Source organism: Streptomyces sp. NPDC053755, from assembly GCF_040677675.1.
In the GTDB taxonomy this organism is placed as follows: domain Bacteria; phylum Actinomycetota; class Actinomycetes; order Streptomycetales; family Streptomycetaceae; genus Streptomyces.
The window spans coordinates 1-115343 of sequence record NZ_JBFASK010000019.1; the positions used below are offsets into that span (position 1 = coordinate 1).

Genomic DNA, 115343 nt, shown 5'->3' on the forward strand with positions numbered 1-115343 from the left:
CCCGATAGAAACTCACCCCAGGAAGTGAGTTCCTAAAAGAGACTGACCAGTCACGGGGGGTGGGCGCCGTATGAGCGGGACACGAGCGATCCCGGAGCACGACCGACGCGACGACGAGCAGGAGACCTCGCCGCCGGGTGTCTTCTGGCGCTACTGGGCCGCCGCCACCGTCAGCGGGGCGGGCACCGCCGTCACCGCCCTCGGCCTGCCGCTCGTCGCCCTCACCGTCCTCGACACCACCGCCTTCGAGGTCGCCCTGCTCGCCGCCGCCGGACAGGTCTCGTGGCTGCTGCTCAGCCTCCCGGCAGGCGTCGTCGCGCAGCGCGTACCCCTGCGCGGACTCCAGGTCGCGCTCGACCTCGTACGGTTCGCCGCGCTGGGATCCCTGCCGCTCGCCTGGTGGCTCGGCACCCTCACCTATCCGCACCTGCTGTTCGCGGCCCTCGTCACCGGCGCGGCGACGGTGCTCTTCGACATCGGCAACTCCACCTTCCTGCCCGCCGTCGTCCCGTCCCGGCAGCTGGCCGCCCGCAACAGCGTCATGTCCGGCACGCACGCCGTCACCGACACCGGCGGCCCCTCGCTCGGCGGAGCCCTGATCGCGGCGACCGGCCCGGTCGGCGCGCTCGTCGTGGACGCCGCCAGCTACCTTGCCTCCGCGGTGCTCCTGCGCACCCTCCCCGAGAGCCGCCCGGTGCCCCGCACCGGCGAGAGCGCGCTCCAGCTGATGCGCGAGGGCTGGCGCTACGTCACCGGCCACCCGGTCATGCGGCCCTGCATGATCTGGGCGACCGCCGCCAACTTCCTCAACGCGGCCCTGGTCGCCCTCACCCCCCTCTACCTGGTCCGCGAAGCCGGCCTCGATCCGGTACAACTCGGTCTCGTCCTCGCCATGGACGGGGTCGGTGCGCTCGCCGGCGCCGCCGTCGCCGTCCGCGTCACCACACGCCTGGGCACCGCACGGGGCATCATCGCGGCCGACCTGGCCGGCGGCGCGCTGCTCCTGCTCGCACCGCTGACCACGTCGCCGGGCGACGCGTACTGGTTCGCGCTCGGCAACGCCGGCTTCGCGTTCGGCACCGTCATCGGTTCGATCACCACCCGCACCTACCGGCAGACCCAGTCGCCCCCGGAGCTGCTGTCCCGGGTGATGGCCACCGTCCGCTTCGTCTCCTGGGGCGCGCTGCCGCTCGGCGCGCTCACCGCCGGCGTCCTCGCCACCCGCGTCGGTGCCCACACGGCCCTCTGGGCCGTCTGCGCCGCGGCCCTCCTGCCCTCGCTCTACCTCTTCTCCACCGGGGTGGGCCGCCACCGCGACCTCGTCCGACGCCCGGACTTCACCGGATGAGCGGATCCGGAGTCCCGGCGGCGACGTCCCTGAGCAGTTCGCGCGGGCGGGGTGCCGCTCGGGCGTGGAACACGGCGCGGACGACGCCCACGGCCTGTCCGTGCGCGTACGCGATGGCCCTCTCGGTGACAACGCCACGACGGCCCCGGCGCCCGATCCTCCGGGCGCCGGAGCCGTCGCAGGTGTCCGGCACCGTTCAGCGCCGGGCGGTCACACCCTGCGGGAGCCACAGGTCACACTTGTGGTCCTCGGGGAACGTCGTCGATGCCGTGATCGCCTCGGGCGCGAGCACCTGCACCTTCGGATACTGGTTCCAGCGGGGGGCGTCGGCCGCGTACGGGAGGCCCGTGCGGGCGAAGCCGGTCCAGTAGCCGAGCATCCTGGAGGCCAGGGCGTTCTGGGCGGGGGTGCCCGAGACGCCGCCGAAGACGTAACGGATCTCGGAGCCGTGCGGAGCGCCCAGGGGGAAGCTGACCGGCAGACCGAGGTAGTCCACGGCGCCGCGGTCGGCGAACTCGTACTGGTAGGAGCGGGTGTAACCGGCCATCAGCCGCGCCGCGCGGGACTGGAGGCAGGAGAACTGCGCGTCGGTGAGGATCGCGCCGAGCGCCTCGGCGGGGGAGCCGTGGTCCGACAGCGGGTAGCGGGCCAGGATCGCGTCGGCACGGTCGCCGTACAGGGCGCGGACGGCCACCGGGTACCCGGCCGGGGTGAGCTGGCGACCCGCCAGGTCGTAGGTGGACGCCACGGTGAGCCGGCCCTCGTCGGCGGTCGTACCCTGCAGGACGGGCACGCGGTGGAACCTGCCGCTCGCCAGCGCGTCGGTGATCTGGAGCGGGACGACCCGGCCGTCGACGTTCGGGACCCAGCGGGCGGTGGGGCTCGTCGAGGCCGTGAGCAGCTCGCCGGCCGGCTTGCCGCGCAGGCACGCGACATCGGCGCAGCCCAGGGAGTCGGCCCAGGTCGCACCGGTGCGCTGCTGCGACTCCTGGGTGGGCAGCGGGAAAGCGCAGCCCGACTGGGCGATGGCACGGTCGAAGAGGCCGGCCGCGCGGGGGGAGACGAGGTGCTGGCACACGCTGCCGCCACCCGCCGACTCGCCGAAGACCGTGACGTTGCCGGCGTCGCCGCCGAAGGCGGCGATGTTCTGCCGCACCCAGCGCAGGGCCGCCTGCTGGTCGAGGAGGCCGTAGTTGCCCGAGACGCCCTCCGCCGACTCTCCCGCCAGGCCCGGATGGGCGAGGTAACCGAAGGCGCCGAGGCGGTAGTTGAGGGTGACGACGACCACGTCACCCCGGGCGGCCAGTTCTCCGCCGTCGTAGAAGGCACCGGAACCGATGGTGAAGCCGCCGCCGTGGATCCAGACCATCACGGGCCGGTCGCGCAGGGAGCGCTCGGCGGGTGTGTGGACGTTGAGGTAGAGGCAGTCCTCGCTGGGGGTGCCCGGTCCTGCCAGATCACCCCAGGGGGTCGACGAACCCGTCTGCATACAGGGGTTGCCCGGGGCCGTGGCGTCCCGGACGCCCGTCCAGCGCGCGGGTGCGGCGGGCGGCTTCCAGCGCAGGCCGCCGACGGGCGGCGCGGCGTACGGGATGCCGAGGTAGTCGTCGGCCCTCTCGCCCGCCGTTCCCCGCACCTGCCCGTATCGGGTGGTGACGGTCTCGTCGTCGGCCGCCGCGGCGGGCGCGGCGCCCAGCCCGGCCGCCGACAGCAGGAGCGCGCTCGCCAGCACGCCCCGTAAGCGGCGCCTCCACGACGGCGATCGTCGCGCCGTCCTCGTCTTGTGCCTCGTGTACGGACCGGGCATCGGTACCTCCGTGCGGGAGTCGGTGACAGGGGCACCGCAGTCTCGGCGCCCACGACGCCTTTCGCATCGCGCGAATCACCAGTCATGCCCACGAGCGGCCCGGCACCGGAGGAGTTCTCACCGGGTGTGCGCGGCCTGCAACCGTGGACGAAACCAGGGCTGGGCCCTGCGTGACGGCGAGACCAGAACCTGCCGGCAGCGAGGGATGCCCACGGGACCCCGACCACGACCTTGTGCCTCGCCGCACGCCCGCCCCGGCTCGTCCGCCGGCCGCCACGGGGGACCGCCCCCAGGGCGGCAGCGGTTGAGCTGTGCAGGTGCAAGGCGTGGACCTCGCCCCTGCTGCTTGTCGCCCCCCGGCCCCCGCGCCACCGAGTCGTCGGGGGAGGGGACGACGGCGGAAGGCCGCCCGGGTGCCCCCGAGCGGCCCTCCGTCGAGGTGTCATCGCACGCGATCAGGCCAGAGGCACGGCGTCGATCACCCGCTGCGGAACCGTCCACACCCCGCTGGCCGTGTCCGTCGGACTCCGGCGTCCCTCGGTGATCAGCCATACGGCCGGGGAGTCCGGGGACTTCAGCCGGGTGCCGTCGGCGAACTCCGTGGACAGCGACTGCCAGACCCGGTTCGGCACCACCTGCATGGGCACGTTCGCGTACCCGCTCGCCGTCAGCTCCTCCATGCTCTGGAACGGAACCTTCGCCCCGCCCACGACCGCCGCCTGGCTCAGCGAGCCGGCGTCCTTGATGCGGGTGCCGTCGGCGATCTTGGTGGTCATGGCGTCCCACACGCGGGCGGGGACGACCAGGCGGGTCTTGGCGCCGTAGCCGGCTTGCTGGAGTTCGTCCATGGTGTGGAAGTCGACGCGGGCGCCGCCGATCACCGCGGCTTCCGAGGTGGCTCCGCTCTTGGCGATGCGGGTGCCGTCGGCGATCTTGGTGGTCATGGCGTCCCACACGCGGGCGGGGACGACCAGGCGGGTCTTGCCGCCGTACCCGGCGTCGTTGCGCTCCGCCTCGGTGTGGAAGTCGACGCGGGCGCCGCCGACCACCGCGGCCTCCGACGACCAGCCGCTCTTGGCGATGCGGGTGCCGTCGGCGATCTTCGTGGTCATGGCGTCCCACACGCGGACGGGGACGACCTCACGCGCCTTGCCGCCGTACCCGGCGTCGTTGCGCTCCGCCTCGGTGTGGAAGTCGACGCGGGCGCCGCCGACCACCGCCGCCTCCGACGACCAGCCGCTCTTCGCGATCCGGGTACCGTCCGCGATCTTGGTCGGGAGGGCGTCCCACACACGGTCGGGAATGGTCCACATCCGCTTCTCGCCGAACCCGCAGGCGATCAGCTCGTCCATCGACACGAACGCCACCTTCGCCCGGCCGACGATGCCGGCCTGCGAGCTGCTGCTCGCCTTCTTCACGCGCGTGCCGTCCGCGATCCGGTCCGGAATGAGGCTGAACGCCCGGCCCGGCAGCGAGCGGACCTTCGACGCCCAGTCGGTGCCGAAGCCGGAGTCGATGACCTCCTGCGGGGAGGCGAAGTTGACCCGCGCGCCGCCGATGATCGCCGCCACGGGAGTGCTTCCGCCGGTGCCCTGGATCAGGATGCCGTCGTCGGGCACGTCGGCCCGGATCATGTTGAACGCGCGCGTCGGGACCGTGCGGACCTTGTTCGCCCAGTCGGTGCCGAAGCCGGAGTCGATGACCTCCTGCGGGGAGGCGAAGTTGACCCGCGCGCCGCCGAGCATCATCGCCACAGGCGTCGGTACGCCGTTCGCGATGCCCTGGATGAGCGAACCGTCCGGCGGGATGTCGGCGTGGAAGTCGTTGAAGGCGCGACTGGGGATCGCGCGCACCCTCTCGCGCCAGTTCGTTCCGTATCCGGTCTCGACGACTTCCTCGGGCGAGGCGAAGTTGATGCGCGACCCGGCCACGAACATCGCCACCGGCGTCGAAGAACCGCCACCCGTGCCCTGGACGAGCGTGCCGTCCGCCGGGACGGTGCCGAGGTTGTTGAAGGAGAAGTCCGACACGATGACGACCTTGGAGGGCCAGTCCGTACCGTGGCCGGTGTCGACGACCTCCTGGGGTGAGGTGAAGTTGACGCGCGCCCCGCCGACGACCTGCGCGACGGGCGTGCCGTTGCCGCCGTTCCAGCCCTGCACCAGCGTCCCGTCGGAGGGCACCCGGTTCATGTGATCGCGGGCGTCGACCGACCAGTCCGAGATCTTGGGCGGACGGCCGCAGTTCACCGGGGAGTTGCAGTGCGACTGGTGCAGGGGCGCGCCTCCGGCGAAGATGTACACCCGGCCGCGCTGGTCGATGGCCGACGAGCCGTTGCGCGGTGTCTTCGGACCCGCGTCGATGACCGACTGGTACGTAGGGCGTGACGGGGAGTCGCAGATCCCACCGTCGCACGTCGCCTGCCAGACCGGCGCGCCGCCGACCATCTTGTAGATGCGCCGGGTGTCCGTGGTGTGCAGGAGCGTGCCGTCGGCCAGGCCGTGGACCGACGTCACCGGCTGCGGCTGCGGCGGAGCGGGCGGGTTGGTCGGACCGGGCGCCGTGCCGCCGCCCCGCCCCGTGCCCTGCGTGACCTTCTTGAACCCCTCGCTCTTGGGCAGGTTCACCCAGAGCGCGCTCTCGTGGCCCACGAAGTGTTCCATGCCGGAGTTGCATCCGGCCGGAAGCCACTCGCGCGTCAGGAAGACGCGCTCGGTGAAGATGCCGTACGAGACGTAGGTGATCTCGTGGGACGGGGAGACGGTGTTGGTCTTCAGGCCCACCGAACTCGTCCAGGAGGCCTTCGCCCCGATCTGGAGCTCGACGTTGACCTTGGCCACGACGTAGTCGACCGACATGCCGGCCGTGAACTGGGTGCTGAGTTCGACGGTGTCGGACTTCGTGACGGTCACCTCGAGGTTGTCCCCGGGCGCCACCCGCCACGGCCCGTCGGACGCCTTGAAGTCCTCGTAGTGCTTGCTCACCTTCCAGGCGGTCGGCCCGCATGACACCGGGAGCGGCAGGGGTGGTGGATCGGCCTGCGCGACCTGGGGCGTCGTCGCCACCAGCCCGCCGGCCAGCAAGACGCCGGTCAGCGCGGTGAGCGCCGGCCGCAGGCTGTGTCTGAACATCGTGCCTTCTCTCGACAAGGGACAGCCCGCTCTCCCCCAGGGGGCCGGGCTCGGAAAGGAATGACTGACCAGTGGGGAGGTGACGTGACGCGCATCAGGCCGGACCGGTCCCGGCGCTGCTCCCGCGCGGTACCGCATTCCTTCGAAGGCATGCCGCGGCTGCGGTTTGGACAGCACAGATCGCCATACGAACGTTCCCCCCGTGGACAGCCGCACCCGTGCATCGCACGGGCGCCGGCTCCTTGGCGCAGTACAGCTCGGAGGTTAGACGCAGCCGCCGCGGGTCTGTCAAGATCCACCGGCGGAACGCCTTTCCGCGTCCGGCGCCACCTCGCGCGCTCTCGCGCCCGCGACAGGTTCCGGATCGGCGATACGAGCAGCGGTCGACCGGCCCGCCTGTCGCGAGGTGAGGAGTGGAGGCCGCGCGCTTCGCAGCGTCGTTCCCCTGCGGCCCCTCGGCACGCCGATACCGTCCGCTTCATCCTCTTGGAAGCATGGCTGTCCTGGCCTTCAACCAGTTGCTCAGGTCGCGTGAGCATTCCGCTCGGCGGCCGGCTGGGATCGGCCGTCGCCGAGCGGGGTCGTCCCCCCGCCGTGGATCGCATGGGGCCGGCTGCGCACCCCGCGGTGGCCCCCCTCGCCCGTTCCGCATAGCGCGGCCCACTGACAGCGCCTCAGGATGAGGGCGCGTCGAGCGGCCGCTCCAACCGCACCTCGGTCACGCTGACGCCGTCCGGAGCGCCGAACGCCTCGACCATCACGCCGTAGCCGATGTCGGTGAGCTCCAGGGCCAGGCGCTCGGCCCCCACGCGCAGATCGAGCCTTGCCACGGGCTCGCCATGGAAGTCCGGCATGCGGTGGATCCGCGCCGCCGGGTAGTTCAGGGTCGCCAGCTTGTTCCGCAGTTCCTCGTACGTGGCCGTGTCCGTCTTCGAGAACGCGTTGCTGATGCGCAGTTGGTGCCTTTCGGCGATGCACTCCTCTGTGGGATCGAGCGGCACCGCGTCGACCAGGACGGGCAGGGTGGAGTCAGGCGTGGGCTCCGCTGTCGTGGTGTCGGCCACAAAGGCCGATGCCACGCCATCGAAGTTGTCGGACACGTCCGGGGCACAGCCCTGCCAGATGAGGTCCGCCATCTCGAGGAACCGCACCTCCGCTTCGTCGTCGCTCGCCACGACGGCGCTGACAGCGGAGGTCTGAGCGGCGGTGGCGTTCTGCGCGCCGAACCCGGTCAGGACGACGAAACCGCCGAGCGCGGCCGCCAGCAAGGACTTCGGGAGGAAGATTGATCGCATGTCCGTACGATGCAGGCCGCGGATCACCGCCCACATGAGTACCCGTACCCATCCCACCGGAGCATCAGCTCACCAGCGCCACTGGGGGCACCAGATGTGCCGCCATCAGCAGCCGCGCAGGACCTCCTGACTGCTGACTGCTGACCGCCTGGCTGCCCCCCACCAGACCGCCGTGCCGGACGTCGACGGCGGCATGGGGTCACTCTCCGAACTGGTCGCGAGTGGGCCGGGCGCCTGCGCCTCGGCGGCCTGCTGATCCTCATCGAGGGCCGTACCCGCCACGCATGTCTGATCACCGACCAGACCGGTCAGGTGACCGGCCCTCGGCCGGGACGGGGGAGTGCGCGCGGGGCATCATGGGGTCATGAGAACGCGGCCTGTACTCGTCTACGACGGAGACTGCGGCTTCTGCACGGCATCGGCCGCCGCCGCACAGCGCCTGCTCCACGCCGCCTGCGAGTGCACCGCGTGGCAGAGCGTCGGCCTGGACTCCCTCGGCGTCACTCGGGAGCGCGCCGCGTACGAAGCGCTATGGGTGACCCCCGACGGCGCCGCGTACGGCGGGGCCCAGGCCGTGGCGAAACTGCTGCTGCGGGCCGGCAGAGGGTGGGCGGTCCTGGGAGCGGTCCTCCGACTGGCACCGGTGCGCTGGATCGCACACGCCGTCTACCGGATCGTCGCGAACAACCGAGGACGGCTGCCGGGCGGGCCGCGGGCATGCGCCGCCCCCGCCCCACGGCCCTCCTGATCTGCCTCCTGCCGGGCGGCACCGATCCACGACCAGGACCAGGATGCCGACGGGCCGCGCCCGGAGCAGCCACAGCCATCCGCCGGTCTCCAGACACCGCGCGCCGCGAAGGCCTGGGCCGCCGTGGCCGTGGCCGCGGCCTACCTCCATGCCTCGGGGCACCCGGTCAGGGTGACGTCGAAGGAGGCCGGCGACCTCGTCGAGCAGGTCGTGGACGGACGTGCCGGCGTGCGCGAGATCGCGGCTGTCCTGAAGGACTGGACCCGATGAGCGCCAGGACCGAGGCCGAGGCCAGGAAACGGACGTAGTCGGCGGCGATGCGGCCGGAATACGCCGAGGGGTGCCGCAGGACCCGCTCTCCGGTGGGGGTCCGCTGCTCGCCGCTGCCGGCAATGGTCCTCTTCCGACAGCGCCGGTGGAGCTGCCCCAGCGGTCGTCCACGAACGAAGAGGGACACGGCGGATCAGTCCGTGGTGTCGCGGACGTCCCTTCCCTGCTCGGCGAACGCCTTGAAGTCCTGCATGTGCTGGTGTGACTGCCTGCGGAAGGCGCCGGGCATCAGGAGTCCCACCAGCTTCATCAGAAAGCCGCTGAACCGGTATTCGTTCTCGCTCTCCCAGAGCGTGGTTTCCGGGCCGGCCTCGGTCAGCCGGTCGCGCACGGCACTCCACATGCCCTCGCCGACGATCTCGCGCTCGAAATGAACGACGCTTGTATGCGGGATCTCGCGCAGGTCTGCCGGCTCCCGGCGTGTGATGGTCTCGGTGCACTCGACCTGCCGCCGGCCCATCTGCATCACGACCCGCGACGTGGTGCCGAGCTGCCCGTGCTCCCCACTCAGCGGCTCGTGCAGCACCAGGCCCCGCAGCCATTTCGGCAGGTGCGCCGGGTCGGCGAGCAGCCGGGCCGCCTTCTCTCGCGGCAGGGCGATCTCGATGGCCACGGTGTATGTCATGGGGCGGATCATCTTTTCCTTCGTGGGCGGAGTGGGGGGCGGGGAGACGACGTGTTTTCGTACTGATGGTCGTGCTCCTCGGCTGAGGGCACTGCATTCTGTGTCCGTGAAGCAGAGCGCGCCTGCCGCCACGCCGTCGTGCTGCCGTCGTCCCGCCGATGGGCCGCGCGCCACCGCCGACCGCTCGTCACACTGCGGCCGGGTCCGGGGCACGCCGGGCGCTCCGAGCCCGGTCCGCTCGCCGTTCGGCGCCGCCGTCGTGCCGCCCGACGGCGCCTCGGCGGCGGCCGTTCACACCCTGTCGTTCACGCTCTACCGGACGGGCCGGGAAGGGTGGCGAGTTCGCTCAGGACGCGGGCCGCCGGTGCCGGGTCGACCAGCCACTTCAGGTGGCTGCCTTCCAGTGTGCGGACGTCGTAGGGGTTGTCGGGCGTCAGCTCGTCGCCCTCGCGGATCAGGCGGTCCTGGAGGGCGAGAGGCAGGCTCGCGTCGTCGGCCAGGCGGATGTAGGTCTTCGGTATGCGGCCCCAGGTCGCGGCCTGAGCCCGGTCCGCGGAGCCGCCGACGTCCAGGTTCTCGTCGGGCTGGAAGGTGTTCAGGAAGGTGAGGAACTGCTCGTCGGTGCCGTCGGCGAAGAACGCCGCCCGGAACGCCGCGAGCGCGCCCGGGTCCGCGGTGCGGAAGTTGACCCGGAGGAGGCCGAGTTCGGCAGGATTCCCGGCCAGTGCCGAGGCGAAGGCGGCGGGGTCGACCGTGGCCATCTCCGGTTCGCCGTAGTAGTCGTTGACGTCGAGACGGACCGGGCACCAGGCCGCGACGTAGACGATGCGGTCGATCAGGTCCGGGCGTGCGTTGGCCGCGGCCGTGACCGTGGCGCCGCCCCGGCTGTGGGCGACGAGGATCACCGGGCCGTTGCGCTTCGCCCGCTCGAGGATCCCTATGAGATGCGCGACATTGTCCGCGAGGGTGACGCCCTTGATCGAGCCGGGCGCCGTGGCGAGCCCCTCCGGGTCCTGCGGTGACTGGTAGGCGTGGGTGAACGTCGCCTGGAACCCGTGGCCCGGCAGGTCGACGGCGACCGAACGGTGTCCCAGGAGGCCGAGTTCGGCCTGGAGGGGCGCGAAGGAGAAGGAGTTCGCGAAGGCTCCGTGCACCAGTACGTACGTAGGCTGCATCTCTGTATTCGCTTTCCGGCCCCGCCGCGGTCCGGCGTCGGCCATGGTGTGCCCCGGCGCATGCGGCCGGCTCAGGGAAGGGAACGGCCCCCCGCCCGCGGCACATTGTTGTTCCCTGCGCGGGCCGTGTCGCGCGGCCGGCTGTGGTGAACCGCTGCGCGTGGCGGGCAGGGGTGTGTTCGTCGGAGGTCCCAGGATTCCCATGATCCGGCCGAAGATCAACCTCTGCGCGCTCTGCCGCTCCCGGGTCTCGGCCCATCTTCGATGGCTGCCCGTCCCCGACAGGACCACCAGCCTGAGCAACTGCCGAACAGTCACCGGCAGGGCGATGTCCTCAGGCGTCGTCTCCTGTGGCGGATCAGCGGTGAGGGATAGCCCCACTCCCCGCACGGCTCATCCGTGCGACCGCGAGAGCGATCACGCCACTGTGGGCCTGACTGGCGGCGCCGCGGAGGCCGCGCAGCGGGGGCTCCGCGGCGCTGGAGGCTGAGAAGCTCGACGCGCCCGTCAGTGGGACGGCGCCGGGACGGATGCCGCTCCAGTCGCGTACTCGTGCGTCGGTTGCCAGGCTGCCGCGCACAAGGACTCGGCGACGGCGGCCGTGTACCGGGCGGCGGTGAGCCAATGGGTGGCGAAGCCGTCGGTGTCGGCGGGAAGGAGGCGACCGAAGTGGTCGCGGTCGCGCTGGGCCGCCGAGGCGCACAGGGCGGTGAGGAGGCCGGCGGCCGTGGGAAGGCCCGCGCGGCGGAGGCGGCGGGACTCGGCGGTGACGTCGCCGAGCATGCCGAGGGCGGCACGGCCCGCCGGGACCGTCTGTTCGACCCGGCGCTCCAGGAGGTACAGGGGCGCGTGCGCCCCGGATTCCCCGGGCTGTGGCGGGGCGAGGTGCACGGGCGCAGCCGGATCCGGGAGGTCGGCACGGCGCAGGCGGTCGAGACCGAGGTCGATCGTGCCCTCGCCGCTCGGGTGCGAGCAGGCGAGGAGGGTGAGCCGGGGGTGGAGGTCGGGCACCAGGCGGCCGATGATCCTCAGCCGCGTTCCCGGCGCTGTGGCCAGCAGCATCAGGTTGTCGCGGTGAGCCAGGGCGGGGTCGTCGTCGGCGACGGTGAGCCGGACGCGGATGCCTCCGTCGCACAGCGCGGCCAGGCAGGTGCCCCCCGGCTCCCTCACGGCGCCGACGAGTTCGACATCCAGGAAGAGCAGATCGCTGCCACCGCCGTCCGGGTCCGCGTAGCGGGAGGTGACCCGCAGAGCACGGGTGGCCTGTTCGCACGGTGGCGTCTCCCACAGGGCGGCGAGCGGCGGCTCCGTCCACGCCGCGCCCCGGGCGGTGACGGCCTTGACGCCCTTCCCGGCGCCCAGTCTGCCGTCCGGCGAGACCGTCGCCCCCGAGACCGCCAGGCCGGCCCGGCCCAGCTCCCGGTGGGTGAGCGCGCTGTCGCCCAGGCGCACGGCCCGGTCGGCCACGCCGAGGGCGCGCCCGACGCCGCCGGGTGCCACGTCGCCGACCGTGAACAGCCGGCCGTCGGGCCCGGCCACCCAGGTGCGGGCGCCTCCGTGCCCGGAGTCGGTGACCACGGGTTCGGTGAACAGGCCGTACAGGCGCAGCGAGCCGTCCGGGCTGTAGGGGCGGCGCCCGCGGCCCCTGACGGCTTCCAGCTCCGTCCCGGACGCCGTCCCCACCCGGTGGGCGGTGCCCAGGAGTTCGGCCAAGGCGGTGACGAGGTCGGCGGTGCGGTAGGACGGGTCCCCGGCGCGGGCCGCCCGCAGCAGTGTGACGACGGACAGCGCGGCGCCCGCGGCGCGCGGCAGGTTCCGCAGCCGGGCGGTGTGCGCGGCGCGGAGGAGGGCCGACTGGGTGACGGCGCCGGCGCCGTCGACGCCGGCCTCCAGCACGGCGGCCCCCGCCGACCACAGGCCGTCGGCCGCGGCCCGCTGGTCCGGGGTCGCCGTCTCGGGCGAGGAGGAGGTGTCCGGGGCGGGGGCGGGGGCCGTGGGGGCGGGCTGTCCGGCGGGCTCCGGAGCCGGGTCCGCCGTGGGGGCGGCGCACGCGGCGGCGGCGCGGTGGACGCAGGCCGGGGCGAGGAGGCAGCCGCAGGTGATGGCGTCCGCCGTCACCACCACTCCGCCCGGGGCGTGCAGGCGCAAGGCGGTCTCGTCGTCGACGGCGATCGTCACCGTGTCCCCGTCGCGGTGTGCGGGGCGAGCGCCGAGTTTGGTGACCGCGGCGTCCAGCCTCTTACGCAGCCGGGGTGAGAGGTTCTCCACCAGCGTGGCCGTGACCTCCGGCGCGACGGGTGGCAACTGGGCGGCGGTCATGCGGTCTTCTCTCCGATCCAGCGGGCCAGTTCGAGTGGGCTGAGGGCCGCCACGGGCATGCCGGCGGCCACGAGTTGTCCGGCGACGCCCGTCGAGTAACGCGGCCGGCCGGCGTCGTCGAGACTCGCGCAGCCGAGGACATGGCAGCCGGTGGTCACCAGGGCCCGTACTTCGGCCAGGAGCCCGCCGAGCGGCGCGCCCTCCTCGAAGTCGCTGATGACGACGACGATGGTGCGGGTGGGCACAGTGATCAGGCTGCGGGCGTGCCGCAGCCCGGCGGCGATGTGCGTACCCCCGCCCACGCTCACCTCCAGGAGGAGGGAGAGCGGATCGTGCACGTGACCGGTGAGGTCGACGACCTCCGTGGAGAAGGCCAGGAAATGGGTGCTCAGGGTCGGCACCCCGGCGAGCACGGAGGCGGTCAGCGCCGACCAGATGGTGGATGCCTCCATGGATCCGGAGACGTCGGTGACCAGGATCAGGCGCCAGTCGGCCGACCGGCGGGCGCGACTGCGGAACACCGGCTTCTCCGGGATCACCTGGACCGTGCCGTCGGCCGTCCGGCGGGCGGTCGCCAGATTGGCGCGCAGGGTACGCGGCAGGTCCAGCCGGGTACCGGGGCGGCGGGTGGGCCGGGCCAGCATCGTGCCGGTGAGGGCGGGCCGCAGGCGGGTGGCGAGCTGCCGGGTCAGTTCGTCGACCAGGCGGCGGACCAGGGGCCGCAGCGCCGCGAGGCGGGCCTCGGGAAGGCCGCCGGCGTAGCGCAGGACCGTCCGGAGCAGTTCCACGGACGGGGTGGCGGCCGCCGGGTCGAGTGCGGCGAGGACGTCCTGCCGGCCGGTCACGGCCGCGGCGGCGAGAACCTCCTCGCGGACGCCGGGGCCGAACAGCGCCGCCAGTTCCTCGGACCACTCGCGGACGCCGGGGAACGACGGCTCCCGGCCGCCGCGCGGTCCGGAACCACCCCCGTGGCCGCCGGGCAGGCCGCCGCGGGACCCCTCGCCGCGCCCCGTGCCGTAGAGCTCGTCCAGGGCGGTCGCCAGCCGGGCGGCGTCGGACGGCAGTCGGTCGGAACGCCGGCCGAGCACGAGCCGCCACCGGTCGGCGGGCGCGAGGATCCGCGCGGGCGCGGGCGCGGCCTCGGTGGAGGACGTGGCGGCCGGGGTGGGGGCGGGGCGCGTTGCGCCCGGGTGGCCGGGCGGCGGTGGGAACCGGTCGTCGTGCGCGGGCGGCGGGACGGGCAGGCCCAGGCCGGTCAGGAGCTCGCGGGCCGCGAGGTCGGCGGCCGTTCGCCTGGCCTGCTCGGCCGGGTCGTCCGCGTCGAGGGTGTCGACCCGTTCGCCCAGCCGCTCCTCGACGGTGTCCAGCAGCCGCTCCCGGGCGGCCGGGCTCAGGATGTGGAAGCCACCGCGCAGGGCGGGCAGCCGGCTCAGGAACGCGGTGTCGTCCACCTCGACGACCCGGTGCAGCAAGGGGTCCAGTGCACCCGCACCGACGGTCAGGAGCGGCCCCGCCACCGTCAGCACGCCGGTGAGGCGGGCGGTGAGCGCGACCCGGGAGGCGCTGTCCACGGCTCCGTCCACCCAGGAGGCGACGCGCACCCCGAAGGCCTCGGATTCCTCGTGGCCCGTGAGCACCCTGACCGCTCCGGCGGCCGCGGCGATCAGCGGCGTACCGCCGTCGGCCAGGCGGGCGAGGGCGTCGGTGAGCCGGATGCCGCCCACCCGGTCGGCCCGCTGGGCCAGTTCGAGCAGCGCCCGGGCGTCCTCGGGCTCCTCGGAGCCGGTCAGGCCGTCGACCTGCCGGACCGCGGCCGAGGTCAGGAGTTCGGCCGCTCGCGCGGTGAGGGCGGCACGGGCGGAGGCGCCGGCGGTGGCATCCGGGGCTTCGGAGGCCGAAGGGCCGTCGGGCACGGCAAGGCCCGGCAGGTGGCCGGCGTCGATGCGGTCCAGCAGATCGAGTCCGGCGAGGAGCTCGGGAAGGGTGCCGCTCGCGGGGAGTACGGCCGCCAGCTCCGTCAGCCGTTCGTCGGCCAAAGCGGGCAGTCCGCACTCGGCGGCCTCCGTGAGGCCCCGGACGACCTGGGCGGCCGTCGGGCCGCCCTCCGCTCGCTCGGTGCCGTGCCGCTGTCTCAGCACGCCCTCGGCCGCCTGGGCCGGGGTGACGCCCCGGGCGCCCGCCGCGGTGAGCATCGCGGCCGTCGCCGGGGTCCACCGCACCTGCCAGCGCGTGGTCAGTCCTTCCGTACCCGCCGCGCCGGTCACCCGCTGCTCCTGCGCGTAGGGGATGCCGCACGCCGTCAGCCTGCGCAGCAGCAGCTCGCGGCGCCGGTCCAGGGTGGAGCGTGCCGGATCGAGCCGGAGGTCGCGCGGTGTCTTCTCGTGCGCGTCCTCCGGACCGGGGAGGGCGAGCGCGGCCGTCTCGGCCTCGACGGCGGGGCCGAGACCGCCGCGCGGAGCGGCCGGCGCGGGACGGCCGGTACGGGACCCGACGAGCACGCCTTCGAGAGCCCGGGCGACGGCGCGGCCCGTGCCGTAGGTCTCGCCGCGCCCCAGCACCGTCTGCACCGCCTCCAGGAGTTCACCGCGGCCCGGGGCGGGCAGGTCGCGCAAACGGGCCAGGTCACCGGCCACCCTGACGACCTCCCGGCCGTCCGCCGGGCCGTAGGGATGGCCCTGCTCGCGCAGGGCGGCGCAGACGCGGACCGCGGTGCGGATCAGCGCCTCCTGCAGCGCGGCCGGGTCACCGGCTGCGTCCAGGACGGTGTGCTGCCACTCCGGGTCCCGGATCCCGGCCGGATAGCCGGACCGTGAGTCGAGCAGCGGGTACGTGTACGGGACCAGCGAGACCGTGCACGCCGCCGTCCCGGCATCACCGTTCACCCGGCCGCCCGCGCCAGGCCCGGAGGCGTCCGGTGCGTCCGGTGCGTCCGGCGCGGGGCTCCCGGCGGCTTCGGCCGCGGACGGCAGCAGCGCGGGGGTGTGGAAGGCTCCCACCACCACGGCGGGCCGCCGCCCGCTCGCCAGGGCCTCGGTGACATGTCCGCGCATACACGCCTCGCGCAGCAGATCCGTGCCGTTGACCTCGCCCCGCGCCTCGGTCTCGTACCGCAGCGCCCAGCCCGTGAGCAGGGCGGCGCGGCGGAGTGCCTCGGGTGTCGAACCGGGTGCGGGAGCCTCCACCAGCCGGTCCCACAGGTCGTCGCCGTCCCGGCCGGTGAGCCGGGACCGGAGCGCGGCGGACAGCCCGTGCCCGTCGCCCGGCACGGGCGCGGAGTCGGCGCCCGGGGTGGGGGCGGGGACGCCCGGACCGCTCCCCGCCCACGCGCGGTCGGCCAGCGGCAGATCGCAGGCCACGGCCGGGACCCCCTTGCGTGCCGCCCAGCGCAGGGCGACCAGCTCGGGCGAGAAGTCCGCGAACGGGTAGAACGCGGGACCCCGTTCGCCTGCCGGGCCGGCACCGGGACCGTCGGCGGGCACGGCGGCCAGGGCCACCGGGGCCTCGGTCTCCTCGTGGGCCAGCCACCCCAGCCAGGGCTGGAACTCGGCGGGCAGTTCCACGAGAAGGACGTCGGGGGCGGCCTCGTCCAGCAGTGCCGGGAGGGCGGCCGCGAGCGAGGGCGCGTGGTGACGCACCCCGATCAGGAACGGCAGCCCGGGGCCGGTCGCCGCGAGCGCCGCCACCGCTGCTTCCGGGGTGGCGGGTCCGGCAGCGGGGCCCTGCGCCGGGTCGGCGGCCGGCGGCCCGGCGCAGGGCGGGACCGCGGTGGCGGACCGCGTCTGAGGAGGGGGCGACTCGCTCATCCGTCAGTTCTCCAGCACCGCGCGCAGGTCCCATAGGGCACGCCAGGTGGCCGACCCCTGCTCCGCGCGCCTGCGCACCGGGCCGTCCCAGTACCCCAGGAGCCGCGCCGCGTCGGCGGGGTCGTCCTTGCGGACGACGCCGAGCAGATGGCCGGGCAGGAGGGAGAGCACGTCCCGGTCGCCGGGGAAGTAGGCGGCGGCCAGGGCCAGGGAGCCCGCGACGGAGACCGCCTCGGCCGTACTCATCACCGTGGAGGGGCGCTCGACCTCCCAGCCCTCCACGGAGCGGCCCTCGCGCAGGTCCCGAAAGGCGGTGACAAGGGCTTCGAGGACCGCGTCGTCCACCTGGTAGACGGCGCCCGCGCGTTCGACGGCCGCCCGCGACTGGCGCCGGACGAGCGCGGTCTCGGCGTCCACGTCTCCGATGGGGCCCACGGTCTCGAAGTTGAAGCGCCGCTTCAGGGCGGCGGACATCTCCGAGACGCCCTTGTCCCGCAGGTTGGCGGTGGCGATGAGGGTGAACCCGGGGGCCGCGTGCACCTGGGCGCCGTCACCTCCCGCGAGTTCGGGGACGGCGATCCGCCGGTCGGAGAGCAGGGACACGAGGGCGTCCTGGACCTCCGGCAGGCAACGGGTGACCTCCTCGACGCGGGCGACGGCCCCCCTGGTCATGGCGGTGAGCACCGGGGAGGGCACCAGGGCCCGCTCGGTCGGGCCCTGGGCGAGCAGCAGCGCGTAGTTCCAGCCGTACTTGAGCTGGTCCTCGGTGGTGCCCGCGGTTCCCTGCACGGTGAGCGCGCTGGTCCCGCAGACGGCGGCCGACAGCAGCTCGGAGAGCATGGACTTGGCGGTGCCGGGCTCGCCCACCAGGAGAAGCCCGCGCTCTCCGGCGAGAGTGACCACGCAGCGTTCGACGAGGGCGCGGTCACCGACGAACTTCTGCTCGATCACCAGGCGGCGCGGCACTCCGGCCGGGGGCCGTGCCCCCTTCGGCAGGCCCAGTGCCTCGCCCGCGCTGCCCATGACGAAGGTGACGACGGCGCGCGGGGTGAGCAGCCAGCCGGGTGGGCGCGGCCCCGCGTCGTGGGCGGCGAGGAAGGCCAGCTCGGTGGCGTACCGGTCCTCGGGCAGGGTGACCTGGCGGTGCTCCCGGCCGGGCGCCGTCGCCTGGCCCGGGACGCCGCCCGTGGGGGTGCTGTCCATGGTGCTCGTGGTGTCGATCGTCATCGGCGGCGGCCCTTCCGGGGTGCGCGGGTGTCCAGTTCTTCGAAGGCGGGGGCGTCGCCGCCCCGGACCCGTGCCCAGGCGGCTGCGAACAGCGCGGGCACCGGGAGGTGGGGCAGTGTCCGGGCGTACCCCTCCACGGGATAGAGGCGTTCCTTCCATGTCTCCAGCGGCAGTCCGGGTGCACCGCGTTCGATCCAGCCGCAGGGGAGGAACAGGGTGCGGCCGGCGCGGGAGCGCTTCGCCTCCACGACCAGGTCGGTGGCGGCGAGTTCCGCGCGGGCCCTCTTGATCCGTGCCGGCTTCCACTCGGTCCAGCGGACGCAGTTGCGGTCCGTCGGGTCGGGCAGGGCGAGCAGCATCAGGTACAGGGCGGCGGCGTCCGCGCTCAGGCCGAGGGCATCGGCGGCCTCGGCCACCAGCTCCGGCACCGCGCGCGCCGGGTCCTGGACCGGATGGTGCGGGGAGCCGTCGGGCGCCCCCGCAGACGCCAGCGCGGCCGTCTCCTCGCCCAGCAGTGCGCGCAGGGCGACCAGATCGCCGGTGCTGTGACGGCTGACGGTGCCCTCGGCGAGGCCGAACGCAGGATCGTCGGGGCCGGTCAGGCCGGCCGGGCGGATCAGAAGCTTCTCGTGGGTGCCGTATCCGGGGGCGAGGAGCAGCGCGGCTCCGGCCCTGACCAGGCCGTCGGCGTCGGCGCCGCCGGACTCGGGGAGTCCGTAGGCGGCGCGGACCGCGTCGCCGATCGAGCCGCCCGATTCCGCCCAGTCCAGACCGAGGTCGAGCACCAGGGCGGGATCGGCGAGGCGGTCACGCAGGGCCGCGAGCCCGACCGGCAGGTGCGCCCGCAGGGGGTGCCCGTAGGGCAGCGTGTAGGCGAGGGTGCGCAAGGCGGTCAGGGCGGAGGAGACCGCACCGCGTGCGCCCACCCGGCGCAGGCCCGGGCGGCCGGTGCCGTCCTGGACATCGGTGCCGTGAGCGAGCCAGGTCCGGGAGCCCGTGTTGAGGAGCAGGTCGACGGCGTAGGGAGTGGTGCCCGACAGATCGAGGTCCAGGTCCTCGGGGACGCGGACGAGCGTGGCCAGGTGCTCCTGCCATACCGCGACGGCGGCCCGTACGTCCGGGCCGGTCGACCACAGCTCGGCCGGGTCCTCGGGCAGCAGCGCCTGGAGCAGGGCATGCCGGTCGTCGCGGGGCAGAGCGTCCAGCCTGGCCTGGGCCGCCTCGAAGGCGCGGGTCTTCACCCCGAGCAGCGCGAGCGCCTCGGCGCCGGGTTCGCGCACGGCGGCCGACAGCAGGGCGACGGACTGGAGCGGCCCGAGCCCGGTGGCCGCGTGGAACGCCTCGGCCGCCTCCGGCCGCCAGGGCGCCGGGCCCTGCTCCCGCACCAGGGCGGTGAGCCGCGTGAGCCGGTCGCGGGCGATGCCCTGCCGGTGCACGTGGTCGTGGTCGAGAGTGAAACCGGGGACGGGACCGAAGGCGCCTGTCGGGTCGTGGTCCAGGGCGAGCCAGCGCGCCGCGTCGTTCCGGGAGTTCCGGCCGCGGTCGGCGATGACCACGAGGGTGCGGGCGCCCCTGCGCAATACCTGTCCGAGGCGGTGCACGGCCTCGTGTCGTCCCTGCCCTGCGGCGCCGGTGAACGGCTCGACGAGCACCACCTGCCGGACCGTGCCCGCCGGATCGGCCAGCGGGCCCGCGGCGAGCGTGTCCAGCAGGACGAGGAGCCCTGCGCGGTGTTCGGGGGAGGTGGTCGCCGAGGCGGCCCGGTAGGCCAGCTCGGGCAGCATGTCGAGCAGGAAGGGCCAGTTCGGGGAGTCGCCGGGCACGGTGTACTCGTCCCGCTGCCAGCCGTCTCCGGCGGCGAACGGGATCTTGGACGGGACGGGCGGGCCGAAGGCCGGCTCGCCGGCGAGGACGTGGTTGACGGCGAGGATCTGCCGGATCGCGGTCCACCGGCTCACGGTTCCCCACCAGCCGCCGTGCATCTGCTCGGAGCCCCAGGCGGAGGCCTCCCGCAGGGTCCCGTCGTCGCCGTGCTCGGGCGCGTGGTCGAAGAACATGCCCTGCGTGCGGGCGGTGGTCCGGGGTGTGGCCGGCTGCGCGGGCTTGGGCGGTTCCAGGTACCGGGCGGCCGCGGCGGCCCGGTCCACCGCGTTGCGGACGAGGGCGGTGACGCCCGCGAGGAGCCGTGCGTCGGACACCTCGGGCAGCACCCGGGCGACGGCCTCCTGGCTCAGCTCCCGCGACGAGGGCCCGGTGTACTCCTTGACGGCCCGGAACGCCTCCAGGTGCCGGGCGACCGCGGCGGCCACCTCCTTGAACAGCTCGCCCGCCCGGGAGTCCGTCAGGTTCCGCAGGGCGGTGGAGCCTTGCTCGTCCCTCGGGCGCAGGGCGTGCCAGTAGGCGACGGGAGGTACGAAGGGGGTGCCCGCGGCGTCGTTCCCTCCGGAGGAGCCGGGAGTGACGGACCACAGGCTGCCACCGGTGCCGTCCGTGTCCGCCGGGTGCGCTTCGACGGAGCGGTGGTGCAGGGCCGCGACGGGCCGCGACCCGCCGGGCAGGGTGAGGGCGCCGAGCGGCACCGGGGAACCGCCGCCGGGCAGCCGGTGCGGCAGGCTCACCGTGTGGCCGTCGGGGGTGCCGGCGACGATCCGGTGCCCGTCGGCGGGGGCGGCGGTGCCGGGCTCGCCGACCGTGCGACGGACCCAGCGGCCGAGGACCGTGCCGTCCGTGCCGAAGGGGGTTGTCTCCAGACCGGGCTGCAGCGGCAGCACCTGGCAGTGCTCGGCGAGCAGCCGGGTGCCGTTCTGCACCGCGGCGCGCAGGAAGGCGGGGAGCGACGCGCGGCCGTGCGTCCCACCCACCGGGTCGTACTCCAGCCACACGCGCTGCGTGCCCTGGCGGCCTTCCCGCCAGTGCCCCGTGCCGTCGGAGATGACGGCGCGCTGAGGCGGGAGGGAGGTGTCGCCCGCGTGCAGGGCCGTGGCGCCGGTGGCGCGGCCGCCGCCGGGCAGCGGCAGGCAGACCTCGTCGGAGGGTCCGGAGCGGCCCCAGCGCGGGATCTGCTCGCCGCCGACGGTGAACACCTCGGTGGGGCGGTGCGACCAGTAGCCGCGCTGCTTGCCGTCCTCCCACCAGATGACGAGCAACTCGTCGTCGACGTAACGGAAGGCGAGCGTCCGCCAGTGGTCGACGGTGCCGGGCACCCGCAGGGTGTGCCGCAGCAGGACGCCCTCCGGGCCGACGACGACGACTCGTTCGAGGGTGTTCAGGATCAGCGCGGGCCACGCACCGGTGACACCGACGCCCTCCGACCGGTGACGCTGCTGACGCGAGGCGGCGGCGGCCTCGGCGGCCAGTTCGGCGTAGGTCTCGTCGAGCGCGGGCCACCCCAGTTCGTCGAGGACGCCGGTACGCAGGGTGGAAGCCAGCAGCGGCACGACATCGTGGGCCTTGAGGAGGCGCACGGCGTCCGGGGCCACGTCGGCGATCACGGCGCGGAACGCCGAGAGCTTGTTGAGGGTGGTGTGCAGCGCGGGGAGTCCTCGCGCGGCCGTGTACTCCTCGGCGCGGGCGGTCAGCCACTCCCGCAGGACCCCGGAGAGCACCGGGTGCGCCGCCAGCTTCGCCATGCCGGCGTCGCTCAGGCGCTGGCCGTGCCCGTAGCCGAGGTCGCCGACGGTCCGGCTCAGCAGAGCGCGGAAGACCGGACGTTCGGCGACGGCGGCGAGGTCCCGTGCACCGGGAGCGGTGTCCGTGAGCCACGGACCGACCGCGACACCGGGGGCCTGCGCGCTGCCCGTTTCCTGGTCGTCCGGCTCGGCGACGGGGACGCCGGAGGCCAGGCAGAGGTCGAGAAGGTCCAGGTCGGCGGTGGGCTGCCAACGGCCCTGGAACAGCTCGACGGGGCGCCCGTCGGCGCGCAGCCGGTCCGCCATCCGGGCGGCCAGGTCGAGGGTCCGCAGGCTGCGGCCCGAGGTGACCCGGCTGCGTCGGCGGTGTGCCTCCCAGCGGGACAGCCAGTCCGCGGGGGAGACGGACGGGTCGGAGGGGGCCGTGGAGTCGGAAGGGACGTCGACGGAGGCGTCCGGGAGGGCGGTCAGCAGGTCCTCGGCGCCGGACTCGGCCAGCAACGCGAGCCAGCCGCATTCGCCCTCGGTGTCCTGGCCGCTCTCGCTGAAGCTCTCCGGGAAGAATCCGAGGAGGCGGGTCCGTACGGCCGTGTCCTGTCGGGCGAGGGCGACGAGCGCGGAGCGGTAGGTCGCCCAGAACGAGGCGGGGGCGCGGACGACTCCCGGGGAGCCGATCAGATCGGCCACCAGCTCGCGTTCGGCGGCATCGCGGTCCAGCCCCGCCGCCTTGACCAGCGCGCGCACGTCCTGCGGCAAAGCCGCGTACGGCGGCATACCGGCCGCACATCGCTCGACCAGCAGACGGCGGAACTGCGCCCAGGCGTCCGCCGGGGCGAGCCGAGCCACCAGGTCCCGCACGTACTGCCGCAGCGCCTTGACGGTCAGCGCGCCGGCGAACGCGAACTCCAGGAACACGGCCCGCTGCCGGTCCTCGTCCACGACCAGCCCGTGCACCCGCTCGGCCTCGCGGGCCTTGCCGAAGAAGGAGGCGGCGTACGTGGTGTTCTCGGCCTGGAGGAAGAGCCGTGCCACCTGTTCGTAGTACGTGGGGAGGAAGTGGGGCACGGCCCGGCCGAGACGCGTACCGAGTGCGTCGAAGCCCTCCTTGGCCGCTCCGGCGCGGGTCCTGGCCTGTCGGCCCAGTCGCTCGATGTCCTTGACAAGGGCCAGGGCGTGGTGCCCGTTCGCCGGGTCGTGGACCAGCGCCCAGGCGGGAAAGCCCAGCGTCTCGCGGCGCACCTGGCCCACGACGGGAGCCTCGGCCGTGCGCGCCAGCCCGAGGAACTCCAGGGCCAGGTCCTCGGCCTCGCCGAGCGTGCCCGGGACCAGCCGGACCACAGGGCGGTCACCGAGGGCGGTGTGCGCGTAGGTACGGGCGGTCAGCGCGTCGGCATCGTCCCGGTCGGTGCTGCCGGCCGGGAGGATCGCGCCCGCGTCCAGCAGGGCCGCCGTGCGGGCGTCGGTGACGGGGGTGGCCTCGCCCGCTGCCTGCGCCGGGAGGAACGCCGCGCCCGCTGCCGTGGTCTTCGTGTCGGTGTTCGTCGTCGTGATGCTCATGCCGCCCGCTCCTCGTCCTCCACGTCGCGGCCGGCATAGAGCGCCGCCGCCATGCGCATACCCTCGGACCACGCGACGGGGCCGACCTCGGCGGCCGTCAACGCGCGCCCCGCGGGGTCGGTCCAGCCCAGAGGGCCCGTCTCGGTGCCGTACTCGTCATAACCGTCGTGCTCGCCGATGTAGATGCGCGCCTCGGCGGTGACGCCGTCCTCGACGACGGGGCAGACCGCGTACCCGCCGCGCGACCGGTATCCGAGCTGGGTGACCCGGCCGTGCAGAAAGCGCAGTTCCTTGAACGTGCCGCCGGCGTAGGTGTTCACGGACGTCGTGTCCGCGGCGAGGCCCGGCGGGCGGCGCCACACCTCGCGGAAGAGCTGCTCCACGTTCTGGCGCACCCCCAGCTCGACCGCGAACTCCCTCAGCTCGTCGAGGTCGTCGAGGAGCCCGGGGTGCGGGACTCTCACGACGTCCGGGGTGATGCGGACCGTGTCGCCGTCCAGGTCGACCAGGCCGAGTCCGCGGTCGGGGTCGACATCGCGCAGGAATCCGGCGACCCCGCCGTCCGCGCCGGTGACCACCACGTCCCGCAGCGCCGCCTGCCACGCCGGGTCGGGCCAGACCCGTGCCAGCACAGCGGTGGGGACGGGCAGCGAACGCACCATCCACTGCTCGACGTCGGTCAGGCACCGGCGTTCGTGCCGCTCCAGCCACTCGACCAACTGCCGGAGCCCGACGACCGCGGGGTCGTCCTTCAACGAGGCCGGGACGGACTTCAGCCGCCGGCCCTTCCCGTTGCGGCAGACCACCTTGCCCGCCTCCAGGGCGACTTCATAGTCGCCCGCCGAAACCCACCCCATGCGCTGTTCTCCCCGTCGTCCCGGACGGCCACCGACCCGGCGGCACGCTGATGAAACCCGCCCGTGGCAACGCACCGTGACGAGTGGGACAGACTCTAGGCGCCCCCAGTGACAACGGGTCCCTGCCCCTCCGCCGAGGGCCCGCCGCACGGCTCCGCGGACCGGCGGGGACGGCCCCGTGCCCACCGTCCCGCCCCACGCCCCGCGACCGACACGGAACGCCGCCGTCGAATCCGACGGGCCTGGTGCGCCGGATCGCCACCGTCACGCCGTCGGCTGAAAGTCCGGCAGCGAGGGGGCGCGGCGCCGGTGACCGGTGCCGCTCGCGGGGGAGCGGGCAGGCCGTCACATGGTCCGCACGGCAGCGACGACGGCAGGACCACACCTGCGCTGCCGGTGCACTGAAGTATCGTTCCGGCCACCGCGCACCGACCACGAGGACCAAGAGAATTGACCAGCCTGTCTGCTTTCCCGCTGCCCTTCCAAGCTTCCCGATCCCTCTCGTTCGCGACACACCGCACGCTGAGAGAAATGCAGATGATGCAGTGCAGCGCACACATCCGGGCGAAGCCGGAATGGTTCGAGAAGATGAACGACGCCGACATCGTCGCCAGATGGACACGAGAAGCGGTCGACCAGGGCCTCACCGAAGCACAGGTCCGCTACGTGCTTGCCGAACTCGCGTATTACGCCGGGCTCCGGGACTCACGGACCGGCGTCGAAGTCTCCGCCGTCGACGGGGTGTGGCAGTCCGACGCGCTGATCGACGAAAGCCTCCGATCCCGGCTGCGCGACGCGGTACGGGTTCTGGAGCAGGTTCCCGAAGCAGAGCGTGACTGGCATCCCGGTTCCGACGGCCAAGTGCTGGATCTGGTTCATCCCTCGCTGTTCTGTCTGGTGAGAGAGGTGAGCGGGGCACCCGAACGGGCGTGGCAGAACACGACGAACCGCTACTCGAAGTACGAATTCTCGGAGAAATTCCAGTGGCTCCCCACGGACGTCGACATCAGTGAGGACGGCGACGTCGACTTCCGTTCCTACGTCAACAACGTCCACCCCGAGAATCATCACGAACTGGCCTCCGTCCTGCCGGACGTGTTCGCGCGCATGCGCCCGCTGCTGGAGAACGTGCTCACCGATCTGCGCCATCCGAGGCCCCCGCGGATCGAGGCCGATCCCTACGGGTGGTACGACTCGAAACCCGAGTATCCCGACAAAGCCTCCTTCAGTGAGGACGAGGCCTACAAGGAAGCCCTCCGTGCGTGGGAGGAGGCCCACGACCACTGGTGGGAGAACCGCCGCCCGGTCGTCCCGGACGCCCCGGTCTTCACACCGCCCGCGCTGCCCGACGCATCCAGCCGGGTCGACCTGCGAGGCCGCCGACTCCAGGTCATCGTCAAGCTCGCCACCCTTCACCTCACACCGGAAAAGCCCGAGTACGCCGGCGGCTCCTGGCATGTCGAGGGAATGCTGAACGAGCGGATCGTCTCGACCGGCATCTACTACTGGGACAGCGAGAACATCACCGAAAGCCGACTGGGCTTCCGGGCGGCACTCGACGATCCGAACTACGAACAGAACGACGACGACGGTCTGCGTGAGGTCTACGGCCTGGAGGACGAAGACGCGCTGAACCAGCTGCTGGGGTCGACGTCTACGCCGGAAGGCCGCTGCCTGGCGTTCCCGAACATCCTGCAGCACCGCGTCGACTCCTTCCGCCTCGAGGACCCCACCCGCCCGGGACATCGCAAGATATTGGCGTTCTTCCTGGTCGACCCGTCGGAAAGGATCGTTTCGACCTCGGACGTTCCACCGCAGCAACCGTGGTCCGACACCTCGACCATGACGCTGGAACAGGCCAAGGAGTACCGCGAACAGCTCATGCGGGAACGCAAGTTCTTCGTCGCCGAACACAACGAGCAGCTCTACGAGCGGGAATTCTCCCTCTGCGAGCACTGACCGTCTCACCCCGGCGCGTACGCGTCCGGCCGGGGGGCCGGTCGGCCTGCGTGAGGTGAGGCGCCCTGTTCCGGGGACGAGAAGGTCGTCAGCGCCCCGAAGGCCGCGACCGACCCGCCCTGCCGTCCCGGTCCAGTGACCGGGACGGGACCCGGACTCCGGACCTTCGACTGCGACGCCGCCGCGGCCCAAGAGCGGGTCCCGCCGTCCTGATCCCCGCGGCCTCGCCGGTGACGAACCGGCGAGGCCGTCGACACCGTCCGCCGGACGGCCCGGACTCGGGTCACGTGCCTCGCCTCAGGTGCCGGTCCGAGAACCGGCATCCGTGCTCCAGCTCGAACCAAGGCGTTCCCGTGTGGCCTCCCAGGTTGGCGTGCAGCGTCTTCTCCTTGCTGCCAAGGCGTCGAACAGTTCCAGGGCCCGCTGCCTGGGATTGCCCTCGTCGTCCCCCTGCGACAGGAACAGCGCGGTCCGCGGCCAAGTCCGTGCCCCCACCCCGTCACCGCGCCGAACCGGCAGTCCCGTACCCCCGCCCCTTTGTATGATCATTCTCTATTAGGACGGGGGCAGGCAGTGACGCGAAGCGCTGAGCGCGGCCGGAGGAAGAACGAGGACGGCGAGGGCTGCTGCGCGAGCACGCTCGACACGCTGATGCACCCGTGCTGCTGCGGCGGCGTGGGGACGCAGGCGGCCCTGCTGCTTGCCCTTCTGCGCCCTTCGCTCACGGCCGCCGCCCATGGCACGGATCCCTCCGCGCCTCCTCCGGCCGGGCGGATGGCCGCCGTGATGTACCGGTCCGTACGCCACTACCGCGTCGCGGTCAGCCCGACCCGGCCGGCGTGCTGCCCGTACACCCCGAGTTGCTCCACCTACGCGGTGCAGGCGCTCCACCGCCACGGCGCCCTGCGCGGCGCCCGGCTGATCCTGGGGCGCCTGCTTCGCTGCCGGCCCGGTGCGGCCCGCCGGCGGGGCTTTCGCGACCCGGTGCCGCCGGGCCGCGGCTGACCGCCCGCGCTGCCGCGGTTCGCTCGCCGCCGCGGTGCCGGCCCGGAGCGGACGGTCGGCCGCCGCCTGGGCGCGCCGGACGGGTCCTCACACCATCGCGATGACGACCTTGCCGGCCTTGGCCCGGCCCTTCTCGGCGTACTCCATGGCCTCGCGGGTCCGGTCGAAGGGGAAGACGCGGTCGACGACGGGCCGTATCTCCCCGGCGTCGACGAGCCGGGTGATCTCGCGCAGCTGGTCGCCTCGCGCCTTCATGAACAGGAAGGAGTAGGCGACGCCCTGGCGTTTGGCGCTGCGCCGGGTCCGGAAGCTCAGCGCGTTCATGGCCTGGCGCAACACGACGGGGGCGCCCAGCTCACGGGCGAAAGCCGCGTCGGGGGGCCCGGCGATGCTGATGGCCTTCCCGCCGGGCCTGAGGACCCGCAGGGACTTCTCGAGCGTCTCGCCACCCAGGGAATCCAGGACGACGTCGTAGCCCTCCAGGACCTCCGCGAAGTCCTGCGTGCGGTAGTCGACGACGACGTCCGCACCCAGTTTCCCGACCAGGTCGGCGTCGGCCGCGCTCGCGGTGGTGGCCACCTGCGCGCCCAGGTGCCTGGCCAGCTGGAGGGCGATGGTGCCCACCCCGCCGGCGCCCGCGTGCACCAGGACCTTCTGACCCGGCCGGACCTGCGCCCTGTCGACCAGCGCCTGCCACGACGTGAGGGCGACGAGGGGGAGGGAGGCGGCCTCGGCCATGGAGAGGGCGGCCGGCTTGGGAGCCAGGTCGTCTTGGTGGACGGCGATGAGTTCGGCGAAGGTGCCGATCCGGTCCTTGCGGGGCCGGGCGTAGACCTCGTCGCCCACCGAGAACCGGGTGACGGCCGGGCCCACCCGGACCACCACGCCGGCGAGGTCGTTGCCCAGGACGAGGGGGAGGCGGTAGGGCAGGATCCGCTTGAAGTCGCCGTCGCGGATTCTGAGGTCCAGCGGGTTGACGCTCGCGGCGTGGATCCTGACCAGGACGTCGTCGGCGCCCGGCTCCGGATCGGGAATCTCGGCGGCGCGCACCCCGGACAGGGCGCCGTACTCTTCGATCAGATAGGCCTTCATCGCCGTCTCTCCGCTTCTCGTCCGCAGGGGACGGGATCTCCGCTCGGTCCGGGCACGGCCGAAGACCGAGGACTTCTGGTGCCTGCCACTGGTTCAGGGCGTGCGACGCGGGTGCGGCGGACCACAGACCAGGGGAGGCCGGGCGGCGCACTCACGCCGCGTTCGGCGGGGCCGCCAGACTCCGCTTCACGTGCCGGGTGATCTCGTCGGCGAGGACTTCCGGCAGGCCCGTCTCGACGGCGGACAGCGCCTGGGCGGCGACCTCTGAGGGGTCGGCCTTCTGGTCGGCGGGAACGCCGGAGGCCATGTCGGTGTCCATGTATCCGACGTGCAGAGCCGTCACGGTGATCCCGCGGGCTGCCAGTTCCTCGCGGGCAGCGCGACGCCGCCCAGCGGGCGGTGATCGGCTCCTACCTCTCCACCGAGCACCGCGACAGCCCCGCCGACGGCTGCCCGGTCGCCGCACTCGCCACCGACATGGCCCGCACCGGCGCCGGCGACGAGGCGCGCCGCGTCTACACCGAGGGAGTGGCCGACTTCGCCGACTGGCTCGCCACCGGGGACCAGGACGGCATGACCCGACTGTGCACCATGCTCGGCGCACTCGTCCTGTCCCGGGCCACCAAGGGCTCCCCGCTCTCCGAGGAGATCCTCACCACCGCACGCGAGGCACTGACGGCCACCGACTGACCGGAGCCACGGTGCCGGCCGGCGGGAAGGGTCCGTGACCCCCGGGTCCCCGGACCCGGCCCGTTGTCCGCGGGCTGAACCCGGAAAAGGTCAGCGCCGCGCGGGTGCCCGTGTATAAGGTGGTGTCACCGACGCGGGGTGGAGCAGCTCGGTAGCTCGCTGGGCTCATAACCCAGAGGTCGCGTGGTTCGAATCCCGCCCCCGCTACGAAGGATCGGGGCCCCCGGCTGTTGGGGGCCCCAATCGCATTCCCGCCAGCGGAGAGCCCCCCCCGCGGTGGAGTTCCAGTGTTCCGGCGTACCGGTGTCCCAGCCCCGCGTGCGGGGGACTGGTCGAGCGAAAGCAGGCGCCCCAGGACCCGCCGGCCGCTGTGCGGGGAGCTTCGGCGGTGGAGCGCCCGCGTCGCGTACGTGCATCAGCGCGGGCCGCCGCCTCGGCATCGCCGTCTGGAGAAGCGACACCGCCGACGGCGCGGGCCGCTGCCGGTCGGCCGGCCAATCGTCCGGCACTCGTCCCCGGGCGCCCCCCTGACGGGCGGAGCAGCCGGTTCCGCCTCCTCTCCCTAACGGCCGCCTCCCGTACGGACATCCCAGGGCGCGCATACGCCGGTCCGGCCCCCAGGGAGCCCGTCGTCAGCCCGGGTCATCCGGCTCGGGTCCTCACCTCGCGAACGTGAACCTCCGCACCGACGTGAGGTCGGTGTCCCAGAAAGTGACCCCGGGCGCGGGACCGACGTTCAGGAAGGGGGTCCCCTCGGGCAGTGGGACATCGATCGGCGAGCCGATCTCATCGGCGGATCCGCGCCCCTGGAAGCCCAGGGTCAGCGTCTCCACCGCGCGGGTCTCCTCGCCGGCGATGAACAGCCGCATGCCGGCGTACGCCTTCCCGCCCGGTGCGAGGGTGACGACGGCTTTCGCGTGGGATTCGAGCGGACCGACCTCGTCGTAGGAGCCCTCGTCGAAGCGCACCAGCGCGTACCTGTGAAGAGTGCAGGTCGTGTCGCCGATGTTGGTCGCGGTGAGCGTGAGGTGCCTGAGTGAGTCGTGCGCCTCGGCCTTCGCGGTGACCGAGATGTTCTCATCGGTGCAGGCCGCGCTCTTGTCGCCGGTTCCGGAGCCGTCGCCGCCTGCCGGCGAGGTGTGGGCAGGGGGTCGGGTGCTCTTGCTCCCGCCCTGACCGGTCTCGCCGTCGACGGGGGCCCCGGAGCTGGACCTGCCCGGGCTGCCCGCCGCGCTCGTGGCGTTCGGGGCCGTCGGGACGGGTGCGCCCGCCCCCTTGGACGCGTCGCTCGCCTGGCAGCCCGTGGACGACAGAAGCGCCCAGGCGGCGACGCTTCCGAGGACGTAGGTCTTCCAGGTGGTGCGGGCGATGTGCATGGTGCTCCCCGTTGGATTCTCGTGGTGCCCGTGGCCGGAATGGCCGTGTGTCGCGGCAGAGGGAACGCAGGAGATGCCTGCTCGCTCTCCCTCGGTGCGGGCCCGGGAGCCGTTCGCGGACCGCCGGGCCCGGCCGCTGTCCGCGTCAGGCGACGGCCCGGGTCCAGTCGCTGCAGGTCGCGGGGTAGTAGATCCCCGAGCTGTAGTCGCCGAGGCAGACCCTGAAGGAGAAGCCGAAGCCCTCGGCGAGATCTCCGTAGGAGCGGTCGGTGCACTTGCCGGCTCCGCTGGTGTGCCACTTCAAGGTGCTCGTGAAGCTCGCCTGCGCGACCACGGACTTCCCGTCCGAGGCGTGGTCGCAGATGGTGAGCTTGTCCCCGTTGGAGTACCAGGTGGCGCTGCCCGCACCGCCGGGCACGCCCGCGGCCCCGGCGGAGGGCGCGGCCAGGACCAGTGCCGAGGCCGCCGCGGCCGTGACGACGAGGGCGTTGCGGACCTTCCTGCCGCCGGACCGGGTGCGGTTCTGCTGACGTATGTCGATCATGGGTTCTCCTTCGGTCGGGGTGCCGAAGACGGCGTGGCGGCGCTGTGCTGACCCGCCTCGGCGCCGACACCGCCGACTGCTGCCGGTGGTCTGCCAAGCGATGCCGCGACGCTACGCGCGAGCCGTCGTCCCCGGCGTCAACCCACCGGTCGACGTGGGGTAAACCCTGGCGGTAGGCCCCACGCGGCAGAGCGCGAAGGCGCGGCCGACCCCGCCTCCCGTCCTACCGCGCACGGTTGACGCCGGCCCGGCGGTCCGCCGGTAGGCTGCGCCGATGCAGCGTCCGCGGGTGCCGATACCCCGATCCTCCCTGGCCCTGGACACCGGCATCGCCGCGGCCGTGCTGGGGTGCGCGCTCCTGCTGGGCCGCCAGGACACCGGCGAGGGCTACCCTCCCCTCGACGCGTCCGGATGCCTGCTGACGCTCGCCGTCCACCTGATGCTGTGCTGGCGGCACCGGTACCCGGAGGCGGTGACAGGAGGCGTCTTCGCCCTGTGGACGGTGTACATCACGCTCGGCTACTGGCCGGTGGTGAACAGCCTCGCCGCCCAACTCGCCCTCTACACCGTCGCGTCCACCCGGCCGTTGCGCACGGCCGTCGCCGCCGGCGCGGGGCTCGGCACCATCTGGCTGTACGCGGGATTCGCGGCCCCCGCCGGCTCGGTGGCGGCCGCCGCGGCGCTGGGAGTCGTCGTCCCCGCGGTGCTGGTGAGATTCGGCCAGTCCGCGCGCGAGTCCGAACGCCGCGGTGAGCGACTGGCCGAACTCGCCGCCCAACTCCAGGAGGAACGCGATGCCAAGGCGCTCCGGGCGGTGGCCGAGGAGCAGGCGCGGATCGCCCGCGAACTGCACGACGTGATCGCCCACCACATCTCGGTGATCGCCGTGCAGTCGGGCCTTGCCGACTACGTGTTCGACACCGATCCCGACACCGCTCGCACCGCACTCGGCACCATCGCCGACACCTCCAGCGAGGCACTGGAGGAGATGCGGCGGATGCTGACTCTCCTCCGGGCGGGGGACAACGCCCCCGAGTCGTACGCTCCCATGCCCACGCTGGGCGGGCTGGCGGACATGGCCGCCCGGATGCACGCCGGGGGAGTACCCGTCGAACTCGTCGTGGAGGGCAGACCCCGGACGCTTCCGCCCGGAATGGAGCTGTGCGCGTACCGGGTCGTGCAGGAAGCCCTCACCAACGTGCTCAAACACGCCCGGCCTGCCGGTGCCGTGGTGACGGTGCGATACCAGCCGGACCGTCTCCTGGTGAGCGTCACGGACGACGGACCAGGCATGAATCCGGCCATAGTCGACGCCGGAGGGGGCCATGGCTTGATCGGGATGCACGAACGCGCCAAGCTCTACGGCGGTGCCGTGAGGACAGGCCCGGGCCCCGAAGGGGGCTTTCACGTACGGCTGACACTGCCGACCTCCACCACCACCGGGGGAGAGACGCCGGCCGACAGCTGAGGGGGGCGGTCGGCCATCACCACCCGCGTACTCGTGGTCGACGACCAGTACCTCATACGCGCCGGCATCGTGGGGCTGCTGCGGGCCGCCGACGGCATGGCCGTCGCCGGAGAGGCGGCAGACGGCGACGAAGCCATAGCCCAAGCGGCTCTGCTGCGGCCCGACGTGATCCTGATGGACATCCGGATGCCCCGCATGAACGGCATCGACGCGGCAGAGCGGATCCTGGCCGACGCGTCGCAAGGAGCCGGACCGCCGCCACGCATCCTGATGCTCACCACCTTCGATCTCGACGAATACGTCTACCGCGCCCTACGCGCGGGTGCGAGCGGCTTCCTCCTCAAGGACACGGGCCCGAAACGACTGCTCGCCGCCGTGGCGGCGGTCGCCGGAGGCGACGCCCTCTTCGCACCGAGCGTGACACGGCGACTGGTGGAGGCCTTCACCGGCTCGGCGGCACCCCGCGACCCCGCCGCCCGGCGACCGGAGCTCGAGCAGCTCACCGCCCGCGAGACGCAGGTGCTGCGCCTGGCCGGCACCGGCAGATCGAACGCAGAGATCGCACAGAGTCTGTTCATCTCCGAGGCCACGGTCAAAACACACCTCAATCGCACCATGGCGAAACTGGACCTGACCAGCAGGGCCCAGGTCGTGGTACTGGCCTACGAAACGGGCCTGGTGGCACCAGGAGCGGACCCCCGCACCCCCTGACCACAAGCCGGCCGCTCACCCTCGCGCGACCGAACGACCACCGGGCTACCGACGGGCCCGCAGCCCCGAAACCGAGCCCCGCACGCCGGGATGCCGGTGGCCATGACGAACACCCCGACCATCCCCGTCCCGTTCTCCCGGATCGAGATCCGGACCGGAGCGCTGGTGTTCTGCGGCGACGACGTGGCCCCCATCCGCCGCGACCGCGCCGACGCCACCCACTACCCCCGCCCGGCGGCAACGTCGAGGACGGCGAAGACCTCGACGCCGCTCTCGCCGACCCCCGCGCCGCCGTCACCAGCGCGGTTCCGGGCGCGGTCACCGACGCGCACGACACCTGGGTCTGACCCCTTGTCAGGGGGCCGACACGCGCGAGCCGGCACGCGGCGCCTGGCCCGTACGGGGGAAGCCCTCTCACGACGACCGCCGGGCGCACCACGTTCCGCATCATGCGCCTGCATCGCATCCTCGCACTGGTCCGTGCCGATGTCGCCCGGCCCCGACAGCACCTCCTAGCGGCAGCGCGTACCGCACGGCCGGGAAACGCGCCGATCGGGGTGAATCCTTTCCGGGCCGTCCCGCCTCTTGTGTGTGTACCGGCCGAACGGCCGGCAGAACCAGGAGGAAACGCGAATGATGGTCACCGGCCTCGTAGTGATCGGCGCCCTGCTCGTGGGCGCGTGCAGTCGGCACCTGGTGCGGCGCTACAAGAGCCGAGGCTGAGCGGCCATGGGCGGAGGACCCTTCCGAGGATGGAGAGCGGATGAACCGACGCTACGCCTGGCCGGACGAGCGGCTGATCAGGGCCGCACAGAACGGCGACGTCACCTCGCTCGCCACCGTGGTCATGGAATCGCAGCCGCACGTGCGCAAGTTCGCCCTGTCCCTCTGCGCCTCACCGCAGGACGCGGAGGACGCGGCACAGGAGGCGCTGATCATCCTCTACCGGAAGATCGGCACCCTGCGGGCCACCGGCGCGCTCGCCTCATGGATGTTCCGGATCGTGCGCAACGAATGCCTGCGGCAGGTACGGCTGGTCCTCTCCCGCGGCGACGAGGCACCCGCCGGACAGGAGCCGCCCGCGGAACCGTCCGCCGAGGACGCGGTGCTCCACCGGCTGGAGGCGGAGCGGATCGCGGCCGCGGTCGGCTCCCTGCCCCCGGACCAGCGGCGGGTCCTGGTCATGCGGGACGTTCAGGGCCTGCCCGGCAGGAACGTCGCGCATGCGCTCGGCTTGAGCAACGCCGCGATGAAATCGCGACTGCACAGAGCACGTGCGGCACTGCGCGACGCGCTGGACGCGACCGAGCGGCCGCCGGCCCACCCACTCGACCGATCCGACGACCCAACCGCCGGAGGGGACTCAGCGCCGTGAACACCGCGAACAGCACCCATGACGTCAAGGGCCGCGCTGCCACGCCGCCCCCGCCGCCCGACAGAAACGCCGCCCTCGCGTCCGTACCGCGCCACCTGGCGCGCGGAGCCATCGGCTTCGGGCTGATCATCGGCTCGATCGCCCTGCTACCCGTCCTCGGCCCGGCAGCTCTGCTGGCGGCCCCGTTGGCGCTGATCCCCTTCCGCGGCTGCCCCAGCTGCTGGATGGTGGGCCTCGCGCAGGCCATCTCGCGCGGCCGACTGGAGCGGCGGTGCGCGGACGGCGTCTGCACCCTCGCCACGGCGCATCCGCCGCGGGCGACAAGCGTGCGCCGGCCGTAGGGCGCTCGTCGTATCCGCGATTGTGCTCGGTCGGAGGACCCCGGGTGGGTGGACAAGGGACCGTGCGACGGCGAGGGCGGGAGAGCGCGGGGATCTCAGTCACGAAGGCAGCAGCCGTCCATGCCGGGCTCGACTGACCTCCCCTGAGGCTCGGCTGATCACAACCCGGGGGCCCCGGCGCCCGACTCCACGGCCGCCGTGGCCCCGGGCGACATGCCCTGGTCAGTCGGGCGGCCCAGGTACCAGACCGGTCCCGGGTCCGGCACGCTCAGTTGTGTGAAGCCCATCCGGTCGTAGAAGGCCCTGGCAGGGGTGTTCGTCCGCACCATGCACAGGTGCACGGTGGGCACGCCGTGCTCGTGCAGCGCGGTGAGGAGAGTACGTATGAGGGCGCGTCCGTGTCCCCGGCCCTGCCAGGGGGGCAGCAGGTCGATGTGCAGATGTGCGGGGTGGTCGGCCAGCTCCTCGTGGACCATGCGCTCCGGCGTGTGGAGGAGGATCGCCATCGACTCGGAGGGCGTAGCGGCCTCTCCTGTGGGCGCCGGGAACCGCTCCGCCACTCGGGGCAGCCACTCCGCGCGGAACCGGGCGGCGAAGCCGGCGGTGTCCGGCGCCCCGAGGACGTAACCGACGGCACCGGTGCCGTCGTCCAGGACGAAGGCGAATTCCGGCTCCAGCTCCACATAGGGATAGGCGAAGATGACGGGCATCAGCTCGGGTTCGGGGTAGATCCCGGAGGCGTCGCCGCCCTCGTGGGCCGTTCGGACGCAGATGTCGGCGAGCCGGGCACGGTCCGACGGCCGATAGCGGCGGATGAAAGGTTCAGTCTCCATCCCCGCCACGATCCCAGAATGGGAGCGCTCCCGTAAGGGAGTTCGGTCGTTCGGTCGGCCGGTCACTGAGCCCCGGCCGGCGGCCACGCCGTGCGCTCGGCGCGTCCCCATGCGTGCCCGCGGCGTAGGGATCACGGGCGAGGGAAGGACTCGTCAAGGGCGGCTTCACGGGGGTGCGGATGGCACGGGAACGGCGATGTAGAAAGTGCGGCAGCGACGACGTGGTGACGCGACGCGACACCTACCGAGAGGCTTTGCGCAGCCAGTTCGACATGAGCCCCAGCCTGAGGACGGAGGTGGGCACCATACTGGGCGTCCTTCTCTTCCCGCCGCTTCGCGCGCTACGAGGGCTGCGCGTCGTCTGCCAAGCGTGTGGTTGGGAGAAACAGCTCTGGCGGTAGACAGAGCCTCACACCGGCCTCTCGCGGCACACGGACGTCGGCCATGACGGCCTCAAGCCGGGACACCACCGAGGCGCTGGGCCCCGGACACGCCGATCGGACACACCGAGCGGACATGCGCCGAGTACGCATTCCCGACGTGAACGGGCCGGCCACGGGGCCATCGGCAACGGGGTCGTGGTCGTTCCGCGATGACACGTGACCCGATGGGGCGGACGCGCCGGAGGGCTGGGCGCGCCGGAGGGCGAGCGGGCGCTCCAGCACACCCCGCGCGAGCGGGGGAGCCTGAGGAGGTGAGGGCCGCCGTCCTCCGGTATGCCTCCAGACCGGTCTGGCGCGAGGGGCGGACTCGGCTCCGCACGACCGACGTGCGAGCCGGCCCACGGCTCCCGTGTCGGCCCGTGCTTCGGTGGGACACCGGCCGCGTCGTCGCTGCCCGTGCCAGTGTTCCCGGCGCGCCTCGTGTCTCGCGCGTTTGTCCGTGTGGCGCAGTGGAAGAGTTGAGTCCGATGGCCGGTCGGCCGAGTCGCGACCGGCCGCGGCCGGACCTCCTGGCCGCCCTGACTCGAACGGGAGGGCTCCCTTGCGCTTCTACGCCCAGACACCCGCACGACGGAACGGCCAGGTGCTCGTGGACCTGATCGCGTTGACTCTGATCGCCGCTGCGGTGTGGGCGGCCCTCGCCGTCCGCGAGACGATCATGCTGCTGGCCGAACCGGGGCGCAGGGTGGAGAGCTCCGGCGACCGTCTCGCCGAGGAGCTGGGCAAGGCCGGAGACGCGGCATCGGACGTGCCGCTCATCGGAGGCGTCCTGGAGAAGCCGCTACAGTCCGCGGCCGACGCCGGCTCCGGTTTCGCCGACGCGGGAGTGTCGCTCCAGGAGACCGTCGATCAGGTCGCCGACGTGACCACCACGGCTCTCATCGTCGTTCCGGTGCTCTTCGTCTTGCTGCTGTGGCTCCCACCGCGCCTGCTCTGGGTGCGGCGCAGCAGCACCCTGCGGCGCCTCGCCGAGGCTCCCGGAGGCACCGACCTGCTCGCCTTGCGCGCCCTCACCGGTCCTCCTGCCGCGTTCGCCGGACTGCAGGTCCCTCCCGGCGGGTGGGCCGACGCCTGGCGCCAGGGGGACCGGAAAGCCATCACCGACCTCAGCACGGCCGCTCTCGAACACGCCGGGCTTCGGCTGTGAAGAGCCGGAGCCCCTGAGGCGGGCGCGCGGACTCCTGCCTTCGTCGCCCCACTCACCCCCGCGGCCTGCGCGCATCGGCCGCCCGGCGTCGACCGGTCGAGGAAGGTCCGCAGGCGGCGCGGGTTCTCGCGGCCCGTCGAGGGTCGCCCCCGACCGAGTCTTCTCGGACGGGGCGTCACACCGCCGCCGACAAGCGCCATAGGGCGAGGAGAGGAGTAGCGGCCGAGCGCTCATCGGGTGGGTCGGGTCCGTCGTCGTGGTGGCAGCAGCTCGGATCCGACGACCACTCTGGCGCCGCCCCTCGAGCCCGTGTCGGGCTCGATCCGCCCGGACTGCCCCCGCCGCAACACCGACCGCTACCGTGAGGGGTCATGTCCGTAGAGTCCAGGAGTTCCGGATGAGCCACCAGCCGGCCCCCGCGTCCGCCCGCACCCAGGCGGCCGAGCGACGCGCGAAGGCCGACGTCCTCGCCTCCGTGCTGCGGGACAGCGCCCCGAACGGTCACCCTGCCCCCGAGTCCCGCGTGCGGCGGGAGAACCCCCGCGACGCCCGCCTGGAGCGTCCCGCCGCGGAGCGGCCCCGTGTCGCCTGACCGCGGCCCGCGCCGGGCCCGAGTCGTCATCGTGGAGCCCGCGCTCAGCCAGTTGGAGAAGCTCACGGCCTCCGAGACGCACCGCCTCGACCGCGCCATCGTCGCGATCAGCGTCAACCCGGACCTGGGCACCCCCGTGCCCGACACGCTCCTGCGCGACTACACGGACGACATCGACGCGGTACGGGTGGTCTATTACGTCACCGCGCTGCGCACCCTCACGATCGTGGCGTACGTCGAGGCCTGAGCGATACCAGGGACTCGCCGGCGACCAGAGCGCCGAGGGTTGTGCGCTGGGGGTGACCGAGCGGCCTTCCGGGCGGCGGCGACTCCCGCACGCTCGGAACGAGCCTCGCCGAGGACCTGGCGAGCCACGGCCGGGTGGTCGTCCTCGTCGACCACCCCGGTGACGCTTCCCAGGTGCAGCTGCCGACGGCATGCGGACGACCGTCCTGACCGGGCCGCCGGGCCCGGCGACCTTCCGCACGATGGCCGACACCCGGATCACGGACCTCCGCCTGGTCCTCGACCGGCTCGGCGGCCTGCCACTCGCGCGCGTCATGGACCCCTGCCGGATCGGGCTGTACGGACACTCGGCAGGCGGGACGGCTGCGGTGTACGCGGCCCGTGGCGACCGCCGGGTCGGCGCGGTGGCGAACCTCGAGGGTCATCTCGACCTGTATCCGACACCAGGCGGGACCGAGCAGCCCCTGCTGCTGTTCCGCACCGACGGATTCGACGGCGCCGCCCGTATCGATTCCTCCTGGTCCCGCCTTCCCGGCCGCCGCGCGCTGCTCGCCGACGCCGACCACGGGTCGTCCACCGACTACGGCCCGCTCGTCGCGCAGCTCCAGGCCGCCGGGCTCGTGACCCCGACGGCGCGGGCGGCGCTCGTCGGCACGGGAGACCCGACGGTGACACTCGCAGAGATACGGCGCGGGGCGGGGGCCTCCTTCGCCCGCGATCTGTCGTAGCGAACGCGCTCCGTAGGCGGCGGGCTGCTCCTGGGCGCCTCCACGCTGCGGGCCGGAAGGCGCGTGCCGAGACGCGACCCGGCGACGCGACCGGTGCCCATGCGCCAAGCTCCAGGCAGACCTCGCGACGCGACCTGTGCCCCTGCGCCGAGCTCCAGGTATAGGGGCAAGGGAACGGGGCACTCGAATGCCGGATGTCGATACGCGCCATCCCGCACGGGCCGACTCGTCCTGCAGGAACTCCTTCCCGCCGGGGCGTGTGGACCCAGGTGAAGCAGCGGTCCCGCACGGGGCCGGGGCGGGACGAACGACGAGGTGCGAGACCGCACCCCGGTCCGGGAAGCCCGCTATCGATGGCGAATCAGGAGTTGTTCGTTCGTGACTGAGAACGCGTGGAACTACCGGCCGTCCTTCAACTACGCCGTCGGCACGGACCTCACCGGCTACAAGGTGGAGGCGGTCGACGGGAGCATCGGCAAGGTCGACAAGCACTCCGAGGAGGTGGACGACGCCTACCTGGTGGTCGACACCGGTGTGTGGATCTTCGGCAAGGAGGTACTGCTGCCCGCGAACACGATTTCACGCATCGACGAGCGGGACCAGAGGATCTATCTGGACCTCTCCAAGGAGCAGATCGAGAACGCCCCCGAGTTCCACCGCGAGAAGCACCTTGACGAGGTCGCGTACCGGGATGAGGTGGCGTCGCACTACCAGCACACGGGCGGCGCCGGCACGCAGTAGGGCACGGGCGCCGGCTGCATCCATGCGCCCGTCGCCTCGGCTCCGGGCTGGGTGCCCCGTGGAGCAAGCGAGGCCGCTTTCGCAGGGACGCCGAACGGTCCCGCTATGAGGGGGCCGGTCGGCAGTAGCGCTCGACGAGTTCGGCGTGTGCGGGGAAGCGCGTCACGAGGTCGTCGGGCCGACCGAGGGTCATGTCGGCGTAGTCGAAGCCTGGCGCGACCGCCTCACTGATCAGCGCGTGGTCTCCGGCGGTGAGGTGTGAGGCCTTCCAGACTCCTCCGGGCACGGCCAGGGTGAGGAGCTGGCCCTCGTCGGTGTCCTGTCCGAGGACGGCGCTGCTGTAGTGGCCGTCGGGGTGGAGCAGGTGGTAGGTGATCGGTGCGCCGTGGTGGTGGAAGTGCAGGATGTCGGACCGGTTCAGATGCCAGTGGCCGACCGGTGACCAGTGGGTGAGCAGGTAGTGGATGGAGGTCAGTGTGTAGCGCTCACCCGCGGGTGTCGGGATGCGTGGGCGGTGGTCCGCCTGGAAGGTCCGACGGAAGTATCCGCCTTCCACGTGGGCTTCCAGGCCGAGCGTGTCGATCCAGTGCTGCGCCGTGATCAAAGTGTCCTGTCCTCCTGTGTCTGCGGGACGTGTTCGAAGACCGCTGGGGAAGGGGTCGGCCTACGGGAGCTTGGTGCCGGGTGTCTCGTGAACCGGTATCCCCCCGTCCGCATCCTCCGCGGCCACCGACGGCGTGCCACAGGGTCCTCGGCTGGGCGCTCCCGTAACGTTGTCGTGGCCCTCCTCCCGCGGACCGACGTTCGCGCCGCCGCATGAGGCGGCGGTCTGCTCCTTCCTGCGCGCCGGACGGGGCGCAGGAAGACGACGGGGGATGCGGTCCGCCCGGTCTCGCGGGTCCGGCCCGTGCGGCCCCTGCTCCTCCTCGGCAACGATACGGCGCCTGGCCCCCCGGGCCGCGCGCCGCATCGTTCGCCGACTCGCCGACTGATCGATCATGCCGTGCCGTGTCATATGTCGAACGCTTGTACGGCACAATGTCGTTGGCGCCGCGGATCTCGCACGCCATGCTTACCCGACCGACAGCTGAGCCGCATGCCGGCCACCGTCACCCAGTGCAACCCACGACACCAGGAGTCCCGTTGACCACCACACCGATCCCACGCACGGGTGAGTCGATTTCACAGCACCGGCAGCCTCCGGTGGCCCCACTGCCCGACTTCCGCCACGTCTTCGTCGAACCCGTCTTCAGCGCCTGTGCCGTGGCGGAGGACTTTGACGGTGAGTGGCAGGAAGAAGACCGGACGTCCGACACCCGGCGGTGAGAGGGTGCCCCCTGTGCGGCTCGTCTGCCCGTCTACTTCGTCACCGCATGAGGAACCGGCACCTTCGCCCGCTCCGCAGCCCCCCACCGCGTCGTCGTGGGACTCCCCGGGAAGCGCCACGAAGCGGTGAAGGCCGAGCGTAGAGGCGGGCCCGCACCCTGGGCGAAGGTCCTGGGAGCGGTCCTCCTCCTTCCCGTCGTGGCCCTCGTCGCCCTCTTCACCGTCGCCCACTATCGCGAGACGGCGCGGGAACGGCACGCCTTCGAGGCCACCCGGGCGGACGCGGAGCGGTTCGCCGACGCCCTCGTCGCCGAAGGCCGCTCGCCGTCCGACCGGGAGGTGCGGGTCCTCCTCGACCGGCCGGCCGGCGACGGCCCGCGCAACGGTGTGCTGGTCGATGTGCGTCCCGCCGAGCACGGCACCCGGGTCTTCGTCCAGTTCTCCCGTGTGTACGAACGGCCCCTGGCCCTGTTCGGCCCGGCAGAGACCACGGCCACGCGCTGTTTCACCATCGACGTTCCGGAGACCTCCCAGGCCCGGCCCCGGGTCACGGCCTACGGCCCCGAGCAGTCCTGCACCACCGTGGCCGCCTCAACCGCGAACTGACGGGAGTCGGCATGTCTCCAACCGGCGATGTCCTCCCGGCCTGGTCCAGGATCACCCGCCGGCTCGGGCAGCATGCGCGGGGCGACCGCGCGGCCCGTCACCCTGGCGCCTCCGCCGCCGCTCTCACCTCCCTTGAGGACGGACTCGGGTTCCCCCGCACCCCGCGCTGAGGGCGTTGCTTTCGGCCAACGACGGCCTCGTGCCGCGCACGGCGAGTGACGAGCCCGGGGCGTTCCTCCTCGGGTACGGCCACCTGGCCACCGAGAAGGTCCTGGAGTCGCAGCGCCATCTCGCCTCCCGCGCCGAAGACGCCGTCGAGGAGGGGTACGAGGACGAGGTGGGGCGGACCGCGCACGAGCGCGGGGTCCCCTTCGGACAGGCGCTCACCGGCGACCTGCTCTTCGTCGACCACCGCGAGGGCGCGGAGGGCGTGTACGGAACGGACTGTGAGATCTCCTTCGGCGATCCGGACCACCGGCGGCCGTGGCCCGGCGTGGGGGCCACGCTCGACGGCCTGGCCACGGCGATGTCGCACGGCACCCCTCTGGCCGCGCTGGGCCGCCGACCAGCCGTGCACGAGAGCCGGATGCTGGAGTGGCCGACGGTCTGACCGTCCGGTGTGGGCGGGAAAGACGCCGCGACCCCGTGCACGGCCGTTTCCGGGATCACGACGGCTTCCCGGTCCCAGGGGAAACCGGCAGACCGCCATGCTCCGACGGGCCGACTGCTGTCGCCGGCGAACGTCATGGCTCAGCCTCGAGACCGGTCGGGAACCGTCTCACGACCAGACAAGCCGACCTTCGGCGACCCGGCAGACCGGCAAGCTTCCCTTGCCGATCCTCGTCAGCGTCTCCGCCACGGAGTCGAAATAATGGGCCATCGATGCGTACTCGCCCGTGACCGTGGGGGCACCCACGAACCACCTGCCGACGCGCCCGTCCCTCACAATCCGGAACGCTCAGGGACCGGCCGCGGCGCTCAGTCCCACGGCTGGCCGCGTAGGTCAGATCGAGGCATGGCTCGACGTCTGTGAAGACGCTGACCAGGCACCGCTGTTCGCCTCCCACGACCCCGACGCACTCTTCACCGCCGACCGCCGACCGCCGACCGCCGACCGCCGACCGCCGACCGCCGACCGCGACCGCGACCGCGACCGCACCACCGGCGCCGGCAGCGCGGCCCTCGCCGACCTCCTCGTCATCCTCCGCCCTGCCGCACCCGCACCCGGACCCCATCTCCTGCGCCGAAGGACGGAGACGTCGAACACCTCCCTCAACGGCGCCGGAGTCGGTGCGTTGCGGTCCTCATCCTGATCCTGACTCGGCGCCTGGGTCGCTCGATCAGTGGCCCCTCTGAGAGAACTCGGCGACATGGTGGTCCCGTAACCGGCCCTTCGGGGAAGCCCGGTCTCCTGCTCACCTACCTCGGAAGGATCTTGAATGATCTAATGATCGACGGCCCCGCAGGCATCGGTCGCCGTCTTCGCCCTAGGTGTGGCGAGAAGGACGACCCGGCCGGGCGAGGCTCGCTCCGTATGCACCCCCACCGAGGGGTGCATTTTTCTCGTTCTACGGCAAGGGATGTGAAGAGCTGGATGAGGAGACCTTCCATAGCAGTGGGCGCGGCCGCGCTGTGCTTCGCTCTGCTCGGCCTGTCCACGGGCGCCGGTAGCGCGACCGCCGCACCCGGGCAACCGGCAGGGACGACCACGGCATTCGACGGCATGGCGGATGCTCCGACCGTTCAGGCGGCCGAACCGGGCACCGGTGTCCGGTTGGCCGGCACCGGCGCCCGCCACGACTACAACGGTGACGGCCGCAGCGATCTGGCCGCCTGGTACGACTACGCAGACGGGCACGACGCCGTACGCACCTTCCTCGCGGGATCGAACGGCGCTTTCGCCGCGCCCGGGGTGGGCTGGGAGACCCCCGCAGGCAACTACTGGGTCCAGAACATGAAGCGCCTCACCGGCGACTTCAACGGGGACGGTGTGGGTGACCTCGCGGCCTTCTACGGTTACGAGGACGGCCGGGTCACTCTACTGACCTGGCTCGGCCGTGGAGACGGCACATTCGAGAGCCCTCTCCATTCCTGGACCGCGGCGCCTGGCAACTGGAATTTCGACGCCATGACCGCCCAGGCCGGCGACTTCAACGGCGACGGCCGTGACGACGTCGCCGTCTGGTACGCCTATGGAGACGGCAGTGACAAACTCTTCACGATGCTCGCCCGCCCGGACGGCGGTTTCGGCGCGCACTTCTCCTCGTTCCAGCGGACCCCTGGGGATGGCTGGTACGTCAACCGCATGAAGTTCGCCACCGGTGACTTCAACGGGGACGGCCGCGACGACCTCGCGGCGCTGTACGGGTACCGGGACGGCAGTGTGAAGCTGTTGTACTGGGCCGGGCGGACCGACGGCGGGTTCGCCGAGCCCGTGCACGGCTGGGAGTCCACGGGCTGGACGTTCCGCCAGGCGAGTCTGCACGCGGGTGACTTCGACGGTGACGGTCGTGACGAACTGGCCGCCTGGTACGACTACGCGGACGGACACGACGCGGTGATCGGCTTCCGTCTCGGCACGGACGGAAAGTTCGGCGCCCGGCGGGACATGCTGGCCCTCCCGGCGGGCTCGTACGATCGTTCGCGTATGAAGATCGTCACCGGTGACTTCAACGGGGACGGCCGCGGCGACCTGGCCACTCTCTACGGTTACGCCGACGGACGGGTGAAGACGATCACCTTCACCGCCAAGTCCGACGGCAACCTCAATGGCCCCCTGCACAGCTGGGAGTCCGAGCCCGGCAACTGGACCTTCAGCCAGGTCCACATGATGGAGGGGTACACCAGCCCCACCCTGCTGCCCTACTGTCCCGCGGTGTTCGGGCACGGCGGGTGGCCTCAGGAGGCGGACGGCTGGCAAGAGGACCAGATCCGTGCAGCGAACCACCCCAGGGGCCTCGCCCAGGAGAAGAGCTGGGGCGCGGCCGGGGTGGAGGCCGATCTGCGGCTGACCAAGAACGGCACCCAGGCAGTGATGTGGCACAACAGAACCACCTTCGGGCTGACCGGATCGTCCGATTCCATCTCGGAGCTGACGTGGGCGAGCGGGTCCAACCCGCTCAAGGGACGCACCATCACGCGCGGCCCTTACACGGGTGAGACCGTGTACACGTTCCGCGAGTGGCTCGACAGCGCCAAGGCTCTCGGCATGGTCGTGTTGGTGGAGGTGAAGTCGGAGACGAAGGAGTCTCTCCTCAGCAGCGACTCGTCGATCCGGGAGACGGCCTGGAACCAGGTGCTCGCACCGATCGCGGAGCGCATCGGGTCCCAGGAGATCATGATCTACACGCAGGACACGCAGCTGGATCCGGTGCTCCGGAGCCGGGTCAGCGCCGCCGGCCTCTCCGCGGCCCTCACCGGTTTCCCCGACTGGTACGACGTCGTCGACTGGCAGGAGCCGCCCCCGCCGGCCTCCGGCAACTACGCCTCCTGGCAGCGGGCGCTGGACGCCGATGCGACCCGTCTGGCCACCTCGTGGACGCCGGGCCTCACCGACTGGATGGACGGACGCTGCGTCTGATGTTCGCACGGGCCGCGGGGGAGGCGATGAAGTCCGCCTCCCCCGCGGCCCGGTGCTTTCCGCATGCCGCTCCACGGCCGGATCAGTGGTGAAGCGCAGGTGCGGCCAGGCCGTCCCGATGCGGCCGAGGTCGATGAGGTAGCCGGCCGACTCATCACGTCTCGGCGCCACCGGCGGTTCGCCTATCGCGCCGGGGCGACGGCGCGCCCCGCCGGTCGGCGCGTCCGCCTGGAGCCCGGCCCGGCGGGAGGCGAACGCGCCTGACCAGCACGCGGGCCGGCCGCCTGTTGTCGGCGATGGCGGCCAGGCCGGTGAAGCGGACGGCGTATCCCGATCCGCCCGCGTCCCGGTACAGGACGAGGATGGTCGACGTTCCGAGGGTGCGCCGGTACGGCCGCCGTCCGCTCGCCATGCCGGGACGGTCCTGCGGACTCACCGCCCATGCGAAGCGTCGGCGTCACCGGGAACGTACGCGCTCCCGACCGTCCGGATAAACGGATGGTCGGGGGCGAGGGGGCCACGGCAGGATGATCCGCATGACATTGCCTGCCCCCGAGCTGCACACCGCCCGTCTCCGACTGAGGCCGTTCACCGACGCGGACGCGGCGCCGCTCTACGCGCTGCACAGCAGCGCCGACGTGCTGCGCTACTGGGACTCCCCGCCGTGGACCGAACCGGCCCGCGCGCAGCGCTTCATCGCGACCTGCCGGAGGATCGAGGAGGAAGGCAAGGGAGCGCGGGTGGCCGTCGACCGCGTCTCCGACGGCGCGTTCATCGGCTGGTGCGGCCTGACCGGCTGGAACCCGGACTTCCGCAGCGCGTCCCTGGGCTACGTCTTCGACGCCGCCGCGTGGGGCAACGGCTACGCCACGGAGACCGCGCACGCCGTCCTGCGGTGGGCGTTCGACACCCTGGACCTGAACCGTGTCCAGGCCGAGACCGACACGCGCAACGTGGCGTCCGCCCGGGTCCTGGAGAAGCTCGGCTTCCTCCGCGAAGGCACCCTCCGCGAGGACTGCGTCGTCAACGGCGACGTCTCCGACTCCTGGGTCTTCGGCCTCCTCCGCCGCGAGTGGCACCCGACGGCCACGCCGACGGCCGGTCGCTGGATCCCCTCTGACAAATGATCACCGAGCCGGGACGGACGTGCTCGATCCGATTGCCTTGCCGTTCTGACGTCGGCCAGTGAGCCTGGACTGGTGCCAGGACAAGGGAAAGGAAGACGGCGACAAGAGGACGAGGCTCGGCGTATCGCCGCTCGCACCGCGCCGAAGGCGGGGCAGTGGGACGTGGTCGTCGAGACTCGGGACCGGGCGGAGACGCGCACGCGGTGTGCCGCCTTCGGGAGGCAGGAGTCGACGATCGATGATCCGGAGCCCTTGTTGCCGCGGGGGATGGGCGCGGGCGGCCGGAGCGGGATCACCGGCGGGTGATCGACGTCTCCACCGGCAGCTCGCGCCACTGCTGCGGCCGGGTGCCCACCGTCCGCCCGGGACAGGAACCGCCCGGGACAGGAACCGCCCCGGACATCGCCGGCCCGCCGACGCCGCAGACCGCCGGTTCATGTCCACGAGACGTTGAACAGCGCGTACTCGAGCAGGTCAGGGGCGGCCCGGGACGGCAACGCCCCCGATGCCGCCGCCTGTTCGGCGGCCGCCTGCATGAAGGAGCAGTAGACCCCATAGCGGTGCGCCGACCAGCCACCCTCCCGCCAGACCCAGCGGGCGATCGAGCCGTCGGGATCGTGGCCGGTCTCCTGGCCGACCGCCTGCGCCAGTGACCGCAGACGCCGGGCCAGCACACGGTCGAGAATCAGCGGCCGGGGACCGGCCGCCGGCGGTACCGACGCGCCAGCGAAGTACAGGAACTTGGTGAAGAACGACGGCCCCAGCCCTCGGATGCGCCCCAGCAGCTCGGCGTAGGCCGCTTCGGCTCCGGCTCCTCTCAATGTGGTGACCGCCTCGGTCCGGGCCAGCACCGCCTCCAGGTCTGACGCGGCCAGGATCCTGCGCAGGGTGGCGGGTCCGCTGCCGCCCGGAGAGCCGCGCTTTCCCTTCCCCCACACGTAGGTGACGACCAGGGCCTCCCCGAAGGCTCCGCGCCGTAGCGCATCCGCGACCGTCGACGCCACCTCTGCCCGGCTGATCCGTGCATCACCGGCCTGTGACGCGGGAGTCAGCGACGCGGGCCAGGGAGTGATCCGTGCCCACCGACTGGGGGTGTAGAGCACCGCGTGCGAGCCCGGTGTCCCGTTCGCCAGCCGCACCGCGTTCCGGCTCCACCATTGGTCCAGTGCCCCCAGGACGTGATCGGGCAGCAGGCACCCGGCCATCTCGCGGTCCACCGCATCCGCCCGGTCCTGCCTGGTCGAAATCCCCCCGCCACGTCCCGGAGCACTCGTCAAAGCCTGTGGAGGCACGGGGGTCAGCTGATCGTCAGCTGCCATCTGATTTCTCCGTCGTGCCACTGCTCGGTGGGAGTGAGGCCGACTGCGGTGGCGATGGCGGCGGACGCCTTGTGATCCGGATGGATGTGCGCGACGACCGTGTGCACCGGGTGTGTCCGGAGCCAGCCGACGAGCCCTCGGGTGGCTTCGGTGGCGATGCCGCGTCGCTGCCAGAGGGCCCCTACTACCCAGGCGATCTCCGCACTGGCTCCGCGGTCGTCCGCCGTGACCGTCGCTTGGACATAGCCGGTCAGGCAGGCCGCGCTGCGGAGCTGGATCGCCCAGTTGCACCAGGATTCGCCGGGGCGGGGAGAGCCGGCCACCAGACGTTCGTAGCGGACACGCAGAGCCTGGGGGGTGTCCGGCATCCCGCCGGTGAAGGTGTGAAGGCCAGGGTCGGACAGCACAGCGGCCATCTCGTCGGCGTGCTCGACCTGCAGGGGAAGGAGGGCCAGCCGGTCGGTACGGATTCCTTCGGGGCTGAGGGTGATCACGTTGCCTCCTGGTCGGGACGTTCGACGAGTATGCCGCGCTCGAAGCGGGCGGCAGCACCGAGCCGCGTCCCAGACTGCTCTGTCCCCACACGTCGGTCGGCCCACGGCACGTGGGGTAGGGCATGAAGTGCTGACCGGCAGTTGTGGAGCGTCGGTGCGGGGCAGTGGGAGGACACCGTCACTATGGCGAGGGACCTCCTGCGCAATGCGGCCAACGATCCCGCGATGCGCTACCGCGCCGGCCGCGGACGTCCGTCCCACGCAACGTTCCTCCTCTGCGCCAACGGCGCTGCGGGCGTCCTCTCGTATCCCGTTAACATCTACAACCACGGTTGGGGCGAGGCGTCCAAGTCTGCCGTCGAACGCCCCCGGACTCTTCGGGTCGAACGAGACGATGTCGGGACGCGGTGTCTGCAGGGGACTCTTCGGGGACAGCTGCCCTGCCCCGCTTCCACGGTCGCCTGACAGGAATGAGGTGACCAGGAATGGTCGCGGACCACTACCTCGGACATCTGCTCGACAGGGTTCCCGAGACCAGGCCGTTCCTGGAGGAGATGTACGAGGAGGAGGACGGACCGATCGAGGCGCTGCCGAGCTCGGACACCGACCTGGACCTCTACGCGATCCTGCTCGACGGGCTGGTCAGGCCCGTCCTCCAGCCCGCTCTGGCCGCGCCGGAGCGGGACGAGGACCTGCTGCGGCGGTGCTTCGGCTTCGTCGAGGAGATCTACGAGGTGGACACCGAGTTCGCTCGCGGCGCGGTGTACTTCCAGGTCCTGGAGAGCCTCCTCGACGCCGGGGACTACCTGGTCAACGCGGTCCCGTTCCTACGGGGGAACCTCAGGGAGCCTGTATCCAAGATGCTCAGGAACTACGAGGTCGAGGGCTACGAGAACGGCCTGCCGCCCCTCTGACCGCGCGCTTCGCGCGCACCTTGCGGGTGAGGCTTTGGCACCGGCCCTTCCGTGTGGGCAACTGCGCTGACGCGCTCGCCACGTGACGCACCTTGCGTCATGGAGGCAGGGCCGTGATCCGTTGTGCCGCACGCCTCCGGCAGGATGGCGTCATGGTCCAGCACATGGTGTCGCCGTCGGAAGCCTGGCGCCGGATTGACGCTTGGCTGGCGACCCACGCGCCGTCCGACTCGGCACGGCTCAACCCACCTGCGACACAGGGCGAGATTCAGCTTGCGGAGCGGCTCCTCGGTAGCCCGTTGCCCAGTGATCTCGTTGAGTCTCTGCGATGCCACAACGGAGCAAGTGCCTGGACGACCCTTCTGCCGGATCAGTCACCGCTCCCGGTGAGCGGCATCGTGGATCGTTGGCAGATGTGCATGCAGGTCGCCGCGGAGAACGACGGCCTGTCCCGCCGATCCTGGGACGACGAGCCTTGGTGGCAGCCGCTCTGGATTCCGTGGGCCGAGAGCGCCGACGGCGGGGTCCATGTGATCGACCAACGACCTGGCCCGTACGCGGGCCGCCTCGGCTGGGCGGGTCACAGCGGTGGCGGCGACTTCACCGACTCATGGCCCAGTCTGGCGACCCTTCTCCACGCAGTCGCCCATGCGCTCGACGAAGGGGGTGACGTTCGCGGGCTCCATCCCTACCTCACCACACAAGGTGAGCTCTGGTGGGATGAAGAAGGTTGCGTGGAGCTCAACGGTCACCCACTGAGGGCGGCACCGGTCGGGTTGTCCTAGCCTGCAGATCCGGTGCGCCGCCACACTGGCCGGTTCAGTGCCTCCGAGCCGACATGCACGCCGCACCCGGAACACCGTGCCCGGAGGGCTGGGCACGGTACGACATGGGCTTCGCCGAATGGCTCTACCGATACCTCATCGGGGAAGACATGGCCGGTCCCCACAGCTCTGCCTTCTACCCGGGCCCGCCAGAGCTGCTCAGGCTCCCGATTAGGCGGCATGAGTGCGGACGGACGATGTCATCGCATCCGAACGGTGGCGCAGGTGAACGTCGTGTCCAGGAGCAGCTCGGGGGTGATGGCGACGCCGGTGAGGTGCTCCGCCAGAGCGAAGGCGGCTGGTGAGGAAAGGTCCTCGTCGGACTCCGGTGCGTCGTCCTCTACGTGGAAGCCGATGCCCACCATGACGTCGAGGAGTTCATCGGGTGTGGTGCCCCAGCGCTCTTCAGGGAACATGGGGTCGAAGCAGAGGCGCAGGGCCTGGTCCTCGGCCCAGAGGAACGTGCCGACGGCGTTGATGTTGACGAAGTGAGAGATCCAGCTCGTACCGGCGGAGGCCGGAAGCGCTCGTTCTTCCGTGACCCCGAGGTAGCCGTTGGGCTCGATCAGCAGCGTCCAAGCGCCGACGGTGGTCACGGCGACCATCTGACGGTCGCCATCCTCGAGCTCGTACTGGGCGAAAGTGGCATCGACGACCGCGGATATGCCTCGCATGGGCGTCTCCTCACGTCCTTCGAGCCGGAGAATCAGCTCAGCGGGTGACAGGCCCCGCACCAGGGTGAAGCAGTACGCCTCGGCAATGTCAGGGAAGTCGTTCTCGAACCACGCGTAGTCCGCCCCGGTCTTCGTCATACCGCTCATCCTCGTCTCTGGGTCTGACAGTGAGGAGGTGCCTGGTGCCGTTCGGGACTCCGACTCCGGTCTCACTGATGTATGGGCTGTCTGTCTGTCTGCTGCGCCCGGCGGATCGATCCCCGTACGAGCACAGGTCGCGGGGCCGGCAAGGCGCAGCCGTGCCTTGCCCGGTCGGCACGGGTCCCGCCCCGGGCCATGAGCGGCACCGAAGCGCCGTGCTCACGATGGCTCTGTCGAACTCCGCTTGTCCTCGACGTGGACGACACGCGGTTCGGTACCGTCCCGATGCCGCTTGGAACGACCGCACAGCCCGACGGCGAGCTCCGACTGATCCTCCGGCTCATCAGGGCCGACATAGGTCAGGACATCGTTGTGGTGGCCGGTGACGACCCACCCCTCGGCATCCGCGAGGTCGATCACCCCGAAGTCTCCCGCCGAGGAGCCGGCACGCGCCGGGCCGAACTGCCTCAGGATGGTGGTGGCCGCTTCGGCAAGTCCTTCGTCCGTAGTGCTCAGAACGACACACGTGCCATGCTCGAACAGCACCCACGACTTGCGGGGGTCGGCGAGGAGCCGCTGCCAGATGTCTATGAGGTTCTCGGTGGTCACGGCGGCCATCATGCCGCAGTGCACTGACACAGCGTGACGGCCGACCGGCGCGAGCGACGCGGTACGCGGCTCGTGTCGACACTCGCCACCCGCGACGCACGAGGGGCCTGTGACGTACGCGCGGCACCGGCCCGGCGCGGCCGCGTCCGTGGTCGGACCCGTCGACAGCTGGGTCCGGGGGTCACGCGGCCACCGCGCCACGCTGGCAGCACCCTCTTGCCGAACCCGCGGGCTTTCCGTGGGAATGAGGGCGGGTTTCGGGGGTAGGCGGGACGCGGCAGACGCGCGGGCATGGGGTGGATCGGGTATGAACATGGAACAGACAGCGCACGGCGAGCACCGGCAGTCGCTGCTGATGAGTGACGACATCTCCGTGACGGGGGCCTTCGAGGGCAGCGAGGACATCGCCGCAGCCCGCGATCTGGCCGGTCGTTTTCTCGCTGACGTGCAAGCCGTGCACGGGCTCCCGGTGTCCGCGCGCGCGATGGGGATGGTGCAGCTCGTGGTCAGCGAGCTGGTCACCAACGCCCGAAAGTACGCGCCCGGCCCGTGCCTGCTGACGCTCACCGTCGACGGCGGCGCCATCGAGGTGAGCGCGTGGGACAGCAACCCGAACCCGCCGGTGATCCTGGGGGCCGACCCGAGCCGGATCGGGCAGCACGGCCTGGAGATCGTCATGGCGGTAAGCCAGAGTTTCGCGGTCCACCGTGAACCGGTCGGCAAGCGAATCGCCACGTCCATCACCCTGGCCGACGATCCCGGCGGCGACGTCACCGGCCGCCGACTGTGATCGCACCGCTTTCCTTCGGCCGGCCGTCGGGCAAGGTCGGCAGCGGGGTCTGATCAGATCTTCTCGTCGACCATGCCTGTCATGACCCACGTGGGCGCGCGAGCCGGCCAGTAGCCGACCGCCTTCCGCGGCATCGGACGGACTGGTGGTCCTCTCTGCCCGTCACGGGCGATGCCGCCGCCCCAGCGTCCGCGTGAGCCGTCTTCGGCCGGCCCGAGGCGCGGAGTGAGTCCCACGCGTGGCTGTTCGTCCCGTCCGGCGGGGTGATGCGCCACCCGATCGCAAGGACTTGCAACCTCGTGAGGCTCTGCTGGGCCGTTTGACATGCGGTTTTCTCCGCGCGGATGCTTCATGGCTGAAAAGTCATTCAGAGATTTGCGCAAGTTCTTCCAAGGTCGCCAGGATGGAGGCATGACAAACCTGACCCTTACGGCGCGCGCGTCGCGCTTCGTCGCCCTCGGCGCCGCGCTTGCGCTCGGCCTGCCGGCTCCTCTGGTCGTCGCCACGTCCGCACAGGCGGCACCCTCGTCCGCGCCTCCCGAGTGCGTGGAGTACTACTCGAGCTGGCGCTACACCTCGGTCGTCAACAGCTGTGCCCTCGCGGTCGCCGTCACCGTCGCATACGCAGATGGTCAGGTGGCCCCCTGTCGTGTCATCGAGCCCGGGGGAGTGGCGACCTTCGCGGGTTACGGTCCGCAGCTCAACTACGTCACAGGGCTGCGGACGTGCGAGTCCGACCCGAGCACTCCGCTCGCAGCCTGAGCCCTTCGGCTGGGAGCGGGCCGTCAGGCCGTCCCGGGTGAAGAGCGTCGTTGTTCCTGTGGCGAGTATGCGGCGACTGTGCGGCGGTTTGTACGTGCCTGACCGTGCCATCGGCCAAGGGGTCAGGCTGTGTCGGCCGGCTTGGCCTCGCGGTAGCGGCTGCCTCGCTCGCGCAAGGGGGTAGAGGCTGCGCTCGGGTGTGGTGAGGCCCGAAGGGTCGGCCGTTCGCTTCGCGGCGGCCGAGAAGGCGGGAGCCGAGGCGCGCGGCCGGAATCGATCACGGAAACTGTCGCGCGCAGAGCCCGGCTCGCACCTCGGGCCGCCACCGGACATGTCGGCATCCTGCGTAGTTTCGACCGCCTGACTGACCGTCACATATGCCGCACCGCAACGAAGTTGCGTTCACGGGGCTTGACGCGCCTGCGTCCCGATGGCTGTATGGGAGCGCTCCCACGCCAAGGGAGCACCCCGCCGACTGGAGGCCCCGTGAATACCAGAGCAGCGCCCCTGCCCCATGCCGTCCTCGCCCTCATGACGGGGATCGCGACCCTGGTCGCGTATGTCCTGCTCGGGGCGGCCACCGCGCAGGCGCGGACCGCCGACGCCGTGGCGACCGGGCTTCACGTCAGCGGCGGGCGGCTGCTTGAGGCGAACGGGAACGACTTCGTGATGCGGGGCGTCAACCACGCCCATACCTGGTATCCGGGCGAGACCCAGTCGCTTGCCGACATCAAGGCCCTCGGGGCCAACAGCGTCCGGGTCGTGCTCGCCAACGGCCACCGCTGGGCGGCGAACAGCCCCGCCGACGTCCAGGCGGTCGTCGCCGACTGCAAGGCCAACCGCCTGATCTGCGTCCTGGAGGTCCACGACACCACCGGATACGGGGAGGAGGCGGCCGCCGGCACCCTCGACCAGGCGGCCGACTACTGGATCGGCCTGAAGAGCGTCCTCGCCGGCCAGGAGGACTACATCATCGTCAACATCGGCAACGAGCCGTGGGGCAACGCCGACCCGGCCGGCTGGACAGCCCCCACCATCGCCGCCGTGAAGAAGCTGCGCGCCGCCGGATTCGCGCACACGATCATGGTGGACGCGCCCAACTGGGGCCAGGACTGGCAAGGCGTCATGAAGGCCGAAGCGCGGTCCGTGTACGCCGCCGACACCACCGGCAACCTGGTCTTCTCCATCCACATGTACAGCGTCTTCGACACCGCGCAGGAGATCCGGGACTACCTCGGGGCCTTCACCGCGGCCCGGCTCCCGATCCTCATCGGGGAGTTCGGCGGACCCGCCGACCAGTGGGGCGACCCCGACGAGGACACCATGATGGCCGCGGCCGAGGAGCTCCGCCTCGGCTACCTCGCCTGGTCCTGGAGCGGGAACACCGACCCGGTCCTCGACCTCGCCGTCGACTTCGACCCGAGCCGCCTCAGCGGCTGGGGCGAGCGGATCTTCCACGGCGAGAACGGCATCGCCCGGACCTCTCGGGAGGCCACCGTCTTCGGCGGCGGCACCCAGGACACCCAGCCCCCGACCGCCCCCGGCGCACCTTCGGCCACCGACGTCACCGCCGACTCCGCCACCCTGACCTGGCCGGCAGCCACCGACGACACCGGGGTCACGGGCTACGACGTCGTCCGGCTCAGCGGCACCACAGAGGTCCCGGCCGCTTCCACGGCCTCTGCCGGTGCCACCGTGAAGGGCCTCAGCGCCGACACCACGTACACCTTCGCCGTCTACGCCCGAGACGCGGCGGGAAACCGTTCCGCCCGCTCGGCCTCCGTCGACGTCACCACCGACAAGGGCACCCCTGTCCCCGGCGCAAGCTGCGCCGTCGGCTACCGGGTGGTGGGCGACTGGCCCGGCGGCTTCCAGGGCGAGATCATCGTGCGGAACACCGGCACCACCCCCGTCGACGGCTGGACGCTCGGCTTCTCCTTCGCCGCCGGGCAGACCGTCGCCCAGGCCTGGGGTGGCGCCGCCGCGCAGGCAGGCGGCGCGGTCACGGTGACGCCCGCCTCCTACACCGCCACCATCGCCCCGTCCGGTTCCGTCACCGTTGGCTTCATCGGAACCAAGGGTGCGACGAACCCGGCCCCGGCCGCCTTCACCCTCAACGGTGCGGCCTGCACCACGTCCTGAACTCCCGGGGCGCGGACACTCCGTCCGCGCCCCGGGCCTTTGCGGCCTCGGCCGTCTCGCGGACGTAGGCGGCGGGGGAGCGACCGCAGGAGAACCCTCGACGTCCAAGGAACGGAGTGGGACGGGGCTCGATGAAGGTGCGGTTTCGTGGGGCGCGCGGGGTCAGGGCTGCGCGGGAGGGGGCGTACGACCGGCGCCTCGTGCGCCGGCCCGTCATGCGCGATCGGGCGGCGGACCGGGGGAGGGGCCGGTCCGTCGTTCTGCTGCCACGCTGAGGATGCCTGCGACCGAGTCATCCGACGCCGACGGCCAGCGGACCGACCCTGGACTCCAGCCACAGGGGAAGGTCCAGGAGCCGGACGCCCTCCTGCTCGTCGGGGTCGGTCCGCGCGACCAGGCACACCATGTCCTCCGCGCCGGTGTTCACCGGCATGTGGGGGGTGTCCGCCGGGATGTGGATGTAGTCGCCCGCCCGCAGGGTCACGTGTTCCGTCAGCCCTTCCCCGTGCCAGACCTCGACCTGACCGGACTGGATGAAGATGGCCGACTCGTGTCCCTCGTGCAGGTGAGGACGGCCTCTGGTCCCGGCGGGCATGACCAGGCGGTGGAGACACAGCCGCTCCGCGCCGGCCGACTGGGCACTGATGCCTGCTCCGAACGTGCCGCCCTGAAGGCCCTCGTACTGTCCGGTCCGTACCACTGTGCACTGCTTGTGATCTGCCATACGCGCAGTACAACAGCCCTTCCGCGCTGTTCGAGCGATTCCCGCCAGAAACCTGCCGGGGGTCACCGGAGCCCCGAAGGGATACGCGAAGGACGGCCCGTCCTTCCGTACGGGGCGGATGGTCGCCCTTGGGTGCTGCCGGGCATGTCGACGGCCAGCCCATGCGGTGAGCGGGTGGCCCTGGGCGAGACCGCTGGACGGCATGCACGGAGGGGCCCTGGTGCCGTACGGCACCAGGGCCCCGAAGGAACTGCTACACCATCTGCCGGCCTTGACACTCCGCCGGCCTTCTGAGTCCGCGCGCCCGACCCGGCTGCTGTCGGGGGTGCGGGGATCGCGGTTGCTTGACCGGAGACCACCTCACTATCGATGTCCTGCGGTACCCGGGCTCAAGGCTTCCGCCCGGGCGATCCTGATGGCGCGTGTCCCTCCGATCTTCCTCGTTGATCGAACTGCTGCCTACCCGGTGCGCGCGTCCGCAGCCCGACGCCTTCACCGAGGTCCTGCCACTGCATCAACTGCGGTACTGCCAGCGGCGGCCCCTGATCACTGCGGGCCACCCGGTCCGGTCGTCAGCCCCGTCGCCGTCCTGCAAAACCCTGGCTTCGACACTCCACCACCGAACCGCCCTGCCTACTGCAACTGCGGGTACTGCTGCCCGGCAGTTCATCTCTGCCGGACCTTGCTGTCTCTCTGGGCTACGAGAGAAACCATAACGACAGCACCACTCAATGTCTACTCTCGCCGACATAGATTTTCCTGCGCTCGCCGGTGAGGTAATCGGCCCGTCGCGGGGGCGAGGGCAGACGCGTAGGGGCGTCATCGCCCGGTGCGTCGCACCGTGCCGGTGCCGCCACCGGGCCGGCCGGGGGCCGACGCTGACGGTCGGACAGCGGTCACACGTGAAGGGCCGGCCGATGAGCATCGGGGCCGAGTCCACGAGTCCTGAGGCAACCGCCGCGCGCGCCAAGCGCCCGGGCGTTCCCCGCCTGGGCGAGCCGGTGCGCACTGCGCATGCCGAAGCGTTGCTCTCTTCCGTACCAGCCCCTCGCCGAGGGCCGCCGTACCGACGTGACGTCTTCCGCCGTCCGGCCGCGGGCCAGCGGAAACCGGCTACCGCCGCTCTCTTGATCAACGTAGGCTCTGACCTCGGAACGGGGCCTCGTCGCGGGCCTCCGGGTCGTGAAGAGCGAGTTCGTGGTGCAGGCCGAGACCGTCAAGTCGCTCTCCCGGCCGAGGGCCACGATGACGGGGAGGAGGCGACTCGGCCTCCCGCGCCGCCCGCCGCAGTCGCCGTCGCACGGAGGACCGATGAAGCTACCCCTCACCATCCACCAGGCACGACTCGGCTCCGCGGAGTTCAAGGTCATACGGCCGGCTCGGCCTGTCACCCACGCGGTGCTCATCGATCGCGATCGATACCTGGAGGTGTATCTCGATCAGGAGGCCGCCCAGCGAGTCGGCGGGCTGTGGAAGCTGGCCGCCTCCTCGCCGCGCTCCCTGGTCCACCTGCCGATCCGAGCCAACCGGCCCCCGTCCCGAGAAGCGCCGGACGAGGGTACGCGCCGGCTCGATCTCGTGCTGATGCACCACTCCCTCCAGTTCGCGCCCTCACGGTGGAAGGAAGTGCGGGGGCGACTCGGTCCGGGCCGTCCGCGTACCGTGACGCCGGCCGGCGCGGAGCATGCCGGCGAAGCCGTGGCCGACCCCGACCAACGGCACTACCGGGAGAACCGGGATCTGTTTCACCAGCATCTCCACGCCGAGACCCTGTTCATGACAGGCAGCGCGAAGGTGTTCAGAGAGACCGCCCAGCACTTCTTCGACGTCGCGCGTCATGGTCCCGGCTACGTCCCCGCCCATCCGAGCTACCCGCATTTCTGCACCCGACTCCACTCCGACGCCGGCATCCTCGGCAACGCGCGCGAGATGCACATCGAGTACTGCGACCACTGGGAGTCGTGATCCCCACCGTCGGATCCCGGCGGCCATGATTCAACGGCCGCCTTCCCCGCCCGGTGCGGAGCCACTCGCATCCGGCTTCGTCCTCCGAAGCGACCGCCCCGTCGACCCCTTGTTACCTTACGGCTCGACCCGTAAGGTAAAGGCCATGAGTTCCTCTTCGTCCTCCAGAGGACGCCCCAGGGATCCCCGTTCGCACGCGGCGATCATCAGCGCGACGACAGAGCTGGTGATCGAGGACGGCTACGCCGCGACCTCGATCGGGGCCGTGGCCGCGCGGGCCGGTGTCGGCAAGGACACGATCTATCGGCGGTGGAGGGGCAAGCCGGAGTTGGTCTTCGAGGCGGTCTTCACGACCACCGACGATGCTCCGCCCCCGGACACCGGGACGCTGACCGGGGACCTGACCGTGCTGCTGCAAGGCCTCGTCGACGAGTTTCGCGCGCCGGCCGCCGCGGCGGCACTCCCGGGTCTGCTCGCCGACTTCGCGGCCGATCCGGAACTGAAGGCGCGCATCCGCAGCGACTTCCTGGCCCCGTCGAAGGAACGGCTGCTCGTCGTCTTCGAACGCGCCGTGCTGCGCGGGGAGATCGCGGCCGAAACGCCCGTGGACCTGGTCCTGGACACGCTGGCCGGAGCCGTGTTCTTCCACGTGGGGCTGGTCGGGGAGCATCCCGCCCCGCAGCTGGCCGCACTGCTGGCCGCTGTGGTGGCCCAAGGAATCGAGGTCCGATGAACGGCTGGCTTCTCGCCGCGGGGGTGACCGCGCTCGGCGTGGGCGCCGTGCACATCGCCGGCGGGCACCGCGATGTGGTGCGCCCGCTGCTGTCCTGCGGGCTCGCGGACGAACCCAAGCGTGTGTTGCACGCGGTGTGGCACATGGTGAGCGTCGACCTGATGCTCTCCGGACTCGCTCTCCTGTGCCTCGCCTTGCGGGACGGTACGGCGGGGGCCGGCCTCGTGGCGTGGTTCGTGGCCGCGCACTTCCTCGCGTACGCGGCGGCCTTCCTGGTCGTCACGCTGTCCGTCGGCTGGTCCCGTCCTCTGCTTCGCCTGCCGCAGTGGATCCTGCTCCTGCCGGTCGCGGTGCTGGCAGCGGCGGGCGCGGGGTAGTCCCGCGAGAACGACCGCACGCCGTCGCCCGATCGGCCGGGCGCTTGGTCGGGCGAGGGCGGCCGGGCTGAGCAGGTGACCACCAAACCCTCGCGCGTCAGGCGGGCCTCGCCGAGGGCCACCGAACGGGGGAGAAGAAGCGGCCGGGGGGACACCGTCCGGGGAGCGCTCTCGACTCACAGGGCGGTGGCGGTGGTCGTCCGTCGACCTTCCTCGGAAGCGGAGAAGGTGCGCCGGCGGCCTGCGCGCACCGGCCGGCGGGACTCGTCATCGGGAGGGCGTACGGAAGAGGGCGGGACGCGGAGCGTTCCGGGCCGGTGTGCGGGCCCGCGCCGGGTTCGCGGCTTTCAGCAGCCGGCGGCGTCTTCCACCGTCGCGCGCACCGTCAGAACGGTGTCGACCCCCGTGAGCTCCAGGATGCGCTGTACCTGATGCGTCGGCGCTGCCACGCGCATGTCGGTCATGCGGTGGGTGAGGATCAGCAGATTCAGGAACGTCGAGTCCGCGAAGGTGATGCCCGAGGCGTCCAGGACGATCTTCCGGTGCCTCTGGGCTGCGGTTTCCAGTGCGGTCGCAAGGGGGGTGATCGAGTCCATGTCGTAGGAGCCCCGCGCGACGACGACCCACGCGCCGTGCCGCTCGTACTGCTCCACCGCTGCTCCGTCCACGTGCCCTCCGGTCGGCGGGAGCGTCTCCCCTCTGCGACCGTCGGCGGTGCTCGTGCGCCGAAGTGTGCCGACCGCTTCCGAAGACACCGTGACCCCTCCATGGCTTACCCGCAGGTTCCTGCTTCCTGATACGCGAAAAGTATGTCACGTAATTAGCATCCGGCAAGGGTGCTCCGTAGAATGGCCTGCATGATCGGAGTGCCTGAACCTCACACCGGTTGGACGTTCGTCACCAACCACGCACGCGTGCTGGCGGCGATTGCCGACAACCCGAACGTCCGGATCCGCGACATCGCCGCCCACTGCCGGCTCACGGAGCGTGCTGTCCAGCGGATCATTTCTGATCTTGAGCAGGATGGTTACCTCTCCCACACCCGCGACGGGCGCAGCAACACCTATCGCATACAGCCGGACAAGGTGCTGCGCCATCCCGCCGAAGCCGGACTGACCGTGGCCTCTCTTCTCTCCCTGCTCGTGCAGGATGAGAGCGACCGAACCGCCACGCCGGGCGCGTTCCTGTCGCCGATGCTGGACATGAACGGCGCGAAGCAGGGGTGAGGCGGACGCCGGATCGGCGTACGTCCCCGCTCTGCCCGTCCACGGCGGAACCCCCCGCGGCCGCGTCCAGGCCTCTTGTGTCAGGCCGAGGATTCGCGAGGCGCCCGCCGCACCACCGGGCGTCACAGCGCATGCCGCCACCGCAGGCGTGGTGCGGCCCGCACCACGGCGGCCGCTGCCAAGCCGATGGCTCCGCCGACGGCTACGTCGGAGGGGTAGTGCGCACCGCTGTGCACGCGCTCCGCGGCCACCATCACCGCGGGCACCGCGCAGAGGGCCCCCGCCACAGGCCACACCGGTGCGACGGCACCGGTGAAGGCGAACGCGGCGGCTGTGTGTCCGGACGGAAAGGAGGAGCTGTCGGGGCGGTCCTCGAGATCTTCGGCCGGGACCCATTCCTCGGGCGGGCGACGCCGGTGGTACAGCTGCTTGGCGACCCCGTTGGCCAGCACCTGCGCCACCGCCATCGCGCCCAGTCCCGCGGCGGCGGCCGTCCGGCCGCGCCATCCCCCGGCGGCGGCCATGACCACGGCAGCCCCCCACCACAGCTTGGTGTGTTCGGCAGCCTCCTCCACCGGCGGCAGAAGGCGCTGCGCCCAGGGCGAATCCCACGAGATGGCCCGTCTGGTCAGAGAGCGGTCCGCGTCGCGAAGGTCAGCCATCACTGTCATGAGCAGTCGGTTCCCGGCTCGGGCCGACTCACACCACTGATACCGGCCCGAGGTCCTACGCCGACACCGGGAACTGACCACTCGCGCGGGGACTTTGGAGCCCGGTCCGGGATCGGTACGGCGTGGCGGGGTGCCGACGGCGAGGGGCCACCGCTCACCTGCGCCCGGGCTCCACGAGCTGTGCCGGTTCTGGCGGACACCAGGCACGGCACGGCAGAGAGGGCTACTCCCCGGCTCGGGTCCGGGAGGCGGGGGCCGCCGTGGCGTGCTGCGGCCAGGGGGGAGCAGTCCTGCGTGCTCTCCGGCGATCCGCGTATCCGCGTCTCACCCCCGCCGGGGGCGACTCAGGCGGAGCGCTTTCGAGCGGTGGTCTTCTTGCCGGCCGTCTTCTTGGCGGGGGCCTTCTTGGCCGTCGTCTTCCTGGCGGTCGCCTTCTTCTTCGGCTTCGGCATCTCGTGGACGGTCGCATCCCCGCCGGTGGTCTCGCCGCGGGACTCCTTCGCCTTGGCGACGGACGCTTCGAGCGCTGCCATGAGGTCGACGACCTTCCCGGCCGGCGCGGCCTCCTCGCCCATGGGTTTCGGTTCGCGGTGCTCGGCCTTGGCGTCGATGACCTCGGCGAGGGCTTCGCGGTAGTGGTCGATCAGCTCCAGCTCGTCGAGGTGCTCGTTGCTCATCGTGTCCAGCAACGCGAGCGCGCCTTCGATCTCCTGCTCGGTCAGCTTCACCTCGTCGGGGGCGACCGGCTCCCATGAGCGGATCTCGTCCGGCCAGTGCATCGAATTCAGCAGCAACGCGTCACCCTTGATCCGCAGCATCCCGAGCCGTTCCCGGCCGCGGAGGGCGAATTTCGCGATGGCCACCTTGTCCGTGCGCTCCAGCGCCTTCCGCAGGAGGACGTACGGCTTGGCCGCGACCTGGCCGTCGGCCCGGAGGTAGTAGTTTCCGTCGCCGAGCTGGATCGGGTCGATGCTGTCCCGGTCGACGAAGGCGACGATGTCGATGGCCTTCGCCGTCGGCAGCGGCATCCGCGCCAGCTCGTCGTCGGAGACGGGGATGACGTGGTCCTTGCTGATCTCGTAGCCCTTGCCGATCTCGTCCTGGGAGAGCTCTTTGCCGTCGATGTCGCACACCTTGCGGTAGCGGATCCGGCCGCCGTCCTTCACATGGACCTGGTTGAAGGAGATGCCGTGCGACTCGGACGCAGGCTCCAGCTTCACGGGAATCGTGACCAGGCCGAACGACACCGCTCCGGACCAGACGGGACGACCGGGCATCAGCACCTCCAGGAGCCCCCCTGGGGTTCTGATCACAGGCTATGCAGATCACGCGCGTGATCGCACCCCCTTCTCGGACGATGGGTCGGCCAGGCCCCGGGCCGGTCCGGGGCGGTCTCTACCCCCGAACCGCGGCCGCCCGACGGCTGCCGGGTAGGACGTTGCCCCGCCCCCGGCGGTGGATCTGCCGGAGGCGGGGCGTCGCCGGGGCCGAACGCCACGTGGACGATCGAGCAGTCGCCTTCGCGGCGGGCCGTCGCACTACGCCACGGCGGTGAGGGTCACGGGTACTCGTACGTCGTGCACTGGCGCAATCCGGCCCAGTAGTTCTCGGACCCGCCGAAGTAGACCGCCGGGACCCAACCCCATCGGCCGTTGTCGGCCATGGTGATCGCCCAGTCCCTCGTGGTGTACCCGTGCGCCGAATAGGGGTCCGTGAGGCTGCTCGAGCGGCAGACGAACCAGTTGCCGCTGCCCGCGTACACGAGGTTGCCCACGAGCTGCCTGGAGTTGTACGGGTTGTTGTACACGGGTGTGTTCGATTTCCAGATCGGACAGTACTGAACCTGGCTGACGTTGAAGCTGTAGCCGAGGTCCATGTGCGCGACCAGCCGCTTGGCGACCGGGGAACCGCATGTGGTGGCCGCGTGCGCCGGCGAGCCCAAGCCCACCAGAGAGATCGACCCGACGGCGAGAGCGGCGACGGTCGCCGCGCTTCTCACCATGGGACGCCTCAGCGCCGAGAGGGCGCGTCGCACCATGCCGACATGCCGGCGCCGTCCAGTGACCTGCATGATTCCTCCCCCTGTGTAGACCGTGCGACGGCAGGTTAACGAGGGCCGCGAGTCCGCGCAGTACGAAGATGAGCCATTGACGGTGCCGCTCTTGCGTCATCTGGTCCTGGTGAACGCACGGCGGTGGGGCGCGAGCGGTGCCGCCTGACGTCACGGCGGCGGCCGGACCGCTGAACGGGGCTGTCCCGGACGACTCCGACGCCGCGATCACACCAGCCACATCGAGGTCAACCGACCCCGCCCCAGGCTCCCAGGTCACGGCCGCAGCAAGGCGTGAAACACTCCCCGGTATGGGAGAGCCCGTCGAGATCGTGCCCTATGACCCCGCTTGGCCAGGCATGTTCGCCACGTGGGGCGTGGGCTTACGGGCGGCCCTCGGTGACGCCGCCGTTCGCATCGACCACATCGGGTCCACCTCGGTGCCAGGGCTGGCAGCCAAGCCGGTGATCGACATCCAGATCTCAGTGACGTCGCTGGAGCCGACGGACGACTTCCTGGGCCCGCTCACCGGCATAGGTTTCGTGTACCGGGCGGACAACCCCGAGCTGACCAAGCGGTACTTCCGGGAACCGCCAGGTCGGCACCGCACCCACGTGCACGTGCGCCGGCTGGGCAGCTTCTCCCAACAGTTCCCCCTCCTGTTTCGCGACTACCTCCGCTGCCACACGTCTGCCATGACCGAGTACGCAGCGGCCAAACGGCGCTGCGCGGCCCGGTTCCGTAACGACCGGCCCGGCTACGTCCAAGCGAAAGATGCCGTCGTATGGGACATCATCCGACGCGCTGACGCATGGGCCCAGCGCACGGGCTGGGTCCCCGGTCCCAGTGACGCCTGAGTTCCCCCGGTCACCGCTGAAGCACAGATCGGCGGAACGAGGAGACGACCCTGAGCACTCCCGTACGGTTTCGTGATCTGCCCAGCGGCTGCGTGGGCTGAGCGTCGTCGGCCGTGGCTGCGCCGGGTTGTTGCCCGGTGGCGCCCGCGCAGGCGTGACCAGGAGCGGCACTATGGCCACGGACACGCCTGGCGGGTTGAGGGCGGCGGTGAAGGGGTGGCGGTTCTCCGGGACGGTCGGCGAGAGCGGGCTGAGGCACCGCGTGCATGCTGGAACGTGTGTCCGATTCGCAGGCTGGGTGGCTCGTACACTGACGAATATGGGGGACCATACGACCATCGGGATCGGTGCACGTCCGGCGCCCGTCTTGCGGGAGTACGTCGACGCCTATGTCGGCTTCGACCTCCGCGGGCTCCCGGCGGGGGTGCACTGCGGCCCGCCGGGCCGCGCGCTCACCGCGGTGATCAGCCTGTCGGATCCCCTGGAGGTGGCGGCGGGCGTTGGCGACGGGTCGCCGGTCACCCGATTCGGCAGCGTGGCCGGCGGTCTGATGCGCCGGTCCGTCGCGATTCACCACGACGGACGTCAGCAAGGGGTTCAGTTGTCGCTGACACCGCTCGGGGCCCGAGCCATCTACGGTCTGCCGTCCGCCGAGCTCGCCCACCGACTGGTCCCACTGGACGACCTTCTCGGAGTGCTTGGCGTCGAACTGGCCGACCGGCTCCGATCGGCCACGACATGGGCGGCGCGGTTCGCCACGCTGGACGAACTACTCCTCCGAGCCGTCGGCCGTGGCGCCTGCGGTGACCACGTGCGCCGGGTGCGCCCCGAGGTGGCCGAGGCTTGGCGCCGCCTCGTCGCCGCGCGGGGTTGCGTCCAGGTGGGCGCGGTCGCCGCGGAACTCGGCTGGAGCCGTCGGTACCTCACTGAGCGGTTTCACGGTGAGGTGGGCCTGTCGCCGAAGACCTTCGCCCGGGTCTTGCGCTTCGAGCACGCGCACGAACTGGCGGCGGCGCGAGACCCGCTCCCGTGGGGCGATGTGGCAACCGTCTCCGGCTACGCCGACCAGGCCCATCTCATCCGGGACTGGCGCGAGTTCACCGGCCGATCGCCGACGGTCTGGCGTCGCGGAGAAGTCCTCCTCGGAGCCGGGTAGCCGCCGCCCGTCAGCCCTACTGCTTCTCTTCCCTTTTCTTCAAGACCGCCCGATCGCAGGCGTGGACGATCGTCGGCATGAGACTCGTCGACCACGAACGCCATGCCATGGACCTGCGGACCACCCCCGTACACCTCGGACGGGGATCGAGAGCGAAACCCGTCGAGGGCTTCACCTGGGACCCGGAGGTACTCCAGGCCTACAGCACCGCGGTCGCGGCAGACGGCGCCGAGGGCCGGATGGTGATGATCTTCGACGGTGACGGGCCCGGCGACCACTGGGAGAGCCACCCCGCAGGCGACGAACTGGTCGTCTGCCTCACCGGGTCCGTGACGGTCACCCGCGACGTGGACGGGCTGCCCGAGCGCGTCCGGCTCGGACCCGGCGAGGCCACCATCAACCCGGCCGGGGTATGGCACGTGGTCGACATGGAGGGGCCGACGTCCCTCCTGGCCGTCACCGCGACCCTCGGCACCGACCACCGCCCCCGGATCGACACCCGCCCGACCGAACGCCTCGGCACGCCCCGCCCGGAGGAAGCGCCGTGACGACACGCATCGCGTGCCTCGGCGACAGCCTCACCCGCGCGCAGTTCAGCGTCGACTACCTGGATCTTCTCGGACGACGCCACCCTCCCGGTGACGTGCGGCTCGCCCGGTTCGGCGCCAACGGCGACTTCGCCCACAATCTCTTGCAGCGCCTCGATGCCGTCGTCATGGATCCACCCGATGTGATCACCGTGTTGATCGGGACCAACGACGCCCGAGCGAGCCTTGACGGCTACCCGGTGCAGCAGGCCATGAAGCGCAAGAAGCTCCCTGACCGCCCGTCGGCCGGCTGGTTCCGACAGTGCCTGGGAGCCGTCGTCGCGCGGCTGCGAGCGGAGACCGACGCGACGATCGGCCTGCTGTCGCTACCGGTGCTCGGCCAGCGACTCGACGGAGCAGCGGCACAGGCGTCGCGAACCTACAGCCGGATGATCGCCGACGTCGCCGCCATTCATGAGGTGGCCTACCTTCCGCTCCATGAACGCCAGTTGGAGGAACTGCGCCAAGCCGACCCACCGCCGATCCCATACCGGGAGGTGTCGCCCGCAGCGGTCGTCGGCGTCCTCGCCCAGCACGCAGTGCTGCGCCGCAGCCTCGACACGATCTCGCGGCGTCGAGGCCTCGTGCTCACGACCGACCACATCCACCAGAACAGCCGCGGTGCCACTCTGATCGCTGAGGTCATCGACGCGGGTCTGCTGACCCGTGACGCGTAGCCGGCTCCGGCGCGCGGCCAGTCGGATGCCATCGACCGCGCGGAGGTGGCATGGCTTCGGGCGGCGGCCCGGTTCCGATGGGTGAGACACCGTGTGCCGCTCGTCCGAGGCCGGCCGTCTCGGCGCTCCCTCGCGCCGAGGCCCGCGACCACATCGCCGACACCGGTACGGACTAACGCGGTCAGCCCGGGTGCCTCGGAGTCCTGGGCGACCCGCCGATGGCCGAAGACCCTCGGATCGGCTTCAGGCAGCGTTCGCCCTCACCAGGAGAGGGCTAGCCTGACGCCCCCCGTCGCAGGGAGTGGTAGGCAGTGCCATGCTGACGCCGACGACTCCGCTCACGGTGATCAATGTGGGGCCGATGCCTGGTGAACGTACGGCCAACCGACCTCCCAGCGCCGGGCCCGTCGCGGGGAACCCTGTCTGTCCATGTCAGACCTGCCACGTACAGTTCACGGGTTGAGCAAGGGGAGGGAACCCGACACGTGAACTACCAGACCACCCACCGCGCCGCAGCGGCCGCGCTCGTAGTGGCCGCCGTGACCATGATCGGCGCCTGCGGTCCCGCGGCCGACGATGCAGGTGCGAAGAGCGCGCAGAGCGCCGGTCCGAGCCCGGTCGAGGCGAAGGACGCCTTCGACGGGCTGACCGGCCCCCAGATCAGTGACCGGGCCAGAGCCGCCATCAAGAGCGTCACCTCCATGCGCGTTGTCGGCGACGCGCCGGACGGAGACGGTGGCACGCTCGCCGTGAACATGGCGATGGACGCCAAGGGGTCCTGCCGCGGCACGATCAGTCGGGCACAGGCCGGCACCGTTGAAGTGATCAAGACCGGTGACGTCGTCTTCATGAAGGGCGACGAGGAGTTCTGGCGCGAGTCCCTCGCGACAATGAAGCGTTCGGCCAAGCAGACCGACGCGACGGTGGAAATCATCAAGGGCCGCTGGATGAAGGTCGACCAGAAGACCGCCACCGCCATGGCTCGTGGGGACATGTGCGACCTCGAGGCCATCTCCAACAAGCTCGGGGAGGGCTCGTCGGTGGAGACCACCACCCGCGGGGCCGATGTGACGCACGCCGGCCAGGCTCTCGCTGTCGTCTATGACCGCGACGGATACGAAGTCACCACCGTCCATGTCGCCAAGACAGGCAAGCCCTACCCCGTCGAGATCGCCACCACCGGCGGGACCGAGGCCGGCTCGATCAAGCTCTCGGAGTTCGACAAGCCGGTCGACACCACTCCGCCGCCGGCCGACCAGATCCTGGACCCCAGCAAGCTCCGTCGCTGACGGGCCGGCACATACGGCTGCCGCTCTCTCGGAGGGATCCGCTCGGCGGTGTTCCCGACGGCGACGCCGTAGTTCCGAACGGTGTCCGAGTGGGTCGACGGAGGCCGGCCACGGCGGTGCTGTGGCCGGCTTCCGTGGTGAGGGCTTACGCGACGATCTCGGTCACCACGTCGGCGCCCACTGTCTTCCCGCCCCCACGGATGGTGAGGCGCAGCGCTTCCTCCATGGCGATGGGGTGTTGCAGCGTCACCGCCACGGAACCGCTGTCACCGGACTGCACACTCGCCGTCAACGGCTGCTCCCCGCGCCCGCGGGGATGCCCCCTTCATCGTGCCAGGACACCGACGGGCCCCCTAGGAGGCGCTGCACGGGCACGGGCCGGGCCCTCGGTCGTGTCCGGGGCGGCGCTGCGGCGGCTTGTGGTTCGGCTGCTGCGACTCGGCGCTGCGACGGCGCGGTGGCCGGCCTGCTCGGCGGCGGTCTCCGGCTTCTTTCCGTGATCCTTCGGCTTCTTCGTCCCGCGCCGGGTGGTCGAATCCTCCCGCGCGGCCGCCGTGGAGACAAGCGTGCCGAGCCCGTCCTCGGTGCCGGGAAGCGGACGGGCCAGTGCCTCCCGAGGTGGCGCGCCGCGGGGATGTCCACCGTCGTGGAGGAGGCTCCTGCTATGGCGGCGGCGGCCCGGTGTGGCTCCCGCCGGGGGAAAGTAATGCCTGGTCTGGTGGGTGCCAACCCGGCATCATCACGGTATGGGTAAGGACATCTGGGGCTTCATCGAATGCCACCGTGACTATCGAGACCATGAGGCGGACTCGTTCTGGCACGCCACCATCGACCTGGAGCACCTGAAGGTGCCGAGGAACTACGACGCCTTCGGCTGTCTGTTCGGTGTCTGCGACAGCGAACAGTTCGTGCCGGTGGTCCCTGTCCGTGGACTGCCCGCCGATGCGTCGAACCGTGTCCGCGACGGCCATGAGGCGACGGCCGGGCGAAGCGCGAGCTGGGTCAGCTGGGCAGAGATCAAGCGAGTCGACTGGGATGAGGAGTCCGCCGAGCCTGATGCCTACATCCACGAGTATGGCCGTGATCCGCAAGGCGAATGGCAGTTCATCGAGCGGCACTACTCCGCTCCTCAGCGATTCGTCGACCTCTGCGGACAGCCGGCTCACATAGCTGTCCGGCCCAAGCAGCACTTCCCGGAGGGCTCCCAGTGGATCGATGGAGACCGGATGTTCCGTGTTGAGCGCCTCAGGCGCCGCGACGCGGTGCCGGACCATGAGTGGGGCCCCGTCTGGACCGTCATGCGCACCCTCGCCGAACTGCACGGCGACGACGACGTCAGGCTGGTCGTCTGGTTCGACGACTGACGTCACCTCGCGGCCCAGACGACGATCCCGGCGATGTGGAGTGCGGCGAGAGAGACCGTGTCGGTCTCGCCGCATCGGGTGGCGAGCCCGCGGCACTGCTTGAGGCGATCGAGGCATCGCTCTCCGGTGTCGCGCCACTTCTGGTACGGCATGGTCCAGGTCCGGCGCCCTGTCCCACCGGCTCGCGCCGGGCGGCGACGAGATCCTGGAACCGCGGGAAACGGGGGCCCGGAACAGTTTCGCATGGCCAGGGTGACGCCGCTGATGATCCGGCAGCGTCGGCCGATGGCGGGGCTACGGGGGTATGGGCCGGCAGCCGGCATTGCCGCATAGTCACAGGAGGACAGGAACATGCACCTTGCTCGATCAGGTTTCGCAAGCCTGCCTGGGGGGCTTGCCATTGCGGTACTGGTCATAGGTCTCGCGATCGGTCTTCTGATCATCATGCGAGGCAAACGGAAGTAGTCCGCGACAAGGCGGTCCCATGCGGCCAGGCCTCATGCGGGAGGCTTCGCTTCGGTTCGGCCGTACTCCGGCCTGTCCCCTCCGGCCGATCCCTCCGCTGTGTGGGCCCGTCCCGCGGAAGACTTCCCGCGAAGGCGGGCATGCCAAGGTCTATACAAACGCTGTTGCCCCGTCAATCATATTGTCATGTACCTGCGGCCCTTCTGGTGGGTCGCGGTGGTAGAGAGGTGTGGGATGCACCAAAGACTCTCCATCGGCCTGTCCGCCTCGGCCCTTGCCCTGCTCACCACCGTCGCCACCGCCACGGTCGCCACGGCTGCCCCCGCCGACAAGCCTCAAGTGCTGTCCAGTTGGACGCAGACCAGCGCGTCGAGCTACAACCTCTGGGCCACCGCCCGGGCCAACCAGGGTGCCTGGTCCGCCTACGCCTTCGACTGGTCGACCGACTACTGCTCCACGTCTCCGGACAACCCCCTCGGCTTCCCCTTCTCGATGTCGTGCGCTCGACACGACTTCGGTTACCGCAACTACAAGGCCGCCGGCGCCTTCAGTGCCAACAAGCCCCGTTTGGACAGCGCGCTGTACGAAGACCTCAAGCGGGTGTGCCTCAATTACAGCGGTGCCACGAAGACGACGTGCAACAGCACGGCGTGGACCTACTACCAGGCGGTCAAGGCCTTCGGCTGATCCCCTCCCAGCGTCACCCCGCCCCGTACGAGTCGATCCAGAGTCCCTGGAAGCGAACGGAGCCGGCCGACCACTCCCAGGCCCTTGCCCGCCTGCGGGAGTGCAAGCTGGACCAGGGCATGGCCCCCTGCTCGATGACGCAGCCAGGCGCCGGGCGCCAAAGCCGTGAAGGGCGCGGTGGCGGCCCGCCTCGGGGGCCCGGCTGCCCGTCGGGAGTCGCGTCGAGCCGCTGGGGCTCCGTGAGCGCCGGAACCGGCGGTGTCGGCATATGAGAAAACACCATTCGTGAGCCACGCAGTTGGAGCAAGGGCCACAATCTTCGAGCGCGGGGCGCAATACGGCCCGCGCCGGGAGAGAATTCCGGACGTACTGTTCAAAAGATCAAGAGGAACGATCCGTGCGACCAAGAATTCTCGGCGCCGCCGCCTCCGTGGCCGCACTCGGACTGCTGGGCTCCCTCCTCGCCGCCTGCGGCTCGTCCGACAGCGGGGACGGGACGACCCTGCGCATGGTGGCCGCCGAATACGGCGACAGCCCGGCGACCAGCTCCAAGGCGTACTGGGACAAGCTGACCGCAGCCTTCAGCGCCGCCCACCCCGGCAAGAAGGTCGAGGTCACCCTCTACCCCTGGGCCGATGTCGACCGCGAGGTCACCCGCCTGGTCAAGGAGGGCAACGCCCCGGACGTGGCGCTGATGGGCGCGTACTCCGACTTCGCGGCGGAGGGCCGCCTCTACGCCGCCGGCGATCTGCTGTCGATCAAGGCCGAGGCGAACTTCCTGCGGCCGCTCGCGGAGGCCGGTTCGGTGGACGACACCCTCTACGGCCTGCCCTTCGTCGCCAGCAGCCGGCTGCTCTTCTACAACGAGGAGCTGTTCGACAAGGCCGGAGCGGAGCCGCCCAAGACCTGGTCGGACCTGAAGGACGCGGCCGAGGAGCTCAAGAAGGAGGACGTGCTCTATCCGTACGCCCTGCCGCTGGGGCCCGAGGAGGCGCACGCCGAAGCCCTGATCTGGGAACTGAGCAACGGCGGCGGGTACGCCGGCGGCAGTGGCGGCTACAGCATCGCGAGCGAGCAGAACACGCAGACGTTCCGCTGGATCAAGGACAACCTGGTCGGCCCCGGCCTGACCGGTCCCGTCCTGCCGGCCGAGCTCAACCGGCAGGACGCCTTCGACGCCTTCCTGCGCGGAGACGTGGGCATGCTCAACGGTTACCCCTCCCTCCTGCACCAGGCGAGGGCGAAGGGAATGAAGGTCGGCACCCTGAGCATGCCGGTGTCGGACACGCTGCGGGGCGGCCAGGCCTTGCCGTCGGCGGGTGTCGCCGACTGGATGATGGCCTTCAAGCACGACGACAACCGTGACCTGGTCGCCTCTTTCCTGGAATTCGTGTACGAGGACAAGAACCTCAACGAATTCGCCGGGCGTTACCACCTGCTGCCCTCGACGGTGTCCGCGAGTCAGGCTTCCAAAGACGCGGCGTCGGACCCCGGCAACGCGCAATTCCTGAACGCCCTGCGCAATGCCGAGCTCTACCCGGTCAACGAACCGTCCTGGTTGCAGGTGAGCAACACCATCAAGCGGAACATCGGCAAGGCCGTGGCGCCGTCCGCCGACCCGAAGGCCGTGCTGGACGGCATCGCGCAGGAGGTCCAGGACATCGCGAAGCAGCGCTAAGGGACGTACGGGTGCGGGTGTCCGCCGTCCTGAGCGGCGGACGAACCGGAGAGTGGGGGCACTCGCTTCGTGTGCCGTTTCCGAACGGCCGCTGCTCGGGCACCGGTCGGTTCGTCAGCCGTTCAGCTCGCACGGATGCGGTGCGCCTCGGCGACGAGTTCCGGAGGCAGCGTCGGCCCCGCGCATGCGTGGTCGATCAGCTGGTTCCGGTAGGTGGTGTTCGCAAGCTCCGGAGCCAGGGCGATCAGTGCGCGCAGATCGTCGGACGAGCCGGTCAGGCGTGTGCGGTAGGCGGCGGCCGCCGCGCGCAGGGACACTTCGCGAGGCTCGTACGCCATGCCCTGCTCCACGAGGCCGACGGCTGCCGCGAAGTCGCCCTGCTCGGCGCGCACGTCCGCCAGGTCCAGGTGGAGGGACCAGTTGGCGGGGTCCAGGAGCACCGCCCTTTCGAGGGCCGCGGCAGCCTGGGCCAGGTCGCCCATCACGCGCCAGGTGATGGCCCGCGCGACGGCGATCCACATGACCCGATCGACGGCATCGGCCCGGTCGCACAGAGCGAAGGACAGCTCGTACCGGCCGCAGGCCCGGGGCAGCCGGGCCATGGCGGCCAGCGACTCCGGTACGGGATGCCGTGCGGACACCACGTCGAGGGCGCGGAACCAGGGCGTGAACCGCTCCCGCATCTCGTCGGTGTCCAGGTCCCGGTCGTAGTCCAACGTCCGCAGACACGCCTCGGCCAGCGCCTCGGCACTCACCGTCCCGAGGAATCGCGCGTCGCCGAACCAGGGCGCGGCGCCCCACGCCACGTCGGGCCGTACACCCGTGACGGATCCCAGGGCCATCGCCGCGTCGTCCATCTCGCCGGCGAGGAAGAAGAAGTACGCCTGCGCCGGCACAGTGCTCAAAGAGCCTTCCTCCGCGAGGCTCCTCGTGAGTTCCGAGCGTCGGTCCCGCCACAACTCGGCCAGTGCCTCATAGGGTTCAGGAGCCTCGGGCGCCGAGGCCATCGCCCCCACCAGAAGCTCAACGGCACGCAACGGGCTTCCGCCGCAGTGCGCCATCACACCGGCGAGACCGACTCCCGCCGCCACTGACTTATGCGACCTCGCCGAAGAATACCCGTGGCCAAAGGTGTGGGTGACCCTGTCCGGTGGGACGGTGGTGCTCCCGTCAGTCATCGGCCAGTGACGGCGCCGACGGCGCGGAGAGGGGACGATCGCCCCGCGGTCGGTGGCCGGATCCTCGGCGCCGCTCGTCGGCGTCGGTCGTCGTGTTCGGGGCGGCGGTGATCTGCGCGAGGACGTCCGCGTACAGATTCCGCTTGTCGGGACGGGCGCGGCCGGCGGAATGGCGGAGAGCGGGGACGGCCGGTGCTCCCATGTCGGCCAGGCCCTGGGCCGCAGCCGTGCGTACGGCAGGGTGGGAGTGCTCGAGCAGCGCCGCCACTGCGGGGATCGCGGGCGTCCAGCCGGCGTGGCACAGTGTGCGGATCGCCATGCGCACGACGCTCGGCTCGGGGTCCCGCAGCAGGATCGACGTGTGGTGGAGATAGGTCTGTCGGCCCAGCATGGTCCGCGAGGCGCGGTGGGCGCGCAGGCGGACTCCGGGCCGGGGGTGGAGCAGCAGCTCGCCGATCAGTTCGCGCAGCCCCGGGTCTTCGTCCGGAGCCGGGCCTTGACCTCGGTGGGTGTGCGGACCGCCGCCCTCTTCGCACAGTCGTGTGAGTGCTCGGCCGATCTGGGCGGGGTCGCCGGTGCGGGCCAGATGGAACAGTGCCTCTCGGGCCGGCGGCGAGCCTGCCGTGGACGCCGAGGGCGTCGCGGAGGTCGCAGATGCCGTGGCGGTACGGGCACGGGGCGCCGCCGACGCGACCGCCTCCTTCCTGGCGGAGGCCGGGTGGCGCAGCGGTCCCTCGACGAGGAGCAGCCGGTCGGCGAGGTCGTCCCGTCCCTCGGCACGCAGCCGTAGGCGGGTCCGCGTCAGTGCGGGGGTGCGCAGGAGATGACGGTCCACGAGGAGGTCGAGGAACCCCCACGCGCCGGCGTCGAGGCGGTCGCGGAGCCGATCCGCCAAGGTGTCGGCGGGCAACGCGAGCAGCGCACGGCCGGCCGCGTCGCGGTCGGCCGGCGGATCGTGTTCCCACCAGTCGAGCAGCAGGGGCACGAGCCGTGCCAGCGTCTCCGGGGAGCCGTCGGCGGCGAGAAGGGCCACCCTGTCGTGGCGGACGCCGTCCGCGCGGAGCTCGGCCTCGTCGAGCGCTCCGAGCAAGCGGGCCGGCGTCGCGTTGCCGGGCATCTCGACGTCTCCGTGGAGGTACGCGCGGAGTACGGGCAGCCCGGCCTCCGGCTCGGGCCACTCCGCGAGCATCAGGGCGGCCGCTTGCCTGCGGTCCGGAGCCGAGGACCCGAGCATGGCCAGCAGGCGTTCCCGGAGCACGCGGGAACGGGGCTGGTCGAGGTCGCGGTCCTGCGCGGTGCGCGGGCGGGGCGCCCCGGTGGGGGAGTGGGCGTCCGGGGAGACCCGGGCGGTCTCGGCGAGCGTCCACGGTGGTACGTCGAGGGGCTGGAGGGCCGTCATCCAGTCGATGAGGGCGCCACGGACGTCGAGGCCGGCCGAGGCGTAGGCGTCGATCAGTGCGTGCAGGCGTTCCCGGGAGGGAGGCGTCGTGCCGTCCTCGGGGCCGAGTCGGCGGAAGGCGTCCAGGGCGGCCGTTGTGCGGACGGCGGAGTCCAGCGCGGCGCGCCACCTCCGGGACTCCCGTGCGGGCGCGGCCCCGTCCGCGGGTGGATGCGCGGGGGTGAACGCCTCGCGCAGTACGGCGGTCTGGGCCTGCCGGGGGTCGGCGTCCAGCCCGGCCGAGGCGAGGGCGCGTTCGAGGTCGGCGCGTACCAGCACGGCGTCCAGGGCGCGCAGCAGGGTCAGTGTGGACCGGTTTCCGGTAGGTGTGGGGGCCAGGGCGCGTACCGCGTCTGCGGCGGTCTGCTTCTCGAACGGGGTGAGGGTCGGTGCGACCGCTTCCAGCGCCGTCAGGAGGGCGTGCCGGTCTTCGGGTGACGAGGCTTCGGCGAGTCCGTCGAGCAGGACGCCCGTATGGCGGGCGAAGGACGTCAGCTCTCCGGAGGTCCAGGGGAGGGGGCACAGCCGGAGTGCGAGGCGCAGTACGCGGCTCCTCGCGGTGGGTTCGGCCTCGGCCAGGCGGAGCCAGTCCGGCAGCATGGGCCGCAGGGCCCGGAGGTGGGAGGGGCGAGGGAGTTCGTCCCGTCCGGCGAGGCGGAGGGCGACGGCCGGATGCCAGCCTTCCGCCGTCAGCGTCGCGAGGTCGCGGGCCGCTCCGGCATGTGCGGCCGGACCGGTTGCGGCGGGCAGGGTGACGCCGTGTCTGGCCATGGCGGGCCGCAGGTCCTCGACCGTCCCGGCGGCCAGGCCGACGCGGCCGGCCGCCACGAGCGCGAGCAGGGTGGGCACGACCTCTGACCCTTGCCCCTCCAGGGCGAGGACCGACCGTGCCGACAGGGCCCGGTCGAGCCCTTCCAGCAGCAGTTCACGGGTGCGGCCCGCGTGTCGTTCCCCGCTGTCGTGCCCGCCGTTGGCGCGTTCGGCGCGTTCGGCGCGTTCGGTCCGTGCCGTGCGTGTCCGTTCGGCGCGTCCGGGGCCTTCCGGGCGTGCGGGGACTTCGAGGGTGGGGCGCTCGGCTGCGGCGAGAACGGCCGCCGGGTACGCCTCGCCGAGGATGGCGCGCAACGACTCGACCAGCCTGCGGCGCAGGCCGGGATTGTCGTCGTGCCCGAGCCGGAAGAGAAGGGCCGGCACCGCGGCGGGCGTTCCCGCGCGGGCCAGGACCTCGGCCGCGGTCTTCTTGACGTTCATGTTCGGGTGGCCGAGGCACGCGGCGATGGTGGGCGCGGCCCAGCGGGCCCCCGCGTGGCCGAGGGCCAGTAGCGCCTGCCGGACGGTCTGGATGTCCCGGCGGGCGGCGACCAGCGCGATCAGGGACGCCGACAGGGCCTGCGCGTCGTCCCCGGTGGCGTCCCGGGCGAGCAGGGCGATCGCGTGCTTGCGCACGTGCCGGTCACGGTGCCGCAGGAAACGGTGGATCCGCGCACGGGTACGCGTGTAGGGCGCTCTGAGCAGGACTTCGAGGAGGACCGCCTGCTCGCCGTCCGACAGGCCTGGACGGTCGAGCAGGTCCAGGGCCAGAGTGGCGACGAGTGCGTGTCCGGCCTCCTCCGCGCTTGCCGCGTCGAGCAGGCAGGACGGTCGGATCCGCCCTCGTGCGCGAAGATGCCGCCCGAGGCCGTGGAGGGCGTCCAGAACCTCCTGAGGTACCACGGGCTCCCCGGCCGGCCGGCCGTCGTCGGGTCCCGCAACGGCCGCGCCGGGCTCCCGGGTCGCCGCGACCTCGGCCACGATGCGCAGGAGCAGGTCCGTGATGACCGGCAGGGTGCCGGAGCCGCCGTGGGCGGCCAGACGGCGCAGTGCCGCCACCGGTTCGTCCGGGTCCAGATGGGTGGTCAGCAGGGCCGGTTCCCGCTCGGCGGGCCCTCCGAGATCCGCCGCGATGCGGGCTGGCAGGTCGGTGGGATCGAGACGGACGAGCAGGTGACGCCGCTGCCCCGGGTCCTCGGTCAGATGCCAGAGCAGCTCAAGAGCACTGCTCCGTACCGCGCGGAGGTGCGGCGCGATCACGCCCGCGACCGAGCCCGTGCTCGCGCCCTCGTCCGCGACGGGGGCGAGGGCGAGGCCGACTCCGAGACCGAGGCCTTCTCTCAGCGCGGCCACCGTCCGGTCCCCGCCGATGGCTTCCAGGGCCTCCAGCGCCGCCGTCGGGGACGACGCCAGGAGCGCGAGGACGGCGTCCTCGGCCGGCGCGTGGCGCAGCTCGCGGATCGCGCGGAGGAAGGGCTCGGGGCGGGGCGCCGAGGGAAGGATGCGTTCTATCGCGTCGCCGATCGGGAGATCCGCCGGCCCCTGTCCCGCCAGGGCGACCAGAAGCACGAGCCGCCGGGGCCAGCTCGGATCGTCGGCCGGGGCGTCCAGCAGTACGCGGAACATCGCCCTGCGGCAGGTGAACAGGACCGTCGCGACCTCGTAAGCCGGAATCGTGTGATCGGCCAGGGCCGCGCCGATGAGGGACGGGACGTGCTGTTCGCCCGGAAAGTGCCCACGCCGGTGGAGCCCGCGCAGGCATGCCAGCGCCGGCCGGCCGAACAGCAGCGGGTCCTGTGCGGCGAGGGCGGTGACCCGCCCGATGTCGACCCGGTCCGCCAGGTCGCCGAGCAGTTCCATCCCCCGCCGTCGCAGCGCCGGCTGCAGGTCCGGATCCTCGACGACCTGCCACAGCGGGTCCCGGTGCCCGTGCCGGGCCGCGGCCTCCAGGGCCGCGTCGGCCGTCTCGGGCCGAGCCGCGGCCGGACCGGCGGCCAGGAAGGGGGCCAGGTGTCCCGGCGGTACGGGGTTCAGCGCCGCCCAGGGCTCCCCGAGTCCGGCCAGTGCGGCAGCGACGACCTCGGGGCCGTCAGCAGCGAGCAGGCTGATCAGATGGCGTCGCACCCGTGAGGGCGCCAGCAGTCCGGCGTGGAGTCCCTGCCGGGCCAGCCGCAGCCCGGCCGCCTGCAGCACCGGGTCACCGCTGTCCACCAGCTCCTGCACGAGGTGCTGAGGGTTGTGTGCTCCGTGGACGGTCGTCTCCTGCACGGCCTGGTACAGCAGTTCACCCGGAGGCTCACGCCGGATCACCGTCGGGTCGTTCACGAGATCGGCGCGCAGCCAGGCGACCCGTACCCGCTCCGGCATCTCGGCCGTACGCCACGACGGCCGGCGGGACCACCGCAGATGAGGACCCAGGCGCGCGTGGAGGCGCGCCAGGACCAGCAGCACCTCAGGAGGCCCTTCCAGCGTCGTCGGCAGCAGCCGCGCGAGTTCGGCCGTCTCCTGCCCGGCGCCGCCATCGAAGCCGTCGCCGCCGTTGACTCCCGCGGTGAGCCGCTCGTCCAGGAGGAGCAGCCCCAGGTGCCGCAGGCGGGGCTCCTCGTGCCGGATGAGCCGCCCGAGGACGGCCGGGGGGCACAGCCGTGCGTCGAGACGGCTGGACAGCCGACCGACGTCGGCCCGACGCAGCGCGTCGTCGAAGGTGTGTTCCCAGGGCGTTGACATCGCCGGATGCTAACCGGCACGTCCCCGGCCCGGCCAACGAGATCCGCCGACGGGAGCGGTGGCGGGGGCCGTCACGCGATGGCGGTGCCCTCCAGCTCGACCGGCAGGCCGGGTATCGCCGGCCGCGTCCGGCCCGAGCATCGTGGTGGCCGGTGCCATCCGGGCGGGGCCGCACCGGCCCGCCGGGACCCCGTAGCGCGAGAGCAGCAGGTCGACGTCGGTCGTCGGGTTCAGCGCCGACCGGGTCGAGGGCGATCCCCGGTCATCGAGCTCGGGATCGTGGGCCTTGCCCCGCCGCAGGATTCCGCGGCGGCAAGCGGGGCGGGGCAGCACGCCGGTCTGGGACGTGCGCCTCCCGCCTGCTACCAGGTCACCGGCAGTGCCACCGGCCCGCGGATGAGGACGTCCTTCTGCCAGATCACCTCGCCGGGGTCGACGGCGAGCCGCAGGCCCGGCAGCCGCTCGAGCAGCGTGGTCAGGAGCAGCTCCGCCTCCAGCCGGGCCAGCAGCGGTGCCACGCAGTGGTGGGGGCCGTAGCCGAAGGCCAGGTGGGGCGGGCCCTGGCGGTCGACGTCGATGCGGCTCGGCTCGGGGTAGCACGACTCGTCCCAGTTGGCCGCCACGTACGAGACGTACACGGCGTCCCCCCGGCGGATCAGGACGCCGCCCACGTCGACGTCCTCGGTGGCGACACGTGGCTGGCCCACACCGTGCTTGTGCGGGATCCAGCGCAGCAGCTCCTCCACGGCCGCCGGCACGGCCAGCGGGTCCGACCGCAGCCGGCTCATCAGGCTGTCGTCGGTCAGGAGTACGTACATCATGTTCGAGGTGTGATTGCGTACGGCGTGCCAGCCGTTCAGCCCCATCAGCACCGCCAGAGCGAGCATTTCCTCCTCCTCGATCCGGCCACACGCGACCGCGGCTGCCAGCGTGCTCGTGAGATCCTCCTGCGGCCGGGCCCGGCGCTCCCGGGCCAGCTCGCGGAACAAGGCACGGGCGGCCTCCTTGGCCTGACGGGCCCGCTCGACGCCGGCGTCGTCCGTTGCCCTCGTCAGCACGGCGTCCGCCCAGACGCGCAGGCGTGGCCGGTCGGCCTCCGGCACACCGAGCACGGCTCCGATGACGTGCAGGGGATACGGCGAAGTCACCTGCCGTACGAGGTCTGCGGGCGCCCCCGTCGCCGTCATCCGGTCGATCAGGCCGTCGAGCACAGCCTGCGCGCGCGGACGCAGCGCCGCCATGCCCGAGCGGTTGAACGCCGAGGAGACCACAGAACGGACCCGGGTGTGGTCGGGGGGATCCACGAAGCTGACCGCCTGGTCCAGCGGCACGAGGTACCGGTTCATGCTGGGCAGCGGCCGGCCGACGATGTCCCGGCTGAACCGGGGATCGGAGGTGACGAACCGGACCACGTCGTGCCGCGTCGCCAGCCAGCACTCACCAGGAGTCCCGTGCAGCAGCCGGATCGGGACGACGGACGCCCCCCGCAGTGCCTCGCGGAGGAACGGGTCGAACTCCAGCGCCGCGAGGTCGACGGCCTCGTACGTCGGGGCTGCGGTGGTCTGCATCGCCGGTTCCTCGCCGGCCGGTCGTGGCGCAGCGGTGGTGAGCTGCTCGATGTCGCAGCGGTGGCGCGGGGCCGCGATGGCGGTGTGGTCGGTGGCCGCGTCGGCGGACAGGCTGTCCATGAACTCCTCGAAGTACCGCTCGGGGTCCGGCGGCGGGGACGGCTACAAGACCGTCCTCGCCGGGATTCGGTGGGATCGGCGAACGCGTGCGGGCGGCTTGGCGGGACCATCACGAGGTCCCTGAGCAGTGCATCGCGCCCCGGAGCCGCCCTGATGACCATGGTGCCAGCGCGGAATCCGCGGCGGTGCCGGCAACGTGTCGAGTCACCCGAACAGAGCACGGGCTCGACCCGGGGATGCCGGGTGGCCGGCACAAGCGCCGACCTGGTGGCAGGGAGGTTGAGACGGGGCCGCAGATTCCCGGACCTCGCCGGCCCGTTCCCGGGAGGTCCGCGTGCCGTCCCAACTGGTCTGGTGCGGTGTCGTTCGGCCCGGTCACGCTCCCCGTGAAGTCGGAGCGGCGGACCCCGGACCCGGTAGCGGGACGGTCTGGGTGTCGTCGGAGATGAGCAGGACGAGGGGGTAGAGGAACTCGTTCCCGCTCCAGACGAAGAAGAAGACGCACATCACCGACAGGGTGGGCCAGCTCATGGGCAGGACGATGCGCCACAGGATGGTCCAGCGGCCGGCGCCGTCGAGGGAGGCGGCTTCGATGAGTTCCTTGGGGAAGCCTGCGAAGACGGAGGAGAGCAGACAGGTGCCGAAGGCGCTGTAGGTGATGCCGACGAGGATGGTGTAGCCGAGCTTGCCGTCGTAGAGGCCCGTCTCCTCAGCAGGAGCGGCCTGGTGGGGCGGGCGGTGCGGGTGCGCGGGTTTTCATGGCTGTTTCCTTGGTGTGCGTCGTTCCTACAAGGGGTGGTGTCCGCTGGTGCGGCGGCGGCGGTGGACGCGGGCTTCCCACGGGTGCAGGGTGTGCGGGCTCGTGAGGGGCCGGGAGGCGGGGACGTTGGCGATGAGGAGGTCGCTGTGCTCCCAGCCGTCGGGGAGGTCGACGGTGAGGTCGGCTCCGGTGAAGTTCGCCAGGACGAGCAGTTCGGTGCCGGCGGCCGCGTCGTGGCGGGTGAAGGCGTAGAGCTGCTCGTGGTCGGGGTGGACCAGGTGGAAGTCGCCGTGGGTGAGCGCGGGCTCCGTGTGGCGCAGGGTGATCAGGCGCCGGTAGTAGTGGAAGACGGAGTCCGGGTCGGCCAGCTGTGTCTCGGCGTTGACGTCCTTGTGGTCAGGGTTGACCGGGATCCAGGGGGTGCCGGTGGTGAAGCCGGCGTGCTCGGTGGCGTCCCACTGCATGGGGGTGCGGGCGTTGTCCCGGCTGATGCGGCGCAGTCCGTTGAGGATGTCCTCTTCGCTGTCGCCGAGGGTCGTGCGGTCCTGGAAGTGGTTGAGCGACTCGATGTCGCGGAAGTCGCCGATGGAGGTGAAGGGGAAGTTGGCCATGGCCAGCTCTTCGCCCTGGTAGACGTAGGGGGTGCCACGGTGCAGGTGCAGGACGGTGGCCAGCATCTTGGCGGAGCGGTCGCGCCAGGCGGGGCTGTCGTCGCCGAAGCGGGAGACGATGCGCGGCTGGTCGTGGTTGTTCCAGTACAGGCTGTTCCAGCCGGTCTCGCCCAGGCCGGTCTGCCAGCGGCCGAGGCCGGCCTTGAGATCGGTCAGCTTCAGGGGCCGGACGTCGAACTTCCCGCCGGGTCCGTGGTCGAGGCCGACGTGCTCGAACTGGAAGACCATGTCGACCTCGCGGCGGGCGGGGTCGGTGAACAGGCGGGCGTCCTCGACGGTGACGCCGGGCATCTCGCCGACGGTCAGCAGCTTGCGGGGGTGGCCGGCGAAGACCTCGCGGTGCATCTCGGCCAGGTACTCGTGGATGCGCGGCCCGCAGATGTAGTGAGGACTGCCGTCGCCGAGGCGGGCGCCTTCGTGGACGATGCCGTCGGGCAGGCCGGGCGTCTTGGAGATGAGGTTGATGACGTCCATGCGGAAGCCGTCCACGCCCCGCTCCAGCCACCAGCGCATCATGCCGTGGACGGCGTGGCGGACCGCGGGGTTCTCCCAGTCAAGGTCGGGCTGCTTGCGGGAGAACAGGTGCAGGTAGTACTCGCCGGAGGCCGCGTCGAAGGTCCAGGCGGGGCCGGAGAAGAACGAGCCCCAGTTGTTGGGCTCGGCGCCGGGAGCGCCGGGCTCCATGCCGTCGCGGGCGGGGCGCCAGATGTACCAGTCGCGCTTGGGGCCGTTGGGGCCGCCGTCGCGGGAGGCGGCGAACCAGGCGTGCTCGTCGCTGGTGTGGTTGACCACGAGGTCCATGACGAGCTTCATGCCGCGCTCGTGGACCGCGTCCAAGAGACGGTCGAAGTCGTCCAGGGTGCCGAAGAGGGGGTCGATGTCCTGGTAGTCGCTGATGTCGTACCCGTTGTCGTCGTGGGGGGACGGGTAGACGGGGGACAGCCACAGGACATCGACTCCGAGCTCGGAGAAGTAGTCGAGGCGCTCGATGATGCCCTGCAGGTCTCCGATGCCGTCAGCGTCGGAGTCGGCGAAACTGCGGGGGTAGATCTGGTAGACCACCGCGTTGCTCCACCAGGAGTCGGCGGGACCGGGCGTGTTCTCGGGCACGTCAGAACCTCATCGTGATCGCTTGATACCTTGCGGTGATGGACCTCGGGTGCGCGGACCCGGGGGGTGGGAGCCGCGAGTACGGGTTCTGGGAGAGGGTCGCGCCGACGGTGTCGACGACCCCGTCCCCGCCCGCGCCGCCCTCCTCGACCTCGCCGTCGTCGTCGGCGACCGCATCCGCGACCAGATCGCCCGCGCCCTCACCTTGACCACCCGCCTCGCCCGCCCGCCTCGCCGACGACGGCCCCGGCAACCAGCTCTCCCTCGACGACACCCGCGAGACCCGGCTGCGCGTGGAGCCCGTCACGGACCGGATCAACACCAGGTGCGGCCACCACCTCGCCGGACCCGCCACCTACCGGAAGGCCGGCTGAGACCGCTTCCCGCAAGGGGAGGTACAGGTCAGGAGGTTCTGTGCCCGGGTGACCATGGGGTCGTTCTGCAGGGCGAAGCGACCACACCGATTCCTCCCGGGCTCGGAAAGCCCGCTCTGCGGCTACGCCCCCGCGCACGCGGGCGGTGCCGGACCGCTGCCCGGCAGGTGCGCTCCTACTCCGAAGACTCCTCACAGCGTGCTTCCGGGGCAGCCAGTCGTGCCTGGCCGTAAAGGATCGGGGTGGGGGTGACAACTGCCCTCGACGGGTGGTCGAATGCGAGAGCCGATCAACGAGGAGCAGAGTGTGCCGGCGCAGATTGTGATCGATCCAGCAGACGGACCCGTGCGAGTGATCCACTGTGCGGGGGAGCTCGACATGGACACCGTCGACGAGCTGCGCCGGGCCGGCGAGCTGATCGCGAACGCTTCGGGAGCGGAGCGGCTCATTCTCGATGTGAGCGAAGTGACGTTCGCTGACTCCACGGCGCTGAACTGCCTGCTCCGTCTGCACCAGATGATGCCGGTGACCCTCAGCGGCCCTCTGCACCGACAATTCACGCGGCTCCTTCAGGTCACCGGAACGGACGCCGTTTTCACCCTATCCGCCAGCATCGAGGAAGCCCGCTCCGGCTAAGGGCTGTCCGCCGGCTGGACGCACTGCTTGCGGCCGAGGGCTCGCCCGCACACACCTGCGTACTCACAGCGGTGAAGGACAGGAGGCTTCCGGCAGAATGTGGCGCCTAGGGTGGCGTTGATGGCCTCGGCCTCGACAACGGTCACTTCGTGATCGCTGGCGCTGAACCGCCCTTGAGCGGAGACCTCGGCCTGCCCCGATCCGCTGTTGATCGCCGAGCACTGATCGCGGGCGCGGTCGACGGCCCTGTCGGGAGGTAAGGATGGGCCACGGGGATGAGGCAGCGGGGCGGTTCCGTCCGGTAACACCCTCCAGCGCGGGCGCGGCGGAGTGAGCCATGGTGTGAGCATCCTCGGGCGCCCGGCTCTTCCCATGCCAAGCCCGGAGCCGGTCCCTCTGGTCGACGCGGCCGGCCCGGCCCGTGCCGACCTCGGGAACCGTCTGATGGACGGTGAGACGCCGACGGTCTCGACGCCTCGGTGTCCTGGGCCGGATGAGCGCCGGCGGCGCTCTCGACGACGCACAGCGGTCGCTTCCCGCCACCGAAGAGGCCAGACGGCTCGAAGATGCCGACGCCGGTGACGTACCAGAGGTGACCCTCCGCCTTTGTGGTGGCCTGATCGAGAATGGCGGCCCGCGGACCGCCTTGTGAAGGGCTCCGCGTCAGGCTGGCGCGTCGCGGGTCAGGAGAAGAGCACCGACCGGAGGAGGAGACGGTCTGACGCGCCGCCGCCCGGGCGCAGGCTGTAGAAGGTGTCGCCCTCGCAGTTCGCCTCCAGGAAGACCACGGCCGTCGCGTCGGTGCGGTTCTTCGGCGCGTGGGCGGGCGAGCCCGGTTCCGAGGCCGCTCCCTGGATGTTGATGCATGTGCCGCTCTCGGGGTTGTTGAGGAAGCCGACTGCCTCGTACCCGTCGTAGGTCTGGTACGTGTACCGGAACTGCCCGTTCGCGGCGGAGGCCGAACTGGGAAGGGTGACGAGCAGGACGACGGCGCCGGCGACGGCGGCCATGGCAGAGCGAAGTCGCATGGGGGGGGCTCCTTGTTCGCAGGGGAGAAGGGCAATGCGAGCGATGCCCTGCACAGCGATGAGGCAAGCCCGATATCACTCGGACGTGGGGTGCGGAACCGTTTCGCCGGGCCAATCGGCTCCGCGGCGCGTGCTTCTCGGTACACCGTGTCAGCGGAGAGTTCAGACTGCCTTGGCCCAGGCCATCGCCGCGCGCGCCTGGCTCTCGTCGAGGGTGTGGCCGAGGCGGGCAGCGACTGCGGTGACGCCCCGGGCGCTGGCCAGCTGGGTCAGCACCGTGCGCGGTTCGACGCCCAGGACCTGATGGGGGCCGTAGGGCTGGAACAGCTCGGGGTGGACGAAGGGCGTGCCGGTGGAGATGGTGCCCACCCCGGTGCCGACGATCGGAGTGGTCACCGACAGCGGCACTCCGGTCTCCTCCGCCACCAGCCGCGCGATGACCGGCAGCCGGGTCAGGTCCCGGCTGGGTCCACCACGGCTCGGCGCCGGCGCCGGCGCCGAGCAGTCCGGGAGTGAACCCGACGAACCCCGTTCCGCCGCGGTCATCGCCCAGGCGCCGGGGCCGAGCTGACCTTGGATTTCACGGAATTCCGGGCGAACGGCGACGTACGCGACCTACGCGTGACCGAGGGCTGCTGAGCCGGACGCGGATCTTCAGCGCAGGTCGTGGGCTGGTCGGGGCTGCGGGGCCGTCGTGGCGATCAGGTGGTCGACGACGTCGGTGAGGCGGGCGCGGTGGCGGTGGGCTGCGCGTTGGGATTCCGCGCGGCCGCCTTGCGCGCGCAGGCGGGACCAGAGCGTGTGGACGAGGTGGGTGTCGCCGTGGTGGTGGAGTGCGGGCTGCAGGTGGGCCAGGAGCTGGTCGATGTGCGTGTGGGCCGGCATCAGGTGGCCGGTGAGGGGGTCGAGGCCGTGGCCGGTGATGCCGTCGCGGGCCGCTCGCCAGCTGGCGGCCCGCAGGAGTTCCGCGGAGGGCTGCGGGGCCGGTTCGCCCGCGTCGATGGCAGTCATGGCAGTCGCGGTCATCGCTCTGACGATGCCGGCGAGCAGGGCGGTGTCGTCGGCGGTGGCGGTGGCGTCAGCTGCGCGGAATTCGAGTGTGGGCTGATGGTGGGAGGGGCGGATGTCCCAGTACAGGCCGCCGCGGTCCAGGATCGTGCCGCTGTCGAGCAAGCCCGCGACGAGGTCCTCGAAGTGTGCGGGGGATTCGAAGTACGGCGGGGGGCCGGCGACGGGCCAGCGTCCCCAGGTGGTGGTGCGCCAGCTGGCATAGCCGGTGTCCCGGCCCTGCCAGTACGGCGAGTTCGCCGACAGGGCGATCAGGGCGGGAGTCCAGGGCCGCAGGTGATTGCTGATCTTCAGGGCTGTGGCGAGGTCGGGTACCCCGATGTGGATGTGGCAGGCGCAGGCGATCTGCTCGTCGTCCAAGGCCCGGAACGTGGCGGCGCTGGCGGCGTAGCGGGGGCCGTCGGTCAGAGGTGGGGGGCCGGGCGGGGAGAGGACGGGGGTGCCGGTGGAGATGATGCGCAGGTTCTGGCGGGCGGCGGCTTGGGCGAGAGAGCGGCGGGTGGCGCGGATCTGGTCGGCCAAGTCGGTGAGGCGGGTGTGGGGGTCGGTGCGGGTCTCGACCTGGTGGCGGGTGAGTTCGGGGCCGACGCGGTCGCCGAGGTCGCGGGCGGCTTCGGCCACGACCTTCTCGGCGTCGGGGCGCAGCTCGCGGGTGAGGGGGTCGACCAGGAGGAACTCTTCTTCGGCACCGATGGTGAGCGGGGGGAGGGGGGTGAGCCGGTCGGCAGGGGGTGTGGTTCGGCCATGGCCGAGGGCTGGTGATTGTGTGACGGCCGGCGTGTGCCCTGTACTCGTCATGGTGGTCATGCTGGCACGGGCAGCGGGCCCGGGGCAGTAGGCGAGATCGGTTCTTACCTCCAGTGGACGGGGACGTCGCGTGCGTGAGGACAGGCAGGTGGTGGTCGCCGGCGGCGGACCGGCGGGGGCGACGGCCGCGGGGCTGCTGGCGCGGCAGGGGTTCGACGTGGTGCTGCTGGAACGGGAACGCTTCCCGCGGTATCACATCGGGGAGTCGTTGCTGCCTTCGCTGCTGCCGGTGCTGGACATTCTTGGCGTCCGCGAGACGGTCGAGCGTCACGGGTTCGTCCGCAAGAGGGGGGCCTTCTACGGGTGGGGCGGACAGGAGTGGGCGCTCGGCTTCGACGGTCCCGACCGGGAGGCTCCGTACAGCTTCCAGGTCGTCCGCTCCGAGTTCGACCAGCTGCTGCTCGAGCACGCCCGCCGCCTTGGCGCGGACGTACGGGAGGCGACCCGCGTCCGCGGCGTCACTCTGGAATCGGGGCGGGCGGTGTCTGCGGCGTGGCTGGGCAAGGACGGCCGCGTCGGGAGCACCGGGTTCGCGCACTTCGTCGACGCCACGGGCCGGGCCGGAGTACTGGGCGCCCGGCAACTGGGGAAGCGCCGGGTCCACGACGTCTTCCGGAACGTCGCCGTATGGGGCTATTGGCGAGATGCCACCGCGCTGCCGCAGGCTCCGCAGGGCTCGATCGGCGTCTTCTCACTGCCCGACCACGGCTGGCTGTGGGCCATCCCGCTCCACGACGGCACACTCAGCGTCGGCCTGGTCACCGACAAGCGCTCCTTCCAGCAGGCCCGCGCCACCCTGGGGTCCATCGACGCCGTCTACGAGGAAGCGCTCGGCCGGTGCCCTCTGCTGGGGCGGATCCTCCAGGGGGCGCGGCAGGACTCCGTACTGAAGACCGAAAGCGACTACTCCTACACTGCCGAGGCATTCTGCGGGCCGGGCTGGTACCTCGCCGGCGACGCCGCCTGCTTCCTGGATCCGCTGCTGTCCACCGGCGTGCACCTGGCCATGTACAGCGGGCTGCTCTCCGCTGCCGCGATCACCGCCGTCCTGCGCGGCGAGGTCGCGGAGGACGACGCGCGGGCCTTCTACCAGACCGCCTACCGCAACGCTTATGAACGCCTGCTGATCCTTGTCGGCGCGTTCTACCGCATCCACGATGGCCGTGACGCCTACTTCCGGCAGGCCCAGCAGCTCAGCCACCGCGACCAGCGTCCCCTGCGGCTGCACGAATCGTTCCTTGACATCATCACCGGTGCGGAGGACCTGCACGACGCTCGGTCCTTTTCCCCCGACCAGCTCTATGCCAGGCTCCGCAATCCTCTGGCCGGCCGGACTGGCGAGGGACTCGGCGGCCACGGCACCAGCCACATGCTCCCCCTGCCCCTCACTCCCGGCCACGCGGCCGCAGGCCACTACCTCGCTCTCACCCCTCATCCCACCCTCCGTCCTGTCTGAGACACCGTCGGCTTGCGAACCAGGTAGGTGAGGCAGACGCCTTTCGCGGGGCACTGGAGCTGTGTCTGCCCCCAGCCCCGTACGGCGAATTCCGCCGCCCAAACGCTCGCCGAGCTGCTGCGCGGGCACTGCCACCCCCATCGGCAGCACCCGCGGCACGGGCCGCCGGCTGCTCCGAGGCAAGCACGGTCGCAGCGGGGTGCCCGCATCGTGCCTCCCGCTGGGGTGCCTCGAGAGCTTCGGCGATCACGGCCCCTTGCGGGTATCGCCGTCGCTCGTGTGCAGGCCCGTGCTCCGGTGCCAGGTCAGGTCTGACCGGACCCCTGGTGGTGCTCGGCGGCGAGGGGAAGGCTGCCGAGGCTGATCTGACGGGCCGCCCGGACGGTACGTCCGCCCGCCCCGCGCAGGTCGCTCACCGTTCCTCGACCGGGTAACCCCACTCGATGCCGCCCTTCGCCTCCGGGGCGACCTCGGCCACGGCGAACGCGAACGAGCTCTCGAACTCCGGCTGCCAGCGGCCGAAGCCGGTGATGCTGAGCGGGAACCGCGTCTCGCCCGACACGTAGGGGACACCGTCGTCACAGGCCGTGCCGTAGCTGATCTGGTTCTCGATGCCCTCGTCACGCAGCAGCTCGCCGATCGATTCGGCGACCGCCTCGGCCTGTGCCGCGTCAGTGAGCCGCGAGACAGTGAAGTGAAGATTGATATTGACCGACATGCGCGCAGGCTACCGCCCGCCGTCGACAGGGGCCGACGCGCGATCCTGCCAGGCCGCTCGCGGTCGCCACCGGGCATGCCCAGGGGGCATGGGACACGTGTCGCGCGGCGACAGCCGGACCGTGCTCCGTGAGGACCATGCGAGCGTGACGGGCGACGGCAGGGGGGACGGTGCCGGGTCGGGCATGACAGCTCCTCAACGGTCGGGCCGCCCCGCTGATCGAGGCGGCTCGAACCCGATGCTGCGGACCGCAGCCCTGCGGACAGAGTCCGGCCACCCGCGGAGGGGGACCCTTTCCCTCGGGCGGGTCCTCTGACATCGAAGTGGACCGATTGCCGTCGAAGCCGAACGGCTTGAGCACCGCGCTCTATCTCCTGCGCGCCCTTGCCATCAGAAACGCCGCCCCGACGATGACGATCAAAACGATGGCGATGATCCAGAAGGGCGGCGAGCCCTGACCCGCTCCCTTGGCCAAGAGCTGCATGTGTGACATGTCGTTTCCGTTCCCTCCGTGGTAACTGATGATGGCCCGCATCCGGGTGCCCGGTCCACGCGTCCGTACCCGGTCGATCCGTCCGGATCCGGTGGCAAGCGGTCCAAGTTCTCTGTCAGGAGCCAAGGTTGAAGACGATGCGGTCACGGCGGAGAGGTTCTTCAGGGCGGCGTCACACAGGGGCCGAGAGCCGGACCTGTGGAAGGTGTCCGGCGGGAGAGGCCCGCCCCACCTTTCGGGAGCACCCTGTGGCGAGCACGGCAGACGAGCCGCCGAGCAGCCCTTTGACCGCGGCGAGCGGCCCCCTCCGTGGATCCCTCCAGCACGACGAACTCGTACGTGCCCGGGCACTGGGAGTGGGGGCGGCTACTCCCGAGGGGGCGGCCAAGTACACCGTGGATCCGGTCCGGTGCCGGTCGGACGGGCTTGAGGACGTCGATCACGCGTTGCGGCCGCGTCCCCGGCGGCGCGACCCTTCCCGCCCACGGCCACTTCGTCACGGACCGTGAGCGGCGCAGAGGGGCTCGCCTCGGAGCTGCCGGAAGTACGTGATCACCTGGACTCGCCGGCCATGGACGACCCTGTGCGGCGCGGCTTCGAGGTGAACGAACGCAGGCTCTCCTACCTCGATTTCGGCGGCCCTGGTCCGGTCCTGATCGCTCTGCACGGGCACTGCGGCGAGGGCGCGGACTTCGCCCCGCTGGCCGGACGACTGGGCGCAATCATGGCGTGTGATCGCGCTCGACCAGCGGGGGCACGGCGAGTCCGATCGGGCCGCCGACTACGAGCGCAGCGGCCACGTCGGCGACATCACGGCCCTCCTCGACCACCTCGGGGTGGCGGAGGTCGCCCTGCTCGGTCATTCCCTGGGCGGTGTGAACGCCTACCAGTTCGCCGCCCGCCGTCCCGAGCGCGTTACCGCGCTCATCGTCGAGGACATCGGAGCGGTCTGCGACATCGACCTGTCCTTCGCGAGGAGACTGCCCGACCGCGTCGCGACCCGTGAGGGGCTCGTCGAGGCCCTCGGCGCGGCCACGCTTCACCCGGAGGCCCCGGCCGTGCCCGGATGTGACGCAGGTCTCGGGAACTCGGGCCCCGGGGCCGACAGCTGACTGAGGTGATGACAACCATGCGCGCGCGCATCAGAGCCGGGGATCCGCAGGCCTTCGCGGAACTCTTCGACGAGTACGCGAGAACCGTCTACAACCACGCCTACCGGCTGACCGCCGACTGGGCGGCCGCCGAGGACGTCGTGTCGGCGACCTTCATGGAGGCATGGCGCAGCCGCCTGCGTCTCCAGGCGGAGGGCGGGAGCGTGCGCCCGTGGCTGTTGGGCATCGCCACCAATCTGGTGCGCGCCCAGTTCCGGGGCGAAAGACGGTACAAGGCCGCGGCCGCGGCGACGGCGGCCGCCGCGGGAATCAGGGGAGAGGCAGTGGTCGCCGATCACGCCGACGACGTCGCCGGCCGCTTGGACGACCGCCGGCACCTGGCCGCCACCGTGACCGCGCTCGCCGGACTGCGGCGCAGTGAACGGGAGGTTCTCAGCCTGTGCCTGTGGCAGGGCCTGGACTACGTCACAGCCGCGCAGGTCCTCGACATCCCGGTCGGCACGGTGCGCTCCCGGCTCTCGCGAGCACGCACCAAGCTGAGGAGACTCGCCGACGCACAACTCCGCGCCGGATTCCGGGAACCCGGGCGGGCCAGCCGGCAGATAAGAGGCAACCGCACGATCGCGGCCCGGTCCGCACAGGAAGGAACCCGGTGAACATGCGTCAGCCCCGTTCGAGCGACTCCCGCCGCACCCCTGATGAAGGGCACGAGGGCGAGCACCTGTTGTCCTTCGAGGAGGCCGACCTCCCTGCGGACCGCCACGCCTTCCACAAGGAAGAACTCATGACCTTCATCCAGCAGGACACCCGGGCCGAGGCCACCACGCCCACTCCCGCCGCGCCCGTCCGCCGCAGGCTCCTGCGGCCTCTGGTCATCCTGCCCGCCGTCGCGTGCACGCTGGCCGTTCTCGCCGCGGGGGCCGTCACCCTCACCGGCAGCGACACCGGCAAGGAGACGGTCGCCGGGCCGCCCCTCACCACGACGGTCGGAACCGGCACCAGCGCGGGCCTCCCGCAACTCCTGGACCAGATCTCCCTCGCCTCGGCCAAGAAGCCCCCGGCGAAGGTCAACCCGGGGCAGTACATCTACATCGAGAGCAGGGTCGGCAACACCTATGAGAAGACGGTCGGTGACAAGACCACCCTGGCCAGCGACGGTATCCACCGCCGCCAGATCTGGAACTCCACCGACGGCACGGAGGGCTGGCTCATCGACCCGGCCGTGTCCCCGCCCGGAGGCGAGAAGCTCGACCGCACCAACGAGAAGGGCACGAGCGAACCGCCCTCCCTCAACGCTCCGACGTACGACTACCTCGCCACCCTGCCGACCGACCCCGGCGCACTCCTCGCGAAGATCTACGAAGAGACCGCCGGGATGGGGAACAGCCCCGACCAGCAGGCATTCACCACCATCGGCGACATGCTCGGCGAGACCCTCCCGCCCGCCGAACTGAACACCGCCCTGTTCAAGGCCGCCGCCAAGATCCCCGGAGTCGTCCAGGTCGACGACGCGGTGGACGCCATCGGCCGCCGGGGCATCGCCGTCGCCCGCCTGGACGAGACCTCGGGCGCGCGCACGGAGTGGGTCTTCGACCCCGAGACGTACACCTACCTCGGTGAGCGCACCGTCCAGATACGCCCCAACGGCGGCGACTCCGGCCTCATCACACCCGGCACCGTCATCTACACCGAAGCCATCACACTTCGCCGGGCCGTCGACGTCCTGAAGGAGGTGCCCTCCTCCGGCGTGTAGCCGGCCCGGAGGGACGTCCGGAAGGTATCGGCGTCCGCCCGAAGCGCGGGGTTGCGGCGTCCGGTGCGGCTGATAGCAAGGCGGAGGAGGGGGCCGTGACGGCCGACGACGACGCGGCGATCGTGCATCCCGACGGCGGACCCACCCGGCCCTGCTCGCGATCCTCCCGTCGCCGGCGTCCGCCCCGCGTTTCGTCCCGCGTCGCTGGTTCCAGTGCCGCGGCCGCCGCAACCCGGACCGTGCCGCGTCCGCTCCGCACATGATCCCGGAAACACGCCCTAGGCAGCCCGTGGGGGCTCCGGGAAGGCCAGGGCGGGCGAGCCGCCGTCCCACCACACGCCGATCACGAACGCGGCCGTGGCCTCCACGTACGCGGCCCGGTCCAGCCCGCCCGCCGGCATCGGGGTCCATCCCATTCCGGTGATCAGCTCCGTGACGTGCCCGGCCGCCCCCGGGTCGTCCGCGCAGAACGGCACGGCGGGCGGGACCGGGCCGAAGGCGCCCGCCGGGTGGTCCCACATGCTCACGTGGACCAGATTGAAGGCCTTCACCACGCGGGCCGCGGGCGCCGCCGCCCCGATCAGGCCGGCCACGCTCTCCCCGGCGCCGGTCGTCAGCATCACCCCGCCGGGGCCGGGGTGCAGCGGGTTGGTGCAGTCCACTACCGTCCGCCCCGCCAAGGCCCCGGCGTGCTCCCGGGCCAGCGTCGGCGCCGCCCCGGCCGGGACGGCGAGCAGCACCGCCTCCCCGTACTCCGCGGCCTGCGCGGGCGTGCCGTGTCCGGCCGCCCCGATCCGCCCGGCGAGCGCCCCGGCCGCGGCCGTGTTCCGCCCGCCGACGAACACCTCGTGCCCGGACCGCGCCCACGCACCGCCCAGTGCCGCCGCCATGTCCCCCGTACCCAGTACGCCTACGCGCATCGTCGTCTTCCCTCTCGTACCGTCTCGTCCTGCTCGCTCCGTTCGGTGGTCCGACGCTACGGACGCCGACGCGCACCGTCTGGTGTCCATCGGCGGCGGCAGAATGGGCGGCATGGAGAAGCTGACCGATCCGGCCGCGGGCCTGCCGGACCTCGCGTACACGGCGGACTGCCGGGCGCGCGTCGCCTTCGAGGTGCTGGCGAACCGCTGGGACAGCGTCGTGGTCTTCACGCTCGGGGTGACCGGCCCGATGCGGCCGCGCGCGCTGGTGGCGCGGATCGGCGGGATCAGCCCGAAGGTTCTGAACGAGGCGCTGCGCCGGCTGGAGTACAACGGCCTCGTCGAGCGCCACGCGTACGCCGAGGCCCCGCCGCGCGTCGACTACGCCCTGACCGAGGCCGGCACGGCGTTGCTCGCGCCGATGCGGGCGATGGGCGCATGGGCCGCGCGATACGCGGACGACGTGCTGGAGGCGCAGGACCGGTACGAGACCCGGTGAGTCCGCGCGACACGGAGAGTGCGGCGGCGGATCCAGGACGGGCGGGAGTTCGGCGCGAAGCCGGCCGCTGCGGCCGGGTTGCCGCACGGCCCCGTCCTGGACGGTGAGCGCTGTTCTACGCCGCCGTCGGCGGGTCGGCTGATTCGGCGGCGCGGCGGTATGCGGCGTTGATGCGCTGGGCCTCCTCGAGTTGGTCCTCGAGGACGATGATGCGGCAGGCGGCCTCGATCGGGGTGCCCTGGTCGACGAGTTCCCTGGCACGGGCGGCGATGCGCAGCTGGTAGCGGGAGTAGCGGCGGTGGCCGCCCTCGGAGCGGAGCGGGGTGATGAGGCGGGCCTCGCCGAGGGAGCGGAGGAAGCCCGGTGTGGTGCCGAGCATGTCGGCGGCCCGGCCCATCGTGTAGGCGGGGTAGTCGTCGTCGTCGAGACGGCCGAGCGAGTCGCCTGCTGTCATCTGCACCTCTCTGCGGGAAGCGTGGAGGGGCCCTGGTGCCGTACGGCACCAGGGCCCCGAAGGAACTTCTTCACCACGTGCCGACCCTGATACCGCGCCGGCCTTCTGTGTCCGCCTACCCGGCCAAACGCTGTCGGGAGTGCGGGGATCGCGGTTGCCTGACCGGAGACCACCTCGCTGTCGATGTCCTGCGGTACCCGGACTCGAGACGTCCGTCCGGGCGATCCGCTGCCGGGTACTGCCTCCTGCTCTCCCCGGGACCGCTGCTGCCATGACCGCGGTCCCGTCGGCGGCCCCTGATCACTGCGGGCCACCCGGTGCGGTGGTCAGTCCCGTCGCCGTCCTGCAACAGCCCTGGCTTCGGAACTCCACCACCGCACCGTCCTGCGAACTGCACTCGCGGGTACTGCCGCCCGGCAGTTCGTCTCTGCCGGGCCGTTCTGTCTCTCTGGGCTACGAGAGAAACCATAACGACAGCGCCACCCAATGTCTACTCTCGCCAGCATAGATTTTCCTGCGTCCGTCAGTGAGGTAATCGACTCCCAGTGATGACGGCAGGGGGCGCGAGCCGACCGCCGCCGGGTTTACCTCTCTCAGCGGGGGCACCAGCACCGGACGGACCGGGGCAAGTACTGACGATCGGACAGCAGGGGCACTTGATGGACACGATGAGCATCGCGGTTGCGTCCACCCCCCTCGCGGCCACCGTCGGCGACGCACGCGACAGGGCCCGGGAATTCCTCGTAAGGCTCCGTCCTGCGCTCGCCGTCGGGGCGGCCGACGCCGTGATTCTGGTCGTGTCGGAACTGGTCACCAACGCCCTGCGCCACGGCGGTGGCACCTGCGCCCTGGACCTGACCGCGCACCCGCACGGCATCGAAGTGGCCGTGCGCGACCCGAGCCCGCAGGTGCCCCTCATGCGGGCCCCCGACCTCAGCGGCGGAACCGGAGGGTTCGGCTGGCCCATGGTGAACCGCCTTGCCCGCAGCACGGCCGTGATCCGTCAGGCGTCCGGCGGCAAGATCGTGAGCGCGCTGCTCGCCCGGTAGGCGCAGACGGCAAACCGGCCCGAACCTGCGACCGCCCCGAGACCGAGTCCGTCGATCATTCCAACGGCTTCCGGGTGACGTGCCGCCCGGCTGCCCACCCCCCTGGCGGCCCGCCCTGGACGGTGTGGTGGACCTGTCGAGCTGTCCGAACCATCCATCGCGATGATCGGCGGCGACGCCCACGCGACACTGCCGTCGACGTCGTCCAGGTCCGCGCGCCCTAGGTGGGTTCGGGTCCGGGTTCGTCGTGGATGGTCAACGCTCCAGCGAGGTCGAGATCGTCGTTGGTGCCCTGCGCCCCCGCGCGGACGAGGAGCACTGCGCCGAGGGCGGTGCTCCAGAACGTCCTGGCCTCCACGTCGAGTGCTCGACGGGCCCGCCAGCCGCGACTGTCGAGCAGTCGGCCCACGAAGCGCTCGGATTGCCGGAACAGCAACTGGAGGTGCTGGTCCACCACGGGGGCGAGTTCGGGCTTGGAGATCCCGGTTGCGAGTGCTCGCGCGACCGACGGGAGCGAGGGCATGGCCAGTACGGCGCGGGCGATGTTGCGCCGAAACGCCGCCGCGTCCGGGGCTTGACGGCCGATGCGCTCGATCCGCCGCGTGTCGTGCAGCAAGCCGAGAAAGGCGGCGTGTACGAGCAGCGAGTCCTTCGAGCCGAAATGGTAGGTGACCTGGTTGGGGAAGAGGCCCGCAGCGTTCGCGATCTCCGCGACACTCACCTCGGCTCCGGGCCGCTCCTTGCACAGCCGGGCAGTGACCTCGATCAGCCGGCGCCTCGTCGCGTGACCACGGTGGGCCGCGGGAGTCGGCGTCGCCCGGGCTTCGGCTCGCTTCTTGTCCACCCTCGAATTGTATGTGATACAACAAGACGCATCGACTTGTATGTCATACAAGAAAGGTCGAAGCGCATGCAACGCACTGAAGTCGTCGTGACCGGGCTCGGCGCGATCACCCCCCTGGGTGGAGACGTGACGTCCACCTGGGACGCCCTGCTGGCCGGAGAGTCCGGCATCCGCGGCGACGTCCCGAGCGGACGGGACGCCGGCCTTCCCGGCACCGTCGCCGGGACGATGGCGATCGACCCCGCCGACCTGCTGCCGCCCGTGCAGGCCAGGCGGCTCGACCGCTCGCAGCAGGCGGCCTTCGCGGCGGCGGCCGAAGCCTGGGCCGACGCCGGTGCGCCGGAGGTGGACCCGGACCGGCTCGCATCGGCGATCGGCACGGGCATCGGCGGCGTACGCACACTGCTCCAGCAGGACGACGTCCTGGAGGCGTCCGGGACTCGGCGCGTCTCGCCGCGCACGGTCCCGATGCTCATGCCCAATGCGGCGGCGGCGCTGATCAGCATCGAGTACGGCGCACGGGCTGGCGTCTACACGCCCGTCTCGGCGTGCTCCTCCGGTGCCGAGGCGATCGCCCTGGGGGCCAGGCTCATCCGTGCCGGCGAGGCGGACGTGGTCATCGCGGGCGGGACCGAGGCCGCGATCACCCCGATCACCGTCGCCGGCTTCGCCCAGGCCCAGGCGCTGTCACGGCACACCGCCGAACCCGCCTCGGCGTCCCGGCCGTTCGCCGCAGACCGCAGCGGATTCGTCCTCAGTGAAGGCGCCGCCGTCGTGGTCCTCGAAAGCGCTGAGCACGCCAAGGCCCGAAGCGCGCGCGTCCATGCGGTGCTCGCGGGCGCGGGCATCGCCGCTGACGCTCACCACATCACGGCGCCCGCCCCCGACGGTTCCGGTCAGATCTCGGCCATGCGAAAGGCTCTCGCGCAAGCGGGCTTGGCCCCCGAGCGGATCAGCCACGTCAACGCTCACGCCACCGGAACTCCAGTCGGCGACGTCGCCGAGGCACACGCGATCGCCAAGGTCTTCGGACGCGCCACCGTGACGGCCCCGAAGGCGGCGCTGGGGCACCTCTTCGGCGCGGCGGGCGCCATCGAAGCGCTCATCGCCATCCTCAGTGTGAAGCACGGTGTCATCCCGCCGACCCGCAACCTCACCGCGGCCGGCGTCGACCCCGACATCGATCTCGATGTGGTCGCAGAGCGACGAGACGTTCCCCAGGAGGCCGTGCTCAGCAACTCCTTCGGCTTCGGTGGGCAGAACGTCTCACTCATCGTCACCGGCGCACGCCATCACGAGTTCCGTGCCGGCGCGACCACGCCATGACCCACGCGCGCACTCCTCCTTGGGGCCGCCGCCGTGGGAGGGGCTGCGCGTTCATATCGCACTGGCGGACCCTGGGGGCCCAGGCCCCACGCGGAGGGTCATGAGCGCGGGGGAGTGGGCGGGCACCCTGCGCGATGTCGGGGTCCTGCTCTGGGCGACCTGTGCGTGTCCGACCACCCCTATGACACGGCGGCGGACGCGGGACGGGCCCTGGACGTCCTGGCCGGCTGTGGGCGGAGCGCCGGGGGCGGTCGGCAGCTCCCCGGCGGTCGGCGGCGTCCCGGCAGCCGGTGGCTCCCAGCGGGCCGGATCCCTCAGCAGTCTCCCTGCGGCAGCGGGCACTCGCCCGCCTCGCCGGCCTCCACGCGCAGGTTCTCCGCCACGAGGCCGAGGAGCCGGGCCAGTTCGGCCCGGTCGTCCGGGCCGAGTCCCTGGAGGGAGAGCTGCTCCAGGTCCGACCAGACGCCCTCGACGCCGGTGCGCAGCGAGCGCCCTTCGTCCGTCGCCTCGACCAGGACCGCGCGCCGGTCGGCCGGATCCGGGCCGCGGCGGACGTGGCCGCACTGCTCCAGGCGCTGGAGCATCTTGGTCACCGTCGAAGCGTCGAGGCCCAGGGACTGGATCAGCTCGGACTGGCGGACGGGGCCGCAGTCCCAGAGCCGCATCATCATCATCTCCTGGCCCGGATAGAGACCCAGTTCCTTCAGGCGCCGGCCCGCGGCGATCCGGTGCATACGGGCCACCCGGGCCAGCGCGATGCTGACGGGGCCGCCACGCGCCGCGGACGGCGTCGTCTCCGTACAGACGGGGTCGGTTCCTGGCATCGGTGCTCCTCGGGAAGGCTCTGCCCCCAGATTACCTTGGCCGGCCAACGAATGGGTTACAGTGGCATCCGAGCCAGATACTTGGCCGACCACATAAATCGTGAAGGGGACAGCCATGACCACCGCCTTCGACCCCATCGATCTCGCAGGGACCCGGCTCGCCAACCGCATCGCCATGGCGCCCATGACCCGCAGCCGCGCCGAGGCCGAGAGCCGGACCCCCACCGCGCTCGTCACCGAGTACTACGCCCAGCGCGCCTCCGCGGGGCTGATCATCACCGAGGGCGTCCAGCCGGTCCCCCAGGGCCAGGGTTACCCCTTCACCCCCGGCCTGCACAGCCGGGAGCAGATCGCCGCCTGGCGCGAGGTCACCGAGGCCGTGCACGCACGTGGCGGAAGGATCTTCGCCCAGCTGATGCACGCCGGACGGATCAGCCACCCCGTCGTCCTCCCCGACGGGCTCCACCCCGTCGCGCCCTCCGCCATCGCTCCGGCGGGCCAGCTCTTCGCCGGCACCGGGCTCATCGACTTCGTCGCCCCGCGCGAGCTCACCGCCGACGAGGTGCCGGAGACGATCGCCGGCTTCGCCGCCGCTGCCCGCAACGCCGTCGAGGCCGGCTTCGACGGCGTCGAGGTCCACGGCGCCAACGGCTACCTCGTGCAGCAGTTCCTCGCCTCCGGCTCCAACCACCGCACCGACCGCTGGGGCGGCTCCGTGGAGAACCGCATCCGTTTCGCGGTCGAGGTCGTCAAGGCCGTCGCCGACGAGATCGGCCCCGAGCGCACCGGCCTGCGCATCTCCCCGGCCAACACCTACAACGACATCGCCGAGACCGACACCGAGGAGCTCTACCCCGCCCTCGTCGCCGCGATCGAGCCGGTCGGCATCGCGTACCTGCACGTCACGGAGGCCGCGCCCGGGATCCGCGAGCTCACCCTCGCCCTGCGCAAGGCGTTCTCCGGCACCTTCATCCTCAACCCCGCCACCGAAGGACCGACCGGCGCCGACGCCCTGGCCCTCGTCGAGGACGGCACCGCCGACCTCGTCGCGTACGGGGCGCTGTTCCTCGCCAACCCCGATCTGCCCGCCAGGCTGAAGGCCGGCGGTCCGTTCAACACCCCGGACCCCGCCACCTTCTTCGGCGGCGACCACCGCGGCTACACCGACTACCCCACGCTGTAAGGGCGTACGGGAAGGGGGCGGGGGCCGGCACAGGACCCCCGCCTCCTTCCGGTACCGGGACTGCTTCCGTTCCGCCATGCCGCCCCGCGCGGGCCCGGCGCCCGCTGCCACTCGACTCGGCCTCGTGCCGCTGCCTGGACATCACCACCCCGCCGCGGTCGGCCCCTTCATCCTGCCGGGAGAGGGTCGCGCCGCGGCCTGCCGGGCACCGTGAGTGACTGTACGGCGGCCTTGTCCTGTGTCCCTTGCGCCGGGGGTCCGCCATCCGCGCCAGTGAAGGAGGGCGGCAGACCGCCTCAGAGGCGGCTCCCACCCCGCAGGGCACGGCACCCGTGGCGCCGGCGCGGACCGCGAGTCCGGCGCCCGCCGGCCTCACCCGCACGGCCGGACCGGCCAACGGGACCGTCGGACCGTGACCTGACCGTCGTCACTGCCGGCCCCCGCCTTGCGGTACATACCCACCTCCGACTTGCCTACAAGGAAAGTCAAGCATTACTTTCCCTGTAGGAAAGTAATCGGGGGCGAGAGGGTGATGACCGTGAGCATGCCGGTGGATGCCGAACAGGCATGGAAGGATCTCCAGCGCATCCGAGTGCCGCAGGAGCGGGTGTACGACGAGTTCGAGCGCTCCGCGTCCGGCGGGCGGGGCACGACCTACGGCACGGCCGCACTCATGTGGGTGTTCCTCGCCGGCGTCGGCATGGATCCGCCCCAGTGGGGCGTCGTACTGTTCGTGGCCGCCTACGCCGTCCTGTTGAGCGCGCTGGTCGTCAGGCGCAGCCGCAGAAACCGGATGCAGCTGCACCACACGCGCTACCCCGGACGTGTGTGGGCCGCGTTCGGCGCGGCGGCGATCCTGGTCGGCGGGACGGTCGTGCTGGCGGACCACCTGACCGGGTCGCTGCAGCCGATCCACGCCGGCCTCATCCAGGCAACGGCCGCGGTGGCCGTGTACCTGCTCTCCCTCGGTCCCGCCAACCGCTGGGCGGCCGCCTCGGTGCGGAGCGGCGGCGGCCCAGCGGCGGCCGACGAGGAGGCGGGCCGGTGAGCACCCCCGCCGGCTTCGACGAGCTGATCCACCCCGCCACCCGGCTGTCGGTGGTCGCGCTGCTCGCCGCCACCGAGTGGGCGGAGTTCGCGTTCGTCCGCGACAGCCTCTCGCTCAGCGACTCCGCGCTCTCCAAGCAGCTGCACACCTTGGAGGGGGTCGGATACCTGGAGACCCGGAAGGAGGGCGGCGGCCGCAACCGCCGTACGAAGGTACGGCTGACGGCTCGCGGTCGCACCGCCTTCGAAGGGCATGTGGCGGCGCTCCGCGCCATCGTGGACAGCGCCGGCCCCGCGGCCGGGGCGGCACAACAGCAGCCCCGCGCGGAGGCGGGCCGATGACGACGTCCGGGCGCACCGACGCTCGGCCCGTGATCCGGATACGCGATCTGACCATGGCGTACGGCGATGTCGACGTCCTGCGCGGGGTCGACCTGGACGTCCACCGCGGCGAGGTCTTCGCGCTGCTCGGGCCCAACGGCGCGGGGAAGACCACCACCGTCGAGATCCTGGAAGGCTTCAGGCAGCGCTCCGGCGGGGAGGCGAGCGTCCTCGGCACGGATCCCGAGCGGGGCGGCGACGCGTGGCGAGCCCGGATCGGCCTGGTCCTGCAGTCCTGGCGTGACCACCGCCGCTGGCGGGTCGCCGAGCTGCTGAACCACTTCGCGGCCTACTACCCCGATCCGCGCGACCCGGCCGAACTGCTGGCCCTGGTCGGCCTCACCGACCAGGCCGGCCGGCAGGTGGACCGGCTCTCCGGCGGCCAGCGACGGCGCCTCGACGTCGCGCTCGGCATCGTCGGCCGCCCCGAACTCCTCTTCCTCGACGAGCCGACCACCGGCTTCGACCCTCAGGCGCGGCACGAGTTCCACGTCCTGGTCGAACAACTGGCCCACGACGAGGGCGTCACCGTCCTGCTCACCACCCACGACCTGGCGGAGGCCGAGCGGCTCGCCGGCCGGATCGCCATGCTGGTCGGCGGCCGGATCCGCGCGTGCGGTACACCTGCGGAACTGGCCCGGCGAGCCGCCGCCCAGGCCGAGGTCCGCTGGACGGCCGGCGACGGGGCGCCCCGCCGCGAACGCACCGAGGACCCTTCACGGCTGGTCTGGGAACTCCACCGGCACGCGGACGGCCCGGTCGCCGACCTGGAGGTCCGCCGCCCGACGCTGGAGGACACCTACCTGCACATGGTCCGGGAGGCCGAGCGCCCGGACGGGGCCGACGGCACGGACGGCCGCGCGGACGAGGAGGCACCGGCCGCATGAGGGGGACACACATGACGAGCAGAACGAACAGGACGAACAGCTGGCGTGCCGGGCTCCAGCGCGGCGGGATCGAACTGCGGCACCTCCTGCGCAACGGCAAGGAGATGTCCGGCCATCTGACCAACGTGGTCGTCGCGTTGCTCGTCGCCGCCTACATCAGCGACGACGTGCCCGGAACCCGGACCCCGATGACACACCTGGTACTGGCGGGCTTCGCCGCCTACCTCCTGTTCCAGGTCGGGTTGATCAACCTTCCGCAGATCCTCGTCACCGAGCGGGAGGAGGGCACCCTGCTACGGCTGCGCGCCACGCCCGGCGGGATACCGGCCTACCTCGTCGCCAAGTCCCTGCTGGTGGTCGTCCTGGCGGTCGGGACCCTGGCGCTGCTCCTGGTCGCCGGGGCACTGCTGGCCGACGGGCCACTGCCGGACGGGCCGGGCGACTGGCTGACGCTGCTGTGGGTCACCGCACTCGGGCTGCTCGCCGTCATACCGCTCGGCGCGGCCATAGGCGCCGTCCTGCCCAACCCCCGCGAGGCCCTGGCGTTGGTCATGCTGCCGACGATGGGGCTGCTGCTGACCTCGGGGACGGTGTTCCCGATCACCGCACTGCCCGTGCCGGTGCAGCAGGTGGCCGCGGTCTTTCCGCTCAAGTGGATGGCGCAGGGTCTGCGGGCGGCGCTGCTCCCGGACTCGGCACGGACCGCCGAGGCGGCCGGCTCCTGGGAACTGCCCATGGTCGCCCTGGTCCTCACGGCCTGGGCGGTCCTCGGGTTCCTCCTCGCGGTGCCGCTTCTGCGCCGCGCCGCCCGCCGCGAGTCCGGCTCGCGGCTGACCGCCCGCCAGCGCAAGGCGGCACAGAGCGGCGCGCCGACCGGATAGGCGACCACGCGGCGACCGGGCTACGCCGTGGCCCGCTTCGACGGCACGGCCCGACGGGGCCGCGGACGGTGGGCGAAGGAGCAGGGAGACGGCATCGAAGACGGCACGCACCATCGCGACGGCCCGGATCGGACGGAGGGCGGCACTCGACTCGGCCCCCTGCGTGAGCTTGTCGCGCAGCAGTCGGCTGCGGTCGAGTTCGGCGGCGAGTCCGGCCGTGACGAGCCCTGCGTCGGTGGCCCGTTCGATCAGGTCGTGGAGCGGTTCGTTCACGGCCAGACGCTCGGCGAGGACGTGCTCCATGGTGAACAGGGAATGCGTGACGGCGGCAGTGGCGAACTCGTACCGGTTGAAGGAGTGCCGGATGAGCTCGCGGGAGGTTTCCCTCGCGCTCGTGACGTACATCGACGCGTCGCCGGGCAGAACCAGGTCGGCAACCAGGGCGTGCATGTCCGCATAGTCGAGAACGAGGTCGCGGGCGCGCGGGTCCCGTACCGGCTGGAGGAGCGGGTCGGTCGGTGGTGGCAGGGTGTTCACCGGTGCAGTCTCGTCGTCGGAAAGCTGTCGGCGCCATCGGATTGCCCGGGGGAGAGGGTGACCCGCTCCCGCATGTCGCCAAGGCCCGGTCCGACCGTCGGAGAACGAGCACCCGCAGGCGAAGGCGTGCGGAAATCCGGTCGGCGCGGGCCGAGCGGCCGGTGTCCGGGTGCCCGGCCCGCGCGCTCATGTCACCGCCCGGCTTGAAGGGCCGTCCAGGTTGCCGTGCCCGCGATGCCGTCCGCTGTCAGCGCTCGGCTGCTCTGGTAGTCCCGGACCGCCTGGGCGGTGGCGGGGCCGAAGCTCCCGTCGATTCCCACGGTCCGGCCCAGCGCGGCCGTCAGTGACCGCTGGAGCCGTTTCACGTCGGTGCCCGACGAGCCCTCGCGCAAGAGGGGTTTGGTTCCGGCCGAGAGCAGTGCCGTCCAGGTCTGCCGGCCGATGATCCCGTCGGCCGGCAGGGCGCGGGCGTTCTGGAACGCCTTGACGGCGGTCGCCGTCTTGGTGCCGAAGACACCGTCCGCGGTACCCGCGGCATAGCCCTGGGTGTTGAGCAAGGTCTGCGCCGCGGTGACCTGGGGGCCGGTCGATCCGCTGCGGAGCGTGTCATAGGACGGGAAGTCGAGGTTGACGACCCCGCTGCCGGTGCCGCCGACGAGCTGCATGTAGTACGACCAGTTCCAGTTCGGTCCCGGGTCGGTGTGGTCGTTGTCGGGGACCTCGGAGTGCCCGACGATGTGCGCCCGGTCCTTGGGGATGCCGTACGTGTCGGCCAGGTGGCGCGTGAGGGCGGCGGACGACCGGTACATCGCGTCGGTGAACCAGGCGGGGTTGTCGACGTACCCCTCGTGCTCGATGCCGACGCTGTAGGCATTGCCCGAGCGTGCGTGGTAGGCGGTGTCCTTGTCGCGCACCATCTGGGTGACCTGTCCGTCGGACGATCGGATGACGTAGTGCGCGCTGACGTTCGAGCTGGGGTTCTGGAACCAGCTGATGGAACCGGCGTACGAACCCTGGGTGACGTGGATGACGACGGCGGAGATCGCCGAGGTGCGTCCCACGGTGTAGTTCCCGCTGTTCGCCGCCACCCACAGGGCGGGCGGGTAGTCGGTGCTCAGTGTGCCCGCTGTGGCCGAGCCTCCTTCGTCCAGCGCGGGTACGTGCGCATACCGGCCGCGTTCGGGGCGCACGGCGCGTGGGCGCACGTCGACGGTCTCGCCCGTCTCCGTGGTGGCGCGGACGCCGTTCGCCAGGAAGTCGTAGACGGAGTCCGCGTAGAGGCGGGCCGCGCGCTCGTCCGTGCTGCCGCTGTACTCGGCCACCGCCGGATACCAGGCACCGGCGTCGCCCCGGTCGTCCGCGGTGAGCCCCAGCCGGTCGGCGTACGAGCGCAGGACGGCGGCCGCGCCGCGGATGTTGGCGGCGGTGCTGTCCCGCAACGCGGCCGGTGTCTCGCCCGTCAGCTCCGCGGCCAGCTCCAGAGTGCGCGCACGGGGGTTGCTGACCAGGTGCATCACCCCGTAGCCGTTCGCGTGGCTGGGTTCACCCTTATGGGAGTCGAGTCGGCTTTCGCCGTACCCGATCGCCACGAGCAGGTCGCGGGGGACGTCGAACTCCGCGCCGGCCCGTACGAAGGAGCGATCGACGGTGCCGTGAGCGGCGGGCGTCGCGGTGGCGGAAGGGGCGCCCAGGCCGGTGAACAGGACGGCGACGGCCGTACCGAGGACGAGTGCGGTGGTGCGTCTCCATGATCGAGAGTGTCGGCGCATAGGGCGGTGTCTCCTCATGGCAGTCGGATCGGTCGGATCGGTCGGATCGGTCGGATCGGCGGGGTCGGTCGGTGGGCCGGTGAGGTCTCCGACGCGCCGGTCGGGTGGGCTGTGGAGCCACTTCAACAAGTGTGCATGTCCACGTCAATGTGTGTGCGAGCCACTGTGCCGCAGGCATGTGTGTGTAGTTGTGAGGCTAACTCAGCCGAGCGCTTCTCGCGGGTGCTTGGACGTGAGCCGAATGGCGTGGTGTGGTGCCAGTGCGCCCCGCAGGGGAACCCCGCACCACGGGTCGATGGGCCATCGGTGCAGGAGCGCGTCCCTGCGGGCGTCCGGCCTACCGCACCTTCGGTGAGGTGCCGCAGGTTCTCACGCGGCCGGCGACCTCGCCGGGCCTCTGCGTCGTGCGAGTGACCGAATGCGTCGCCGGATGCGGCCGGCGGCGGGCTGGAGGGCCTCGGCTGAGCGCCCTTCGAGGCCTCGTGTCAGGCCGCGGCGAGCCGCTCTACCAGCAGTTCCACTCTCACGTCGGCGTCCTCGGGCAGCAGGCGGCCCGCTCGGGTCAGGGTCGCCAGGCCGTGCAGTGCCGCCCAGAACACCTCGGTGAACATCCCTGGGGCGACGCCGCGGCCGGCGACCTCGGCGAGGCACTCGAGCAGGGCGGCGAAGGCGTCCTTCAGTGGCTCGGGGGTGTCTTCCTGTGCGTACGCCAGGCCACCGTCAAGGTGGAACAAGGCGTCGTAGACGGCGGGATTGCGCTCGGCGAAGTCGAGGTACGCGCGGGCGAGGGCGGCTACCCTCTCGCGCGGGCCGCTCGCTCCGGACGTCGCGGCCCTCACCGACGCGGCCAACTCGGTGGCGCCTTCCAGGGCGACGGCGCCGATGATCTCGCGCTTGCCGCGGAAGTGGCTGTAGAGGACGGGCTGGCTGTACTCGATGCGCTCGGCGAGCCGACGGGTGGTGACGGCGTCCCATCCCTGCTCTTCGGCGAGTTCGCGGGCCGTCGCCACGATGAGGCGCTCGCGCTCCGCCCGTTCGCGCTCCTTGCGTTCCTTGACCGACATAACTGGATCCTAGCATCGCTAGACAATCGAGCATGGGCAGGTCTAGCGTTGCTTCATCATCTAGCACCGCTAGATCCCAGGAGGGGTCACCGTGTTCGACACACTCCAAGTCGTCACCACCGTCGTCGTCGGCCTGATGGTGGGGGTGGAGTTCTCCGTCGCCTTCATCATGAACCGCATCCTGGACGCGCTTCCCGAGGACAGCGGCCAGCTGGGCCACGCCCACGGCGGACGGATGCTCGGCGCCCTGATGCCGTTCTGGTACATCGGCTCGCTCGTCCTTGTCGCGGCCTGGGCCACCGCCGGCTGGCGCCACCCCGGCGCCGGACTCGTCGTCACCGCCGCCGGACTGCTGATCCTCAGCGTGGTCATGTCGATCCTGCTGCTCGTCCCGATCAACAACCGGAACAAGACCTGGACCCCCGAGAACCGGCCCGCCGACTGGAAGGATCAGCTGCACCGCTGGGAGCGCTACCACTACGTTCGCGTCGCCGTCATCGTCGCCGCGTTCACCCTGCTGGTCGCCGCCCTCGCCTGATGGACCGCTACCCCGACACGCACCGGTTCCCTGCGACGGCTGCGCCCTTCGCGGTGAGCCGGAAAGGGTACGGGGGTGGCTGCCCGCAGGCAGAGGTCACGCCGCCGGCCCGTCCCGGATCCCCGGGGGCCGGCCGCACAGCCGGGCATGCTGCCGCCGCGTAGATCCCTGAACTGTGATCCCGGCAGGCTGCGCCCCTCGAACGGCCGCGTTCAGGCGGCCTGATGAGCCTCACACGGCTCGGCAGGCGTCACACAGACCACGTGGCTGACGAAGACTCGCATGGAGAAGACCAATGTCGCTGAAGAAGATCAATACCGTCATGGCCGCCGCCTTCATCCTCTTCATTCTCTGGTTCGGGACGGAGTACATCGTGAGCCCGGAAACGACGGCGCCGGGCTACGGCCTGCCGAGCTGGCCGCCCGGCGACGGCAACGGCTTCCTGACCATCAAGGGAATACGCGACGTCGTCCTGGCCTCGGTACTGGGCGCCTTGCTCGTGACGGGTCACCGGCGGGCGCTGGGCTGGGCGTTGCTGATCGAAGCGCTCGCCGCGTACGGCGACATGGCCAACGTGCTGGCCCATCACGGCTCCGTGGCCACCGCGCTCGGCGTGCACTGCCTGACCGCGACCCTGATGGTGTGCAACGGCCTGCTGATCATGCGCGAGACCCGCGACGTCGCGGCCGCGCCACAAGCGCCCGCCCCCCAGCCCGCCTGAGCATCGATGGGGCGTCCTCCTCCGTGGTGTCGATCGGTGGGCGGGACGAGGCGCAGGGACTGAGCGGCGTGGGATTCGCGGACGCGGCTGCTCGTCGGCCTCGGTGACGCGCGGGTGTGTACCGCCCATGGGGCACCTCCGGGCGTGCGAAGGCGCGGCCGCACGTGGGGGAGCGGCCGGGCCGATGCAGCGCAGAGTCAGCGGGCGTCGTACGTCCAGGTGCCGCCCTCACGGCGGCCTCGTACATGGGCCGGGGGATCTTCGTGGCGCAGCGCTTCGACAGTGCGCCGTACGCGGCGTCGACGTCCTGCCCGACATACGCGGTGCTGTAGGCCCGCACGGCGGCTTCGAGTTCGGCTTTCCCGGCGTCCCTGACCGGCTGCTCGGTGGCAGCGGTGGCAGCGGTGGCAGCGGTGGCGCCGGGCTTGGGGCTGCCGGAGGCCGGTGGGTTGTCGGCGGGCGCGGAGCAGCCGGCGAGTGTCAGGGCGGCGGGTGCGAGAGTGCCGAGGACGGCGATGGCCGCGGCTCGGATGCGCATCGGCTCAGCATGGCGTCGGCGAGACGGCGCGGGGCCGGTGCGGCCGTCCTGTGATGTACGGAAGCCCCGCGTGGATCAGTAGCGGGTGGCCGAGGTCCGCCTCCCTTCTGGGCGACGGGAGGCGGTCCGGTCCGGTTCTCTAGCCGGCCTATTCGGGTGCACGCGCGTCGGTGGCCGGTCGTCCGTGTCTCCCTGCCCGAGTCGGGGTCAGGGAGCGAAGGAGAGCATGCGGGGTTCATGACGGGCGTCGTCGCCGTCCACGCCCGCGGGTGCGAGTACGAGCCGGTCGCCTACGTAGGCGTTCCGCCCGACGCTGCCCATCCGGATCTCGATCCTCGCGGTGGAAGCGGGGAGCTTCAGTCTGTCCTTGGTGGAGTCGGCGCCGCCCGGGCCGATCTGTATGACGCGTCCGGGACGGCTGCCGGTGCCCACCTGGTAGACGAGACCGGTCCTTCCCGCTCCGACGCGCAAGGGGAAGTAGCCGTACGAGGTGCCCTCGGCCTTCACGCCCCAGACGAGTGTGCCGGTGCCGAGGTGGTAGGCCCCGACGCGGTCCTTGCCGCCCAGGATCACGAGCCCGCCGCCGACGACGGCCTCCCGGCACGCCTGTGCGTTGGCGGAGGTGTCCAGGGTGTCGCCGCAGTGCTTGAAGCCTTTCCCCCGGGGGTCGATGGTCCTGCGGGCCCGCCCGTCGGGCCCGAGGGCGACGACCCGCCAGTCCTCGGCGTGAGTCCCCCGGTGCGCGGTGGTGATCACTGCGGGGGCGACGGAGAGCACCTGCCCGATTCTTCGGCCCGGCTCCGTCCGGTAGCGCCACATGACCTTGCCGGTCGCGGGGTCGATCTCCCGGACCTGGTCGTACGCCTTCTCCATCGAGGTGATCGCGCAGTTGGCGAGCACCAGGAGCCGGCTGCCGCCCGCCACCCTGCCGGGGTAGCACGTGCCGGGGTTCTCCATGGTGATGTCGTACAGCTTCCGACCGTCGGCGACGCGGTACGCGGCGGCTTTCATGCTCTGGACTATGGCGACGGTGGTGCCGCTGACGGCGCTGTCCACGATGATCGTGTCGTCCCCGGAGCCGGTCTCGGTCAGCTCCTTGTGCCAACCCTCCTTGCCCGTACGCAGGTCGATCATGCGGAGCTTGTTGCACCGGGCGCCGGTCCAGGCCTCGACGTTCTGGAGGACGATGACGACCTTGCCGTCGGGGGTCGGGTTGACCGGGGTCTCGCAGACGGGGGTGGGGAGGGTGACGCTCCACAGCTCGGCGCCGTCGCTGAGCCGGTGGGCGACGACCCTTTTGTAGACGGCCTGTACGGCGGTGTCGCCGATGATCCAGAGATCCTCGGTCGGGATGTTCCGGCGGGGCAGATCGGTGCGGTCGTCGACGATCCAGGCGCTCGCCTCGCCGGACCGGCGCTGCCGAGCGATCTCCTCGGTGGTCGGGATGCGGGAGGGCGTCGGACGGGGGCGGGCCGTCGCCGTCGACGGGGCAGTGGAGGGCGGAGCGCTGTTCCGCGGCCCGGCACGGTCCGGTCCGGAACGCTCGCCGAGGACGTACGCACCGACGCCGACGAGCAGCAGCAGGGCGAGGCCCGCGGCGGCGAGGGGCCATCCGCGGCGGCGCGGGTGCGGTGGGCGAGGCGGTGGTGGACCGTAACCCCCAGGGGCGTACGGGTTGTCCGGCGCGGGCCAAGAAGGCGGGCGATGCCTGTACCAGGGCTCGTGCGACTGCGACATCCGGTTTCCCCCTGTGAAGGTGCGAGCGGGCTCCCCGTGGAACCGGTCTTGGGAGAGCTGTTCTGATCGATGGGTGCGGCGGTTTCGTCGAAACGCCCCATGTCGACCACGGGGCCTTCGGGGCGAAGGGCGGGCAGGCATACGGCGAAGGTGTGGGCGCCGACGTGGTCAAGCGCCACGTCGGTGCCGGGCGCGGCACCCGTCACGCTGTGACGGGACACGGCCGCTTCCCTCCGCCGCCCTCTACCGCTCATACGGCGGGGCGTTCGCCGGACGGCTCGGCAAGGACGATCCGAACGTGGGAGGGAGCGTACTTGCGTGCCTTCGCCGTCATCTTCGTCAGATCGAACCTGGAACGCGGTACGGCGACGTGGATCGGTACGGGCATCGCCTCGGTCCACGGAGCAACGGGCGCGCCGTGTGGCAGGGACGCGCCGGGGCGCAGCCGGGCACCGATGAGCGCGTACTCCTCGGCGGGGGAGGTCGACACCACGAACTGGGTGACGTCGGACCACGGCAGCAGAACCTCGCCGAATCGGGCGCCGGCCGCGTCGAACTGGAAGACTGTGCGTCGCTTCTCGAACCAGGAGACGATGAAGGGGGCCGCCGCGACCAGGACCACGCCGCCCTTCATGTCGAGCGCCCACCCGAGCAGCAGGGCAACGGCCAGGACGCCCGCGATCGCCCCCCACAGGAGCGCCAGATCCCGTGCGGAGAAGGGGTGGGTGACGCGGTAGCGTTCCCACCGTCCGCCCCGGCGGGTGGGCGGGAGACCAGATGTTCCATCGGCCTGAGACACAGTGCTGACCTTTCTCGATGAGGGGTTCGGCCGCCGCGCGGGCCAGGTCGGGCTGCCCACAGGGAAGGGCGGGACGGGCCACCGACGTGACGCCCCGGGTGTGCCCCCGGACCTCGCCGTCGAGTCGGGTCCGCCGACCCGTTCTCCCTGCGCCCCCACAGAGCGAGCAGTGAAGACACCCGACCTGGCTGCGCAGGGCCGGCCACGGGCCTGACAGACTCTGGCGCACAGCGCTGCTCTTCCGATGAAATCCTGTTGAAGGGGCTCCGGCAGCGAGTGGCACCGGACGGACGGGGCATGGGGATTCGACGTGAGCGTGCATTCACCCGATACGGACAGCGGTGCCACCGAAGCCCGGAGCGACCTGCGCATCGACCTGCTCGGGGCGGTCCGTGCCCGGCGCGGCGATGTGCCGCTCGCCCTGGGCCCGGTGCGACGACAGGCCGTGCTCGCCTCGCTGATCCTCCGGGCTCCCGCGTTCGTCACGTACCAGCAGCTTCTGGACGACATCTGGGGAGACGAGCCCCCTGGCACAGGACACCGGGTCCTCCCGAGCTACGTGTACGCGCTGCGAAAGGCACTGGACGAGCCGCGGGCCGCGGCGGAGCGTTCCGTCGTCCAGGGGGGACGCGGCGGCTACCGCCTCGCAGCCGAAGGAGTCCGGACCGACCTGGCCGAACTCGCCGAGGAGTCCGCGACCGCCCTGCGGGCGAAGGCCGCCGGTGACCTCGACGCCGCGCTCGATCACGGCGGCCGGGCCTTGGAACTCCTCCACGGGGAGCCGCTCCCTGGTCTGCCCGGCCCGTTCGCCCAAGCCCGACGACAACGCCTGGGCCAACAGCGGCGCGCGCTGCACCTCGATCGGGCGGAGTGTCTGGTCTTGCTCGGGCGCTGCCCGGAGGCCCTTGACACGCTCCTGACGGCACCCGTCACGCAGCCCTACGACGAGCCGTTCGCCGCCCTGCGCATGCGGGCCCTGTACGGCAGCGGTCGGCAGGCCGAAGCGCTCTCCGTCTACCGCGAGACGCGTCGACGGCTTGTCGACGAGCTGGGCCTGGAACCCGGGGAGGAGTTGCGGCGGGTGCACCAGGCCCTCCTACGCCGGGACGATTCCCTGCTGCTCGGCCGGACAGGACGAACACGCGCGGCGACGACCGTGGCCGCGGAGCGCACCGGGTGCCGGAACTCTCCGTCCACGCCGCCGGTTCCGGACGTTACCGGCCCGTCCGAAGGACCCGACGATCTGTCCGACCGGCACCGTCCCCACACGCGTCGAAGCGACCTGCCCGATCGGCTCCCTCCCCACACGCGTCGAAACGACCTGCCCGGCAACGCCGCCTGCCTCGTCGGGCGGGAGACGGAGCTCGCCCTGCTCACCGCCCCCGTGTCACCCGGGGCCGTGTCGGTGATGACGGTCGACGGCACGGCGGGCGTGGGCAAGACCGCCCTGGTGGTCCGTGCCGCCTGGTCGCTCGCCGACGCCCATCCCGACGGCTGCCTCTTCGTCGACCTGCACGCGCACGGCGCCGCCCATGAGCAGGTCGTCCCGCAGCGGGCCCTTCGCCGGATGCTGCGCGCGGTCCTCGGCGAGGGTGACGTCCTGCCGCCGCCCCCTCCACCCGGGCCTGCCGGCCCGACTGGGGAAGACGACACGGACGACCTGGCGGACCTCGTCACGGCCTGGCGTGCCGCCACAAGTGCGCTGCGGCTGCTTCTGGTCGTCGACAACGCGCGCAGCGCCGAGCAGGTGCGGCCGTTGCTCCCCGCCGGGCCGGGCAGCCGGGTCCTGGTGGCGGGACGGCAGCGCCTGACCGGCCTGGACGCCGATCTGCGGCTCACCGTGGAGCCGCTGGACACGGGCCCCTCCGTCGGCCTCCTCCGAGAACTCCTCGGGAAGTCCCGGGCCGACAGCGAGCCCGAGGCGGCGCGCGAGCTCGTACGACAGTGTGGCGGCCTGCCCCTGGCCCTGCGCATCGCGAGCGCCCGGCTGCAGAGCCGCCCGTCGTGGACCCTGGCCTTCCTGGCCGGTCGGATGGCCGACGGCACGGGCGGCCTTGACGAGCTGAGGGCCGAGGACCGCAGCGTGGAGGCCGCCTTCCGGGTGTCGTACGACCAGCTCGGTCCGGAACTCCGGCGAGGTTTCCGGGCGTTGGGCACGGCCCCCACCGTCCGCTTCGACAGCACCACCCTCGCCACCATGCTCGGTGGCTCCCGCGAGGACGCCGAGGGAGTCCTGGAGGACCTGGTCGACGCGAGCCTGCTGCAACAGCCGCAACCCGGCCGATACCGGCTGCACGACCTCGTACGGGCTCATGCGCGACGCGTCGCCTCCAAGGCACCCGAGGAGGCCGCTGCGAACCGCGACGCCGTGCTGGACCTCTATACGGCGGCAGGCCGTATGGCCAGCGACTGGGGCCCCAACTGCTTCCCGCCCCTTGCCGGCACCGCCGGTCGAGCCGTACCTGCATCGTCTTTCACCAGTTGGCGGGAGGCCTCGGCATGGCTGGACGCGGCGGAGGGAGAGCTCGTCGACGTGGTGGCCCATGCCGCCGCCACCGGCCAGGACGACCACGCATGCCGGATCGCCGAAGCCCTGGTCGACCACTTGGCAGGCCAGGGGCACCACCACGAGTGCCGTACCACGCTCCAGGTCGCCCTGACCTGTGCTGACAGGGCCACCGACTCGCGGATGCCGGCCGCACTGCGCAACTGCATGGGCCTCGTCGACGTCTACCAGGGGCGGTTCCGGCAGGCGAGCGCCTGGTTCACCGAAGCCCTGCGGTACGGCCGCGCGTTGGGCGACCTGCGGGAAGAAGCCCGGGCTGTCGCCGGGACGGGCATCGTGCTGGGGCAGCTGGGGCACCCGGAGGAGGCGGTCACCCGGCTGAACAGGGCGGTGGAGCTGGCTGCCGAGGTCGGCGACGACTGGCTCACGGGGGTCTCGCACTGCAACCTCGGTTCCCTTCACCACCGGCAAGGACGGCACGAACAGGCGCTCACGCACTACGACACCGCCCTCGCACTCGCCGAGAAGAACGGCCGGCCCAGGACGATCAGCAGCACCCTGTGCTTCTCCGCCGAACTCGCACTCGCCCTCGGCAGGCACGCGGAGGCCGCGCACCTGCTACGGCGCGCCACCGAACTGGCCGGCGATGTCGAGGACCAGCCTCTGCGTACGACGGCCCTGTCGCAGCTCGCCGCCGCGGAGCACGACCGCGGCGATCTCCGCTCGGCCGTCGACCTCCACCACGACGCCCTGTCCACGCTCACCCCGCACACGAGCACATGGTTGGAGATGGGAGTCCGCATACGCCTTGGCAGCACCTACACAGCGATGGGACGCCGCGCCGAGGCACGACGGGAGTTCCGTACCGCCCTCTCCCTGCCCGGAGCGGGTGACCACCCCCGCGAGTACCGGATGGCACATGAAGGACTGAAAGCCACGGCTGCTCATGCCCCGCCGCTGGGACGAGGAGGAACTCGAGGAACGTCCGCAGGTGGACCGCAAGGAGGTCGGGCTCCCTCCGAATCCGGATGACGCCGACGGCTGAGGGATGGCGGGCACACCGGGCCGTGAGGTTCGGCTCATGGAGTCGTCGATGTCTGCCGTCCGCGAAGAGGACGATGCTGCCCGTTGTCTCGCTTGGCCGGGTCGCTTCGCCACGCCCCGCCGCGCGGAATGAACGCGCAGCCCACAGAACCCACGACGCCAAGTGTGTCTCCCACCGGGCAAGATGAGAGGCATGGTCAACGGAAACACGGGCTTCACACTGCCGCGGGGTGCGACAGGCTTCTTCGTACCCAAGGACGGCCCCCTTCCGGAAACCGACCTGAGGGCCTTCCGGACCGCTCTGTACGCCGCTGCCCGAGTCGTCGCAGGTCAAGTGGGTGAGATCGAGGGCCAGGAATACCCCCGGACCTTTCACACCGCGTCAGTCGTCGATCGCACCGGCGAGAGCGTCATCCTGTGCCACGCCCATCACCCCTGGATCGCCTTCGCACACGAACGCCGGAACTGGTACGCAGAGGAGTTCCTCCCCCCTCCACCCTGGGCCTCTACCTTCGCGGAAGCAGGCTTCCTGGTCCTGAGCAGCGAGCAGCTCGCCACACCTCTCTCCGACGTGGACACTTCGGTGCTGTCACAGGCCGAGTGGCGCGACATTCGCTCCTACGGCATCACCACGTTGGGCGGAACGCTCTTCAACGCATGGGCCTGACGACCAAGCAGAGTCGTTGCATGACAGGCTTACCAAGCCTCCCAGGAGGAGGTGTCGGAGGCGGGGAGGCACAGAGGGCTCCCGGCCTGCTGAGGTCACGGCCCCTTGTCTCGCCTAGGCCGAGGGGCGCACGCGCGAGGGGCGCGAAGGGGGCGGACATGGTCCGGTTGGAGAAGGCGCCGACGAGGGTGAGACCTACGTTCCGGCGGAGTGTGTGGACCACGCTCACCGGCTGGGGGGCGCTGCTCAGTGCCGCCGGGGCGGTCGGCTGCGCGCTGTGGGGCGTCGGCCGGTATCCGCCGCTGGTCACCGAGACGGGCCTGGCCGCGCTGAGCGTGATCTTCGCCACCGCCTGGATCGCAGCCTCCCGCCGGGCCCCGCGACGAACCGGGCTTCCTCCGGTCACAGGCCGCGCGTTGGTGTGGCTGGTCGCCTGGCTGGTGCCGCTGGCCACGCTGGCCTGCTTCAACCTCGGGTTCATGGTGTCTTCGGAGTACGGGCGGGAGACCGAGCGCCTGGAAGCGGCCCGGTACGGGCAGTATTCCGTCACCGTCGTCCGGCTCGCAGGAGCCCCGGTCCGCGGGCACAACGCCTCCGACGAGCCGGTGTACTTCGAAACCGACCTCGTCCTGCGTATCCCGTACGACAGTGGTCCGCGCGAGGTGACCATGCCCAGCATGTACACCCGCTACGACCCCCCGAAAGCGGGCATGAGGATCGACGTCTACTACGCGCCGGGCGACGCCCGCCCGGCCTCACCCGTCCTGGAGGACGGCCGCCGCTGGGGCACGGGCGTGATCGGCTCCCGCATGTTCCTCGTCACGGCCTTCCCGGTCCTTTTTGCAGGGGTCGTCCTGACAGGGGCACTCTCGTATGAAATGCCGGGCAGAGTACGGCGGTTCACCCCATCCGTACACCTCCCCGCCCTCGGCATCCTCCTTCTCGGTCTGCTCCTCCTCCTGCCGACAGCCCTGGGCTGGGAGGCCGGCGGCCTGGCCCGCCCGGCGGCCTTCCTGTCCTGCGTGACGCCCGGGGCCGCGCTGGCGTGGATCTGGCGCTCGTCCCTCTGACGGATCGCCTCCGGAGTGACGGACCGGCATCGGCTGCGGGACTGGACTGAGGCCGGCATCTGGCCACGCCCGCACGCCGCCCTACTGACCGAGCTGCACCGCGCCGTCCTGCTGGACCTGCACGTCGCTCCGCGAACGGCCCCCGGTCGCCGCGCCGCTCCCGCCCTGGCCCCCGGCCGGGGCTCTTGCGTGCTGTGGCCGACCGTCGGGCCACCATCCCGGGCGGCCGCACCCACCCGGGGCGGGGGAGAGGGTACTCGCCTCGCATCACCCCATGCCTCGCTCGGGAGATGGCGGTGGCTGTCTCCGCCACTGGGTGCTGGGCGTCTGTCCCGTCGCACGGCGGACGGCGCGGCGCAGGCTCCGAGCGTCGGCGTAGCCGCTGCTCGCCGCTATGGAGTCGAGCGTCTTGGGTGTGGTGCGGAGCAGGTGCTCGACGTGCGCGATGCGGGCGCTCTCGAGCTCTGCTCGCCAGGTGGTGCCGTGTTCCTCCAGGCGGCGCTGCAGTGTCCTGCCGCTGACAGCCATATGTCCGGCGTGTGCGGTGAGGGTCAGGTCGTGGGTGTTCTCCTCGACGGCACCCTTGAGCGTGGCGCGGAACAGATCGAGCCAGCCGCGCAGGGGAACGGCCTGGGCGAGGCTCTGCGCGGCGTGACCGCGCAGAAGGGCGGACAGCCCGGGTTGCGCGTACGGAGTCGGCGCCCGGAGGTCCGTGGAGCGGAAGGTGACGGAGCTGACGGTGTGTTCGAACTCGACACTCTGCGTGCCGTACAGGTCGGTCAGGACGGCGTGATGGCGGGGGGCTGGGGCGGCGAGGGCGACGCGGACCGGGACCAGGGGACGCCGGCTCGCCTCACTGAAGCGTTTCTGCAGGAGGCTGAGCGCGTAGCAGCGGATGGCGGAGGCGATGTCGTCGGCCAGGTCCGCGGCGTTACATGGCTGATGGTGATCTCACTTCCTCCGTCGGACACGAGAAGCGTCTCCGTTCCGATGTCCGCGACGGTCGCGAGGTAGTCCATCCCGTCGCGAAGTCCTTCGAGCGGTGTCGGAGCAGAGGTGAGCAGGTAGTCCCAGACGCCCAGGTGCCCGAGGGGGCTTCGGTGGGCCATGAATGCCGCCACGTCGGTCCAGGGGGCCCTGGTGGTCATCAGCTGCCACAGGCGCACATTGGTAGCCGCCGGCGTGCGGTAGCGGTCATCGTTCAGGTACTCGGGCGCCATCCCCAGGAGTTGAGCGAACGTGCTCGGCGGAACGCCGAGCAGGGTGGCGTTCCGC

The 115343-nt window shown here is 71.7% G+C and carries 99 protein-coding genes, 1 tRNA gene and 4 pseudogenes (1 of these 104 running past the window's edge); 56 read left to right on the top strand and 48 right to left on the bottom strand.

The features are described 5' to 3' along the window. Positions 1–70: 70 nt before the first annotated feature. The gene (locus AB0K65_RS19185; RefSeq protein ID WP_365717983.1) at positions 71–1348 is read left to right on the top strand and encodes an MFS transporter; all 1278 of its coding nucleotides are present in this window, start codon (positions 71–73) and stop codon (positions 1346–1348) included. A gap of 196 nt (positions 1349–1544) precedes the next feature. Here AB0K65_RS19185 and AB0K65_RS19190 read toward each other — a convergent pair whose 3' ends face one another. The 3 genes from AB0K65_RS19190 to AB0K65_RS19200 form a co-directional block, all read right to left on the bottom strand. Continuing rightward, positions 1545–3080, bottom strand: a complete 1536-nt coding sequence (locus AB0K65_RS19190; protein WP_365717986.1) for a carboxylesterase/lipase family protein — start codon at positions 3078–3080, stop codon at positions 1545–1547. Between the two features lie 530 nt (positions 3081–3610). After that, a complete protein-coding gene (locus AB0K65_RS19195) occupies positions 3611–6286 on the bottom strand; it encodes a hypothetical protein (RefSeq protein WP_365717988.1) in 2676 nt (891 codons plus the stop codon). Between the two features lie 674 nt (positions 6287–6960). Then, the gene (locus tag AB0K65_RS19200) at positions 6961–7608 is read right to left on the bottom strand and encodes a hypothetical protein (protein WP_365717990.1); all 648 of its coding nucleotides are present in this window, start codon (positions 7606–7608) and stop codon (positions 6961–6963) included. A 337-nt stretch (positions 7609–7945) separates the two neighbouring features. On the opposite strand from AB0K65_RS19200, the gene AB0K65_RS19205 reads away from it, so the two are divergent. Both AB0K65_RS19205 and AB0K65_RS19210 read left to right on the top strand, forming a co-directional pair. Continuing rightward, positions 7946–8329: a DUF393 domain-containing protein gene (locus AB0K65_RS19205; protein ID WP_365717991.1), complete on the top strand. Its 384-nt coding sequence runs from the start codon at positions 7946–7948 to the stop codon at positions 8327–8329. Positions 8330–8452: 123 nt separating this feature from the next. Further along, entirely contained in the window at positions 8453–8599 is a 147-nt protein-coding gene (locus AB0K65_RS19210) for a hypothetical protein (RefSeq protein WP_365717993.1), read from the top strand. Between the two features lie 193 nt (positions 8600–8792). On the opposite strand, the gene AB0K65_RS19215 is transcribed toward AB0K65_RS19210, so the two are convergent. The 7 genes from AB0K65_RS19215 to AB0K65_RS19245 all read right to left on the bottom strand — a co-directional run bounded on the left by AB0K65_RS19215 (position 8793) and on the right by AB0K65_RS19245 (position 23851). Next, positions 8793–9284, bottom strand: a complete 492-nt coding sequence (locus AB0K65_RS19215) for an SRPBCC family protein (RefSeq protein WP_365717995.1) — start codon at positions 9282–9284, stop codon at positions 8793–8795. Positions 9285–9589: 305 nt separating this feature from the next. Continuing rightward, positions 9590–10459: an alpha/beta fold hydrolase gene (locus AB0K65_RS19220; RefSeq protein WP_365717997.1), complete on the bottom strand. Its 870-nt coding sequence runs from the start codon at positions 10457–10459 to the stop codon at positions 9590–9592. Between the two features lie 507 nt (positions 10460–10966). Beyond that, positions 10967–12778 carry a hypothetical protein gene (locus AB0K65_RS19225; RefSeq protein WP_365717999.1) on the bottom strand — a complete coding sequence of 604 codons (1812 nt, stop codon included), beginning with the start codon at positions 12776–12778 and terminating at the stop codon, positions 10967–10969. Next, on the bottom strand, positions 12775–16581 hold the full coding sequence (locus AB0K65_RS19230) for a DUF5682 family protein (protein WP_365718001.1): 3807 nt from the start codon (positions 16579–16581) through the stop codon (positions 12775–12777). Before AB0K65_RS19230 ends, AB0K65_RS19225 begins: the two co-directional genes overlap by 4 nt. 3 nt (positions 16582–16584) lie before the next feature. Next, positions 16585–17808 carry an AAA family ATPase gene (locus tag AB0K65_RS19235; protein WP_365718003.1) on the bottom strand — a complete coding sequence of 408 codons (1224 nt, stop codon included), beginning with the start codon at positions 17806–17808 and terminating at the stop codon, positions 16585–16587. Then, on the bottom strand, positions 17805–22994 hold the full coding sequence (locus tag AB0K65_RS19240) for a hypothetical protein (RefSeq protein WP_365718005.1): 5190 nt from the start codon (positions 22992–22994) through the stop codon (positions 17805–17807). Before AB0K65_RS19240 ends, AB0K65_RS19235 begins: the two co-directional genes overlap by 4 nt. Then, on the bottom strand, positions 22991–23851 hold the full coding sequence (locus AB0K65_RS19245; RefSeq protein ID WP_365718007.1) for a DUF4132 domain-containing protein: 861 nt from the start codon (positions 23849–23851) through the stop codon (positions 22991–22993). Before AB0K65_RS19245 ends, AB0K65_RS19240 begins: the two co-directional genes overlap by 4 nt. 450 nt (positions 23852–24301) lie before the next feature. On the opposite strand from AB0K65_RS19245, the gene AB0K65_RS19250 reads away from it, so the two are divergent. Beyond that, on the top strand, positions 24302–25810 hold the full coding sequence (locus AB0K65_RS19250) for a DUF4246 domain-containing protein (protein ID WP_365718009.1): 1509 nt from the start codon (positions 24302–24304) through the stop codon (positions 25808–25810). Positions 25811–26093: 283 nt separating this feature from the next. Here the strand turns inward: AB0K65_RS19250 and AB0K65_RS19255 are convergent. Continuing rightward, positions 26094–26275: pseudogene (locus AB0K65_RS19255) on the bottom strand (alpha/beta hydrolase); the annotation flags it as partial. A gap of 108 nt (positions 26276–26383) precedes the next feature. Between AB0K65_RS19255 and yidD the strand changes: the two are divergent. Next, entirely contained in the window at positions 26384–26815 is a 432-nt protein-coding gene (yidD, locus tag AB0K65_RS19260) for a membrane protein insertion efficiency factor YidD (protein ID WP_365718011.1), read from the top strand. An 87-nt stretch (positions 26816–26902) separates the two neighbouring features. Here the strand turns inward: yidD and AB0K65_RS19265 are convergent, their stop codons facing one another. Then, complete coding sequence (locus tag AB0K65_RS19265; RefSeq protein WP_365718013.1) at positions 26903–27907, bottom strand: NADP-dependent oxidoreductase; 1005 nt, start codon at positions 27905–27907, stop codon at positions 26903–26905. Positions 27908–28058: 151 nt separating this feature from the next. Then, positions 28059–28305, bottom strand: a pseudogene (locus AB0K65_RS19270) (short-chain dehydrogenase); the annotation flags it as partial. A 1-nt stretch (position 28306) separates the two neighbouring features. Between AB0K65_RS19270 and AB0K65_RS19275 the strand changes: the two are divergent. Continuing rightward, the gene (locus AB0K65_RS19275) at positions 28307–28597 is read left to right on the top strand and encodes a hypothetical protein (protein ID WP_365718015.1); all 291 of its coding nucleotides are present in this window, start codon (positions 28307–28309) and stop codon (positions 28595–28597) included. Positions 28598–28729: 132 nt separating this feature from the next. After that, positions 28730–28804 (top strand) — tRNA-Met (locus AB0K65_RS19280). A 452-nt stretch (positions 28805–29256) separates the two neighbouring features. Here AB0K65_RS19280 and AB0K65_RS19285 read toward each other — a convergent pair. Then, complete coding sequence (locus AB0K65_RS19285; protein ID WP_365718017.1) at positions 29257–29973, bottom strand: DUF4232 domain-containing protein; 717 nt, start codon at positions 29971–29973, stop codon at positions 29257–29259. 145 nt (positions 29974–30118) lie between these two features. Then, positions 30119–30517: a hypothetical protein gene (locus AB0K65_RS19290; protein ID WP_365718019.1), complete on the bottom strand. Its 399-nt coding sequence runs from the start codon at positions 30515–30517 to the stop codon at positions 30119–30121. 289 nt (positions 30518–30806) lie between these two features. Here AB0K65_RS19290 and AB0K65_RS19295 point away from each other — a divergent pair, with 289 nt between their 5' ends. The 4 genes from AB0K65_RS19295 (at position 30807) to AB0K65_RS19310 (ending at position 34412) form a co-directional block, all read left to right on the top strand. Then, a complete protein-coding gene (locus AB0K65_RS19295; protein ID WP_365718022.1) occupies positions 30807–31985 on the top strand; it encodes a sensor histidine kinase in 1179 nt (392 codons plus the stop codon). 15 nt (positions 31986–32000) lie between these two features. Further along, complete coding sequence (locus AB0K65_RS19300) at positions 32001–32696, top strand: response regulator transcription factor (protein ID WP_365718237.1); 696 nt, start codon at positions 32001–32003, stop codon at positions 32694–32696. A gap of 763 nt (positions 32697–33459) precedes the next feature. After that, positions 33460–34071: an RNA polymerase sigma factor gene (locus AB0K65_RS19305; RefSeq protein WP_365718024.1), complete on the top strand. Its 612-nt coding sequence runs from the start codon at positions 33460–33462 to the stop codon at positions 34069–34071. A 95-nt stretch (positions 34072–34166) separates the two neighbouring features. Further along, positions 34167–34412, top strand: coding sequence for a hypothetical protein (locus tag AB0K65_RS19310; protein WP_365718239.1), 246 nt, complete (start codon positions 34167–34169; stop codon positions 34410–34412). 158 nt (positions 34413–34570) lie between these two features. Here the strand turns inward: AB0K65_RS19310 and AB0K65_RS19315 are convergent, their stop codons facing one another. Beyond that, positions 34571–35245, bottom strand: a complete 675-nt coding sequence (locus AB0K65_RS19315; RefSeq protein ID WP_365718026.1) for an N-acetyltransferase — start codon at positions 35243–35245, stop codon at positions 34571–34573. Between the two features lie 984 nt (positions 35246–36229). Between AB0K65_RS19315 and AB0K65_RS19320 the strand changes: the two genes are divergently transcribed. From AB0K65_RS19320 to AB0K65_RS19340, 5 genes are all read left to right on the top strand, one after another. After that, on the top strand, positions 36230–36835 hold the full coding sequence (locus AB0K65_RS19320; protein WP_365718028.1) for a hypothetical protein: 606 nt from the start codon (positions 36230–36232) through the stop codon (positions 36833–36835). Positions 36836–37232: 397 nt separating this feature from the next. Continuing rightward, positions 37233–37427 carry a hypothetical protein gene (locus AB0K65_RS19325; protein ID WP_365718030.1) on the top strand — a complete coding sequence of 65 codons (195 nt, stop codon included), beginning with the start codon at positions 37233–37235 and terminating at the stop codon, positions 37425–37427. Continuing rightward, positions 37417–37674 carry a hypothetical protein gene (locus tag AB0K65_RS19330; protein WP_365718032.1) on the top strand — a complete coding sequence of 86 codons (258 nt, stop codon included), beginning with the start codon at positions 37417–37419 and terminating at the stop codon, positions 37672–37674. Before AB0K65_RS19325 ends, AB0K65_RS19330 begins: the two co-directional genes overlap by 11 nt. A gap of 190 nt (positions 37675–37864) precedes the next feature. After that, entirely contained in the window at positions 37865–38401 is a 537-nt protein-coding gene (locus AB0K65_RS19335; protein WP_365718035.1) for a hypothetical protein, read from the top strand. Positions 38402–38779: 378 nt separating this feature from the next. Then, a complete protein-coding gene (locus AB0K65_RS19340) occupies positions 38780–39142 on the top strand; it encodes a PRC-barrel domain-containing protein (RefSeq protein WP_365718037.1) in 363 nt (120 codons plus the stop codon). A gap of 103 nt (positions 39143–39245) precedes the next feature. On the opposite strand, the gene AB0K65_RS19345 is transcribed toward AB0K65_RS19340, so the two are convergent. Further along, positions 39246–39746, bottom strand: a complete 501-nt coding sequence (locus tag AB0K65_RS19345; protein ID WP_365718039.1) for a cupin domain-containing protein — start codon at positions 39744–39746, stop codon at positions 39246–39248. 818 nt (positions 39747–40564) lie between these two features. Between AB0K65_RS19345 and AB0K65_RS19350 the strand changes: the two genes are divergently transcribed. From AB0K65_RS19350 to AB0K65_RS19365, 4 genes are all read left to right on the top strand, one after another. Further along, a complete protein-coding gene (locus tag AB0K65_RS19350) occupies positions 40565–41074 on the top strand; it encodes a hypothetical protein (RefSeq protein WP_365718041.1) in 510 nt (169 codons plus the stop codon). A 175-nt stretch (positions 41075–41249) separates the two neighbouring features. Beyond that, a complete protein-coding gene (locus AB0K65_RS19355; RefSeq protein ID WP_365718043.1) occupies positions 41250–41684 on the top strand; it encodes a hypothetical protein in 435 nt (144 codons plus the stop codon). Positions 41685–42668: 984 nt separating this feature from the next. Further along, a complete protein-coding gene (locus tag AB0K65_RS19360; protein ID WP_365718045.1) occupies positions 42669–44654 on the top strand; it encodes an FG-GAP-like repeat-containing protein in 1986 nt (661 codons plus the stop codon). 536 nt (positions 44655–45190) lie between these two features. Further along, positions 45191–45781, top strand: a complete 591-nt coding sequence (locus AB0K65_RS19365) for a GNAT family protein (protein WP_365718047.1) — start codon at positions 45191–45193, stop codon at positions 45779–45781. A gap of 434 nt (positions 45782–46215) precedes the next feature. Here AB0K65_RS19365 and AB0K65_RS19370 read toward each other — a convergent pair whose 3' ends face one another. Together AB0K65_RS19370 and AB0K65_RS19375 are read right to left on the bottom strand one after the other, a co-directional pair. Further along, the gene (locus AB0K65_RS19370; RefSeq protein ID WP_365718049.1) at positions 46216–46998 is read right to left on the bottom strand and encodes a hypothetical protein; all 783 of its coding nucleotides are present in this window, start codon (positions 46996–46998) and stop codon (positions 46216–46218) included. Between the two features lie 80 nt (positions 46999–47078). Further along, entirely contained in the window at positions 47079–47594 is a 516-nt protein-coding gene (locus AB0K65_RS19375) for a GNAT family N-acetyltransferase (RefSeq protein WP_365718051.1), read from the bottom strand. Between the two features lie 485 nt (positions 47595–48079). On the opposite strand from AB0K65_RS19375, the gene AB0K65_RS19380 reads away from it, so the two are divergent. Both AB0K65_RS19380 and AB0K65_RS19385 read left to right on the top strand, forming a co-directional pair. After that, positions 48080–48508: a hypothetical protein gene (locus AB0K65_RS19380; RefSeq protein WP_365718053.1), complete on the top strand. Its 429-nt coding sequence runs from the start codon at positions 48080–48082 to the stop codon at positions 48506–48508. Between the two features lie 152 nt (positions 48509–48660). After that, positions 48661–49293, top strand: a complete 633-nt coding sequence (locus AB0K65_RS19385; protein WP_365718055.1) for an SMI1/KNR4 family protein — start codon at positions 48661–48663, stop codon at positions 49291–49293. Positions 49294–49532: 239 nt separating this feature from the next. Here the strand turns inward: AB0K65_RS19385 and AB0K65_RS19390 are convergent, their stop codons facing one another. Further along, positions 49533–50144: a DUF6461 domain-containing protein gene (locus tag AB0K65_RS19390; protein WP_365718057.1), complete on the bottom strand. Its 612-nt coding sequence runs from the start codon at positions 50142–50144 to the stop codon at positions 49533–49535. A gap of 222 nt (positions 50145–50366) precedes the next feature. Continuing rightward, positions 50367–50765 carry a hypothetical protein gene (locus AB0K65_RS19395; protein ID WP_365718241.1) on the bottom strand — a complete coding sequence of 133 codons (399 nt, stop codon included), beginning with the start codon at positions 50763–50765 and terminating at the stop codon, positions 50367–50369. Between the two features lie 304 nt (positions 50766–51069). On the opposite strand from AB0K65_RS19395, the gene AB0K65_RS19400 reads away from it, so the two are divergent. From AB0K65_RS19400 to AB0K65_RS19410, 3 genes are all read left to right on the top strand, one after another. After that, positions 51070–51546 (top strand): ATP-binding protein, encoded by a 477-nt coding sequence (locus tag AB0K65_RS19400; protein ID WP_365718243.1) that lies wholly within the window; start codon positions 51070–51072, stop codon positions 51544–51546. A 411-nt stretch (positions 51547–51957) separates the two neighbouring features. Next, positions 51958–52308: an alpha-amylase gene (locus AB0K65_RS19405; protein WP_365718059.1), complete on the top strand. Its 351-nt coding sequence runs from the start codon at positions 51958–51960 to the stop codon at positions 52306–52308. A 531-nt stretch (positions 52309–52839) separates the two neighbouring features. Then, entirely contained in the window at positions 52840–54450 is a 1611-nt protein-coding gene (locus AB0K65_RS19410; protein WP_365718245.1) for a cellulase family glycosylhydrolase, read from the top strand. Positions 54451–54742: 292 nt separating this feature from the next. Here the strand turns inward: AB0K65_RS19410 and AB0K65_RS19415 are convergent, their stop codons facing one another. Next, on the bottom strand, positions 54743–55174 hold the full coding sequence (locus AB0K65_RS19415; RefSeq protein ID WP_365718061.1) for a cupin domain-containing protein: 432 nt from the start codon (positions 55172–55174) through the stop codon (positions 54743–54745). A 1197-nt stretch (positions 55175–56371) separates the two neighbouring features. Between AB0K65_RS19415 and AB0K65_RS19420 the strand changes: the two genes are divergently transcribed. The 3 genes from AB0K65_RS19420 (at position 56372) to AB0K65_RS19430 (ending at position 58249) form a co-directional block, all read left to right on the top strand. Beyond that, complete coding sequence (locus AB0K65_RS19420) at positions 56372–57139, top strand: hypothetical protein (protein WP_365718063.1); 768 nt, start codon at positions 56372–56374, stop codon at positions 57137–57139. A gap of 145 nt (positions 57140–57284) precedes the next feature. Further along, on the top strand, positions 57285–57872 hold the full coding sequence (locus tag AB0K65_RS19425) for a TetR/AcrR family transcriptional regulator (RefSeq protein WP_365718065.1): 588 nt from the start codon (positions 57285–57287) through the stop codon (positions 57870–57872). After that, the gene (locus tag AB0K65_RS19430) at positions 57869–58249 is read left to right on the top strand and encodes a hypothetical protein (protein WP_365718067.1); all 381 of its coding nucleotides are present in this window, start codon (positions 57869–57871) and stop codon (positions 58247–58249) included. The genes AB0K65_RS19425 and AB0K65_RS19430 overlap by 4 nt, the downstream gene beginning before the upstream one ends. A gap of 347 nt (positions 58250–58596) precedes the next feature. On the opposite strand, the gene AB0K65_RS19435 is transcribed toward AB0K65_RS19430, so the two are convergent. Next, positions 58597–58902, bottom strand: coding sequence for an STAS domain-containing protein (locus AB0K65_RS19435; RefSeq protein WP_365718069.1), 306 nt, complete (start codon positions 58900–58902; stop codon positions 58597–58599). 204 nt (positions 58903–59106) lie between these two features. On the opposite strand from AB0K65_RS19435, the gene AB0K65_RS19440 reads away from it, so the two are divergent. Further along, the gene (locus tag AB0K65_RS19440) at positions 59107–59475 is read left to right on the top strand and encodes a helix-turn-helix domain-containing protein (RefSeq protein WP_365718071.1); all 369 of its coding nucleotides are present in this window, start codon (positions 59107–59109) and stop codon (positions 59473–59475) included. A gap of 122 nt (positions 59476–59597) precedes the next feature. On the opposite strand, the gene AB0K65_RS19445 is transcribed toward AB0K65_RS19440, so the two are convergent. The 3 genes from AB0K65_RS19445 to AB0K65_RS19455 form a co-directional block, all read right to left on the bottom strand. Continuing rightward, positions 59598–60146, bottom strand: coding sequence for a phosphatase PAP2 family protein (locus AB0K65_RS19445; protein ID WP_365718073.1), 549 nt, complete (start codon positions 60144–60146; stop codon positions 59598–59600). Positions 60147–60490: 344 nt separating this feature from the next. After that, positions 60491–61423 (bottom strand): Ku protein, encoded by a 933-nt coding sequence (locus AB0K65_RS19450; RefSeq protein ID WP_365718075.1) that lies wholly within the window; start codon positions 61421–61423, stop codon positions 60491–60493. Positions 61424–61704: 281 nt separating this feature from the next. After that, positions 61705–62217, bottom strand: coding sequence for a hypothetical protein (locus AB0K65_RS19455; protein WP_365718077.1), 513 nt, complete (start codon positions 62215–62217; stop codon positions 61705–61707). Positions 62218–62507: 290 nt separating this feature from the next. On the opposite strand from AB0K65_RS19455, the gene AB0K65_RS19460 reads away from it, so the two are divergent. The 5 genes from AB0K65_RS19460 to AB0K65_RS19480 all read left to right on the top strand — a co-directional run bounded on the left by AB0K65_RS19460 (position 62508) and on the right by AB0K65_RS19480 (position 66762). After that, positions 62508–63053, top strand: a complete 546-nt coding sequence (locus AB0K65_RS19460; RefSeq protein WP_365718079.1) for a GrpB family protein — start codon at positions 62508–62510, stop codon at positions 63051–63053. A 319-nt stretch (positions 63054–63372) separates the two neighbouring features. After that, positions 63373–64209, top strand: coding sequence for a helix-turn-helix domain-containing protein (locus AB0K65_RS19465; RefSeq protein WP_365718081.1), 837 nt, complete (start codon positions 63373–63375; stop codon positions 64207–64209). Positions 64210–64286: 77 nt separating this feature from the next. Beyond that, positions 64287–64757, top strand: a complete 471-nt coding sequence (locus AB0K65_RS19470; RefSeq protein ID WP_365718083.1) for a cupin domain-containing protein — start codon at positions 64287–64289, stop codon at positions 64755–64757. Beyond that, positions 64754–65473, top strand: a complete 720-nt coding sequence (locus AB0K65_RS19475; RefSeq protein WP_365718085.1) for a GDSL-type esterase/lipase family protein — start codon at positions 64754–64756, stop codon at positions 65471–65473. The genes AB0K65_RS19470 and AB0K65_RS19475 overlap by 4 nt, the downstream gene beginning before the upstream one ends. Positions 65474–65958: 485 nt before the next feature. Further along, positions 65959–66762, top strand: coding sequence for a hypothetical protein (locus AB0K65_RS19480; RefSeq protein WP_365718087.1), 804 nt, complete (start codon positions 65959–65961; stop codon positions 66760–66762). A 145-nt stretch (positions 66763–66907) separates the two neighbouring features. Here the strand turns inward: AB0K65_RS19480 and AB0K65_RS19485 are convergent, their stop codons facing one another. Next, positions 66908–67054, bottom strand: coding sequence for a hypothetical protein (locus AB0K65_RS19485; protein ID WP_365718089.1), 147 nt, complete (start codon positions 67052–67054; stop codon positions 66908–66910). A gap of 454 nt (positions 67055–67508) precedes the next feature. On the opposite strand from AB0K65_RS19485, the gene AB0K65_RS19490 reads away from it, so the two are divergent. Continuing rightward, entirely contained in the window at positions 67509–68126 is a 618-nt protein-coding gene (locus tag AB0K65_RS19490) for a hypothetical protein (RefSeq protein ID WP_365718091.1), read from the top strand. Positions 68127–68128: 2 nt separating this feature from the next. On the opposite strand, the gene AB0K65_RS19495 is transcribed toward AB0K65_RS19490, so the two are convergent. Next, positions 68129–68278 (bottom strand): hypothetical protein, encoded by a 150-nt coding sequence (locus tag AB0K65_RS19495; protein WP_365718093.1) that lies wholly within the window; start codon positions 68276–68278, stop codon positions 68129–68131. Between the two features lie 547 nt (positions 68279–68825). Here AB0K65_RS19495 and AB0K65_RS19500 point away from each other — a divergent pair. Both AB0K65_RS19500 and AB0K65_RS19505 read left to right on the top strand, forming a co-directional pair. After that, positions 68826–69278 carry a phospholipase gene (locus AB0K65_RS19500; protein ID WP_365718095.1) on the top strand — a complete coding sequence of 151 codons (453 nt, stop codon included), beginning with the start codon at positions 68826–68828 and terminating at the stop codon, positions 69276–69278. A gap of 397 nt (positions 69279–69675) precedes the next feature. Beyond that, the gene (locus tag AB0K65_RS19505) at positions 69676–70956 is read left to right on the top strand and encodes an extracellular solute-binding protein (RefSeq protein ID WP_365718097.1); all 1281 of its coding nucleotides are present in this window, start codon (positions 69676–69678) and stop codon (positions 70954–70956) included. A 122-nt stretch (positions 70957–71078) separates the two neighbouring features. Here AB0K65_RS19505 and AB0K65_RS19510 read toward each other — a convergent pair whose 3' ends face one another. From AB0K65_RS19510 to AB0K65_RS19535, 6 genes and pseudogenes are all read right to left on the bottom strand, one after another. Continuing rightward, a complete protein-coding gene (locus AB0K65_RS19510) occupies positions 71079–72047 on the bottom strand; it encodes a tetratricopeptide repeat protein (RefSeq protein ID WP_365718099.1) in 969 nt (322 codons plus the stop codon). A gap of 79 nt (positions 72048–72126) precedes the next feature. After that, positions 72127–77109, bottom strand: a complete 4983-nt coding sequence (locus tag AB0K65_RS19515) for a HEAT repeat domain-containing protein (RefSeq protein WP_365718101.1) — start codon at positions 77107–77109, stop codon at positions 72127–72129. A 362-nt stretch (positions 77110–77471) separates the two neighbouring features. Beyond that, positions 77472–78797 (bottom strand): cytochrome P450, encoded by a 1326-nt coding sequence (locus tag AB0K65_RS19520; protein WP_365718103.1) that lies wholly within the window; start codon positions 78795–78797, stop codon positions 77472–77474. A gap of 375 nt (positions 78798–79172) precedes the next feature. Further along, positions 79173–79484 (bottom strand): annotated as a pseudogene (locus AB0K65_RS19525) (ABC transporter permease subunit); the annotation flags it as partial. 99 nt (positions 79485–79583) lie between these two features. Beyond that, the gene (locus AB0K65_RS19530) at positions 79584–81338 is read right to left on the bottom strand and encodes an alpha-glucosidase (protein WP_365718105.1); all 1755 of its coding nucleotides are present in this window, start codon (positions 81336–81338) and stop codon (positions 79584–79586) included. A gap of 1 nt (position 81339) precedes the next feature. After that, positions 81340–81645: a hypothetical protein gene (locus tag AB0K65_RS19535; protein ID WP_365718107.1), complete on the bottom strand. Its 306-nt coding sequence runs from the start codon at positions 81643–81645 to the stop codon at positions 81340–81342. Positions 81646–81988: 343 nt separating this feature from the next. Here AB0K65_RS19535 and AB0K65_RS19540 point away from each other — a divergent pair, with 343 nt between their 5' ends. Beyond that, positions 81989–82348: an STAS domain-containing protein gene (locus tag AB0K65_RS19540; RefSeq protein ID WP_365718109.1), complete on the top strand. Its 360-nt coding sequence runs from the start codon at positions 81989–81991 to the stop codon at positions 82346–82348. 683 nt (positions 82349–83031) lie between these two features. On the opposite strand, the gene AB0K65_RS19545 is transcribed toward AB0K65_RS19540, so the two are convergent. The 3 genes from AB0K65_RS19545 to AB0K65_RS19555 all read right to left on the bottom strand — a co-directional run bounded on the left by AB0K65_RS19545 (position 83032) and on the right by AB0K65_RS19555 (position 85242). Further along, the gene (locus tag AB0K65_RS19545) at positions 83032–83376 is read right to left on the bottom strand and encodes a hypothetical protein (RefSeq protein WP_365718111.1); all 345 of its coding nucleotides are present in this window, start codon (positions 83374–83376) and stop codon (positions 83032–83034) included. Positions 83377–83538: 162 nt separating this feature from the next. After that, the gene (locus AB0K65_RS19550; RefSeq protein ID WP_365718114.1) at positions 83539–83784 is read right to left on the bottom strand and encodes a hypothetical protein; all 246 of its coding nucleotides are present in this window, start codon (positions 83782–83784) and stop codon (positions 83539–83541) included. A gap of 246 nt (positions 83785–84030) precedes the next feature. After that, a complete protein-coding gene (locus AB0K65_RS19555) occupies positions 84031–85242 on the bottom strand; it encodes a glutamate--cysteine ligase (RefSeq protein WP_365718116.1) in 1212 nt (403 codons plus the stop codon). A 79-nt stretch (positions 85243–85321) separates the two neighbouring features. On the opposite strand from AB0K65_RS19555, the gene AB0K65_RS19560 reads away from it, so the two are divergent. Beyond that, the gene (locus AB0K65_RS19560) at positions 85322–86707 is read left to right on the top strand and encodes an NAD(P)/FAD-dependent oxidoreductase (protein WP_365718118.1); all 1386 of its coding nucleotides are present in this window, start codon (positions 85322–85324) and stop codon (positions 86705–86707) included. Positions 86708–87119: 412 nt separating this feature from the next. Here AB0K65_RS19560 and AB0K65_RS19565 read toward each other — a convergent pair whose 3' ends face one another. Beyond that, positions 87120–87425: a hypothetical protein gene (locus AB0K65_RS19565; RefSeq protein WP_365718120.1), complete on the bottom strand. Its 306-nt coding sequence runs from the start codon at positions 87423–87425 to the stop codon at positions 87120–87122. Positions 87426–88649: 1224 nt separating this feature from the next. Here AB0K65_RS19565 and AB0K65_RS19570 point away from each other — a divergent pair. Genes AB0K65_RS19570 through AB0K65_RS19580 form a run of 3 tightly spaced genes read left to right on the top strand, consistent with a single transcriptional unit; the run spans position 88650 to position 90783 of the window. Continuing rightward, positions 88650–89030 (top strand): alpha/beta fold hydrolase, encoded by a 381-nt coding sequence (locus tag AB0K65_RS19570; RefSeq protein WP_365718122.1) that lies wholly within the window; start codon positions 88650–88652, stop codon positions 89028–89030. A gap of 17 nt (positions 89031–89047) precedes the next feature. Then, positions 89048–89686, top strand: coding sequence for an RNA polymerase sigma factor (locus AB0K65_RS19575; protein ID WP_365718124.1), 639 nt, complete (start codon positions 89048–89050; stop codon positions 89684–89686). Positions 89687–89688: 2 nt separating this feature from the next. Then, positions 89689–90783 (top strand): CU044_5270 family protein, encoded by a 1095-nt coding sequence (locus tag AB0K65_RS19580; protein WP_365718126.1) that lies wholly within the window; start codon positions 89689–89691, stop codon positions 90781–90783. A gap of 278 nt (positions 90784–91061) precedes the next feature. Here AB0K65_RS19580 and AB0K65_RS19585 read toward each other — a convergent pair whose 3' ends face one another. Beyond that, on the bottom strand, positions 91062–91703 hold the full coding sequence (locus AB0K65_RS19585; RefSeq protein WP_365718128.1) for an NAD(P)-binding domain-containing protein: 642 nt from the start codon (positions 91701–91703) through the stop codon (positions 91062–91064). Between the two features lie 112 nt (positions 91704–91815). Between AB0K65_RS19585 and AB0K65_RS19590 the strand changes: the two genes are divergently transcribed. Next, positions 91816–92202 carry a helix-turn-helix domain-containing protein gene (locus tag AB0K65_RS19590; protein ID WP_365718130.1) on the top strand — a complete coding sequence of 129 codons (387 nt, stop codon included), beginning with the start codon at positions 91816–91818 and terminating at the stop codon, positions 92200–92202. A gap of 115 nt (positions 92203–92317) precedes the next feature. On the opposite strand, the gene AB0K65_RS19595 is transcribed toward AB0K65_RS19590, so the two are convergent. Continuing rightward, the gene (locus tag AB0K65_RS19595; RefSeq protein WP_365718132.1) at positions 92318–92656 is read right to left on the bottom strand and encodes a MerR family transcriptional regulator; all 339 of its coding nucleotides are present in this window, start codon (positions 92654–92656) and stop codon (positions 92318–92320) included. Positions 92657–93315: 659 nt separating this feature from the next. Here AB0K65_RS19595 and AB0K65_RS19600 point away from each other — a divergent pair. Further along, positions 93316–93705 carry an ATP-binding protein gene (locus tag AB0K65_RS19600; protein WP_365718134.1) on the top strand — a complete coding sequence of 130 codons (390 nt, stop codon included), beginning with the start codon at positions 93316–93318 and terminating at the stop codon, positions 93703–93705. Positions 93706–93925: 220 nt separating this feature from the next. Here AB0K65_RS19600 and AB0K65_RS19605 read toward each other — a convergent pair whose 3' ends face one another. Further along, a complete protein-coding gene (locus AB0K65_RS19605) occupies positions 93926–94549 on the bottom strand; it encodes a TetR/AcrR family transcriptional regulator C-terminal domain-containing protein (RefSeq protein ID WP_365718136.1) in 624 nt (207 codons plus the stop codon). Positions 94550–94615: 66 nt separating this feature from the next. On the opposite strand from AB0K65_RS19605, the gene AB0K65_RS19610 reads away from it, so the two are divergent. Further along, the gene (locus AB0K65_RS19610) at positions 94616–95875 is read left to right on the top strand and encodes a beta-ketoacyl-[acyl-carrier-protein] synthase family protein (RefSeq protein WP_365718138.1); all 1260 of its coding nucleotides are present in this window, start codon (positions 94616–94618) and stop codon (positions 95873–95875) included. A gap of 314 nt (positions 95876–96189) precedes the next feature. Here the strand turns inward: AB0K65_RS19610 and AB0K65_RS19615 are convergent, their stop codons facing one another. Further along, on the bottom strand, positions 96190–96699 hold the full coding sequence (locus tag AB0K65_RS19615) for a MarR family winged helix-turn-helix transcriptional regulator (RefSeq protein ID WP_365718140.1): 510 nt from the start codon (positions 96697–96699) through the stop codon (positions 96190–96192). Between the two features lie 115 nt (positions 96700–96814). Here AB0K65_RS19615 and AB0K65_RS19620 point away from each other — a divergent pair, with 115 nt between their 5' ends. From AB0K65_RS19620 to AB0K65_RS19640, 5 genes are all read left to right on the top strand, one after another. Next, on the top strand, positions 96815–97882 hold the full coding sequence (locus tag AB0K65_RS19620; RefSeq protein ID WP_365718142.1) for an alkene reductase: 1068 nt from the start codon (positions 96815–96817) through the stop codon (positions 97880–97882). 544 nt (positions 97883–98426) lie between these two features. Beyond that, entirely contained in the window at positions 98427–98930 is a 504-nt protein-coding gene (locus tag AB0K65_RS19625) for a hypothetical protein (protein WP_365718247.1), read from the top strand. Beyond that, positions 98927–99271, top strand: coding sequence for a transcriptional regulator (locus AB0K65_RS19630; protein ID WP_365718144.1), 345 nt, complete (start codon positions 98927–98929; stop codon positions 99269–99271). The genes AB0K65_RS19625 and AB0K65_RS19630 overlap by 4 nt, the downstream gene beginning before the upstream one ends. After that, positions 99268–100197, top strand: coding sequence for an ABC transporter ATP-binding protein (locus tag AB0K65_RS19635; RefSeq protein WP_365718146.1), 930 nt, complete (start codon positions 99268–99270; stop codon positions 100195–100197). Before AB0K65_RS19630 ends, AB0K65_RS19635 begins: the two co-directional genes overlap by 4 nt. Before the next feature lie 11 nt (positions 100198–100208). Beyond that, positions 100209–101078: an ABC transporter permease gene (locus AB0K65_RS19640; RefSeq protein ID WP_365718148.1), complete on the top strand. Its 870-nt coding sequence runs from the start codon at positions 100209–100211 to the stop codon at positions 101076–101078. Positions 101079–101806: 728 nt separating this feature from the next. Here AB0K65_RS19640 and AB0K65_RS19645 read toward each other — a convergent pair. Then, positions 101807–103384 carry a peptidoglycan-binding protein gene (locus tag AB0K65_RS19645; RefSeq protein WP_365718151.1) on the bottom strand — a complete coding sequence of 526 codons (1578 nt, stop codon included), beginning with the start codon at positions 103382–103384 and terminating at the stop codon, positions 101807–101809. A gap of 485 nt (positions 103385–103869) precedes the next feature. Then, on the bottom strand, positions 103870–104448 hold the full coding sequence (locus tag AB0K65_RS19650) for a TetR/AcrR family transcriptional regulator (protein WP_365718153.1): 579 nt from the start codon (positions 104446–104448) through the stop codon (positions 103870–103872). A gap of 91 nt (positions 104449–104539) precedes the next feature. Between AB0K65_RS19650 and AB0K65_RS19655 the strand changes: the two genes are divergently transcribed. Next, positions 104540–104986 (top strand): DUF1772 domain-containing protein, encoded by a 447-nt coding sequence (locus tag AB0K65_RS19655; protein ID WP_365718155.1) that lies wholly within the window; start codon positions 104540–104542, stop codon positions 104984–104986. A 295-nt stretch (positions 104987–105281) separates the two neighbouring features. Next, complete coding sequence (locus tag AB0K65_RS19660; protein WP_365718157.1) at positions 105282–105707, top strand: DUF4267 domain-containing protein; 426 nt, start codon at positions 105282–105284, stop codon at positions 105705–105707. A gap of 745 nt (positions 105708–106452) precedes the next feature. Here AB0K65_RS19660 and AB0K65_RS19665 read toward each other — a convergent pair. Together AB0K65_RS19665 and AB0K65_RS19670 are read right to left on the bottom strand one after the other, a co-directional pair. Beyond that, positions 106453–107982, bottom strand: a complete 1530-nt coding sequence (locus AB0K65_RS19665; RefSeq protein ID WP_365718159.1) for a PQQ-binding-like beta-propeller repeat protein — start codon at positions 107980–107982, stop codon at positions 106453–106455. A 250-nt stretch (positions 107983–108232) separates the two neighbouring features. Next, positions 108233–108781, bottom strand: a complete 549-nt coding sequence (locus tag AB0K65_RS19670) for a hypothetical protein (protein ID WP_365718161.1) — start codon at positions 108779–108781, stop codon at positions 108233–108235. A gap of 310 nt (positions 108782–109091) precedes the next feature. Here AB0K65_RS19670 and AB0K65_RS19675 point away from each other — a divergent pair, with 310 nt between their 5' ends. From AB0K65_RS19675 to AB0K65_RS19690, 4 genes and pseudogenes are all read left to right on the top strand, one after another. Further along, on the top strand, positions 109092–112319 hold the full coding sequence (locus AB0K65_RS19675; protein WP_365718163.1) for a BTAD domain-containing putative transcriptional regulator: 3228 nt from the start codon (positions 109092–109094) through the stop codon (positions 112317–112319). A gap of 205 nt (positions 112320–112524) precedes the next feature. Further along, the gene (locus tag AB0K65_RS19680) at positions 112525–112998 is read left to right on the top strand and encodes a hypothetical protein (RefSeq protein ID WP_365718165.1); all 474 of its coding nucleotides are present in this window, start codon (positions 112525–112527) and stop codon (positions 112996–112998) included. Between the two features lie 212 nt (positions 112999–113210). Then, positions 113211–114068, top strand: a complete 858-nt coding sequence (locus tag AB0K65_RS19685) for a hypothetical protein (RefSeq protein ID WP_365718167.1) — start codon at positions 113211–113213, stop codon at positions 114066–114068. A gap of 9 nt (positions 114069–114077) precedes the next feature. Beyond that, positions 114078–114188 (top strand): annotated as a pseudogene (locus tag AB0K65_RS19690) (IS5/IS1182 family transposase); the annotation flags it as partial. Positions 114189–114335: 147 nt separating this feature from the next. On the opposite strand, the gene AB0K65_RS19695 reads toward AB0K65_RS19690, so the two are convergent. After that, positions 114336–114596 (bottom strand): helix-turn-helix domain-containing protein, encoded by a 261-nt coding sequence (locus tag AB0K65_RS19695; RefSeq protein ID WP_365718169.1) that lies wholly within the window; start codon positions 114594–114596, stop codon positions 114336–114338. 251 nt (positions 114597–114847) lie between these two features. Then, on the bottom strand, positions 114848–115343 hold the 3' portion of the coding sequence (locus AB0K65_RS19700; protein WP_365718171.1) for an AraC family transcriptional regulator ligand-binding domain-containing protein. Its footprint extends 437 nt past the window's final position; only the last 496 of its 933 coding nucleotides appear in the window; its start codon lies beyond the right edge, outside the window; its stop codon occupies positions 114848–114850.

Bases quoted from the DNA above. Each gene is read 5' to 3' on its own strand.
- AB0K65_RS19455 (WP_365718077.1), bottom strand. From the start codon at position 62,217: ATGCAGGTCACTGGACGGCGCCGGCATGTCGGCATGGTGCGACGCGCC.
- AB0K65_RS19395 (WP_365718241.1), bottom strand. From the start codon at position 50,765: ATGGCCGCCGTGACCACCGAGAACCTCATAGACATCTGGCAGCGGCTC.
- AB0K65_RS19450 (WP_365718075.1), bottom strand. From the start codon at position 61,423: ATGCCCGGTCGTCCCGTCTGGTCCGGAGCGGTGTCGTTCGGCCTGGTC.
- AB0K65_RS19265 (WP_365718013.1), bottom strand. From the start codon at position 27,907: ATGAAGGCCTATCTGATCGAAGAGTACGGCGCCCTGTCCGGGGTGCGC.
- AB0K65_RS19360 (WP_365718045.1), top strand. From the start codon at position 42,669: ATGAGGAGACCTTCCATAGCAGTGGGCGCGGCCGCGCTGTGCTTCGCT.
- AB0K65_RS19325 (WP_365718030.1), top strand. From the start codon at position 37,233: ATGAGCCACCAGCCGGCCCCCGCGTCCGCCCGCACCCAGGCGGCCGAG.
- AB0K65_RS19285 (WP_365718017.1), bottom strand. From the start codon at position 29,973: ATGCACATCGCCCGCACCACCTGGAAGACCTACGTCCTCGGAAGCGTC.
- AB0K65_RS19580 (WP_365718126.1), top strand. From the start codon at position 89,689: ATGCGTCAGCCCCGTTCGAGCGACTCCCGCCGCACCCCTGATGAAGGG.
- AB0K65_RS19390 (WP_365718057.1), bottom strand. From the start codon at position 50,144: ATGACGAAGACCGGGGCGGACTACGCGTGGTTCGAGAACGACTTCCCT.
- AB0K65_RS19410 (WP_365718245.1), top strand. From the start codon at position 52,840: ATGACGGGGATCGCGACCCTGGTCGCGTATGTCCTGCTCGGGGCGGCC.
- AB0K65_RS19555 (WP_365718116.1), bottom strand. From the start codon at position 85,242: ATGACGAGTACAGGGCACACGCCGGCCGTCACACAATCACCAGCCCTC.
- AB0K65_RS19405 (WP_365718059.1), top strand. From the start codon at position 51,958: ATGACAAACCTGACCCTTACGGCGCGCGCGTCGCGCTTCGTCGCCCTC.
- AB0K65_RS19590 (WP_365718130.1), top strand. From the start codon at position 91,816: ATGGAGAAGCTGACCGATCCGGCCGCGGGCCTGCCGGACCTCGCGTAC.
- AB0K65_RS19645 (WP_365718151.1), bottom strand. From the start codon at position 103,384: ATGCGCCGACACTCTCGATCATGGAGACGCACCACCGCACTCGTCCTC.
- AB0K65_RS19680 (WP_365718165.1), top strand. From the start codon at position 112,525: ATGGTCAACGGAAACACGGGCTTCACACTGCCGCGGGGTGCGACAGGC.
- AB0K65_RS19205 (WP_365717991.1), top strand. From the start codon at position 7,946: ATGAGAACGCGGCCTGTACTCGTCTACGACGGAGACTGCGGCTTCTGC.
- AB0K65_RS19620 (WP_365718142.1), top strand. From the start codon at position 96,815: ATGACCACCGCCTTCGACCCCATCGATCTCGCAGGGACCCGGCTCGCC.
- AB0K65_RS19660 (WP_365718157.1), top strand. From the start codon at position 105,282: ATGTCGCTGAAGAAGATCAATACCGTCATGGCCGCCGCCTTCATCCTC.
- AB0K65_RS19445 (WP_365718073.1), bottom strand. From the start codon at position 60,146: ATGACAGTGATGGCTGACCTTCGCGACGCGGACCGCTCTCTGACCAGA.
- AB0K65_RS19430 (WP_365718067.1), top strand. From the start codon at position 57,869: ATGAACGGCTGGCTTCTCGCCGCGGGGGTGACCGCGCTCGGCGTGGGC.
- AB0K65_RS19520 (WP_365718103.1), bottom strand. From the start codon at position 78,797: ATGGACAGCCTGTCCGCCGACGCGGCCACCGACCACACCGCCATCGCG.
- AB0K65_RS19460 (WP_365718079.1), top strand. From the start codon at position 62,508: ATGGGAGAGCCCGTCGAGATCGTGCCCTATGACCCCGCTTGGCCAGGC.
- AB0K65_RS19235 (WP_365718003.1), bottom strand. From the start codon at position 17,808: ATGACGATCGACACCACGAGCACCATGGACAGCACCCCCACGGGCGGC.
- AB0K65_RS19470 (WP_365718083.1), top strand. From the start codon at position 64,287: ATGAGACTCGTCGACCACGAACGCCATGCCATGGACCTGCGGACCACC.
- AB0K65_RS19640 (WP_365718148.1), top strand. From the start codon at position 100,209: ATGACGAGCAGAACGAACAGGACGAACAGCTGGCGTGCCGGGCTCCAG.
- AB0K65_RS19185 (WP_365717983.1), top strand. From the start codon at position 71: ATGAGCGGGACACGAGCGATCCCGGAGCACGACCGACGCGACGACGAG.
- AB0K65_RS19635 (WP_365718146.1), top strand. From the start codon at position 99,268: ATGACGACGTCCGGGCGCACCGACGCTCGGCCCGTGATCCGGATACGC.
- AB0K65_RS19695 (WP_365718169.1), bottom strand. From the start codon at position 114,596: ATGGCTGTCAGCGGCAGGACACTGCAGCGCCGCCTGGAGGAACACGGC.
- AB0K65_RS19495 (WP_365718093.1), bottom strand. From the start codon at position 68,278: ATGCCGTACCAGAAGTGGCGCGACACCGGAGAGCGATGCCTCGATCGC.
- AB0K65_RS19240 (WP_365718005.1), bottom strand. From the start codon at position 22,994: ATGAGCATCACGACGACGAACACCGACACGAAGACCACGGCAGCGGGC.
- AB0K65_RS19585 (WP_365718128.1), bottom strand. From the start codon at position 91,703: ATGCGCGTAGGCGTACTGGGTACGGGGGACATGGCGGCGGCACTGGGC.
- AB0K65_RS19540 (WP_365718109.1), top strand. From the start codon at position 81,989: ATGCGAGAGCCGATCAACGAGGAGCAGAGTGTGCCGGCGCAGATTGTG.
- AB0K65_RS19625 (WP_365718247.1), top strand. From the start codon at position 98,427: ATGCCGGTGGATGCCGAACAGGCATGGAAGGATCTCCAGCGCATCCGA.
- AB0K65_RS19490 (WP_365718091.1), top strand. From the start codon at position 67,509: ATGGGTAAGGACATCTGGGGCTTCATCGAATGCCACCGTGACTATCGA.
- AB0K65_RS19595 (WP_365718132.1), bottom strand. From the start codon at position 92,656: ATGACAGCAGGCGACTCGCTCGGCCGTCTCGACGACGACGACTACCCC.
- AB0K65_RS19610 (WP_365718138.1), top strand. From the start codon at position 94,616: ATGCAACGCACTGAAGTCGTCGTGACCGGGCTCGGCGCGATCACCCCC.
- AB0K65_RS19600 (WP_365718134.1), top strand. From the start codon at position 93,316: ATGGACACGATGAGCATCGCGGTTGCGTCCACCCCCCTCGCGGCCACC.
- AB0K65_RS19220 (WP_365717997.1), bottom strand. From the start codon at position 10,459: ATGCAGCCTACGTACGTACTGGTGCACGGAGCCTTCGCGAACTCCTTC.
- AB0K65_RS19195 (WP_365717988.1), bottom strand. From the start codon at position 6,286: ATGTTCAGACACAGCCTGCGGCCGGCGCTCACCGCGCTGACCGGCGTC.
- AB0K65_RS19215 (WP_365717995.1), bottom strand. From the start codon at position 9,284: ATGACATACACCGTGGCCATCGAGATCGCCCTGCCGCGAGAGAAGGCG.
- AB0K65_RS19245 (WP_365718007.1), bottom strand. From the start codon at position 23,851: ATGGGGTGGGTTTCGGCGGGCGACTATGAAGTCGCCCTGGAGGCGGGC.
- AB0K65_RS19565 (WP_365718120.1), bottom strand. From the start codon at position 87,425: ATGTCGGTCAATATCAATCTTCACTTCACTGTCTCGCGGCTCACTGAC.
- AB0K65_RS19425 (WP_365718065.1), top strand. From the start codon at position 57,285: ATGAGTTCCTCTTCGTCCTCCAGAGGACGCCCCAGGGATCCCCGTTCG.
- AB0K65_RS19365 (WP_365718047.1), top strand. From the start codon at position 45,191: ATGACATTGCCTGCCCCCGAGCTGCACACCGCCCGTCTCCGACTGAGG.
- AB0K65_RS19380 (WP_365718053.1), top strand. From the start codon at position 48,080: ATGGTCGCGGACCACTACCTCGGACATCTGCTCGACAGGGTTCCCGAG.
- AB0K65_RS19575 (WP_365718124.1), top strand. From the start codon at position 89,048: ATGCGCGCGCGCATCAGAGCCGGGGATCCGCAGGCCTTCGCGGAACTC.
- AB0K65_RS19545 (WP_365718111.1), bottom strand. From the start codon at position 83,376: ATGCGACTTCGCTCTGCCATGGCCGCCGTCGCCGGCGCCGTCGTCCTG.
- AB0K65_RS19335 (WP_365718035.1), top strand. From the start codon at position 37,865: ATGCGGACGACCGTCCTGACCGGGCCGCCGGGCCCGGCGACCTTCCGC.
- AB0K65_RS19290 (WP_365718019.1), bottom strand. From the start codon at position 30,517: ATGATCGACATACGTCAGCAGAACCGCACCCGGTCCGGCGGCAGGAAG.
- AB0K65_RS19500 (WP_365718095.1), top strand. From the start codon at position 68,826: ATGCACCAAAGACTCTCCATCGGCCTGTCCGCCTCGGCCCTTGCCCTG.
- AB0K65_RS19665 (WP_365718159.1), bottom strand. From the start codon at position 107,982: ATGTCGCAGTCGCACGAGCCCTGGTACAGGCATCGCCCGCCTTCTTGG.
- AB0K65_RS19515 (WP_365718101.1), bottom strand. From the start codon at position 77,109: ATGTCAACGCCCTGGGAACACACCTTCGACGACGCGCTGCGTCGGGCC.
- AB0K65_RS19650 (WP_365718153.1), bottom strand. From the start codon at position 104,448: ATGTCGGTCAAGGAACGCAAGGAGCGCGAACGGGCGGAGCGCGAGCGC.
- AB0K65_RS19315 (WP_365718026.1), bottom strand. From the start codon at position 35,245: ATGGAGACTGAACCTTTCATCCGCCGCTATCGGCCGTCGGACCGTGCC.
- AB0K65_RS19225 (WP_365717999.1), bottom strand. From the start codon at position 12,778: ATGACCGCCGCCCAGTTGCCACCCGTCGCGCCGGAGGTCACGGCCACG.
- AB0K65_RS19230 (WP_365718001.1), bottom strand. From the start codon at position 16,581: ATGAGCGAGTCGCCCCCTCCTCAGACGCGGTCCGCCACCGCGGTCCCG.
- AB0K65_RS19440 (WP_365718071.1), top strand. From the start codon at position 59,107: ATGATCGGAGTGCCTGAACCTCACACCGGTTGGACGTTCGTCACCAAC.
- AB0K65_RS19305 (WP_365718024.1), top strand. From the start codon at position 33,460: ATGAACCGACGCTACGCCTGGCCGGACGAGCGGCTGATCAGGGCCGCA.
- AB0K65_RS19465 (WP_365718081.1), top strand. From the start codon at position 63,373: ATGGGGGACCATACGACCATCGGGATCGGTGCACGTCCGGCGCCCGTC.
- AB0K65_RS19415 (WP_365718061.1), bottom strand. From the start codon at position 55,174: ATGGCAGATCACAAGCAGTGCACAGTGGTACGGACCGGACAGTACGAG.
- AB0K65_RS19400 (WP_365718243.1), top strand. From the start codon at position 51,070: ATGGAACAGACAGCGCACGGCGAGCACCGGCAGTCGCTGCTGATGAGT.
- AB0K65_RS19385 (WP_365718055.1), top strand. From the start codon at position 48,661: ATGGTCCAGCACATGGTGTCGCCGTCGGAAGCCTGGCGCCGGATTGAC.
- AB0K65_RS19615 (WP_365718140.1), bottom strand. From the start codon at position 96,699: ATGCCAGGAACCGACCCCGTCTGTACGGAGACGACGCCGTCCGCGGCG.